109 protein-coding genes, 1 tRNA gene, 1 other RNA gene, 6 pseudogenes and 1 riboswitch (1 of these 118 cut by a window edge) are annotated in these 110,170 nt (G+C 73.6%); of the genes and pseudogenes, 61 read left to right on the top strand and 56 right to left on the bottom strand.

Going from position 1 to position 110,170, the window contains the following annotated elements:
- A protein-coding gene (locus tag OO47_RS10465; RefSeq protein ID WP_030210778.1) for a peptidase inhibitor family I36 protein crosses the window boundary here: on the top strand, nt 1-314 show its 3' portion. 73 nt of this gene lie to the left of the window's left edge; only the last 314 of its 387 coding nucleotides appear in the window; the start codon falls outside the window, past its left edge; the stop codon is at nt 312-314.
- Between the two features lie 97 nt (nt 315-411).
- Here OO47_RS10465 and aceE read toward each other — a convergent pair whose 3' ends face one another.
- Nucleotides 412-3,144, bottom strand: coding sequence for a pyruvate dehydrogenase (acetyl-transferring), homodimeric type (gene aceE, locus OO47_RS10460; RefSeq protein WP_030210775.1), 2,733 nt, complete (start codon nt 3,142-3,144; stop codon nt 412-414).
- 416 nt (nt 3,145-3,560) lie between these two features.
- On the opposite strand from aceE, the gene OO47_RS10455 reads away from it, so the two are divergent.
- From OO47_RS10455 to OO47_RS10430, 6 genes are all read left to right on the top strand, one after another.
- Complete coding sequence (locus tag OO47_RS10455) at nt 3,561-3,983, top strand: DUF3052 domain-containing protein (protein ID WP_030210767.1); 423 nt, start codon at nt 3,561-3,563, stop codon at nt 3,981-3,983.
- Nucleotides 3,984-4,179: 196 nt separating this feature from the next.
- Nucleotides 4,180-4,638: a peroxiredoxin gene (locus OO47_RS10450; RefSeq protein ID WP_030210764.1), complete on the top strand. Its 459-nt coding sequence runs from the start codon at nt 4,180-4,182 to the stop codon at nt 4,636-4,638.
- Nucleotides 4,639-4,865: 227 nt separating this feature from the next.
- A complete protein-coding gene (locus OO47_RS10445; protein WP_030210761.1) occupies nt 4,866-5,441 on the top strand; it encodes a TerD family protein in 576 nt (191 codons plus the stop codon).
- 84 nt (nt 5,442-5,525) lie between these two features.
- Nucleotides 5,526-6,101, top strand: coding sequence for a TerD family protein (locus OO47_RS10440; protein ID WP_030210759.1), 576 nt, complete (start codon nt 5,526-5,528; stop codon nt 6,099-6,101).
- A 29-nt stretch (nt 6,102-6,130) separates the two neighbouring features.
- Complete coding sequence (locus OO47_RS10435; protein ID WP_030210757.1) at nt 6,131-7,270, top strand: DUF475 domain-containing protein; 1,140 nt, start codon at nt 6,131-6,133, stop codon at nt 7,268-7,270.
- Nucleotides 7,271-7,371: 101 nt separating this feature from the next.
- Nucleotides 7,372-8,109, top strand: coding sequence for a TerD family protein (locus OO47_RS10430; RefSeq protein WP_030210752.1), 738 nt, complete (start codon nt 7,372-7,374; stop codon nt 8,107-8,109).
- A gap of 30 nt (nt 8,110-8,139) precedes the next feature.
- On the opposite strand, the gene OO47_RS10425 is transcribed toward OO47_RS10430, so the two are convergent.
- A complete protein-coding gene (locus OO47_RS10425) occupies nt 8,140-9,018 on the bottom strand; it encodes a TerD family protein (protein ID WP_030210749.1) in 879 nt (292 codons plus the stop codon).
- A gap of 187 nt (nt 9,019-9,205) precedes the next feature.
- On the opposite strand from OO47_RS10425, the gene OO47_RS10420 reads away from it, so the two are divergent.
- From OO47_RS10420 to OO47_RS10410, 3 genes are all read left to right on the top strand, one after another.
- Complete coding sequence (locus OO47_RS10420) at nt 9,206-10,369, top strand: HpcH/HpaI aldolase/citrate lyase family protein (RefSeq protein ID WP_030210740.1); 1,164 nt, start codon at nt 9,206-9,208, stop codon at nt 10,367-10,369.
- 18 nt (nt 10,370-10,387) lie between these two features.
- Complete coding sequence (locus OO47_RS10415) at nt 10,388-12,937, top strand: phosphoribosyltransferase (RefSeq protein ID WP_030210738.1); 2,550 nt, start codon at nt 10,388-10,390, stop codon at nt 12,935-12,937.
- A gap of 98 nt (nt 12,938-13,035) precedes the next feature.
- Nucleotides 13,036-13,869, top strand: coding sequence for an HAD family hydrolase (locus OO47_RS10410; protein ID WP_030210735.1), 834 nt, complete (start codon nt 13,036-13,038; stop codon nt 13,867-13,869).
- Nucleotides 13,870-13,886: 17 nt separating this feature from the next.
- Here the strand turns inward: OO47_RS10410 and OO47_RS34870 are convergent, their stop codons facing one another.
- From OO47_RS34870 to OO47_RS10395, 3 genes are read right to left on the bottom strand one after another with little or no spacing between them, the layout of a single operon-like run.
- The gene (locus OO47_RS34870) at nt 13,887-14,102 is read right to left on the bottom strand and encodes an FmdB family zinc ribbon protein (RefSeq protein ID WP_033208689.1); all 216 of its coding nucleotides are present in this window, start codon (nt 14,100-14,102) and stop codon (nt 13,887-13,889) included.
- Between the two features lie 50 nt (nt 14,103-14,152).
- Entirely contained in the window at nt 14,153-15,559 is a 1,407-nt protein-coding gene (locus OO47_RS10400) for a hypothetical protein (RefSeq protein ID WP_167345326.1), read from the bottom strand.
- A 34-nt stretch (nt 15,560-15,593) separates the two neighbouring features.
- Entirely contained in the window at nt 15,594-16,256 is a 663-nt protein-coding gene (locus OO47_RS10395) for a DUF4097 family beta strand repeat-containing protein (protein WP_234323122.1), read from the bottom strand.
- Between the two features lie 257 nt (nt 16,257-16,513).
- Between OO47_RS10395 and OO47_RS10390 the strand changes: the two genes are divergently transcribed.
- Nucleotides 16,514-16,585, top strand: a tRNA-Val gene (locus OO47_RS10390).
- 149 nt (nt 16,586-16,734) lie between these two features.
- Here OO47_RS10390 and OO47_RS34865 read toward each other — a convergent pair.
- From OO47_RS34865 to OO47_RS37710, 3 genes and pseudogenes are all read right to left on the bottom strand, one after another.
- A complete protein-coding gene (locus OO47_RS34865; RefSeq protein ID WP_078489574.1) occupies nt 16,735-17,640 on the bottom strand; it encodes an HNH endonuclease in 906 nt (301 codons plus the stop codon).
- 201 nt (nt 17,641-17,841) lie between these two features.
- Nucleotides 17,842-18,387: pseudogene (locus OO47_RS37715) on the bottom strand (restriction endonuclease); the annotation flags it as partial.
- A complete protein-coding gene (locus OO47_RS37710; protein ID WP_234323126.1) occupies nt 18,312-18,983 on the bottom strand; it encodes a DUF4240 domain-containing protein in 672 nt (223 codons plus the stop codon). The gene OO47_RS37710 and the pseudogene OO47_RS37715, both read right to left, overlap by 76 nt.
- A gap of 341 nt (nt 18,984-19,324) precedes the next feature.
- Here OO47_RS37710 and OO47_RS10375 point away from each other — a divergent pair, with 341 nt between their 5' ends.
- From OO47_RS10375 to OO47_RS10355, 6 genes and pseudogenes are all read left to right on the top strand, one after another.
- The gene (locus OO47_RS10375; protein ID WP_030210724.1) at nt 19,325-20,410 is read left to right on the top strand and encodes a hypothetical protein; all 1,086 of its coding nucleotides are present in this window, start codon (nt 19,325-19,327) and stop codon (nt 20,408-20,410) included.
- A 293-nt stretch (nt 20,411-20,703) separates the two neighbouring features.
- Complete coding sequence (locus OO47_RS38740; RefSeq protein WP_407696292.1) at nt 20,704-20,946, top strand: helix-turn-helix domain-containing protein; 243 nt, start codon at nt 20,704-20,706, stop codon at nt 20,944-20,946.
- Nucleotides 20,862-21,322 (top strand): annotated as a pseudogene (locus OO47_RS38735) (transposase family protein). Before OO47_RS38740 ends, OO47_RS38735 begins: the two are co-directional and overlap by 85 nt.
- A 178-nt stretch (nt 21,323-21,500) precedes the next feature.
- Nucleotides 21,501-21,764 (top strand): hypothetical protein, encoded by a 264-nt coding sequence (locus OO47_RS33310; RefSeq protein WP_234323121.1) that lies wholly within the window; start codon nt 21,501-21,503, stop codon nt 21,762-21,764.
- Nucleotides 21,765-21,858: 94 nt separating this feature from the next.
- Nucleotides 21,859-22,149, top strand: coding sequence for an Imm32 family immunity protein (locus tag OO47_RS34850; RefSeq protein ID WP_078489573.1), 291 nt, complete (start codon nt 21,859-21,861; stop codon nt 22,147-22,149).
- Nucleotides 22,150-22,446: 297 nt separating this feature from the next.
- Nucleotides 22,447-22,797, top strand: a complete 351-nt coding sequence (locus OO47_RS10355) for an Imm51 family immunity protein (protein WP_051715713.1) — start codon at nt 22,447-22,449, stop codon at nt 22,795-22,797.
- A 182-nt stretch (nt 22,798-22,979) separates the two neighbouring features.
- Here the strand turns inward: OO47_RS10355 and OO47_RS10350 are convergent, their stop codons facing one another.
- Both OO47_RS10350 and OO47_RS10345 read right to left on the bottom strand, forming a co-directional pair.
- Complete coding sequence (locus tag OO47_RS10350) at nt 22,980-24,194, bottom strand: hypothetical protein (protein WP_033208686.1); 1,215 nt, start codon at nt 24,192-24,194, stop codon at nt 22,980-22,982.
- A 107-nt stretch (nt 24,195-24,301) separates the two neighbouring features.
- Complete coding sequence (locus OO47_RS10345; protein WP_030208465.1) at nt 24,302-24,709, bottom strand: hypothetical protein; 408 nt, start codon at nt 24,707-24,709, stop codon at nt 24,302-24,304.
- 289 nt (nt 24,710-24,998) lie between these two features.
- Between OO47_RS10345 and OO47_RS37705 the strand changes: the two genes are divergently transcribed.
- Nucleotides 24,999-25,691 carry a DUF4231 domain-containing protein gene (locus OO47_RS37705; RefSeq protein ID WP_234323120.1) on the top strand — a complete coding sequence of 231 codons (693 nt, stop codon included), beginning with the start codon at nt 24,999-25,001 and terminating at the stop codon, nt 25,689-25,691.
- Between the two features lie 411 nt (nt 25,692-26,102).
- Nucleotides 26,103-26,243, top strand: a complete 141-nt coding sequence (locus tag OO47_RS36820; protein ID WP_158708647.1) for a hypothetical protein — start codon at nt 26,103-26,105, stop codon at nt 26,241-26,243.
- A gap of 51 nt (nt 26,244-26,294) precedes the next feature.
- Here OO47_RS36820 and OO47_RS10335 read toward each other — a convergent pair whose 3' ends face one another.
- Nucleotides 26,295-27,053, bottom strand: coding sequence for a GntR family transcriptional regulator (locus OO47_RS10335; RefSeq protein ID WP_030208459.1), 759 nt, complete (start codon nt 27,051-27,053; stop codon nt 26,295-26,297).
- A gap of 188 nt (nt 27,054-27,241) precedes the next feature.
- Between OO47_RS10335 and OO47_RS10330 the strand changes: the two genes are divergently transcribed.
- Nucleotides 27,242-27,475 carry a hypothetical protein gene (locus OO47_RS10330; RefSeq protein ID WP_030208456.1) on the top strand — a complete coding sequence of 78 codons (234 nt, stop codon included), beginning with the start codon at nt 27,242-27,244 and terminating at the stop codon, nt 27,473-27,475.
- A gap of 194 nt (nt 27,476-27,669) precedes the next feature.
- Entirely contained in the window at nt 27,670-27,945 is a 276-nt protein-coding gene (locus OO47_RS10325; protein ID WP_030208455.1) for a DUF2277 domain-containing protein, read from the top strand.
- Here the strand turns inward: OO47_RS10325 and OO47_RS10320 are convergent.
- The 5 genes from OO47_RS10320 to OO47_RS10300 all read right to left on the bottom strand — a co-directional run bounded on the left by OO47_RS10320 (nt 27,905) and on the right by OO47_RS10300 (nt 33,173).
- Nucleotides 27,905-28,540, bottom strand: a complete 636-nt coding sequence (locus tag OO47_RS10320) for a DedA family protein (protein WP_407696291.1) — start codon at nt 28,538-28,540, stop codon at nt 27,905-27,907. The genes OO47_RS10325 and OO47_RS10320 overlap by 41 nt on opposite strands.
- A 363-nt stretch (nt 28,541-28,903) precedes the next feature.
- The gene (locus OO47_RS10315; RefSeq protein WP_051715562.1) at nt 28,904-29,371 is read right to left on the bottom strand and encodes a DoxX family protein; all 468 of its coding nucleotides are present in this window, start codon (nt 29,369-29,371) and stop codon (nt 28,904-28,906) included.
- Between the two features lie 319 nt (nt 29,372-29,690).
- On the bottom strand, nt 29,691-30,341 hold the full coding sequence (locus tag OO47_RS10310) for an HNH endonuclease family protein (RefSeq protein ID WP_030208445.1): 651 nt from the start codon (nt 30,339-30,341) through the stop codon (nt 29,691-29,693).
- 585 nt (nt 30,342-30,926) lie between these two features.
- A complete protein-coding gene (locus OO47_RS10305) occupies nt 30,927-31,595 on the bottom strand; it encodes an HAD-IA family hydrolase (RefSeq protein ID WP_030208443.1) in 669 nt (222 codons plus the stop codon).
- Between the two features lie 495 nt (nt 31,596-32,090).
- A complete protein-coding gene (locus OO47_RS10300; protein ID WP_030208438.1) occupies nt 32,091-33,173 on the bottom strand; it encodes a peptidoglycan-binding domain-containing protein in 1,083 nt (360 codons plus the stop codon).
- 171 nt (nt 33,174-33,344) lie between these two features.
- Here OO47_RS10300 and OO47_RS10295 point away from each other — a divergent pair, with 171 nt between their 5' ends.
- Nucleotides 33,345-35,405: an MDR family MFS transporter gene (locus OO47_RS10295; RefSeq protein ID WP_030208432.1), complete on the top strand. Its 2,061-nt coding sequence runs from the start codon at nt 33,345-33,347 to the stop codon at nt 35,403-35,405.
- A 73-nt stretch (nt 35,406-35,478) separates the two neighbouring features.
- On the opposite strand, the gene OO47_RS10290 is transcribed toward OO47_RS10295, so the two are convergent.
- Entirely contained in the window at nt 35,479-35,982 is a 504-nt protein-coding gene (locus tag OO47_RS10290; protein WP_030208431.1) for a GNAT family N-acetyltransferase, read from the bottom strand.
- Between the two features lie 43 nt (nt 35,983-36,025).
- Nucleotides 36,026-36,352 carry an antibiotic biosynthesis monooxygenase family protein gene (locus tag OO47_RS10285; RefSeq protein ID WP_030208427.1) on the bottom strand — a complete coding sequence of 109 codons (327 nt, stop codon included), beginning with the start codon at nt 36,350-36,352 and terminating at the stop codon, nt 36,026-36,028.
- Nucleotides 36,353-36,364: 12 nt separating this feature from the next.
- On the opposite strand from OO47_RS10285, the gene OO47_RS10280 reads away from it, so the two are divergent.
- The 4 genes and pseudogenes from OO47_RS10280 to OO47_RS38730 form a co-directional block, all read left to right on the top strand.
- Nucleotides 36,365-37,465 (top strand): serpin family protein, encoded by a 1,101-nt coding sequence (locus OO47_RS10280; protein ID WP_030208426.1) that lies wholly within the window; start codon nt 36,365-36,367, stop codon nt 37,463-37,465.
- A 32-nt stretch (nt 37,466-37,497) separates the two neighbouring features.
- Nucleotides 37,498-38,007, top strand: a complete 510-nt coding sequence (locus tag OO47_RS10275; RefSeq protein WP_030208425.1) for a MarR family winged helix-turn-helix transcriptional regulator — start codon at nt 37,498-37,500, stop codon at nt 38,005-38,007.
- A complete protein-coding gene (locus OO47_RS10270; RefSeq protein WP_030208424.1) occupies nt 38,004-38,441 on the top strand; it encodes a hypothetical protein in 438 nt (145 codons plus the stop codon). The genes OO47_RS10275 and OO47_RS10270 overlap by 4 nt, the downstream gene beginning before the upstream one ends.
- A 143-nt stretch (nt 38,442-38,584) precedes the next feature.
- A pseudogene (locus tag OO47_RS38730) lies at nt 38,585-38,761 on the top strand (IS5/IS1182 family transposase); the annotation flags it as partial.
- A 9-nt stretch (nt 38,762-38,770) separates the two neighbouring features.
- Here OO47_RS38730 and OO47_RS10265 read toward each other — a convergent pair.
- The 8 genes from OO47_RS10265 to OO47_RS10230 form a co-directional block, all read right to left on the bottom strand.
- Nucleotides 38,771-39,439 carry an O-methyltransferase gene (locus OO47_RS10265; RefSeq protein WP_030208422.1) on the bottom strand — a complete coding sequence of 223 codons (669 nt, stop codon included), beginning with the start codon at nt 39,437-39,439 and terminating at the stop codon, nt 38,771-38,773.
- Nucleotides 39,436-40,545 carry a DUF2330 domain-containing protein gene (locus OO47_RS10260; protein ID WP_030208419.1) on the bottom strand — a complete coding sequence of 370 codons (1,110 nt, stop codon included), beginning with the start codon at nt 40,543-40,545 and terminating at the stop codon, nt 39,436-39,438. The genes OO47_RS10265 and OO47_RS10260 overlap by 4 nt, the downstream gene beginning before the upstream one ends.
- A gap of 126 nt (nt 40,546-40,671) precedes the next feature.
- Nucleotides 40,672-41,073, bottom strand: coding sequence for an aggregation-promoting factor C-terminal-like domain-containing protein (locus OO47_RS10255; RefSeq protein ID WP_030208416.1), 402 nt, complete (start codon nt 41,071-41,073; stop codon nt 40,672-40,674).
- Nucleotides 41,074-41,359: 286 nt separating this feature from the next.
- Entirely contained in the window at nt 41,360-42,262 is a 903-nt protein-coding gene (locus tag OO47_RS10250; protein ID WP_078489564.1) for an ECF transporter S component, read from the bottom strand.
- A complete protein-coding gene (locus OO47_RS10245; protein ID WP_030208409.1) occupies nt 42,214-43,917 on the bottom strand; it encodes an ABC transporter ATP-binding protein in 1,704 nt (567 codons plus the stop codon). The genes OO47_RS10250 and OO47_RS10245 overlap by 49 nt, the downstream gene beginning before the upstream one ends.
- Nucleotides 43,914-45,053 carry a cobalt ABC transporter permease gene (locus tag OO47_RS10240; protein ID WP_030208407.1) on the bottom strand — a complete coding sequence of 380 codons (1,140 nt, stop codon included), beginning with the start codon at nt 45,051-45,053 and terminating at the stop codon, nt 43,914-43,916. Before OO47_RS10240 ends, OO47_RS10245 begins: the two co-directional genes overlap by 4 nt.
- Nucleotides 45,050-45,742 (bottom strand): SCO2322 family protein, encoded by a 693-nt coding sequence (locus tag OO47_RS10235; protein ID WP_030208404.1) that lies wholly within the window; start codon nt 45,740-45,742, stop codon nt 45,050-45,052. The genes OO47_RS10240 and OO47_RS10235 overlap by 4 nt, the downstream gene beginning before the upstream one ends.
- Nucleotides 45,739-46,995, bottom strand: coding sequence for a prenyltransferase/squalene oxidase repeat-containing protein (locus tag OO47_RS10230; RefSeq protein WP_030208403.1), 1,257 nt, complete (start codon nt 46,993-46,995; stop codon nt 45,739-45,741). Before OO47_RS10230 ends, OO47_RS10235 begins: the two co-directional genes overlap by 4 nt.
- Before the next feature lie 73 nt (nt 46,996-47,068).
- A riboswitch (cobalamin riboswitch) is annotated at nt 47,069-47,212 on the bottom strand.
- 145 nt (nt 47,213-47,357) lie between these two features.
- Here OO47_RS10230 and OO47_RS10225 point away from each other — a divergent pair.
- Nucleotides 47,358-47,921, top strand: coding sequence for a hypothetical protein (locus OO47_RS10225; protein ID WP_051715513.1), 564 nt, complete (start codon nt 47,358-47,360; stop codon nt 47,919-47,921).
- 28 nt (nt 47,922-47,949) lie between these two features.
- Here OO47_RS10225 and OO47_RS10220 read toward each other — a convergent pair whose 3' ends face one another.
- Nucleotides 47,950-48,579 carry a TetR family transcriptional regulator gene (locus OO47_RS10220; protein WP_030208399.1) on the bottom strand — a complete coding sequence of 210 codons (630 nt, stop codon included), beginning with the start codon at nt 48,577-48,579 and terminating at the stop codon, nt 47,950-47,952.
- Nucleotides 48,580-48,851: 272 nt separating this feature from the next.
- Here OO47_RS10220 and OO47_RS10215 point away from each other — a divergent pair, with 272 nt between their 5' ends.
- From OO47_RS10215 to OO47_RS10200, 4 genes are all read left to right on the top strand, one after another.
- Nucleotides 48,852-50,219, top strand: a complete 1,368-nt coding sequence (locus OO47_RS10215; protein ID WP_030208397.1) for a glycosyltransferase family 4 protein — start codon at nt 48,852-48,854, stop codon at nt 50,217-50,219.
- A gap of 100 nt (nt 50,220-50,319) precedes the next feature.
- Nucleotides 50,320-51,054, top strand: a complete 735-nt coding sequence (locus OO47_RS10210; RefSeq protein WP_030208394.1) for a class I SAM-dependent methyltransferase — start codon at nt 50,320-50,322, stop codon at nt 51,052-51,054.
- On the top strand, nt 51,051-52,142 hold the full coding sequence (locus OO47_RS10205) for a glucosidase family protein (protein WP_030208392.1): 1,092 nt from the start codon (nt 51,051-51,053) through the stop codon (nt 52,140-52,142). Before OO47_RS10210 ends, OO47_RS10205 begins: the two co-directional genes overlap by 4 nt.
- A 150-nt stretch (nt 52,143-52,292) precedes the next feature.
- Nucleotides 52,293-52,823, top strand: a complete 531-nt coding sequence (locus OO47_RS10200) for a hypothetical protein (RefSeq protein WP_030208391.1) — start codon at nt 52,293-52,295, stop codon at nt 52,821-52,823.
- Between the two features lie 75 nt (nt 52,824-52,898).
- Here the strand turns inward: OO47_RS10200 and OO47_RS10195 are convergent, their stop codons facing one another.
- On the bottom strand, nt 52,899-53,759 hold the full coding sequence (locus OO47_RS10195; protein ID WP_078489563.1) for a DUF5336 domain-containing protein: 861 nt from the start codon (nt 53,757-53,759) through the stop codon (nt 52,899-52,901).
- A 112-nt stretch (nt 53,760-53,871) separates the two neighbouring features.
- Nucleotides 53,872-54,750 (bottom strand): N-acetylmuramoyl-L-alanine amidase, encoded by an 879-nt coding sequence (locus OO47_RS10190; protein WP_030208387.1) that lies wholly within the window; start codon nt 54,748-54,750, stop codon nt 53,872-53,874.
- A 163-nt stretch (nt 54,751-54,913) separates the two neighbouring features.
- Between OO47_RS10190 and OO47_RS10185 the strand changes: the two genes are divergently transcribed.
- Complete coding sequence (locus tag OO47_RS10185; protein WP_234323119.1) at nt 54,914-56,974, top strand: tol-pal system YbgF family protein; 2,061 nt, start codon at nt 54,914-54,916, stop codon at nt 56,972-56,974.
- 62 nt (nt 56,975-57,036) lie between these two features.
- On the opposite strand, the gene OO47_RS10180 is transcribed toward OO47_RS10185, so the two are convergent.
- Both OO47_RS10180 and OO47_RS10175 read right to left on the bottom strand, forming a co-directional pair.
- Entirely contained in the window at nt 57,037-57,666 is a 630-nt protein-coding gene (locus OO47_RS10180) for a class I SAM-dependent methyltransferase (RefSeq protein ID WP_030208384.1), read from the bottom strand.
- Nucleotides 57,667-57,712: 46 nt separating this feature from the next.
- Nucleotides 57,713-58,120, bottom strand: a complete 408-nt coding sequence (locus tag OO47_RS10175; protein WP_033208678.1) for an ATP-binding protein — start codon at nt 58,118-58,120, stop codon at nt 57,713-57,715.
- A gap of 84 nt (nt 58,121-58,204) precedes the next feature.
- On the opposite strand from OO47_RS10175, the gene OO47_RS10170 reads away from it, so the two are divergent.
- Genes OO47_RS10170 through OO47_RS10160 form a run of 3 tightly spaced genes read left to right on the top strand, consistent with a single transcriptional unit; the run spans nt 58,205 to nt 59,638 of the window.
- On the top strand, nt 58,205-59,053 hold the full coding sequence (locus OO47_RS10170; RefSeq protein WP_033208675.1) for a helix-turn-helix domain-containing protein: 849 nt from the start codon (nt 58,205-58,207) through the stop codon (nt 59,051-59,053).
- Nucleotides 59,013-59,222: a DUF397 domain-containing protein gene (locus tag OO47_RS10165; protein WP_030208377.1), complete on the top strand. Its 210-nt coding sequence runs from the start codon at nt 59,013-59,015 to the stop codon at nt 59,220-59,222. Before OO47_RS10170 ends, OO47_RS10165 begins: the two co-directional genes overlap by 41 nt.
- Nucleotides 59,223-59,242: 20 nt before the next feature.
- Nucleotides 59,243-59,638, top strand: a complete 396-nt coding sequence (locus tag OO47_RS10160) for a hypothetical protein (protein WP_158708646.1) — start codon at nt 59,243-59,245, stop codon at nt 59,636-59,638.
- Between the two features lie 129 nt (nt 59,639-59,767).
- Here OO47_RS10160 and OO47_RS10155 read toward each other — a convergent pair whose 3' ends face one another.
- Nucleotides 59,768-60,343, bottom strand: a complete 576-nt coding sequence (locus OO47_RS10155) for a hypothetical protein (RefSeq protein WP_199812288.1) — start codon at nt 60,341-60,343, stop codon at nt 59,768-59,770.
- Between the two features lie 697 nt (nt 60,344-61,040).
- Between OO47_RS10155 and OO47_RS10150 the strand changes: the two genes are divergently transcribed.
- Both OO47_RS10150 and OO47_RS10145 read left to right on the top strand, forming a co-directional pair.
- A complete protein-coding gene (locus OO47_RS10150) occupies nt 61,041-65,738 on the top strand; it encodes a ricin-type beta-trefoil lectin domain protein (RefSeq protein ID WP_407696293.1) in 4,698 nt (1,565 codons plus the stop codon).
- 165 nt (nt 65,739-65,903) lie between these two features.
- Entirely contained in the window at nt 65,904-66,554 is a 651-nt protein-coding gene (locus tag OO47_RS10145; RefSeq protein WP_051715508.1) for a hypothetical protein, read from the top strand.
- Nucleotides 66,555-66,628: 74 nt separating this feature from the next.
- Here the strand turns inward: OO47_RS10145 and OO47_RS10140 are convergent, their stop codons facing one another.
- Nucleotides 66,629-67,033 carry a DUF4259 domain-containing protein gene (locus OO47_RS10140; protein WP_030208365.1) on the bottom strand — a complete coding sequence of 135 codons (405 nt, stop codon included), beginning with the start codon at nt 67,031-67,033 and terminating at the stop codon, nt 66,629-66,631.
- 81 nt (nt 67,034-67,114) lie between these two features.
- Complete coding sequence (locus tag OO47_RS10135; RefSeq protein WP_030208362.1) at nt 67,115-67,696, bottom strand: hypothetical protein; 582 nt, start codon at nt 67,694-67,696, stop codon at nt 67,115-67,117.
- Nucleotides 67,697-67,816: 120 nt separating this feature from the next.
- Between OO47_RS10135 and OO47_RS10130 the strand changes: the two genes are divergently transcribed.
- A complete protein-coding gene (locus OO47_RS10130) occupies nt 67,817-69,274 on the top strand; it encodes an MFS transporter (RefSeq protein ID WP_030208359.1) in 1,458 nt (485 codons plus the stop codon).
- 15 nt (nt 69,275-69,289) lie between these two features.
- On the opposite strand, the gene OO47_RS10125 is transcribed toward OO47_RS10130, so the two are convergent.
- From OO47_RS10125 to OO47_RS10115, 3 genes and pseudogenes are all read right to left on the bottom strand, one after another.
- On the bottom strand, nt 69,290-70,150 hold the full coding sequence (locus OO47_RS10125; RefSeq protein WP_030208355.1) for a helix-turn-helix domain-containing protein: 861 nt from the start codon (nt 70,148-70,150) through the stop codon (nt 69,290-69,292).
- Nucleotides 70,151-70,159: 9 nt separating this feature from the next.
- Nucleotides 70,160-71,001, bottom strand: a pseudogene (locus OO47_RS33305) (alpha/beta fold hydrolase).
- A 128-nt stretch (nt 71,002-71,129) separates the two neighbouring features.
- Nucleotides 71,130-71,762, bottom strand: a complete 633-nt coding sequence (locus OO47_RS10115; protein ID WP_030208352.1) for a response regulator transcription factor — start codon at nt 71,760-71,762, stop codon at nt 71,130-71,132.
- A 538-nt stretch (nt 71,763-72,300) separates the two neighbouring features.
- Between OO47_RS10115 and OO47_RS33300 the strand changes: the two are divergent.
- Nucleotides 72,301-73,155 (top strand): annotated as a pseudogene (locus OO47_RS33300) (MaoC/PaaZ C-terminal domain-containing protein).
- Between the two features lie 290 nt (nt 73,156-73,445).
- Here the strand turns inward: OO47_RS33300 and OO47_RS10105 are convergent.
- Nucleotides 73,446-74,606, bottom strand: a complete 1,161-nt coding sequence (locus OO47_RS10105; protein ID WP_030208339.1) for a hypothetical protein — start codon at nt 74,604-74,606, stop codon at nt 73,446-73,448.
- Nucleotides 74,607-74,896: 290 nt separating this feature from the next.
- On the opposite strand from OO47_RS10105, the gene OO47_RS10100 reads away from it, so the two are divergent.
- Genes OO47_RS10100 through OO47_RS10085 form a run of 4 tightly spaced genes read left to right on the top strand, consistent with a single transcriptional unit; the run spans nt 74,897 to nt 78,842 of the window.
- Nucleotides 74,897-75,718 carry a Nif3-like dinuclear metal center hexameric protein gene (locus tag OO47_RS10100; protein ID WP_030208337.1) on the top strand — a complete coding sequence of 274 codons (822 nt, stop codon included), beginning with the start codon at nt 74,897-74,899 and terminating at the stop codon, nt 75,716-75,718.
- Nucleotides 75,715-76,458 (top strand): zinc ribbon domain-containing protein, encoded by a 744-nt coding sequence (locus OO47_RS10095; RefSeq protein WP_234323125.1) that lies wholly within the window; start codon nt 75,715-75,717, stop codon nt 76,456-76,458. Before OO47_RS10100 ends, OO47_RS10095 begins: the two co-directional genes overlap by 4 nt.
- On the top strand, nt 76,458-77,975 hold the full coding sequence (locus OO47_RS10090) for a bifunctional RNase H/acid phosphatase (RefSeq protein WP_030208332.1): 1,518 nt from the start codon (nt 76,458-76,460) through the stop codon (nt 77,973-77,975). Before OO47_RS10095 ends, OO47_RS10090 begins: the two co-directional genes overlap by 1 nt.
- Nucleotides 77,976-78,029: 54 nt before the next feature.
- Nucleotides 78,030-78,842 carry a GNAT family N-acetyltransferase gene (locus tag OO47_RS10085; RefSeq protein WP_030208329.1) on the top strand — a complete coding sequence of 271 codons (813 nt, stop codon included), beginning with the start codon at nt 78,030-78,032 and terminating at the stop codon, nt 78,840-78,842.
- Here OO47_RS10085 and eda read toward each other — a convergent pair.
- Nucleotides 78,829-79,470, bottom strand: a complete 642-nt coding sequence (eda, locus tag OO47_RS10080) for a bifunctional 4-hydroxy-2-oxoglutarate aldolase/2-dehydro-3-deoxy-phosphogluconate aldolase (RefSeq protein ID WP_030208326.1) — start codon at nt 79,468-79,470, stop codon at nt 78,829-78,831. The genes OO47_RS10085 and eda overlap by 14 nt on opposite strands.
- A gap of 63 nt (nt 79,471-79,533) precedes the next feature.
- A complete protein-coding gene (gene yaaA / locus OO47_RS10075; protein ID WP_030208323.1) occupies nt 79,534-80,301 on the bottom strand; it encodes a peroxide stress protein YaaA in 768 nt (255 codons plus the stop codon).
- Nucleotides 80,302-80,570: 269 nt separating this feature from the next.
- Here yaaA and OO47_RS10070 point away from each other — a divergent pair, with 269 nt between their 5' ends.
- Complete coding sequence (locus OO47_RS10070) at nt 80,571-82,013, top strand: RNB domain-containing ribonuclease (protein ID WP_030208320.1); 1,443 nt, start codon at nt 80,571-80,573, stop codon at nt 82,011-82,013.
- On the opposite strand, the gene OO47_RS10065 is transcribed toward OO47_RS10070, so the two are convergent.
- Nucleotides 81,958-82,785, bottom strand: a complete 828-nt coding sequence (locus tag OO47_RS10065) for a hypothetical protein (protein ID WP_033208668.1) — start codon at nt 82,783-82,785, stop codon at nt 81,958-81,960. The genes OO47_RS10070 and OO47_RS10065 overlap by 56 nt on opposite strands.
- Nucleotides 82,782-83,573 carry a MerR family transcriptional regulator gene (locus OO47_RS10060; protein ID WP_030208316.1) on the bottom strand — a complete coding sequence of 264 codons (792 nt, stop codon included), beginning with the start codon at nt 83,571-83,573 and terminating at the stop codon, nt 82,782-82,784. Before OO47_RS10060 ends, OO47_RS10065 begins: the two co-directional genes overlap by 4 nt.
- Before the next feature lie 78 nt (nt 83,574-83,651).
- On the opposite strand from OO47_RS10060, the gene rnpB reads away from it, so the two are divergent.
- Nucleotides 83,652-84,057, top strand: an RNA gene (rnpB, locus tag OO47_RS33925) — RNase P RNA component class A.
- A 176-nt stretch (nt 84,058-84,233) separates the two neighbouring features.
- Here rnpB and OO47_RS10055 read toward each other — a convergent pair.
- The gene (locus OO47_RS10055) at nt 84,234-84,527 is read right to left on the bottom strand and encodes a DUF6087 family protein (RefSeq protein WP_030208313.1); all 294 of its coding nucleotides are present in this window, start codon (nt 84,525-84,527) and stop codon (nt 84,234-84,236) included.
- A 367-nt stretch (nt 84,528-84,894) separates the two neighbouring features.
- Between OO47_RS10055 and OO47_RS10045 the strand changes: the two genes are divergently transcribed.
- On the top strand, nt 84,895-85,248 hold the full coding sequence (locus tag OO47_RS10045) for a hypothetical protein (RefSeq protein ID WP_030208306.1): 354 nt from the start codon (nt 84,895-84,897) through the stop codon (nt 85,246-85,248).
- A gap of 342 nt (nt 85,249-85,590) precedes the next feature.
- Nucleotides 85,591-85,871, top strand: a pseudogene (locus tag OO47_RS34830) (transposase); the annotation flags it as partial.
- Between the two features lie 82 nt (nt 85,872-85,953).
- Here the strand turns inward: OO47_RS34830 and OO47_RS10040 are convergent.
- Both OO47_RS10040 and OO47_RS33910 read right to left on the bottom strand, forming a co-directional pair.
- Nucleotides 85,954-86,523: a Fic/DOC family protein gene (locus OO47_RS10040; protein ID WP_030208304.1), complete on the bottom strand. Its 570-nt coding sequence runs from the start codon at nt 86,521-86,523 to the stop codon at nt 85,954-85,956.
- Nucleotides 86,520-87,236, bottom strand: coding sequence for an antitoxin VbhA family protein (locus OO47_RS33910; RefSeq protein ID WP_051715505.1), 717 nt, complete (start codon nt 87,234-87,236; stop codon nt 86,520-86,522). Before OO47_RS33910 ends, OO47_RS10040 begins: the two co-directional genes overlap by 4 nt.
- A gap of 364 nt (nt 87,237-87,600) precedes the next feature.
- On the opposite strand from OO47_RS33910, the gene OO47_RS10030 reads away from it, so the two are divergent.
- Together OO47_RS10030 and OO47_RS10025 are read left to right on the top strand one after the other, a co-directional pair.
- Nucleotides 87,601-87,786 (top strand): antitoxin, encoded by a 186-nt coding sequence (locus OO47_RS10030; protein WP_030208301.1) that lies wholly within the window; start codon nt 87,601-87,603, stop codon nt 87,784-87,786.
- A gap of 175 nt (nt 87,787-87,961) precedes the next feature.
- Nucleotides 87,962-88,285: a nuclear transport factor 2 family protein gene (locus OO47_RS10025; RefSeq protein WP_030208299.1), complete on the top strand. Its 324-nt coding sequence runs from the start codon at nt 87,962-87,964 to the stop codon at nt 88,283-88,285.
- 63 nt (nt 88,286-88,348) lie between these two features.
- On the opposite strand, the gene OO47_RS10020 is transcribed toward OO47_RS10025, so the two are convergent.
- Nucleotides 88,349-89,092, bottom strand: coding sequence for an SDR family oxidoreductase (locus OO47_RS10020; RefSeq protein ID WP_030208297.1), 744 nt, complete (start codon nt 89,090-89,092; stop codon nt 88,349-88,351).
- 135 nt (nt 89,093-89,227) lie between these two features.
- Here OO47_RS10020 and OO47_RS10015 point away from each other — a divergent pair, with 135 nt between their 5' ends.
- Nucleotides 89,228-90,859: an alkaline phosphatase D family protein gene (locus OO47_RS10015; RefSeq protein WP_030208294.1), complete on the top strand. Its 1,632-nt coding sequence runs from the start codon at nt 89,228-89,230 to the stop codon at nt 90,857-90,859.
- Between the two features lie 15 nt (nt 90,860-90,874).
- Here OO47_RS10015 and OO47_RS10010 read toward each other — a convergent pair whose 3' ends face one another.
- Nucleotides 90,875-91,879, bottom strand: a complete 1,005-nt coding sequence (locus OO47_RS10010) for a Gfo/Idh/MocA family protein (protein WP_030208291.1) — start codon at nt 91,877-91,879, stop codon at nt 90,875-90,877.
- Between the two features lie 82 nt (nt 91,880-91,961).
- Between OO47_RS10010 and OO47_RS10005 the strand changes: the two genes are divergently transcribed.
- Nucleotides 91,962-93,368, top strand: coding sequence for a multidrug effflux MFS transporter (locus tag OO47_RS10005; RefSeq protein WP_234323117.1), 1,407 nt, complete (start codon nt 91,962-91,964; stop codon nt 93,366-93,368).
- Nucleotides 93,369-93,377: 9 nt separating this feature from the next.
- Nucleotides 93,378-94,364, top strand: coding sequence for a small ribosomal subunit Rsm22 family protein (locus OO47_RS10000; protein ID WP_030208285.1), 987 nt, complete (start codon nt 93,378-93,380; stop codon nt 94,362-94,364).
- 14 nt (nt 94,365-94,378) lie between these two features.
- Here OO47_RS10000 and OO47_RS09995 read toward each other — a convergent pair whose 3' ends face one another.
- Nucleotides 94,379-95,791, bottom strand: coding sequence for an MFS transporter (locus OO47_RS09995; RefSeq protein WP_030208281.1), 1,413 nt, complete (start codon nt 95,789-95,791; stop codon nt 94,379-94,381).
- A gap of 70 nt (nt 95,792-95,861) precedes the next feature.
- On the opposite strand from OO47_RS09995, the gene OO47_RS09990 reads away from it, so the two are divergent.
- A complete protein-coding gene (locus OO47_RS09990; protein WP_033208663.1) occupies nt 95,862-96,533 on the top strand; it encodes a TetR/AcrR family transcriptional regulator in 672 nt (223 codons plus the stop codon).
- Nucleotides 96,534-96,665: 132 nt separating this feature from the next.
- Here the strand turns inward: OO47_RS09990 and ddaH are convergent, their stop codons facing one another.
- Complete coding sequence (ddaH, locus tag OO47_RS09985; RefSeq protein ID WP_030208276.1) at nt 96,666-97,496, bottom strand: dimethylargininase; 831 nt, start codon at nt 97,494-97,496, stop codon at nt 96,666-96,668.
- A 155-nt stretch (nt 97,497-97,651) separates the two neighbouring features.
- On the opposite strand from ddaH, the gene OO47_RS09980 reads away from it, so the two are divergent.
- A complete protein-coding gene (locus OO47_RS09980) occupies nt 97,652-98,371 on the top strand; it encodes a TetR/AcrR family transcriptional regulator C-terminal ligand-binding domain-containing protein (protein WP_234323116.1) in 720 nt (239 codons plus the stop codon).
- Between the two features lie 104 nt (nt 98,372-98,475).
- Nucleotides 98,476-99,255, top strand: a complete 780-nt coding sequence (locus OO47_RS09975; RefSeq protein WP_030208272.1) for a bifunctional DNA primase/polymerase — start codon at nt 98,476-98,478, stop codon at nt 99,253-99,255.
- Between the two features lie 132 nt (nt 99,256-99,387).
- Here OO47_RS09975 and OO47_RS09970 read toward each other — a convergent pair whose 3' ends face one another.
- Together OO47_RS09970 and OO47_RS09965 are read right to left on the bottom strand one after the other, a co-directional pair.
- Nucleotides 99,388-100,425 carry a hypothetical protein gene (locus tag OO47_RS09970; protein ID WP_051715502.1) on the bottom strand — a complete coding sequence of 346 codons (1,038 nt, stop codon included), beginning with the start codon at nt 100,423-100,425 and terminating at the stop codon, nt 99,388-99,390.
- Entirely contained in the window at nt 100,382-101,242 is an 861-nt protein-coding gene (locus OO47_RS09965; protein ID WP_030208268.1) for an FTR1 family protein, read from the bottom strand. Before OO47_RS09965 ends, OO47_RS09970 begins: the two co-directional genes overlap by 44 nt.
- A gap of 145 nt (nt 101,243-101,387) precedes the next feature.
- Here OO47_RS09965 and OO47_RS37220 point away from each other — a divergent pair, with 145 nt between their 5' ends.
- Nucleotides 101,388-101,726, top strand: a complete 339-nt coding sequence (locus tag OO47_RS37220; protein ID WP_033208661.1) for a hypothetical protein — start codon at nt 101,388-101,390, stop codon at nt 101,724-101,726.
- Between the two features lie 83 nt (nt 101,727-101,809).
- Nucleotides 101,810-102,478, top strand: a complete 669-nt coding sequence (locus OO47_RS09955) for a PhzF family phenazine biosynthesis protein (RefSeq protein WP_030208265.1) — start codon at nt 101,810-101,812, stop codon at nt 102,476-102,478.
- Between the two features lie 24 nt (nt 102,479-102,502).
- On the opposite strand, the gene OO47_RS09950 is transcribed toward OO47_RS09955, so the two are convergent.
- Nucleotides 102,503-103,153, bottom strand: coding sequence for a biliverdin-producing heme oxygenase (locus OO47_RS09950; RefSeq protein WP_030208263.1), 651 nt, complete (start codon nt 103,151-103,153; stop codon nt 102,503-102,505).
- Between the two features lie 126 nt (nt 103,154-103,279).
- Nucleotides 103,280-104,137: a type I methionyl aminopeptidase gene (gene map / locus OO47_RS09945; protein ID WP_030208261.1), complete on the bottom strand. Its 858-nt coding sequence runs from the start codon at nt 104,135-104,137 to the stop codon at nt 103,280-103,282.
- A gap of 59 nt (nt 104,138-104,196) precedes the next feature.
- On the opposite strand from map, the gene OO47_RS09940 reads away from it, so the two are divergent.
- Nucleotides 104,197-104,430: a hypothetical protein gene (locus OO47_RS09940; RefSeq protein WP_030208259.1), complete on the top strand. Its 234-nt coding sequence runs from the start codon at nt 104,197-104,199 to the stop codon at nt 104,428-104,430.
- Nucleotides 104,431-104,482: 52 nt separating this feature from the next.
- On the opposite strand, the gene OO47_RS09935 is transcribed toward OO47_RS09940, so the two are convergent.
- Together OO47_RS09935 and OO47_RS09930 are read right to left on the bottom strand one after the other, a co-directional pair.
- Entirely contained in the window at nt 104,483-105,799 is a 1,317-nt protein-coding gene (locus OO47_RS09935; protein ID WP_033208658.1) for an MFS transporter, read from the bottom strand.
- A 264-nt stretch (nt 105,800-106,063) separates the two neighbouring features.
- Complete coding sequence (locus tag OO47_RS09930) at nt 106,064-106,666, bottom strand: hypothetical protein (protein WP_030208255.1); 603 nt, start codon at nt 106,664-106,666, stop codon at nt 106,064-106,066.
- 105 nt (nt 106,667-106,771) lie between these two features.
- Between OO47_RS09930 and npdG the strand changes: the two genes are divergently transcribed.
- Both npdG and OO47_RS09920 read left to right on the top strand, forming a co-directional pair.
- Nucleotides 106,772-107,494, top strand: coding sequence for an NADPH-dependent F420 reductase (gene npdG, locus OO47_RS09925; RefSeq protein ID WP_030208253.1), 723 nt, complete (start codon nt 106,772-106,774; stop codon nt 107,492-107,494).
- 51 nt (nt 107,495-107,545) lie between these two features.
- Nucleotides 107,546-107,788, top strand: coding sequence for a hypothetical protein (locus tag OO47_RS09920; protein WP_199812287.1), 243 nt, complete (start codon nt 107,546-107,548; stop codon nt 107,786-107,788).
- Between the two features lie 15 nt (nt 107,789-107,803).
- On the opposite strand, the gene OO47_RS09915 is transcribed toward OO47_RS09920, so the two are convergent.
- Nucleotides 107,804-108,598 (bottom strand): site-2 protease family protein, encoded by a 795-nt coding sequence (locus tag OO47_RS09915; protein WP_030208248.1) that lies wholly within the window; start codon nt 108,596-108,598, stop codon nt 107,804-107,806.
- 190 nt (nt 108,599-108,788) lie between these two features.
- Between OO47_RS09915 and OO47_RS09910 the strand changes: the two genes are divergently transcribed.
- On the top strand, nt 108,789-110,170 hold a 1,382-nt coding region (locus tag OO47_RS09910), incomplete at its 3' end, for an AfsR/SARP family transcriptional regulator (protein ID WP_033208653.1).

Below are 110,170 nucleotides of genomic sequence, written 5' to 3'. Positions count from 1 at the left end.
CCACGGCCGCACCCGCCGCCTCGGGGCCGAAGCTCGGTGCCTGCGGCCCCGGGCAGCTCTGCCTCTGGCCCAAGCCCGACTTCAAGGGCAGGGTCCAGACGCACGAGCTGGCCACGACCGACGTCGACAGCTGCGTCGTCCTGCCGGCCGGCGCCCCGGCCCAGTCCCTCGCGAACCGCACCGGGCGGCCGGTCACCACCTACCAGTCCGCCGAGTGCGGGGAGACGGGCGAATTCGAGACCTATCCGGGGAAGGGGACCTGGGTGCCGCAGTCGCCCCACCAGATCAGAGCGTTCAAGATCTGGGAGCGGTAGGAGCGGCGGGAAGCGGCGGGACGGGGGCCCGGAAAGCGCCGAGGGGCGGCGGAACCACCGGTCCCACCGCCCCTCGGCCCCCCTCACGGGGTACGGCTCACGCGTCGCCGCCCGCCGCGCCCGGGTCCGCCGCCGCCACGTCGAGCAGCTGGTAGCGGTCCACGGCCTGCTTCAGGGCCGACCGCTCGACCTTGCCCTCCCGGGCCAGCTCGGTGAGGACCGCGAGCACGATCGACTGGGCGTCGATGTGGAAGTAGCGCCGGGCCGCGCCGCGCGTGTCCGCGAAGCCGAAGCCGTCCGCGCCCAGCGAGGTGTACGTGCCGGGGACCCAGCGGGAGATCTGGTCCGGCACCGCGCGCATCCAGTCCGAGACCGCCACGAACGGGCCCTCGGCGCCCTGGAGCTTGCGCGTCACGTACGGGACGCGCTGCTCCTCGTCCGGGTGGAGCAGGTTGTGCTCCTCGACGGCCACGGCCTCGCGGCGCAGCTCGGTCCAGGAGGTGGCGGACCAGACGTCGGCCCGCACGTTCCACTCCTCGGCGAGGATCCGCTGGGCCTCGATCGCCCACGGCACGCCGACGCCGGAGGCCAGGATCTGCGCCGGGATCGCGCCCGACTCGGCCGGCCTGAAGCGGTGGATGCCCTGGAGGATGCCCTCCACGTCCACGTCCTCCGGCTCGGCCGGGTGCTGGATCGGCTCGTTGTAGACGGTCAGGTAGTAGAAGACGTCCTCGGCCTCGGGGCCGTACATCCGGCGCAGGCCGTCCTTGACGATGTGCGCGATCTCGAAGCCGAACGCCGGGTCGTAGGCGATGCAGGCCGGGTTGGTGGAAGCGAGGAGGTGGGAGTGTCCGTCCGCGTGCTGGAGGCCCTCGCCGGTCAGCGTCGTGCGACCGGCGGTGGCACCGAGGACGAAGCCGCGCGCCAGCTGGTCGGCCATCTGCCAGAACTGGTCGCCGGTCCGCTGGAAGCCGAACATCGAGTAGAAGACGTACACCGGGATCAGCGGCTCGCCGTGCGTGGCGTACGCGGAGCCGGCGGCGATCAGCGAGGCCGTGCAGCCGGCCTCGGAGATGCCGTCGTGCAGCATCTGGCCGGTCGGCGACTCCTTGTAGGCGAGGAGGAGTTCGCGGTCCACCGCCTCGTACTGCTGGCCCAGCGGGTTGTAGATCTTGGCGCTCGGGAAGAACGCGTCCATGCCGAAGGTGCGGTACTCGTCGGGGGCGATCAGCACGAAGCGCTTGCCGATCTCCTTGTCCCGCATGAGGTCCTTCAGGATGCGGACGAACGCCATGGTGGTGGCGATCGACTGCTGGCCCGAGCCCTTCCTGGCCGCCGCGTAGGCCTTGTCGTCGGGGAGCTCCAGCGGCTTCGCCCGCACGACCCGGGTCGGCACGTACCCGCCGAGCGCCTTGCGGCGGTCGTGCATGTACTGGATCTCCTCGGAGTCCCGGCCCGGGTGGTAGTACGGGGGCAGGCCCTCCTCCAGCTGCTTGTCCGTGATCGGGATGTGCAGCCGGTCGCGGAAGCGCTTGAGGTCGTCGACCGTCAGCTTCTTCATCTGGTGGGTCGCGTTGCGGCCCTCGAAGTTCGGGCCCAGCGTCCAGCCCTTGACGGTCTGCGCGAGGATCACGGTCGGCTGGCCGGCGTGGGCCTTCGCCGCCGCGTAGGCCGCGTAGATCTTCCGGTGGTCGTGGCCTCCGCGGCCCAGGTGCAGGACCTGCTGGTCCGACATGCCCTCGACCATGGCCCGCAGCCGGTGGTCGTCGCCGAAGAAGTGGTCCCGGATGTAGCCGCCGGTCTCCGTGGCGTACGTCTGGAACTGCCCGTCCGGGGTGGTGTTCAGCTTGTTGACCAGGATGCCGTCCCGGTCCTGCGCGAGCAGCGGGTCCCAGGAGCGGTCCCAGATCAGCTTGATGACGTTCCAGCCGTTGCCCCGGAAGATCGACTCCAGCTCCTGGATGATCTTGCCGTTGCCGCGCACCGGGCCGTCGAGCCGCTGGAGGTTGCAGTTGACGACGAAGGTGAGGTTGTCCAGGCCCTCGCGGGCCGCGATGGACAGCTGGCCGAGGGACTCCACCTCGTCCATCTCGCCGTCGCCGAGGAACGCCCACACGTGCGACTTGGAGGTGTCGGCGATGCCGCGCGCCTCCATGTAGCGGTTCATCCGGGCCTGGTAGATCGCGCCGAGCGGGCCGAGGCCCATCGACACCGTCGGGAACTCCCAGAAGTCCGGCATCAGCCGCGGGTGCGGATAGGAGGAGAGGCCGTTCGGGAACTTCGACCTCTCCTGGCGGAAGCCGTCGAGCTGGGCCTCGTTCAGCCGGTCCAGCAGGTACGCGCGGGCGTAGATGCCGGGGGAGGCGTGGCCCTGGAAGAAGATCTGGTCGCCGCCGTCGCCCTCGTCCTTGCCGCGGAAGAAGTGGTTGAAGCCGACGTCGTAGAGGGAGGCCGAGGAGGCGAAGGTGGCGATGTGGCCGCCGACGCCGATGCCCGGGCGCTGGGCGCGCGAGACCATCACGGCCGCGTTCCACCGGGTGGCGTTGAGGACCTTGCGCTCGATCTCCTCGTTGCCGGGGAAGAAGGGCTCGTCCTTGGTGGCGATGGTGTTGACGTAGTCCGAGCTGCGCATCTCGGGCACGGCCACGCGCTTCTCGCGGGCGCGCTCGATCAGGCGGAGCATGAGGTAGCGGGCGCGCGCCCGGCCCCGCTCGTCGACGGCAGCGTCGAGGGAGTCGAGCCATTCCTGGGTCTCTTCCGGATCGAAGTCCGGGACCTGGCTGGGAAGGCCGCCAATGATGATCGGGTTGCGATCGGATCCGGGAGCCACGCTCTTCCTTCGCTGTTCGGGGTGGTCACGGGGCCACGGCATGGTCGGGATCTCCATCGTGTACCCCGCCGACACCGGACGTCATCTTTACCGAGGGGTAACCCCCGAGGGCGCCCTCCGGGTGCCAGGGTCTGGTCAAATCGCAACCTTACGCCCAACCCGCGCATGCGTTTCGTCCGGGCGTTCGGCAGACTGAAGACGCAGAAGTCCTCGAAAGAGGACGAACCGTCCGCACCCGATGACGGAGGGGGTCCCACGGTGCCGGAAGTTGCGGCGAGACGGCCCCAAACGTCACCGTTTCGGCGGTCTCCGGGGCCGGGTACTTGCGCGATCCGCCCCGGCACGTGTGGACTACGGCCAGCGCCGCGCGCACACGCGCGGCCCACAGCATTTTCCGAATGAGCAGGAGGCAAGCCGTGAGCGCGACCGCGGACCACGCGGAGGAGCGGACCAACCCGGCGTCGAGGCTGGGGTTCGAGCCCGGACAGGTGGTCCAGGAGATCGGCTACGACGACGACGTCGACCAGGATCTCCGTGAAGGCATCGAGTCCATCATCGGGGCCGATCTCGTGGACGAGGACTACGACGACGTCGCCGACGGCGTCGTCCTGTGGTTCCGCGACGAGGACGGCGATCTCACCGACGCACTGGTGGACGCCATCAGTCTTCTGGAGGACGGCGGCGTGATCTGGCTGCTGACGCCGAAGACCGGCCGCGACGGCTACATCGAGCCGAGCGACATCAACGATGCCGCGCAGACCGCTGGTCTCTCCCAGACCAAGAGCATCGTCGTCGCCAAGGACTGGGCGGGCACCCGCCTGGCGACCCCGAAGCGCTGAACCACCCACGCGGAGGCCTCCGCCGGACCGGTCCGGCGGGGGCCTCCGCGTCGTACGGGGCGCGCCTCCGCGCACGGCCACGGGCTCCCGGGCAAGGGCCTCCGAGGGCGGGCGTAGGGTGGGGTTCACCGTTTCGGCCCAGGGCCCGGGTTCCGTCGTCCCGGGGCCGGGCCCCGTCGAGAGGGACGCGCACGCGATGGCGATCGAGGTCGGCACCGAGGCCCCGGATTTCGAGCTCAGGGACAACCACGGGCGCGCCGTGCGGCTCTCCGGCTTCCGCGGCGAGAAGAACGTTCTGCTCTTCTTCTACCCCTTCGCCTTCACCGGCGTCTGCACCGGCGAACTGCGCGAGCTCCGCGCCCACCTCCCGGCCTTCGTCAACGACGGCACCCAGCTGCTCGCCGTCTCCGCCGACTCCGTGCCCACCCTGCGCGTCTTCGGCGACCAGGAGGACCTGGAGTTCCCGCTGCTCTCCGACTTCTGGCCGCACGGCGAGGTCTCCCGCGCCTACGGCGTCTTCGACGAGGAGAAGGGCTGCGCGGTGCGCGGCACCTTCGTCGTCGACAGGACCGGGTTCGTCCGCTGGAGCGTCGTCAACGCCCTGCCGGACGCCCGTGACGCCGCCGACTACGTGAAGGCGCTGGAAGCCCTCTGAGGGGTCCGGGCGGGGTTCCGGAAGGCCCCGGCCGGGTTCCGGAAGGCCCCGGCGGGGTCCCGGGAAGGTCTCCGGGGAGGGTTCCGGGGGAGCGCCGGGGCCGACACCCTCGGATTCACCGGGCGAATCGACTGTTTCGACCGGGAACCCGTCACTAGGATCCAGACGTTGATCCGATGCCAACGCACGACTGGGGGCGCTGCCCCTGGAAACCTATGGAGGGACTCGTGGGAGTCAGCCTCAGCAAGGGCGGCAACGTCTCGCTGACCAAGGAGGCCCCTGGCCTCACCGCCGTGACCGTCGGTCTGGGCTGGGACGTCCGCACCACCACCGGTACGGACTTCGACCTCGACGCCAGCGCCATCCTGGTGAGCGAGGAGGGCAAGGTCCGCAACGACCAGGACTTCGTCTTCTTCAACAACCTGAAGAGCGCCGACGGCTCCGTCGAGCACACCGGTGACAACCTCACCGGCGAGGGCGAGGGCGACGACGAGCAGGTCAAGGTCAACCTGGCGGGCGTGCCGGCCGACGTGGCCAAGATCGTCTTCCCGGTCTCGATCTACGACGCCGAGAACCGCCAGCAGTCCTTCGGCCAGGTGCGCAACGCGTTCATCCGCGTCGTGAACCAGGCCGGAGGCGCCGAGATCGCCCGGTACGACCTCTCCGAGGACGCCTCGACCGAGACCGCCATGGTCTTCGGCGAGCTGTACCGCCACGGCGCGGAGTGGAAGTTCCGCGCCGTCGGCCAGGGCTACGCCTCGGGCCTGCGCGGCATCGCGCAGGACTTCGGCGTCAACGTCTGAGCCGAACCGCACGAACCGTCCGGCGCCGCACTCGGAAGTGCGGCGCCGGACGTGCCTCATCATCCACCGGGGAGGAACAGAACCATGGGCGTCACGCTCGCCAAGGGAGGCAACGTCTCCCTCTCCAAGGCCGCACCCAACCTCACCCAGGTCCTCGTCGGGCTCGGCTGGGACGCGCGCTCCACCACCGGAGCCCCCTTCGACCTCGACGCCAGCGCCCTGCTCTGCCAGGCCGGCCGGGTGCTCGGCGACGAGTACTTCGTCTTCTACAACCAGCTCCGCAGCCCCGAGGGATCCGTCGAACACACCGGTGACAACCTCACCGGCGAGGGTGACGGGGACGACGAGTCCCTCGTCGTGGACCTCACCAAGGTGCCGGCCCACTGCGACAAGATCGTCTTCCCGGTCTCGATCCACGACGCCGACAACCGCGGTCAGAGCTTCGGCCAGGTCAGCAACGCCTTCATCCGGGTCGTGAACCAGACGGACGGTCAGGAGCTCGCCCGCTACGACCTCTCCGAGGACGCCTCCACCGAGACCGCGATGATCTTCGGCGAGCTCTACCGCTACAACGGCGAATGGAAGTTCAGGGCGGTGGGTCAGGGGTACGCGTCCGGGCTGAGGGGCATCGCTCTAGACTTCGGGGTCAACGTTTCGTAAAGCCATGTAATTTCACGATGGGGTAGACAGTGGTTCTGAAAACCTTCGGCTGGTCGTTCGCCGTCACGGCGCTCGGCCTGGCCTTCGCCGCTTGGCAGTGGGGGTGGGAGGCGTTCGGGGTCGTTCTGATCCTGTCGATCCTCGAGATCTCGCTGTCCTTCGACAACGCGGTCGTCAACGCCGGAATCCTGAAGAAGATGAACGCCTTCTGGCAGAAGATCTTCCTCACCATCGGCATCCTGATCGCGGTCTTCGGCATGCGGCTGGTCTTCCCCGTCGCGATCGTCGCCATCAGTGCCAAGGTCGGTCCCATCGAAGCCGTCCAGCTGGCCCTGGACGAGCCCGAGCGGTACGAGGCCCTGGTCACGGACGCCCACCCGGCGATCGCCGCCTTCGGCGGCATGTTCCTGCTGATGATCTTCCTCGACTTCATCTTCGAGGACCGCGACCACAAGTGGCTCGCCTGGCTGGAGCGCCCGCTGGCCAAGCTCGGCAAGGTCGACATGCTGTCGGTCTGCGTCGCGCTCATCGCCCTGCTCGTCACGGCGATGACCTTCGCGACGCACGCGCACACCAGCGCCGGCCACGTGGACAAGTCCACGACCGTGCTGCTCTCCGGCGTCGCCGGCCTGATCACCTACCTCATCGTCGGCGGCCTCTCCGGCTTCTTCGAGAACAAGCTGGAGGAAGAGGAGGAGCGCGAGCACGAGGAGGAGGAGAAGGCCAAGGCCGAGGGCAAGCCCGTCTCGGCGGTCGGCCTCGCCGGCAAGGCCGCGTTCTTCCTGTTCCTGTACCTGGAAGTCCTCGACGCCTCGTTCTCCTTCGACGGCGTCATCGGCGCCTTCGCCATCACCAACCACATCTTCTGGATGGCGCTCGGCCTCGGCATCGGCGCGATGTACGTCCGTTCGCTCACGGTCTACCTGGTCCGCGAGGGCACCCTGGACGACTACGTCTACCTGGAGCACGGCGCGCACTACGCGATCGGCGCGCTCGCCGTCATCCTGCTCGTCACCGTCCAGCACGAGATCAGCGAGCTCATCACCGGTTCCATCGGCGTCGTCCTGATCGCCCTGTCCTTCTGGTCGTCCGTCCGCCGCAACAAGGCGCTCGCGGCGGCCGGGGGCGGCTCCTCGGGGGACAAGACAGAGGTGACCTCGGGGGTGTGACACCCCCGGCAACGAGGAACGCTTCACTGCGGGGCGGCCGGAGCACCCGGCCGCCCCGCGGGCATGTGCGGACACGGACGAGTGGTGGGGGTGGGGGCGGCATGGCCTTCTGGGACAACCTGTTCGCGGGGAGGGCGGCCCAGTTCGACTCGGGCAACTCCGTGTCGAACGCGATCGACCTGACGAAACGGCGCCCGTCCGTCTCGCTCACCAAACAGGGGGCCGCCACCGGCAACCTCCGGGTGAACCTCTCCTGGCGGATGCGGACCTCCGACATCGAGGGCCGCTCCCGTCAGAGCGGCCGGCTGCTGCGCAACCCCGCCCAGTTCTTCAAGCCCGAGGTCGTCCAGGCCCACACCCAGGGCATGGTCAACGTCGACCTCGACCTGGGCTGCCTCTACGAGCTGGCCGACGGTTCCAAGGGCGTGGTGCAGCCGCTGGGCAACTTCTTCGGCGACCTGAACGCCGCCCCGTACGTGAAGCTGAGCGGGGACGACCGCTTCGGAGGCTCCTCCGGGGAGACGATCTTCGTCAATCTGGACCACCGGGACGCGATCAGGCGGCTGCTGTTCTTCGTCTACATCTACGACCAGACGCCGGCTTTCGACCGCACCCACGCCAAGGTCACGCTCTACCCGAGCAACGGGCCCCGGATCGAGATCGACCTCGACGAGCGCGCCCCGCAGGCCCGCTCCTGCGCGGTCTTCTCCCTGGAGAACGTCAAGGGCGACCTGACGGTCCGGCGCGAGGCGCGGTTCGTGTACGGCTTCCAGGGGGAGCTGGACCGCCTGTACGGCTGGGGCCTGCAGTGGGGCCGCGGCTACAAGACCAAGACGTGACGGGCGGGCGCCGTGCCCGCCCGGGCCGCTTCAGGGCGTGACGAACTGGGGACCCATCGGGGGCATCCGGAAGTCCGGGGACGGGTGCTGCTCGGGGGCGCCCACCGGCTGCGGATAGCCGTACGCGGGGGCCGGGACGTTCACGGACCGCTGCGGGTAGCCGTAGGCGGGCGCCCGGTCCGGCCGGGGCGGCACCGCGGGCTGCGGCGGCACGGGCGGGTGGACCACGGCGGTCGCGTCCGGGTCGGGGGAGCCGGCGGCGGGCGTGCCGTGGGCCGGGGAGCCGGTGTGGACGCCGTCCGGGGTCCGGGGGGTCTCCGGCCCCCCGGGAAGGCCGTCCCTGCCCTCTTGGGCGTCTTCCTGGGCGTCCTCGTCGACCGAGATGCCGAAGTCGGTGGCGAGGCCGACGAGGCCCGTCGGATAGCCCTGCCCCACCGCGCGGAACTTCCAGCCGTCCCCGCGCCGGTACAGCTCGCCGCAGATGACGGCCGTCTCCTCGCCGGTCTCCGCCGTCACCTCGAAGAGGGCCAGCGGCTCGCGCTCGGGCCCGGTGGCGTCGTACAGCAGGATCCGCAGGTCGGAGACGGAGCGGAAGGTGCCGCCGTCGGAGGAGGCGGCGACCACCACCCGGTCGACCGAGGCGTCGAGGTGGCCGAGGTCGGCCTCGACGGTGTCCGTCAGGCCTGCGGCGTCCCGCTTCTTCGGCAGCCGCCGCACGAGCCCCGAGGGGTGGCGCGGCTGGTTGTAGAAGACGAAGTCCTCGTCGGACCGCACGCGCCCGGAGGGCCCGAGCAGCAGGGCCGAGGCGTCCACGTCGGGGACCCCGGGGCCCGGGGTCCAGCGGAGCACGGCCCGTACGGCCGCGGTGTCGAGAGGGACGTTGGAGCCCTTCAGCATCGCGTGCGTCATGACCGCAATCCTGCCCTCCCGGCCGACCCGCGGACAACGCGGGGGCCGCACCGAGACCGGGACGAGACCGGCGGACGCGTGGGGGTTACCTGGATTTCATACGCTGGGGGAACCGGGGACACCCGCACCTACGTACTATTACCGGCCACGTGTCGTCGGGGCACAGAGAGGCAGACGGGATACTTATATGCGTCATTTCGGGCACATCCCGTCCGTGAAGCGGGCCGGACTCTTCCACCGGGAACCGGCCGAGTTCACGGCCGAATCGCCCGCCCGCACCCTCGCCGCGGCCCTGGGCGCCACCCTCTACAGCCCGGGCACCCGGCCCCGGCTCGCCGCCGCCGTGCGCAAGCAGGCCGCCCGCGGCGTGGTCTCCATGGTGCTCTGCCTGGAGGACTCCATCAGCGACGCCGACGTCGAGGCCGGCGAGGACAACCTCGTCCGGGAGTTCGCGGAGCTCGCGGCCCACGGGACGGACGTGCCCCTGCTCTTCATCCGGGTCCGGGAGCCGGAGCAGATCACCGACCTGGTCGACCGCCTCGGCGAAACGATTCACCTGCTGTCCGGATTCGTACTGCCCAAATTCACCGAGAACCGCGGCCGCGCCTTCCTCGAAGCGCTCGTCGAGGCCGAGCGGACGAGCGGCAGGCGCCTCTTCGCCATGCCCGTCCTGGAGTCCCCCGAGCTCCTCCACCTGGAGACCCGGGTCGAGACCCTCGCCGGCATCGCCTCGATCACCGACAAGTACCGCGACCACGTCCTCGCCCTGCGCCTCGGCGTCACCGACTTCTGCTCCGCCTACGGGCTCCGCCGCTCGCCCGAGATGACCGCGTACGACGTCAAGGTCGTCGCCCACGTCATCTCCGACGTCGTCAACGTCCTCGGCCGCGCCGACGGCACCGGCTTCACCATCACCGGACCCGTCTGGGAGTACTTCCGGCCCGGCGAGCGCATGTTCAAGCCCCAGCTGCGCCGCAGCCCCTTCCTGGAGGGCCGCGCCGAGGACCTGCGCACCGCCCTCATCGAGCACGACCTCGACGGCCTGCTGCGCGAGATCGAACTCGACCGCGCCAACGGCCTGCTCGGCAAGACCTGCATCCACCCCACCCACGTGCTGCCGGTGCACGCGCTCTCCGTGGTCAGCCACGAGGAGTGGAGCGACGCCCAGGACATCCTGCGGCCCGAACGGGGCGGCGGCGGGGTGCTCCGCTCCGCGTACACGAACAAGATGAACGAAGTGAAGCCGCACCGCGCGTGGGCCGAACGCATCCTGCTGCGCGCCGAGGTCTTCGGCGTCGCCAAGGAGGACGTCGGCTTCGTGGAGCTGCTCACCGCCGGGCTGACCGGCTGACGAAGGGACGTCGACGACGTGGTGTGGACCGGAACGTGGGTCGCGGAGCGACTGGGCGTCGAACTGATCGGCGACGAGGAGCTGCCCGGCCTGTTGGGCCTCGCACTGCGCCGCAACCCCAAGCGCGCGCACCTGCTCGTCTCCGGCGTGCTCGGCAAGCACGTGCCGCAGCGCCCCTCGGTGGTGTACGGCGCGGGGCTCGACCTCGGCCGGCGCGTACGGGCGCTGCTCGGCGACGAGGAGGCCGCCCGCGCCGTCGTCCTCGGCTACGCGGAGACCGCCACCGCCCTGGGCCACGCCGTCGCCGACGGCCTCGCCCTCGCCCCGTACCTCCACTCCACCCGGCGCCCGGTGCCCGGCGTCGCCCGCGCGGGCGGCTTCGAGGAGTCCCACTCCCACGCCACCTCGCACCTGCTGCTCCCCGAGGACCCGAAGCTCCTCGCCGGCGAAGGCCCCCTGGTCCTGGTGGACGACGAGTTCTCCACCGGCAACACCGTCCTCAACACCATCCGTGACCTGCACGAACGCCACCCGCGCGAGCGGTACGTCGTCGTCGCCCTCGTGGACATGCGCGCGGCCGCCGACCGCGACCGCCTGGCCGCCTTCGCGGAGGAGATCGGCGCCCGCGTCGACCTGGTCGCCCGCGCGGCCGGCACCGTACGCCTCCCGGAAGGGGTCCTGGAGAAGGGCCGGGCCCTCGTGGCGGAGCACGAGGCGCGCCACGGGGCGACACGGGAGCCGGAGACCGTCCCCCTGGCCTCCGCCTTCGTACGGGCTACCCTCGACTGGCCCCGGGACCTGCCCGACGGCGGCCGCCACGGCTTCACCCCGGCCCACCGCGACCGCCTGGAGGCGGCCCTGCCGTCCCTGGCGGCCGGGGTGGGGGAGGCGCTGCGGAGCCGTCCCGGCACCGGCCGCGGCCGCGTTCTCGTCCTCGGTTTCGAGGAGCTGATGTACGCCCCGCTGCGCCTCGGCACCGCCCTGGAGGAGGCCGGGCACGACGTCCGCTACTCCACCACCACCCGCTCGCCCGTCCTCGCCGTGGACGACCCCGGCTACGCGATCCGCACCCGGCTCGTCTTCCCCGCCCACGACGACCCGGCCGACGGCCCCGGCGAGCGCTACGCGTACAACGTGGCGGGCGGGGGCTTCGACGCCGTCGTCCTCGTCGTCGACTCCGCCGCCGACACCCCCGCCCTGCACGCCCCGGGCGGCCTCCTGGCCCGCCTCGCGGAGCACGTGCCGCACGTGGTGCTCGCGGTCGTCCCCTCGTACGTGCCCTCCTGCGCGCCCGGGACCGCCCCGCACGCCCCCGGAACCGCCGGGACCACGCGAACCGTCGAGAACGGCGGAGCCGACGAAGCCACCGCCGACGACACCGTCACCGAAGTTCCCGACGCCACCGAAGCTCCCGAAAGGAGCTCCATGCTGCCCGAGCCCCTCCGCGGCCCCGCCTTCTCCTCCTACGCACCCGAAGAGGTCGGCTGGCTGCTCCAGGACCTCTCGGACGTCGAACTCGAAGCCCCCACCGAGGAGCGCGAGGAGGCGATCCAGAGCGGCGGCGCCCACTACGCGGAGTCGCTGCCCGTCGAGTACCAGCCCAGCGAGCGCTACCAGGAGCTCTTCCACGCCGCCCTGGAGGGCTCCGCCGCCCGGATCGCCCGCGCGGTCGGCACCGTCACCGAGACCGTCCTCGCCGAGCGCCCCGGCACCCCCGTCCTCGTCTCGCTCGCCCGCGCCGGCACCCCCGTCGGCGTCCTCATGCGCCGCTGGGCGCGGGCCCGCCACGGCCTCGACCTCCCGCACTACGCCGTCTCGATCGTGCGCGGCCGGGGCATCGACGCCAACGCGCTGCGCTGGCTCGCCGCCCACCACGACCCCGCCGACGTCGTCTTCGTCGACGGCTGGACCGGCAAGGGCGCCATCACCCGCGAACTCGCGGAGGCCCTGAAGGACTTCGACGGCTTCGACCCGGACATCGCGGTCCTCGCCGACCCCGGCTCCTGCGTCCGCACCTACGGCACGCGCGAGGACTTCCTCATCCCCTCCGCCTGCCTCAACTCCACGGTCTCCGGCCTGATCTCCCGGACCGTGCTCCGCCCCGACCTGGTCGGGCCGGACGACTTCCACGGCGCCAAGTTCTACCGAGAGCTGGCCGGCTCCGACGTCTCCGGGACCTTCCTGGACGCCGTCGCCGCCCGCTTCGAGGAGGTCGCCGCGACCGTCGACACGGACGTCAAGGAGCTCCTGACCGCCGACCGCGCCCCCACCTGGGAGGGCTGGGCCGCCGTGGAGCGGATCAGCGAGGAGTACGGCATCCACGACGTCAACCTGGTCAAGCCGGGCGTCGGCGAGACCACCCGCGTCCTGCTCCGCCGCGTCCCCTGGAAGATCCTCGCCAAGCGGGGCGCCGGCGCGGACCTCGCGCACGTGCGCCTCCTCGCCGAGCAGCGCGGCGTCCCGGTCGAGGAGGTCGACGACCTCCCGTACAGCTGCGTGGGCCTGATCCACCCCGAGTACACCAGGGGTGCGACGGGCGCCGACGGCAAGGCGGTGGTGTCCCGGTGAGCACGACGGCGGGCACGCACCCGGTCCAGCCCCCGGCCCCTGCACGGCCCCCGGCCCCGGCCCCGGTGCGGGCCCCGGCCGAGGCGCAGGTCCAGGCCGTGCCCCCGGCCCCGGTCCGGACCTCGGCCCCGGTCCTGGTCGCCAGCGACCTCGACCGCACCCTCATCTACTCGTCCGCGGCCCTCGCCCTCGGCATGCCCGACGCGCTCGCGCCCCGGCTGCTCTGCGTCGAGGTCCACGAGTCCAGGCCGCTCTCCTACATGACCGAGGACGCGGCCGCCCTCCTGGCCCGGCTCTCCGACGAGACGGTCTTCGTGCCCACCACGACGCGGACGCGCAGGCAGTACCAGCGCATCCGACTCCCCGGCACCGCGCCGAAGTACGCGATCTGCGCCAACGGCGGGCACATCCTCGTCGACGGCGTCTCCGACCGGGACTGGCACGCCTCCGTCCTGGACCGGCTGGCCGGCGAGTGCGCCCCGCTCGCCGAGGTCCGCGCGTACCTCTCCGCCACCACGGACCAGACCTGGGTGCGCAAGCACCGGGTCGCCGAGGACCTGTTCACCTACCTGGTCATCGAGCGGGACCTGCTCCCCGAGGGCTGGCTGGAGCTCTTCGGCCACTGGGCGGGGGAGCGCGGCTGGACCGTCTCCCTCCAGGGCCGCAAGGTGTACGCGGTGCCGAAGCCGCTCACCAAGGGCGCGGCCGTCCGCGAACTCGCCCGCCGCACCGGCGCCGGGCTCACCCTGGCCGCCGGGGACTCCCTGCTCGACGCCGACCTGCTGCTCGCCGCGGACCGGGCCTGGCGCCCGGGCCACGGCGAACTGGCCGACAGCGACTGGACCGCCCCCCACCTCGACGTCCTCGCGGAGCGGGGGGTCGCGGCGGGGGAGGAGATCCTGCGCCGCTTCAGGGCGGCGGCAGCGGGCTGAACTCCCCTCCGGGAGGATCAGCCGCAGCAGCCCCCACCACAGCAACCGCCGCCGCCACCGCCACTCTGCGCGGGGGCGGCGGCGCCGCTTCCGCCGACGGCCACGGCCGAGAGCAGCTTCACGGTGTCGCCGTGCCCGGCGGGGCAGGCGGCCGGGTCGGAGGACTCGGCCATGGGCCGACTGAGCTCGAAGGTGTCGCCGCAGGTGCGGCAGCGGTATTCGTAACGAGGCATGGGGACAGGTTAGAGGCTGCCCCACCGGTCGCCCCGCCGGCCCGGACCGGTCAGTGACCGGCGCCGCCTCCCCGCTCCTCCCGGATCTGCCCGACGACCCGGGCGGCGGTGGCGCGGACCTCCCCCAGCTCGGTCAGGAAGTGCCAGTAGTCGGGGTGGCGGCCCTCCAGGGAGGCGACCGCCCGGTCGATGCGCGCGACGGCCTGGTCGAGGGGCGCGGCGTGCCGCGGGTCGGGGGTGGTCCGCCCGTCCATGGCGAGCCGCTGGGCGTCCCGTACGGCGAACCGGGCGCGGTCGACCTCGGCGTCCGGGTCCTTGGCGACGGCCTCCAGACGGCGCAGCCGGTCCCCGGCGGCCGAGACGGCCTCGTCGGTCGAGTCGAGCAGGGCGCGGACGGTGGAGAGCAGCGAGGTCGCGTCGGGCCAGCGCTGCTCGGCCCGCGCCTTCCCGGCCTCGCCGAGCCGCTCCCCGGCCTGCGCGAGACTCGCCGCGGCCTGCTCGGGCACGTGCTGGAGGTCCTGCCAGCAGTCGAGGGAGAACCGCCGCCGCAGCTCGGAGAGGACGGGCTCGACGCCCCCGGTGCGGGTGGTCAGCGCCTCGGTGCGGGTACGGAGGGAGACGAGCCGCCGGTCGATCTCGGCGGCGCGCTCGGGCAGCCGCTCGGCCTCCGCCCGTACGGCCTCGGCGTCCCGCAGCACCCGGTCGGCCCGCTGGAGGGTCTCGGGGACGCCGTGCCGGCCCGCGCCCTCGTTGAGCCGGGTCAGCTCGGGCCCGAGCCGGGCGAGCCGCAGCGCGAGGTCGTCGGCGCGCAGCCCGCCCTCCCGCACGGCGTCGAGGGCGTCGCTCGCGCCGCGCAGGGCCTGCCGGGCGCGCTCGACGGCGGGCGCGAGCCGGGCGAGCTGGGTCTCGGCGCGCCCGAGGAGCGGGGCGAGCCCGGCCTCGAACCGGTCGAGCTCGCCCTTCACCCGGTCGAGCTCGTCCTTGGCGCGGGTCAGCTCGGTGCGGGCCCGGGAGGCGGTGGCGGCGTCCAGCTCGTCGCGGTCGAGGTCGTGGGCGTCGACGGCGGTGATGTACACGTGGCTGACCTGGTCGATGCGGCGCCCGAGCGCCTCGAAGCCGGCGACGGCGTCGCGCGCCTCGGGGGAGCTGTCGACGGCCGTGATGGTCTCTATCGAGATGCGCAGTCCGCGCTGGGCGGTGTCGAGCTCGTAGAACGCGGCCGCGGCGGCGTCCTTCGCGGCCTGCGCCTCGGCCCGCTGCCCCTCGCCCCGCCCGCCGAACCAGCGGCGGGTGCCGCCCCCGGCGAAGGCCCCGGGCAGCATCGCTCCCGCCACCAGGGGCAACAGGAGCGCCAGCCGGAACGCGGAAGGAATCCCGGGCGCCGACGCGCTCCTCGTATCGCTCGCCGCCACGTACCTCTCCCCGTGCTGTGTCCGCCGTGCCCGGTCCGGGACCATTCTCCCACCCGGTGGGGACGAACACACGGGCCGGTCAGTTCACCGTACGAACGGTGACGTCCCCGTTCTCGCTCCGCACGCGCACCGCGTTCCCGCTCCCGTCCCGCCGGGGGACGCCGATCCGCACGTCCCCGTTCGCACTGCTCCCGGCCACGGCGTACTCGGCCTCCGGCAGCTCCGCGGTGACGTCGCCGTTGTCGGTGGCGATCTCGACGTTCCGGGGTACGGCTCCGAGGGCGAGCCGGACGTCGCCGTTGTCGGTCCGTACGGTCAGGTCGGCCGACGTGGTGCCGGCGTCGACGACGACGTCCCCGTTGTCGCTGCCGAGATCGAGCGCCGCGCCGGCCTTCCGCACCCGCACGTCCCCGTTGTCGGTCCGCACCTTCAGGGGCGTGGCGAGCCCCTCGGCCGTCACGTCCCCGTTGTCGCTCTCGACGGCGACGGAGACCTTCCGGGGCACCTGGATCCGGTGCACGGCCGCGCAGTTCGAGGCGACCGCGTCGCACTCGACCCGCAGCGTCAGCCGCCCGTCGACCAGCTTCCAGTCGGCCTCGGGCCCGGACCCCATGAACACCCACCCGTCGACCTGCCGCTCGACCCGCACCTCGTCGATGTCGGCGGGCGTGATCACCAGCCGTGAATGGTCGGAGTCGACGGTGAGTGCGCTCCCCTCCAGGCCGAAGCTCCTCCGCTCCACCGGCGCCCCCTCGGCGTCGGCGGACCCGCACCCGCCGACCCCGAGCAGTCCGACGAGAACCCCACCGCAGACGACCAGCACCCGACCCCGACGACCCACGACCAACCCCCAGGAGAAACACGACGACCCCCCGAAGCTACGCCCCGCACACCCCCGGTCACGATCCGGCGACCCACCGTCCCCGGGGTGGGGCTACCCCCCGCCCCATCGGTTTGCGACACCCACCCACCGGCCATGTAGGCTGTTGCCTCTTCCACGGGTGCGTAGCTCAGGGGTAGAGCGCTGCTCTTACAAAGCAGATGTCGGCGGTTCGAAACCGTCCGCGCCCACCGGTGACGAAGGCCCCCAGCCGATCTTGGCTGGGGGCCTTCGACGTCCGTATCTGATTCTGGGGCGCCGGTTCGTGTGGCTCACGGCTTCGTGCTCGATGACGGATGCCGTGCGCGCCTTCTGACGTGCGGCAGCCGTCTGGTTCCACTCAGGAGGTCTTGCCTTGGGTGGCATGGGCGGTCGTGTCCCTGCCGCAGAGCGCTCGGTGGTAGCGAAGGTGCGCTTCGTCGAGCGGGTGGGCGGGGTGTGTCCGGAGCGGGCCCATGGAGCTGTTGTTCGCGGTCGAGCGAACGGTTCCTTCGGTGTCGATGTAGATCGCCAGGGTGTCGAACTGGACGTGGTGATTCGGGCACAGGACGAGCAGGTTGGTCTGTTCGTCGGGGCCGTTGTGAGGGCGGCCGAGGCCACGGATGTGGGCCGCCTCGCTGTAGGTGCCGAAGCGGGTCGACAGCTGGAGGGCGCACACCTGACAGCGGTCGCCGTGCAGCTTCTTCACCCTGGCCGTCAGGACGGTGTCGCGGATGACGCGGGAGGAAGTGACCGTGCGGCGTGCGGCAGGAACCGTTTTCCTCGCGTGATCCTCTGTGGAGTCCTCGATGCCGCCGGCGCTTTCGTAGCCGGCCAGGCCCAGCCGCTCCAGCAGGGCGTGCTGATCTATGTCTGCCAGGTAGGTCTCCCGCAGGACAGCCACCGCCTGGGACCGGACGAAGGGGTCCCCCAGCAGCCGCGCGACCTGCTCGGTCACTCCCCCTTCGGGGTTGAGCCTGTCGAACGCTGCGGCGTGGGCCACGGCGTCCAGCTCGGGTGGGAGGCCGTGGACATCCCACAGTCGGCTCGTCTGCAGGTGCACGAACGGGTACTCGGGGGTGACGGAGGATTCGGGAAGGCCGAACTCGGCCAACAGACCGCCCACTTCCTCACGGAACTCTCGCCAAGGTGCGAGATGAGGCCTGCCCGTGGCCACTCGGGAGATGCCCCACAGCAGAGCCAACGGTTTGTGCCTGCTCTGCCGACCGTTCCTCTTGTGGACCCGGAGGTTCCTCAATCTGTCCATGAGCACGCTCACCATGAGCTCGGCGGACGATTCGGTCGGTGTGCGGGAGGCCGAACCAGAGACGCCCGGTTCGCGTGGCGCGGGAAGCGGCGGCGGGAGTTCCCGGCCGCTCTCGGGCGACTGCCGGACCGGTTCCCTGTCCCTGGGAGGGCGAACGGCCCGACGCCGAACCTCGGGCGTCGCGGCATGCCCCTGCTCCACCCACTGGCGCCAGGAATGGGGAGCGAGCTTGAGCGCGTTCGCGGTCGAGAGCTCAGGGTTGCCCCGAGCCTCGATCCAAGCCCAGTCGACCCGATCGCCCTCTGCGTTCAGATCCAGGACGGACAGTTCGTATCGATAGTTCGGGAAGGGGATTCCCCTCGCCTGCTGCTCGATCTGCTCGGCGTGGTCGATCACCGCCACACCGCAGAACTCGACGTATCCCTTGGGCGTCTTGTTGCGCTAGACCGCGGCGAACACCAGCAGTGGTACGGCCGGTGCGCGCTGCTCCGCAGTGAGCCCCTGGTGTTCCTCCAGTGCCTCCAGCAGTACCGCATTGCCTTGTGTGGTGCCCACCGGCACCGTGTGGTCGACCCGATGGTCGCCGAAATAGAGGATTCGACCGTTGTCCAGGTCGAACACATCGTGCCAGGGCGTTTCAGCCGTTCCGGCCTTCCACGGGCTGGAACGGATCAGGATGCCCGGACGGCGCGGCCCGCCGGGCGCCTTGATCTTGGCAATCGGGTTGATGCCCTTGCTGAGCTGGATCTGAGCGAGCCTCTCCGAGGCTGTGACGTGGTGGATGTTTGGGTGACCGTCGATGAACGCCATCGCGGGATCTCTGTTTCGAGCAGACCGAAACACGTCCCCGACACGCAACAGGCTTCCCACCGGTCCTCCCCCTCGTCGCACTGCCCCGCCCCCTCGATCTTGCCAGGTCCGCGAGGCCACTGGCCCTGCAGGTCAAGTGGTGGCTCGCCTCGGTTTCGTAGGTGTGGCCAACCGTCTCTATTGGAGTAGCTCTCGAAGCAGTGGCGGGCCGTGCGGTCCCACTCCTTGCCGGTATCCAGTTCGTACGCTTTGTCCGGTGCGGGTAGCAGCCACTCACCGTCGTACTCGGTGGAGGTATACGGGGCGAACTCGTCGACGTCGAAGAAGACGCCCTCCCACACGGTTTGGCCTGCGGCCACCACGGCACAGCGTGTGTACAGGAACACGTCGGACGATTGTGGGAACGGGCCGCCGTCTCGGTCTGTCATGTCGACCACGGGGAGGGTTCCGAACTTCTCCCGGTCCAGGCGGTAGAGGGCCTCGGCGTGACGTTCGGCGAAGCCGATGATGTCGGGGACGGGGCGGTGGCTCAGCTCCTCGGCGAGGCGCTGAGCAGTTCTCTTGGGCTGCTTCGCCGTCCAGGGTGGCTATCAGCGCCCAGAAGTCGGCCCATGTCATTCTCACCGACGCAGGATGTCAGGGCGGTCTGACATCAACGAGAGTGCACAACCGAATTGGGTTTTCAGTGAGCTTTTTCGAAGTGGCCACTGGTCGAGTGATGGCTGAGCCGAAGCATGCTAGTTGTCACACAGGCAGGCTTGCTGTCACTGTGGCCGAGGTTGCATGCGTTGGGCTTGACCAGCTAAACACCGATGCCACCGAAGCCGGTTGAGGCAGCCAGGGGTTGTCAGTGGCTGGTGAGAGGATCACCAGCATGGTTTTCGTACGTACTACTCCGCCGCGGCCCGTGGACGTGACCGCGGTCTTTCCCGAGCTGACGGCGTTGGCACGTCCTGCGATTAGGCTGCACCCCCGCCCCGGATCGCCTTCGGTCGGGGAGAGCTCGGTCGGGGGGCCGTTGCTGTGGCCGGCTGAGGAGCCATGGCCGCACTGCGAAGCCTCGCACCTGCACCGTGACAGTGGGTTCCGCCAGTCGCCGGCCGAAGTGCGGCTCATAAGGCGCATGCGGGCCCGGTGGCACGGTGATCACGATGGTCCTGGGATAACGCCCGAGGAGGAGTCGATCAAGGAACGGAACGCCGCGAGGCTCGCGGAACGCCTCGACGCCGGCCCTCCGTTGCCCGCGGACTGCCCGGTCCCCATGCTGCCCGTGGCCCAGCTGTATCTGCGCGACATACCCCTGTTGCGGCCGCCCGGACAGGACGATCTGCTCCAGGTTCTGTGGTGCCCCTACGACCACGATCCGAATTGGAAGCCGTCGACCGCGCTGTTCTGGCGATCCGCCGCCGAGGTCGTCGACGTCCTCGCCACACCGCCCGAGCCGTACGAGGTGAACTATGAGGGCTATGTGCCGGAACCGTGCGTGCTGGCACCGGAAGCGATCACCGAATACCCCGCCAGTCTCGATCTGAGCCCGCAGATGCTGCTGATGGTGGAGGACTGGAGCAGATGGCAGGCAGCCGGTGCCGACGTGGACAGCTCCTACGCGGACTGTCCGAAGGACTTCTATGACATCCATCTGGCTGACGCGCCCGGCTGGAAGGTCGGTGGCTGGCCTCCGTGGGGCCGCACCGATCCCAACCCCCGATACTGCACCGTCTGTGATGTACAGATGGTCCCGCTGCTGACCATCGCCTCCTTCGAATGGGACGGCGGTGAGGGACACAGCTGGGCGCCTTGCGAAGAACAGGCCGCCGCCCACGCCGCCAACACCGTCGGTCACTGCTGTGGCCAGGACCCCTCGCAGCCGACCAAGGTCGAAGTCGGCAGCACCGACAACATGCAGATCTACGTCTGCCCGACCTCTCCCGAGCATCCACATACCGACCTGATCCAATGAGCTGTCGAGCCTGTCACACACCCCCCGCAGTCGGTGGAAGAAGTGCCGCCGCGTCAAGGTGTGCGTCAAGCCGTTTGCCTCACGGCGTCGGGACCCGCAACGCACAAGGCGCCTGTGCCGTTGGAGGAGGTGTTCGAAGTCTCAACCCGTCCGCACAGGAGCCTCGTTGGCTTCCCATCCTGCCGCACTCGACCTGCCGCACGCGCTGGTCGAGTGGGTCACCATGCTCATCGTCACCCGTGAGGGCGACCGCCGCTGCAAGCTCCCACCGCACCAGCGCGCTGGTCGCCTTGGTGTACCTGCGCAAGCACAACACCCTCGCGCGGATCGCCGCCGGCTTCGGTATCTCGGTGGGCACCGCCCACGCCTACACCCACACCGTGGTCGACCTGCTCGCGGTGCGAGCACCTGGCCTGCTCGAAGTCCTGCGTGAAGCCGACCCGGACTCGTCCTGCTCGACGGCACCCTCGCCGCATGCGACCGCCTCGGCGACGGCCGGGCAGACTACTCCACCAAGCACCGCCGCCACGGCGTGAACGTCCAGGTGATCACCGATCCGACCGGACGCCTGCTGTGGATCTCGCCCGCCCTGCCAGGCCGGACCCATGACCTGACCGCGGCCCGCACCCACCGGATCATCCGGTTCTGCGAACGCCAAGGCGTCCCGATCCTTGCCGGCCGCGCCTACATCGGCGCCGGACCGTGGGTCACCACACCGGTCAGACGCCCCCCGGCCGCGACCTGTCACCAACCCAGCGCACCGTCAACCGCGCGCTCTCGGCAGCACGGGCACCGGTCGAACGGGGCGTGGCCCGCCTGAAGTCCTGGCGGATCTTCCACCACGCGCGCTGTAGTCCGAATCGAATGTCGTCAATCGCCGCTGCCGTCCTCACCCTGGAGCGGCAACGCTGAAATAGTTCAGCGCTTCGCCGTACCTTCTCGCCATGGCGAACAGACCCCCTGAGAACTGGCATGCCCGGATGGCGGAGGTGGCCCACGATGTCGAGGCCGGGATCTTGGAGCCCGACTGTGTCGGCGTGGCGGAGATGTACCCCGAGTTCAGTTCCTGCTGAGGGTGACGGATTCAGCGTTGGAGGCGTTCGAGGCGGAGGTACGTGGTCTCCTGGAGCCCCCTGACGATGAGGTCTTTGGGGCGGTCGAGAAGGTTGTTCCCGCGCTCAATGCTGTCGACGGCGACGCGAGCCACGGTGGCGCCGGCTACTGCACTGAAGAGCGGGAGCAGCTGTGCGAATACATCGATCTCACCTTGGGGGAGCACGGTGTGGATGTGGCTGCTCCGGCAGCGAGGAGAGGCATCGATCGTGCCGAGATCACGGACGCCTGGCGCGACTGATAACCGCCGTTTCCTGGGCTTCCGTCAGTGTTTGTGTATGAAGACCGAGCCCCTGTCTCCGGCGCCTTGCCCATGCAGAGGCATCATGAGTTCCATGACTTCCGGAACCGGCTCAGCGCCGATCGAGAGCACTCACGTCACGGCTGCCGCAGAAGGCACGGGGCTCCGCTTCTCCTGGGATGTCGATGCCCGGATCGAGGTGCGGAACCTCGGGGCCGAGGTCGTCATCGAGGCGAATGCCGCGGGGCTCAGGACGCTTGCCGGGCATCTTCTGGTGCTGGCAGGCGAAGGAGTTCCCGATGGAGCCCATCTGCACCTCGAAGACAGCAACGGGCTGGAAGACGGGTCCGTCGGTCTGGTCCTGGAACGTAGTGACGAGGAGTGACCGACCCCTCATAGCCGTCGCCGGAGCTGACATCCAAAACTGACGTCAACGGCGGCGGACGACGGTGGTCGCACGCGAACCGTCATGGCGGTGGTGACCAGCGATCCGCCCTTGGTGAAGGCGTCCCACACGAGCTTAGAAAGCAGATGTCGGCGGTTCGAAACCGTCCGCGCCCACCAGTAGGCAGATGAGGAAAGGCCCAGGTCACCGGTATCGAACCGGGGGCCTGGGCCTTGTCCGTTCCCCGACCGGGAAAGCGACGGACGCGGTGGGTGGGGGCGGTGCGAGGATCGCGCCGTGACGATCGACCTGCGCGATTTCGACGGCGAGCACTCGCTGACCCTGAACGCCGGCGGCTCGGCCGCCGATGACGCCGTAGTCGCGGCCGGGCACGAGCCGAACGGGTACTTCTGGGAAGGCCTCGTGCGGTTCGCATGGCCGGACCTGGCCGGGGATCTCGACTTCGACAGTGAGGCCGGCATGTTCTGCGCGGCCGGAAGCCCGAGCGGCCTCGCACGACTCAAGACGGCCCTCGGGGCCGTCATCACCAGCCCTGAGGCGGTCCGCGACATCATCGCCCGCGCGGAGGCATCGGGCTTCGCGTTCGACGACCAGGGCCTGTCCGGCGGGGCGCTCCGTACCGGGTGACGGAGGCGGGTCTGCGTGCGCTTCCGTTCCGGCCCGCGCACGTCGTGCTCCGCCACGGCGGGCCGGCGGCGGGCTCGTGGGCGAGCGGGGTGGGCTCTGAGGGCGTCCTGGAGGGCGGGGGGCGGGGGGGGCGGGGGTTCGGGGGGGGCTTCGTGTCCACCGACGCGGAGGCCCCGGTGCGGTCAGGAATCGCCTCGCTTCGTGGTCACGTAGCAGGTCACCAGGTCCTTGCCGCCCGGGCCCGACATGCCGGCCGGTGTCCACCAGGCCCAGATCTCCGGTGACTTCGGCATCCGTGCCGGGGCCACCATGTCGCGGGCGATCATGCAGGCGATGTCGGCCCGTTCCTGGGTCTCCGCCTTCGTCGCGCCCGGGCGCAGCGGGATCTGGGCGAAGACACGGGCGTCGTACGGTCCGGAGCAGGGCACGTCCACGACCACGTGCGCCGCACGCCGGCCGCTGTCGAAGTCGACGCAGCCGCCGCTCCTCACGTCGCGCATGGGCATCACGGCCTCGGCGACCCTGCGGACGTTCCCCGTGGGGGCCGCGGCCGGCTTCGACGAGCCGAACCCGCTGAGCGTGAGGTCCATCGTCAACGAGGTCACGTCGGCGAGGACGCCGCTCTTCCGCAGGAGCCGCGACATGTCCGCCCGGCCGTGGGTGATCCGGCCCCGCCGGTCCACGGACACCGTCAGGGGGAAGCCCGTCCGGAGGGCGCTGGTGCCCATCTCGGCCGCCAGCTCCTTGCGGAGGTCGGCGGGGAACATCGTCCACCCCGTCGAGAAGGGCATCTCCGCCCGGTACGTACGGCTCCCCGCCGGCCCGTTCTGCCGCGCCTCCGCGTCCGCGCTGCCCATGCCCTCCAGGAGGAGGCCGCCGATCGGGCTCTCGGAGCCCCGCAGGTGGCCGATCGGATCGCTGCCGTCCCCCGCGGCGAGGATGTCGGCGCTGTCGTACCGGAGCCGGTAGCCCGAGGAGGCGGCGCGGTAGTGGATCCGCTGCCGGTCCACGACGAAGCCCGCGGAGGCCGTGCCCGACGCCCTGCCGGGGGTGCTGCCGAGGAGCGCCTTCCGCACCTCGGCGGAGTGCTTCTCCGGCACCTGCCATTTCACGGCCGCTTCGCCCGCCCCCTTCGCGAAGTCCAGCTCCCCGCTCAGCGTCTGCACGGCCGTGCCCTTCGCGGACCCGAAGGACAGCGTCTGCGTGAAGCTCGCGCTGCCCGCCCTCTGCGTCTCGCGCAGGGCCAGGAAGACCTGGCGGTCGAGGGCCTGGTCGAAGACCGGGTGCCGCGTGGGCCGGGCCCCCGGGGACGCGTCCTTCCCGTCCCCGCCGTTGCAGGCGGTGAGCAGGAGGAGGGCGAGGGGGAGCGCGGCGGTACGCGCGAGGCGACTGATCACGACCGGATGACCTCCCGGTCGGGCCGGGGGTTGCCCCTCCGCGCGTAACGGAACGATCACCCGGGCCGCCGCGCCACGGGGGAGCGGGCGGGCGCCGCCGGAGCGGGTCAGAAGGTCCTGGCGAAGATGCGGGCGCCGTTGTGGAAGGTGACGGTCAGGCCGGTCTGGGAGACCGCCTCGGGCTGGGTGGACCAGCGTTCGACGGACGCGATCTCCGGGGAGGCGGCCTGGGCGAGGGCGGCGGCGAGCCAGGCCTCGGGGGAGTCGGTCTTCCGGGGCGGCTCTCCGGCCGGGACCGGGGTGCCGGTGGACGGTTCGTCCGGGAAGCCCTCGTGCTTGGCGCCCTCCGGCAGCTGACCGGTGAACTGCCACCGGCTCTCGGTCGTACCCACCGTGATGACCACGCCGAAGGGGTGCTGGGTGTCGCCGCTCTCGGCGAGGGTCCGTACGCCGTCGGCGGTCGGGCTGTTCTTCACGATGTCGACGACGAAGTCGCTGAATCGCTGGGGACGCATCCGTGGTCGGTTCCTTTCTTGCGGGCTGTCCATCCTAGGGAGCGCGGGACGAGCGGCCGGATCCGTGGGCGAAGACCTCGGACCGTGACCGATCCGGGGACTTCTGCGGTTGAGGGGGAGTCGTTCGAGGTCGGAGCTTGATCGGTTTCCTTCTCTTGTCGCCCGCTGTCGCCGCGACGACACCCGGACGGCAGGCCTGTCGGGAGCGGACGGACGCACCTCGCGGTGGAAACCGGGGGGAACGGGAACGGAGTTGACGGAGACCTCGGGGCGCGGGTCTACTCCCCGCATGGCTGAGGTGGGGGACGTGCCCGAACGGGGCGCGCAGAGCGGTGAGATGACGCCGCAGCGGTACATCGAGACGCGCGTCGAGCAGTACCAGGGGTGGTACGACGCCAAGGCGACCCACATGAAGGCGATGCACCTGCGGATGCGGACCGTGTCCGTCGTCGGCGGGGCGCTCGTGCCGGTGTTCGTCAACCTGGACCTGGGCTTCGCGCGGATCACGGCCACGGTCCTGAGCGTGGTCGTCGTCGCCGCGGTGTCGCTGGAGAGCGTCTACCGGTACCGCGAGCAGTGGAAGAACTACCGCTCGACCGAGCAGCTCCTCGGCCACGAGCGCGTCTACTTCGAGACCAAGGTGGGCCCCTACCGCGGCCTTGCGAAGCGGGAGGCGTTCGCCGTGCTGGTCGCCCGGGTCGAGAAGGCCATCGCCAACGAGAACGCGGCCACCCTGAACGTCATGACGCTCGGCGGGCAGGTCAACTCCGACGTGCAGGCCGGGGTTCCCGCCGCCCGCACCGAGAGCGTGCTCGTGGAGAGCGTCAGGACCGAGAGCGTGAAGGCCGAGAGCGTGAAGGTGGAGAGCGCCCGGAGCGGGGAGGGCGCCCGGGACGAGGGGAACGGAGGGAGCGCCGGGAACGGGGACGGCGGGAGCGCCGAGGAGAGTGCTCGGGCCGGGGGCGGCGGGAACGGCGGGTAGGCGGCCGTCCCGTGCCGGCGGGCCCCGGAGGCCACCGGGGCCCGCCTCCTCAGGCGCGGCGCCGTCCCGGCACCAGTTGTCATCCACCCGCGTCGAGTCGTACGAGCAGGCGTCGGCGCTCGCACCGTTCGGGAAGGACGCGCGCCCGCTCCAGGGTCGACGCACGGTCGGCGACGCGCTCCGGGTCACCGTCCTCGGGCCCGCCACCCCCTGCCCCCGCCCGGACAGCGCCTGCTCCGGCTTCCCCGTCGAACTCGCCCGTGACCGAGGCCTGTCGCTCTGCTGGACCTACGGGACGGCCCCGGGCACCCTTCGGTCGCGCAGGTCGCGCAGGTCGCGCAGGTCGCCCAGGTCGCCCAGGCCGGGCGGAGCGCCGCCGAGGTCCTGGTCCGCAGCCTCGTCCTCACCCGCGTGGGGCCGGGTACGGAACCGGCCGAGGCCGTCGCCCCCGCCGCCGGGCGCCCCGGGGAGGTCGCCCGCGCCGCCCCCGGGCTGCGGTTCGCCCCGGGAGCCGCGCCGGACGCGTGGATCGAGGCGCCCCGGGGCCTGTGACGCGGGCCGTCCGTCGGACCCGTCGCGCGCAGCCCCGTCGCGTACGCGACCTCACGCCTCGAAGTCGTACTCCAGGACGTACGACGACGAGTCCAGCGTCATCTCGTTCAGCTCCACCGCCACCCCTGCCTCCGTGAAGGCCGTGCGGTCGATGAGGACCACCGGCGTCCCGAGCTCCAGGGCCAGCCCCTCCGACTCCTCCGCCGTCGGCATCCGGCAGCGGATCTCCTCCCGGAACCGCACCGGCCGCCGGCCCAGCTCCGCCAGGCGGGCGTACGTGCCGCCTGGCCCCGTGTCCCGTTCGGCGATCCGCGTCCCGCGCGCCAGGCCGGCCGGGAGGTACGAGACGGAGAGCAGCACCGGTTTGTCGTCCAGGACGAACCGGCGGCTCCGGACGCAGACGGGCGCACCCGGCGGCAGGTCGAGGGCCTCCGCGACCCGGGCGCCGGCCTCCGCCTCGCCCACCTCGATCCGGTCGACCACCAGCTCCCGGTCCTCCACGTCCGCCGACCAGACCGACCGGCCGCCGCCCCAGTGGTCGCCCGCCAGGCGCGGGATGCCCCGGCGGCGCAGCGGACGGAAGACGCGGACGAACACCCCGGCGCCCTTGCGCGCCTCGGCGAGCCCCTCGGTCCGCAGCACGGAGAGGGCCTGCCGGGCCGTCATCCGCGCCACCTCGTAGGTCGCCATGAGGTCGTTCTCGCCGGGGAGCCGGTCGCCCGGCGCGAAGTCGCCCGACCGGATCGCGTCCCTCAACTCGTCAGCGATCCGCTGGTACTTGGGCCGTCGAGCGCTGTCCTGGTCAGTCACGGGTGGACCACTCCCTTCATCTGCGGGACACCCTACGGCGCACCCCTCGACGCGGAAGCACACGTGCGCGCCGTCCCGACCGGTCGATCCATCCATCGGGGGACATCTCTAGAGATACGTTGACAGGGCCGGGCCGCCGCGCTTCCCTGAGTGTCCCCATGCTTCAGGTTCCGGGACGGAGGGGACGCGTGCAGCCACTGCCCGAGGTCGGTGACCTCGTCCGTGACACCGCCACCGGGCGGGTCGGGTTCTATGTGGACAGCGTCTCCGGGCGCTTCCGCATCCGCGCCGTCCACGGCGGCACCGAGTGGGAGGCCGAGCCCGTCGACGTCCAGCTCGCCACGCCCCTGCACGAGCTGCGGGCCCGCACGGCCGAGATCAACGCACGCAGCAGACGCGGCCTCGGCGGCGTCGGGGTGTAGGCGCAGGCAGGCGTATGGGCCGCGGACGTACGGACTCGGTGTATGGGACGGGCCTTCGGGCCCGGGCGCACGGGTCGGGTCTACGGGCCCGGGCGTACGGACTCGGGTGTGCGGGGCGGGCGTACGGGCGCGGGCGTACGGGCGCGGGCCGGTGGCGCGGTGCCGTTGTCAGTGGGGCGCGCCACACTGGAGGCATGTGCCGCAGCATCAAGACGCTCCGCCCGCCCGTGCTGCCCGAGGAGGCGACCGAGGACGACATCCGCGCCGCCGCCCTCCAGTACGTCCGCAAGATCTCGGGCTTCCGCGCCCCCGCCGCCCACAACCGCGAGGTCTTCGAGCGGGCCGTGGACGAGATCGCCGGGGCCACCGCGAGACTCCTCGACGGTCTGGAGGTGCGCGGGGCCAGGACGGTCGGGACGGGCGGGGCGGTCAGGAAGCGGGCGCCGGAGCCACGGCCGGACGCCGTATGAGACAAGCGGCGAGCCCGCCCGCGAGGAAGAGCGCGAGGGTCGACACCCCCGCGCTGAACCAGGTCGCGCCCAGCCACTGACCGCCCAGCCAGCCGAGCCCCACGCTGTACGACGCCCAGGTCACGCCCGCGAGGGCCGACCACGGCAGGAACTCCTTGCTCCGGCGCTTTGCCGCGCCCGCGCCGAGGGAGACCACGGAGCGGCCCGCCGGCGCGAACCGCGCGAGGACGACGAGCAGTCCGCCGCCCCGGGCGAGAGCGGTGCCGAGACGTTCCTGCGCCAGGGAGAGGCGCCGTGAGCGCGCTATCGCCCGGTCCAGCCTGGCCCCGCCCCGGCGCGCCAGGCGGTACGCGAGGAAGTCGCCGAGCACCGAGGCCGTGGCCGCGCAGAGCAGCAGGGGGAGGAGCGACGGGACGTCGGGGGAGGCCGCGGTGGCCGTCGCGGCGGTCGCCGCCGTGGCCGCGGTGATCACCAGGAAGCCGCTCGGCAGCACGGGCAGGAAGACGTCGAGCAGGATCGACGTCGCCACCACCGGGTAGATCCACGGACCGGCGGTGAGCGACCGCAGCGAGCCCAGGCTGTCGAGCAGATTCACAGGGGCAGAGCCTACGCGGGATCGGGGGCCCGCCGCCGGGTGGGTGCCCGTGCTTCGGGCGGAGGTCCGGTGCCGTCGGGCGACGGGTGGACAACGGGTGTGTTCGTACGTGCGGGAACCTGAGGGGAATGGTCCGGTCCAAGGCCGGCGTCGGACGTGCGCCGCGCGAGGGAAAGGGCCGGAATCCATCCTGTGGATACCGGCCCCTTCGTGTAGGCGCCGAGGCTGGTAAGCCTCCAGGGCCTGTGGGTGCGTTCTGCGGGTCCGCGACCCGGGGCGGATCGGGTGGGTCGGGTCGGGAACCGGGAGAGGGGAACGGGGCCCGGGCCGTGGCCTGGCTCTGGCCGTGGCCCGGAGCCGGGATCAGGCCGTGACCGGCGTGACCTGCTCCTCGCGCGTCCCGGTCTTCTTCTCGCGCGCCGCCGCGTCCGCGCCGCCGCGGGCCCCGGCTCCGAAGAGCCGGTCCAGGGCCAGCGCGCCCGGGCCGGTGAAGACGAGCAGCAGGAAGGCCCAGCAGAACAGGGCCGAGAGCTCGCCGCCGTTCTGCAGCGGGAAGAGGCCCTCGGGCTGGTGGACCTTGAAGTACGCGTACGCCATCGAGCCCGAGGCGAGGAAGGCGGCGCTGCGGGTGCCGAGGCCCAGCAGGACCAGGCCGCCCGCGACGAGCTGGATCACCGCCGCGTACCAGCCGGGCCAGGTGCCCACCTCGACCGTGCCGCCGCCCTTGGCCCCGCCGAGGACGCCGAAGAGAGAGGCGGCGCCGTGGCAGGCGAAGAAGAGGCCGGTGACTATGCGGAAGAGACCGAGCGCGTACGGCCGGGCCCGGTCCAGGCGGGCCGTGAGACCGGCCGCCTCCTCGGCGCCGGTGCCGGCGTGCGTGCCCGCGCCGGCGGTCGTGCCCGCGCCGGCGGTCGTGGCGGGCGTCTCGTCGGACGTGCCTGGGTTGCCGGGATCGCTGGTGTTGCTCATGGGGGACTCCTTCGGTCTGGCCTCATCCGTCGACGAACGAGGTGGGGGACGGAACCGATGAGTCCGTAGGTTAGGGTTGCCTCACTAGTACTTGCAAGTTCAACATCGGACCACCGGGAAGTGTGCGGTCGTGTTCACTTCCCGGCAATCCTGCTGTGACGTTTCCTCAGGGGTGGCGTGCTCAGCAGCCGTTGAGGACGGACTGGAGGGCGCTCTTCTCGGCGGAGTCGACGCTGAGCTTCCAGTGGTACTTCACGTGCACCCAGGCCCTGACGTACGTGCAGCGGTAGGCCGTTCGCGAGGGCAGCCACTTCGCCGGGTCGAGGTCGCCCTTGGCCTGGTTGACGTTGTCCGTGACGGCTATGAGCTGCGGCCGGGTCAGGTCGTTGGCGAAGGACTGGCGCTGGGCGGTGGTCCAGGAGCCGGCGCCGGAGCGCCAGGCCTCGGCGAGCGGGACCATGTGGTCGATGTCGACGTCGGAGGCGGCGCTCCAGGTGGCGCCGTCGTACTCGGAGTACCAGCTGCCGCTGGTGGCGGCACAGGCGGAGTCCGTGACGACGTTCCTGCCGTCCCGCTTGAGGACGGTCTCGCGGGTGTTGCAGGCGCCGGACTGGGTGGTCCAGTGCGGGAAGAGGTCCCGGCTGTACCCCGAGGTGGAACCTTCCGCCTTCACCGTGAGGGCGGCCAGGTAGCCGCGCGCGGTCGCGGCGCTGACCGGGGTGGGCATGGCGGCCTGGGCGGCGGGCGCGGTGGCGAGGAGGCCGGTGACGGTGAGGGCGGCGGAGGTGGCGAGCACGGCGAGTCGACGCGCGTAGACATTGCGGACGGGCATGTGGACTCCCTTGACGTGGGGGGAACTCGGCGGGTGCCGTCCCCGTGGGGTGCCGGGTGGTGGCCCGGTCATCGTGGCGGCGCCGGGTTTCCTTGCGGGGTGCGCCAGGTAACAGCGTGACGACATGGGCACGTCACATCAAGGGGTGTGCGTGTTCTGGCGGAGCGTCAGATTCCGCTCGGTGGTCGAGGGTTGGAAGGGCGGAGCGCCCGGTGGTGCGGGGTGCGGCGCGCGCGGGGGCGCTGCGCCGGTGGCTTCTGCGGCTGGTGGCTGGTGGTTGTTGGCTGTTGACGGCCGGCGGCCTCTTTGGCCTGCGGGTCCACTGGTTCGCCGGGCCACCTGCTCGGGCCCGAGGTCTCCGACCCCTGGTGCCTGTGCTTGCGGAGGGCTTCGGGTGCGAGTGTCGTCGCGGGTGCGGGTGCGGGTGCGGGTGCGGGTGCGGGTGCGGGTGCGGGTGCCGTCGCGGGTGCGTGCGTGCGGGTTTCGGTCGGCAGGGAGCAGGGGCCCGCGAACCGCAAAACGCTCGCGCGCGGCCGGGCGTCCGGCCGCGCGCGAGCGGTGGTGAAGGCGAAGGGGGAGGAGAGGTTACGGCACGGTCGTCAGCGTGATGGTGCCGTCCGACGCCGCCTCGACCCGCAGGTGGGTCAGGTCGGGCACGTACGCGTCGGGTGCGAAGGCCGCCGCGCGCGGGCCCACGCCCACGACGCGCATGCCGGCCGCGCGGCCCGCCTGGATGCCCGCCTCGGAGTCCTCGAAGACCACGCAGTCCTCCGGCGCGAAGCCCAGCGCCGCCGCGCCCTTCAGGAAGCCCTCCGGGTCCGGCTTGCTGGCCCCGACGCACTCGGCCGTGACGCGGGCCTCCGGCACGCGCAGCGCCGCCGCTCCCATGCGCGCCTGGGCGAGGGCCTCGTCCGCCGAGGTCACCAGGGCGTGCGGCAGGTCCGTGATCGCGGCCATGAAGGCGGGGGCGCCGGGGACGGGCACGACCCCGTCGAGGTCGGCGGTCTCCTCCGCGAGCATGACGCGGTTGTCGGCGTGGTTCTGCTCCATCGGGCGGTCCGGGAGGAGCACGGCCATCGTCGCGTACCCCTGGCGGCCGTGGACCACCTGGAGCACGGCGTCCCCGTCCAGTCCCTGCCGCTCGGCCCAGCGGCGCCAGCAGCGCTCGACGACGGCGTCCGAGTTGACGAGGGTGCCGTCCATGTCGAGCAGGAGGGCGCGGGCGGTGAGCGTTGCCGGGGTGGTGGCGTGCATCGGATCTCCAGAGGGGGTGGCGCTCTCCGGAGGGGTGCGGGGAGAGCGCGGAGAACAAGGCGGACCCGCCCACCGGTCAGGGAGTGCGGGCGGGGCCACTTTGTTTTTCAACGATACAAAACCGGGGGCGGTCTTGGCCAACCGGCCCGTAACCGTGTCCGCATCCTGGGACTGGGTGACTGGGTGACTGGGAGGGCTGGGAACCGGGGGCTGGGGGAGACCGGAAGGACTCGCGACCGGGCGACCGGAGACCTGCCACCTCAGACCCTCAGCTCCCTTGCCGCCTCGCTCCCAGCCCCGGCCCCGCTCCCAGCCCCGGCCCCGATCCCAGCCCCGGCCCCGGTCCTGCCCCGGCCTCGGTCTCGATCCCGGCCCCGGTCCCGGTTCCGCCCCGGCCTCGGTCTCGATCCCCGCCCCGGCCCCGATCCCGCCCCGATTCCGCCCCGGCCCCGGTCTCGATCCCGGTCCCAGCCCCGCTCCCGTCCTCCCCGCCGCTCAAACCCCCGGCTGCTCCCGCTCCAACACCTCGCGCGTGCTCGGCCCGTACACGCCCAGCGGATCGCCCTGGATCGACCGCCAGCGCTGGAACTCGCGCACGGCCTCCCGGACCTTGTTGCCGTAGCGGCCGTCGACGGGGCCGAAGTAGACCCAGGCGGCCCGCAGCCGCCACTGGAGGTCCTCCACCTCGGGCCCCCGGTCGCCGTAGCTGAGGGTGGCGACCTCCCGCTCGGGCTCCTCCGTCTCCTCCGGGGTCCGCGAGGGCGTCGCGCCCGTCGCCGACGGCGCGGTCGTCGGCGACGCCGAGGCCGTGACGGAGGGAGGGGCGGCCGCGCCGGTCGACGCGCCGGGGCTCGCCGTCGCGCCGGAGGCCGAGGCGGAGGGAGTGGCCGTGGCGGACGGGGAAGCGGAGGGCGACGCGGACGTCCGGCGCGGCGTCGGGGACGACGACGCCGGCTCCGGGCTCTCCGAGGAGGGGGACGGCTCCTCCGACACGGCCAGGTTCAGGGACGCGCTCGTCGTCACCTCGGGCACGGCCGCCCGGTCGTCCGTCCGGTCCGCGCCGCCCAGGGCGGTCGCCGCCAGGGCCGCCGTCCCCGCCACCGCGACGGCGGCCACCGCCGCGATCGCGGCGCCGCGCCTGCGGCCCCGGGGCCGGCCCCCGCCGGACGGGGGCGGCACCTCGCCGGCCCCGCGCAGCAGCAGCGGCATCGTCTCGAAGGGGTCGCCCCCGGCGCCGGCCTCGTACGGGTGGCCTCCCGGGTGCTCCCCGGGGTACTCCTCCGGACGGCCCGCCGCCAGTCGGGCGGTCGGCGGACCCGCGTCGGCGCCCCCCGCCCCGTACGCACCCGCTCCTCCCCCGTACGCATCCGCACCCGCCCCGTACGCACCCTCTCCCGCGGCGAAGGTCCCCCTCCCGGAGGCGTCCGCCCCGTAACCCCCCGCCCCCTCCGGCGCGTCCAGCGTCACGTACGGGCGGATCCGCAGCGGATCGAAGTCCTCGGCCGCCGCCAGTTCCGCCCGGGCGCAGGCGCAGCCAGGTCTGTGTACACCGCATTCAGGACAGACGTGTCCGGTCATGATGGGTCCCCTCCCCGAGGCAACTGCGAGCGATTATGCAGCCCACCCCCTTCCAGTGGGGGAACAGTCGTGCCCCTCCACAGGCCATAACCGGACATTCGGACCAGGATGGAGGAACCGTCCGAGGAGAAGAGCCGCCCGTCAGGCCCCCGACCCGCCGAGGAGACGCCCATGGCCCAGGACCTACGCCCGTCCCCGTCCGGCGGCGCCCCCGCATCCGGGGACGGGCAGCGCCACAGCACCGTCCTCGTCGCGATCGGCGCGCTGCTGCTCGGCATGCTGCTCGCCGCACTCGACCAGACCATCGTCTCCACCGCCCTGCCGACCATCGTCAGCGAGCTCGGCGGCATGGAACACCTCTCCTGGGTGGTCACCGCCTACATGCTGGCGTCCACCGCCGCCACCCCCCTCTGGGGCAAGCTCGGCGACCAGTACGGGCGCAAGAAACTCTTCCAGGCCGCCATCGTCATCTTCCTCATCGGCTCCGCCCTCTGCGGCATCGCCCAGAACATGCCGCAGCTCATCGGCTTCCGCGCCCTCCAGGGCCTCGGCGGCGGCGGGCTCATGGTCCTGTCCATGGCGATCGTCGGCGACCTCGTCCCGCCCCGGGAGCGCGGCAAGTACCAGGGCCTCTTCGGCGCCGTCTTCGGCGCCACCAGCGTCCTCGGCCCCCTCCTCGGCGGCCTCTTCACCGAGCACCTCACCTGGCGCTGGGTCTTCTACATCAACCTGCCGATCGGGATCGTCGCCCTCTTCGTGATCGCCGCCGTCCTCCACATCCCGGTCCGCTCCACGAAGCACACCATCGACTACCTCGGCACCTTCCTCATCGCCTCGGTCGCCACCTGCCTGGTCCTCGTCGCCTCCCTCGGCGGCACCACCTGGGCCTGGGGATCGCCGCAGATCATCGGCCTCGCCGTCCTCGGAGCCGTCCTCCTCGTCTGGTTCGTGTACGTCGAGGGGCGGGCGGCCGAGCCCGTGCTGCCGCTCAAGCTGTTCCGGAGCCGGACCTTCACCCTCGTCTCGGTCATCAGCTTCGTCGTCGGCTTCGCGATGTTCGGCGCGATGACCTACCTGCCGACCTTCCTCCAGGTGGTGCAGGGCGTCACCCCGACCATGTCCGGCGTCCACATGCTGCCCATGGTCCTCGGCCTGCTGCTCACCTCCACCGCCTCCGGCCAGGTCGTCAGCCGCACCGGCCGCTGGAAGGTCTTCCCCGTCGCCGGCACCGCCCTCACCGCGATCGGCCTGCTCCTCCTCCACCGCCTGACGGAGACCAGCTCCACCTGGGAGATGAGCGCGTACTTCTTCGTCTTCGGCGCCGGACTCGGCCTGGTCATGCAGGTCCTCGTCCTCGTCGTGCAGAACGCCGTCTCCTACGAGGACCTGGGCGTCGCCACCTCCGGGGCCACCTTCTTCCGCTCCATCGGCGCGTCCTTCGGCGTCGCCGTCTTCGGCACGATCTTCACCAACCGGCTCACCTCCGAGCTGGAGGACGTCTTCGCCGCGGCGGGTCCCGGCCTCCCGCCCGGCGTCGGGCCCGGACAGGTCGCCGCCGACCCGCGCGCCGTCGCCCAGCTCCCGCCCGAGCTGCGCCCCTCCGTGCTCCACGCGTACTCCACGTCCATCACCGACGTCTTCCTGTACGCGTCACCCGTCGTCCTCGTCGCCTTCGTCATCGCCTGGTTCCTCAAGGAGGACCGGCTCCGCACCTCGGTCACCGCGCCCGACACCACGCAGACCCTCGCCTCCAACCCGGTCGAGCGCTCCTCGTACGACGAGTGCGCCCGCGCGCTGTCCGTCCTCGGCTCCCGCGAGGGGCGCAAGGCGGTCTACGTGAAGATCACCGAGCGCGCCGGGCTCGACCTGCTGCCCGCCGCGAGCTGGCTGCTGCTGCGCATCCGCCGGCACGGCACCGTGGAGCCCGCCCGGCTGGCCGAGACCACCCCTGTGCCGCTGCGGGCGATCACGGAGGCGTCCCGTCAGGTGGAGGAGCGGCGCCTGGTCACCCGCGAGGGCCTTCAGCTGATCCTCACCGAGGAGGGCGTACGGGTCTCCACCCTGCTCGCCAAGGCGCGGGAGGACTCGCTCGCCGAACTCCTCGGCGACTGGTGGGGCCCCGAACGGCCCACCGACCTGGTGAAACTCGTGGAGGAACTGACGGCCGAACTGAGCGGCTCCGACGCGGAACGCCCCCGCGGCACGGAACCGCCCCGCGACCACCACGCGTGAGCGGGTGGTCCGATCCCCGCCGGCAGGCGCGCTCCCGTCGTCCGGCGGAGTGCGTCCGCGCCCCCGGGACCGCTCACAGCTCCTTGCCGTACCAGACCTCCACGTACGGGCCGGTGCAGTACGCCGGTATCTCCGCGTACCCGTGGCGCGCGTACAGGTTCCGCGCCTCGATCAGGTCCAGGCGCGTGTTGAGGACCATCCGGCGGGCGCCGAGCGCGCGGGCGGCGTCCTCCAGTTCCGCCAGGAGGGCCCCGGCGCCGCCCCGGCCCCGGAACGCGGGCCGCAGGTAGACCCGGGTCAGCTCGGCGCGGACCCCGCCGCCGTCGCCGCCGTCGTCCAGGAGGAGCACCCCGCCGCACCCGGCCGGCTCGCCCCCGAACCGGGCGACCCGGAAGTCACCGGTCGGCGGGGCGAGCAGCCCGGCCCCGTCGTCCGCCAGCCCCGCGTCGATCTCGGCCGCCGTCGCGGGCCGCTTCCAGTACCGGCTGGCGACCTCGTCGTAGTAGTCACGGCGCAGGGCGGTGGCGTCCGGCGTGTCGACGCGCTCGGGAGAGAAGGTCCAGGTCACGCGCGCCATTGTGGGACGCGCGCGACCGGCGGCGCAGCCGGATTTCCCGGGCTCAGCCCTTCGGCGCCGCCTGCTGGACGACCTCGAACGACCACAGGGTCGACCCGGACGCGGCGGGCTTCGGCCGCTCGCCCCCGCCCTCGCCGCCACCCTGGTGGGCGGCCCGCATGGAACCGTTCATCCAGTTCTGGAAGTCCTCCTCGCTGCGCCAGCGGGTGTACACCAGGTACTGGTCGGTCCCCTCCAGGGGCCGCAGCAGTTCGAACCACTCGAACCCGTCGGACCCCTCCACGGCCCCGGCCCGCGAGGCGAACCGCTGCTCCAGCACCTCGCGCTGCTCGGCCGGCACGGTTAGGACGTTGATCTTCACGATGCTCATGAGGGGAAGCATATGACCCGCACTCCTCCCGCCCTCCCGGCGGACATGGTACGGACCCTGGCTGCGCGCTGGCTGGCCCGGCTCGGGGACGGTGACGGGGACTTCGTCGTTTCGCCGGTCGGGTTGTGGCTGGCGCTCGGGGCCGTCGCGGCCGGGGCGCGAGGGCGGACCGGTGAGGAGCTGCGCGGCCTGCTCGGGGTCGGCGGGGAGGCGGCGGCCGGGGCCGTGACCGGGGTCGGGCGGCGGCTCGGGGAGACGGGCGGGGTCGGGGCGGCCACCGGCGTGTGGGCCCGGGTGCCGGTCCGCGAGGAGTTCCGGAGGGGGCTGCCGGACGTGCGGTTCGGGGAGTTGGGCGAGGGCGCCCAGGGCGTGCTCGACGCGTGGGCGCGGGAGGCCACCGGCGGGCGGATCGACGGGCTGCCGCTCGTGCTCGACGGCTCCGAGGAGCTCGTGCTGCTCAACGCCCTGGCCCTGAAGGCCTCCTGGGCCGTGGCCTTTCCCCGGCACCTCACCCGTGACGAGCCCTTCACCGACGGGGGCGGACGCACCCGGCCCGTGCCGACCATGCGGCGGAGGGTCCCCGCCGCTTCGGTCTGGTCCGCGGGCGGAGCCACCGTCGTGGAGCTGCCCTGTGCGGGAGAGAGGGCCGCACTGGTGCGGTGCGTGCTCGGTGCGGAAGGGGCCGGGCCGGGGGACGTGCTGCCCGCCGCCTGGGCCGGCCCCGGGGCCCGGAAGCGGCTCGCCGCCGACGCCGCCGACCTCCTCCTGCCGCGCTTCACCCTCCGTACGGAGACGGAGGTGAACGCACACCTGGCCGCGTTCGGCCTCGACCTGGCCCTGCGTCCCGGAGCCGACTTCTCCGGCCTCTCCCCGGCCGGCCTGTTCATCGACAAGGTGGTGCAGGAGGCGGTGGTCGAGGTCGCCGAGGAGGGCGTCGAGGCGGCGGCCGCCACCCAGGTCAGGATGGCCCGCAGCGCGGCCGCGCCCCGGCCGGAGGCCGTGGAGCGGATCGCCTTCGACCGGCCCTTCGGCGTGGTCGTCCTCGACTCCGAGGGGGAGCTGCCGCTCTTCGCGGGGTGGCGGTCGAGCGCGCCGTCCGCCGAGAAACAGTAGCCATGTACATAGTAGCCATGTAATCTATTGTCATGGACAAGGACGCGCCCGGCCCCACGCCCGGCTTCCTGGTGTGGCGGCTCGCCAACAAATGGCGCGTCGCGGTCGATCGCGCGGTGGCCCCGCTGGGCCTCACCCACGCGCAGTACTCCCTGGTCGCGTCGCTGTACGGCATGCAGCGCGACGGCGAGCGGCCCAGCCAGCGCAGGCTCGCCGACCACACCGGCATGGAGGCGCTGTACGTCTCGAAGCTGGCGCGCGCCCTGGAGTCGGCCGGCCTGGTCGAGCGCACCCGCGACCCCCGCGACCCGCGCGCCGTGCAGCTCGCCCTCACCGAACGGGGCCGGACCGTCACCCGGCAGGCCGTCGCGGTGGTCCAGGAGCTGCTCCGGCAGCTCATGGAACCCCTCGGCGGCCTCGACGGCCCCGGGACCCGCGCGTTCACCGAGGAGCTGACGGCCCTGCTCGACGTACCCCTCGCTCCGCCCCCGGCGTCGAGTCCGCCGCCGGACGACCAGAACACCCGGAGGGAAACGCCATGACCACCACCGCCGACCCCCGCACCCTCGCCCTGGCGCACTACGCCGCCCGCGGCGTCCTGGAGCACGTCCTGGCCCGGCACGGCGCCACGTTCCAGCAGCAGGTCGCCCTGCGCGCCGCCGTCACCGCCGAGACCCCGCAGACGCCGGACGGACTCGTCGCCCTGGTCCGGGGCTCCCTCAAGGCCGATCCGGCCGACATCCGCGCCGCCCTCGACGGCCTGCTGGCCGAGCGGCTGCTCGTCGCGGACGGCGCACACCTGCGCCCCACGGCCGCGGGGCGCGCACTGCTCGCCGCCGTCGGCGCGGAGACCGCCCCCGTCACCGCCCGCATCTGGGGCGGCATACCCGCCGAGGACCTGGCCGCCACCGGCCGCGTCCTCGCCCTGGTCACCGAGCGCGCCAACGCGGAACTCGCGGCGCTGACCACCTCCTGACCCGGATCGCACGGAGGCGCGGCCCGGTGGAGCGGCTCCCGAAGCACGGGCCGCACCGGCCGGTGGGGCCGGTCCGCGAAGGTGGTGAAGGTGGTGAAGGAGCGGGCGGGGACGGTCCCGGCGGCGGCCGGCCGCGGAGCGCGGACGGCACCCCGGTCCCGGTCCGCGACCGCAGGGCCGGCGCCCCGTCCCGCACCCACCGGTTCTCGGCGAACGCGCAGGTCGTCATCGACGCCGACCCCCGCCCGGTCGTCGCGGCGGCCCGGCCGGCGCCGGGCGACGAGGCCGACGCGCACGCCTGGCGCGAGCCGGACCCTCCGCAACACCCCTCAGTCGACCACGCGCGCGACCAGCAGGCCGTCGTAGCCCTTCGAGCCGACCGTCTGGAACGCGGTCGCGTCCAGACGCGGTTCGCGGGCGACCAGTTCGATCATCTCGCGAGTGCCGGTGATCGCCGGGTCGTCCGGGTGCTCGGTGGCGACCCTGCCGCCCCGCACCACGTTGTCGACCACGATCACCGTGCCCGGCCGGGAGAGCTTCAGGGCCCACTCCACGTAGCGCGGGTTGTTGACCTTGTCCGCGTCGATGAAGAACAGGTCGAACGGGCCCGCGCCCTCCGCCTCCAGCTTCGGCAGGCTGTCCAGGGCCGCGCCCGTGCGGACCTCCACGAGCTCGTCCAGCCCGGCGCGGGCGATGTTCGCGCGGGCGACGTCGGCGTGGGCCGGGTCGTACTCCAGGGTGATCAGACGCCCGTCGGCCGGCAGCGCGCGGGCCAGCCAGATCGTGCTGTAGCCGCCGAGGGTGCCGATCTCCAGGATGTTCCGCGCTCCCTGCACCCGGGCGAGGAGATGGAGCAGCTTCCCCTGGTTGGGGGCGACGGCGATCTCCGGCAGGCCGGCCGCCGTCGAGGCGGTGAGCGCGGCGGACAGCGCCTCGTCGCCCGGGGCGAGCAGTTCGGTGAAGTAGCGGTCGACGTCCGTCCATTGAGAGTTGGTCATGCGGTCGAACGTACACCCGCGACGGGGGCCCGGCGGCGCCGCGACGCCCGTACGGTCAGGATCACCGCGATCACCGCGAGCAGCGCCCCGCCGCCCACCGTCAGGAGCCAGACGGGGAGTCCGGCGACGGTCAGCAGCCGGTCGGTGTGGATCACTTCGCGGTACGGGGTGTCGGCCACCCGCCGCAGGTGGTGGTCGTCGTCGATCCGCCCCGGGTTCGGGAACTCCTGCTCCAGGACGGTCAGGTGCACCGGCCCGCCGCCCGCGAGCGCGGCCACCGCGCCCTCCGGCCGCTCGATCCGCCCCGCGAAGGTCACCTCGGGCCGGTCGCCGCCGATGGCCGAGCGGGGCTCCATCCTGTGGTCGGAGAGGACGGCCAGGCCGAGGGTCTGGGGCGTCTTCGCCAGCCGCGACAGCCGCATCGGGTAGACCGGCTCGGACGAGGCGAAGGCGATCCGCAGCGGGGTCAGCTCGCCCCGCAGGACGGCGCCCTTCTTCTCGGGCGCGAGGCGGACCGCGACGTACTCCCACTTCCGGTCGACGTACGGCCGGAGCGCGCCGGTCAGCCGGTCGGGCAGGTCGAAGCCGTTCGTGCGCAGCCAGCCGCCGAGCGCGCCCGGGTCGGTGGCGGTCAGCCGGGCCACGTCGAAGGGGCCGAGCCGCTCGCGGCCCACGACGCCGACGCCGGTACCCGCGCCGGGCATCGCCCCGGCCCCGTCCCCGTCATCGGTGTCGAACGGCCAGTCGTCCTCGCGCGGCCAGAAGTAGGGGCGGTCGCGCCGCTCGGGCGCGGTGAGCCGGTCGATCTGGTCGAACAGCTCCGGATCACCGAGGGAGACGTCGGCCCGGCTCGGCACCGGCATGATCCAGGCCGCCCGCTCGGCGTCCCCGTGCACGCGGAAGCGCATCACGATCGTCTCGGTGCGCCCGTCCCAGCGCACCGCCGACTCCTCGCGGTCGACACCGATCCGCCGCGACGCGTCCGGGATCATCGCGCCGCAGCCGCAGGCGTGCGCCGGTGCGACGAGCGAACCGGTCTGGAGCCCGAGCAGCGCGACGAAGGCCGTCAGGAATCTTCTGATCAGGATGCCGTGTGTCCCCCACATGGCAGCTCGGACGTCCGGGAGGAGGATCCGGTTCCTCGGGGGCGAGGTGCGGGAACGCCGCAGGCCCCGCCCCTCCGTGAGGAGGGCGGGGCCTTGCGTGTGCGCGCTGTGCGGTGGCAGGACTTCTCAGTACCAGCCGTTGGCCTGCCAGAACGCCCAGGCGGCGTTCGGGGAGCCGTAGCGCTCGTTCATGTAGTTGAGACCCCACTTGATCTGGGTGGCGGGGTTCGTCTTCCAGTCGGAGCCGGCCGAGGACATCTTCGAGGCCGGGAGGGCCTGGACCAGGCCGTAGGCGCCGCTGGAGGAGTTGGTGGCCTTGTGGTTCCAGCCGGACTCGTGGGCCACGATCTTGCTGAAGGAGGCGTACTGCGAGGCGGGAACGATCTGTCGCGCGACATCCTGCGGGCTGGCGGCCGAGGCCGAGCCCGTCGTGCCGAGCACCGCACCCGACGCACCCAGCAACACGGCTGCGGAGGCGGCGAAGGTCTTCTTGCGGGCGGCGACACGAGTGGTGAGCGAGCGAATCAAGGTTTCTACCTAACTTCGGGGACAGAGGTCGCGCCGGGCGTTTTCGGCAAGCCGGAACCAGAGCCCGGGGGACCCGGGAACGGGGGGAACCGGTCTGCCCGAGGCGCTGCGGTGAGCACCGGCTGCCTGGCGACGTCCACCAGAGAAGCAGGGCCGGAACGCCGATGCAACGACCCCCTGTACGAGGGAGGTTCGGACCCGGGAGGAACGTCCCGGGGGCGGGAGGGGGCGCGTTTCCGCAGGTTGCGCGGGTGTAGGGAGGTCTTTGGGCGGTTTCGTACGCCTACTATTCCGGCTCGTACGTGACCTGGGTCCTGTGGGGCGCCTCACTCGCAGGGGCCCCTTCCGGGCCCTCGAATGTGACCTGGGCCTCGAAGTTCGCCCGCCTCGTCGCCCGCCGCAGCGCCCTCAGGAGCGTGCCGCCGACCGTGAGCGTGAGGACCACGGTGAGCACGGCCCGGCCGAGGTCCCAGCCGAGGGAGGTGGCGGTGACGTAGGCGAGGAAGCGGACCAGGTTCTCGTGCAGCGGGGCGCCCGGCTGGAAGGAGATCCCGCTGCTCAGGCCCTGGAGCAGGACCCAGCCCTGGAGGTTCATGACCGTGCCGTACGCGAACGCCGCCACGAAGCCGTACGCGGAGAGCATCAGGAGCTCGCCCCGGCCCCGGAGCGTCCGCTGCCCCGGCAGCAGCCCGGCGCCCATCGTGAACCAGCCCATCGACAGCATCTGGAACGGCATCCAGGGGCCCACACCGCCCGTGAGCAGCGCGGACGCGAACATCGTCACCGCGCCGAGGACGAAGCCGAAGCCCGGGCCCAGGACCCGGCCGCTCAGCACCATCAGGAAGAACATCGGCTCCAGGCCGGCCGTCCCCGCCCCCAGCGGGCGCAGCGCCGCGCCCACGGCGGCGAGCACCCCCAGCATCGCGACCGCCTTCGCGTCCATGCCGGAGTCCGCGATCGTCGCCACCACGACGGCGACGAGCAGCGGCAGCAGGGCCGCGAACAGCCACGGAGCGTCACCGGCGTGTGACGTCACGGCCGAGTCGGCGTCCGCGAACAGGGGCCAGCAGAAGGCGGCGATCCCGATCAGGGAGACGAGGGCGAGGGCGGCGACGGAGCGGGGGCCGAGGCGGAGGGCGCTCACCGCGCCTCCTCCAGGGCCCGCTCCACCTGCTCGACCGTGAGCCACGGCTGCGGGGCCAGGACCTTGGCGACCTGGGGCGAGAACGCGGGCGAGGAGACCACGACCTCGGCCGTCGGGCCGTCCGCGACCACCTCGCCGTCCGCGAGGATCACCACCCGGTGGGCCAGCTCGGCCGCCAGCTCCACGTCGTGCGTGGCGAGCACGATCGCGTGCCCGTCCGCCGCGAGGGCGCGCAGGTGCTCGACCAGGCGGGCCTTGGCCGCGTAGTCCAGGCCCCGGGTCGGCTCGTCCAGGAGGAGCAGCGGGGGGCGGCCGGTCAGGACGACGGCCAGGGCGAGGGCGAGGCGCTGGCCCTCGGAGAGGTCCCGGGGGTGCGTGTCGTCCGCGACGCCCGGCAGCAGCTCGGACACCAGGGCCCGGCAGGTGCCGTCCGCCGCGCCCGCGTCCGCGTCGGCCGCCGCGCACTCGGCGGCGACGGTGTCCGCGTACAGCAGGTCCCTCGGCTCCTGCGGCACCAGGCCGACCTGGCGGATCAGCTCGCGGGGATCGGTGGCGTGGGGGGCGCGGCCCGCGATCCGGACGGTGCCGGAGGTGGGGGCGATCATGCCGACCAGCGCGGACAGCAGGGTCGACTTCCCGGCGCCGTTCCGTCCCATGAGGGCGACGGTCTCGCCCGGGTCGACGCGGAGGTCGATCGCGCGGAGGGCCTCCACGCGGGCGCGGCGGACGTGGAGGGAGGCGGTGAGGACGAGGGGGGTGGCGGGGTGTGGCTGCTCGCCCTGTGGCCGCCGTCGCCGCCGCGAGAAGAGGGAGAAGCCCCCACCCCTCCCCCCATGCCCTCGGGCGTGGGGGGAGGGGTGGGGGAGGGGCCCCGCAGGGACACCCGCCCCGATCAGCGGCTCCAGGCGCTCCTTCAACCCCCCCGCCCTCCGCCTCGCGTCCCGCACCGTGAGCGGCAGGGGGGTCCAGCCCGCCAGGCGGCCCAGGGTGACCACCGGGGGGTGGATCGGGGAGACGGACATGACGGCGGACGGGGGGCCCATGACCGCCTCCGGGAGGAGGAGGACCTGGTCCGCGTACTGGACGACGCGTTCGAGGCGGTGCTCGGCGAGGAGGACCGTCGTGCCGAGGTCGTGGACCAGGCGCTGGAGGACCGCGAGGACGTCCTCCGCCGCCGACGGGTCGAGCGCGGAGGTCGGCTCGTCGAGGACGAGGACCTTGGGGTGCGGCGTGAGGACGGAGCCGATCGCGACCCGCTGGCGCTGCCCGCCGGAGAGCGTCGCGATCGGCCGGTCGCGGAGTTCGGCGAGGCCGAGGAGGTCCAGGGTCTCCTCGACCCGGCGCCGCATGACGCCGGGCGCGAGCCCCAGGGACTCCATCCCGTACGCGAGCTCGTCCTCGACCGTGTCGGTGACGAAGTGGGCCGACGGGTCCTGCCCCACCGTGCCCACCACGTCCGCCAGTTCGCGCGGCGGATGCGTACGGGTGTCCCGGCCGTCGACCGTCACCCGGCCGGTCAGCGTGCCGCCCGTGAAGTGGGGGACCAGGCCCGAGACCGCGTTCAGGAGGGTCGACTTGCCCACGCCCGAGGGGCCCACCAGGAGGACCAGCTCCCCCTCCGGGACGGTGAGGTCGAGGTTCCTGAGGGTCGGCTCGGTGTCCTCCTCGTACCTCACCGAGACGTTCTCGAAGCGGATCACGGGTTCTCCTCGGGTACGGGGGCCACGAACGCCGGCACCAGGCCCAGCAGGACCGACAGCGCGGGCAGCAGCGGCAGCTCCGGGGCCGCCAGGGGGACCACCCCGGGGTGCAGCGCCTCCGGGGCGTACGCGTTCGCCCGGATCATCAGGACCGCGACCGCCACCCCGGACCCGGCCACCAGCCAGGACCGGGCGCCCCAGCGGTCGGGCCGGTACCGGGTCCGTACGGTCCGGCGCCCGCCGAGCCGGAGCCCGGCCACGGCGGCGAGCAGCCCGGCGCCGAGCAGCGGGAGCCCGTACCCTGCGCCCTCCGCCGCGAGCAGCCCGTACGAGCCCGCGCAGATGCCGAGGAGCCCGCCGAGGGTCAGGACGTTCGTGGTGCGGCGCACGGCCGCCGGGACGCGGGCCGTGCGCCCGTACCCCCGTGCGTCCATGGACGCCGCCACCGCGATCGAGCGTTCGAGGGCCCCCTCCAGGACCGGCAGGCCGATCTGGAGGACCGCCCGGACCCCGCCCGTGGGGCGGCCCCGCAGCCGGCGGGCGGTCCGCAGCCGGGCCACGTCGGCGACCATGTTCGGCGCGAAGGTCATCGCCACGACGACGGCGACCCCCGCCTCGTACAGGGCACCCGGCAGCGACTTGAGCAGCCGCGCCGGGTTGGCGAGCGCGTTCGCGGCGCCCACGCAGATCAGCAGGGTCGCCAGCTTCGCGCCGTCGTACACCGCGAAGAGCACCTGCTCGGCCGTCACCCGGCCCCCGATCCGCACCCCCTGCGCCCAGCTGGGCAGCGGCACCTCGGGCAGGGTGAAGAGGAGGTGCGCGCCCGGGATCGGGGAGCCGAGGAACACGGAGAAGAGGACGCGGAGGGCCACCACGAACAGACCCAGCTTCACGAACGCGCCGTACGAGCGGGCCCAGGGCGCGTCCGTGCGGCGGGCCGCGACGACATAGCCGGCGACGCCGACGACCAGGCCGAGCAGCAGCGGGTTGGTGGTGCGGGAGGCGGCGACGGCCAGGCCGAGCGCCCACAGCCACCACGCGCCCGCGTGCAGGGCGTTGGCCCGGCTCGCGACGGGAGCCGTGAGCACGCTCCGGAGGGGGCCGGGGAACACGGTACGACCGGGAGCGGTGCTCATCCGCGGCGGCGGGCCTTCCAGACCGCCGCCCCGCCGAGCGCCAGGACGGCCGCCCCGCCGACGAGCGCGCCGACGGACGGGCCGCCCCCACCGTCGTCCTGCTTCTTCGCCGCGGCGGGGGAGGCCGCGGCGGTCGGCTCCTCGCCCACCTCCTCGCCGCAGCCCCGCGCCGGATAGCCCGCGATCCCGCACAGCATGGCCCCGCTGTCGTACCGCAGCGGCTTCGCCACGGCGGCGAGCGCCTCCGCGCCGGTCGCGTCGGGGCGGACCTGCGCGCAGCCGGTCGTGACGCGCGGGGTCGGCGGGGCCTCGCCGGGCGGCGCGTCGGCCGGGCCGCCGAAGTCGACGACGACCGCGATCCGCTTCGTGCCGTCCTTCGCCGCCACGCCCCCGCAGATCCGGGCGAAGTCCGGGGCGGCGGTGGGTCTGGCGGTGTCGTCGGCCTCCTTGCTGACCGCGAAGCGGAAGCCGACCGCGTCGCCGTCGGCGGGCCGGGCGGTCGCCGGGCCCTGCGTGGCGTACGCCCAGGGCTTGCCGCCGTCGCTCTCCCAGTACGACCAGTAGCGGTAGCCGGCGGCGTGCGCCGGGGCGGCCGCGACCCCGGCGAGGGTCAGCAGCGCCCCGGCCGCGGCGCCCGCGACCCTGGCGGTGGTCCTGGCCGTGGGGGTCCCGACGGCGGTGGCGGTCACTTCTTGCGGCCGCTCAGGAGGAAGCCGATGCCGACGCCGACGACCGTGCCGATGCCGATGATCCACCAGAGGTCGAAGCCGGAGTCCTCCTCGTCGGCGGTGGAGGAGTCGGAGGCGGAGGTGTCGGGGCTCTTGGGCGCGGGCCCGGCGGCGTTGAGCCGTTCGACCAGGTCGACCGAGCCGAACTTGCGCGGGTCGGTCTCCGTCGCGCGGGCGGCCAGGATCAGCTGGGCGTAGGCGGCCGGGCCGCTCTCCTTCGCCCAGGCGGCGGAGTTCTTCTCCAGCCACTCCAGGGCGGGCATGGCCTCCTTGGAGGCGCCGGCGGCGGAGAGCGCGACGACGGCGTCGGCGGTGTTGCCGAAGTCGGGCTGCTCGGTGGTGTCGGCGGCGCCCGGCATCGGCGGCTGGACGAGGTGGTGGGTCGTCGCGAGCGTCTTCGCCAGGTAGGAGGCGCCGTTCAGGGCGACCCGCTCGGGGGTCGGCTTCGGCAGGTCGGTGCAGGTGGGGGCCTGCTCGGGGGAGGCCTTGGTGGCGACCATGCTCTTGCCGAGCCCGGCGAGGGTCGCGGCGGCGGTGGCGTCGGCGTTGGCGAACAGCTTCCCGGCCTTGTCCGGCTGGTACGCGAAGGCGCCGGGGCCCTCCTCGTCCGAGCAGGGCAGGGCGAAGGTGAGGAGCGCGTCGTAGGGGGAGCGGCCCTCGGCGGAGGTGAACTCGCCGGGGCGCACGCCGGTCGCGGCGAGCGCGCCGACGACGACGGAGGTCGAGTTGGCGTCGCTGGCGCCGCCCGCGCCGTAGCCCCAGCCGCCGTCCTTGTTCTGCACGGACTTCAGCCAGTCGGACCCGGCCTTGACGGCCTGGTCGGCCTTCCCGGGGGCGGCGCTCTGGCGGCGGACGGCGGCGAGCGCCTGGACGGCGGCGGCGGTGGCGTTGGTATCCCGCATCGTCTTCGCGTCGCAGGGCTTCGCGGCGTCCGCGCGGTAGGAGGGGAAGGCGCCGTCCTCGCACTGCTGGCCGAGCAGCCACTCCACGGCCTGGTCGGCGGGCTGGTAGCCGGTGGCGCGCTGGGCGAGGAAGGAGAGCGACTGGCGCCAGACGCCGTCGTACGTCGGGTCCTTCGTGCCGTACAGACCGGCCGGGAGCTTCCCGGCGGAAGGGGTCGGGGAGGGGGCGGCGGTGGCCGGCCCGGCTGCTCCGGTGCCGAGTACGGCGACGGCGGCGAGCGCGGTGGCGGCGGCGCGGCGGACGGTGTTCATGGGGCCCTCTCCTGCGGCCGGGCACGGCACGCCTCGGGCACCGGGCTCCGGCTCCGTATTCCTCGACGGTGCCGGCGGTCACGTCCCGTCCGGGGCATTCCGACTTACCACCCCAAGGCGGTTAACGGCTGCGGGTCAGTACCGGATTTCCACCGGTTTCCCCCCGTACGGGCATGATGACGACCCGCTTACTGTACCGGCCCGTACGCGCTGCTCACGGTGGGTGTGAGCGGCCTCGCACCGGCCCGCGGAAACGGACGGGCCGTCACGTCCGGCCCTGTGCGAAACTCCTGCGACCGCCGCCGGACGATCACCGTCCGGTGGCGATCGACAGGGGTGGGGGACAAGGGGTGGGGAAGAGGATGCGCAAGGGGACGGCGGTCCGGGCGGCCGTGGTCATGGCCGTGGTGCTCGGCGCCGCGGGCTGCGGCACGGGCGACGGCGGGACGGACGGCGGGGGGAAGCGGGGCGGGGCGTCCGCCGCCCCCTCGGCGACGCCCCGGGCCGAGGACACCGGTCCGGTCACGAAGGCCTCGGCCCAGGCGGACATCGAGGCGGCGGCCGCGGACGCGGGGGCCCCGGCCGACGATCCGGACTGGGCGAAGATGACCGCGGCCCGGTGCGGGGCCGGTTACCACGGTTACGGGACGGAGGACGAGAAGGTCGACTTCGGCCGGTACGAGGCGGTGGTCGGCGAGCTGCGCGAACGCGGCTGGCAGCCGTCGGGGGAGGCGCCCGAGCGCAAGGACGAGAACGGGACGGTCCGGATCGCCCAGAAGATCTTCACGAAGCGGGGCTGGACCCTGACGGCGGAGTTCCGGGGCTTCGACACGGGACAGATCAGCGTGTCGGCCGCCGACAAGGCCTGCGTCGACGAGATCCGCTCCCGCGTCCGGATCCCCGAGGGTGGGACCGACGGGCAGTAGCCGAAGCCGGATCAGACCAGGGTCCCGATCAGGCCGAACCCCCGATCAGCCGGCACACCGTCTCGATGTCGACCTTCACCTGGGCGATCGAGGACCGCCCCGACAGCCAGGTGATCAGGGCCGAGTGCCAGGTGTGCTCGATCACCCGGACCGCCGACAGCCGCTCCGGCGTCGGCTGTCCGGTCCCCATCGCGTCCAGGATGATCGCGGTCGTCAGCCGGGAGACCTCGTCCACCTCGGCGCTCGCCCCCCGGTCCGCGAAGATCAGCGCCCGCACCATCGCGTCGGCCAGCTGCGGTTCCCGCTGGAGCGCCCGGAAGGCCCGCATCAGGGTCTCCGCGACCCGCTCCGCCGGGTCCGCGCCCGCCGGGGGCCGCTTCCGCAGCGTGGTGTGCAGGTGCCGGAGCTGGTCCTGCATCACCGCGACGAGCAGGTGGATCTTGGACGGGAAGTAGCGGTACAGCGTGCCCAGGGCCACGCCCGCCTCCTCGGCCACCTCCCGCATCTGCACGGCGTCGAACCCGCCCCGCGAGGCGAGCCGCGTGCTGGCGTCCAGGATGCGCCGCCGCCGCGCCTCCTGGCGCTCCGTGAGGGGTACGGCGGTGCCGTGGCCGAGGGCGTGGCCTGTGCCGTGCTCCGCTCTGTTCTCTGCGGTCATGGGGTCCCGTTCCGTGCGGTGGGGAGCGACAGTATGGCGGCGCCGCCGCCGTGGCGCGAATCACCCGCTCCGGATCTCACCGCGGCGCTACCTGCCGGTAGATTCTGTCCTTCCCGGACGGCCGGACGACGGCCCGGCAAGGATCGGACGACGGCCCGGCAAGGGTCGGGCGGCGGCCGGGAACGGCCGGTCGACGGGCGAGTCTGTAACTTGTTCTAGATTAACGCCAGCGGTTACGCTCCGGCGAAACGCACGCTCGAAGGGGGCCGCGCATGACCGCCGAGGCCGTAGAGGCAGGCCCCCGACAGGGCGTCACCGACCCCGGTGACATCCCCCGAGTTCTCGACCGTGCTCGAACAGGGGGGACCCCCACGTTGCGGATCGCTCTCCTCACGTACAAGGGGAACCCCTTCTGCGGAGGCCAGGGCGTCTACGTCCGGCACCTCTCCCGCGAACTGGCCCGCCTCGGCCACACCGTCGAGGTCATCGGCTCCCAGCCGTACCCGACCCTCGACGAGGGCGTGCCGCTCACCGAGATCGCCAGCCTCGACCTCTACCGGTCCCCGGACCCCTTCCGGACCCCGAAGCGCGACGAGTACCGCGACTGGATCGACGCCCTCGAAGTCGCCACCATGTGGACCGGCGGCTTCCCCGAGCCGCTCACCTTCTCCCTGCGGGCCCGCCGCATGCTCGCCGCCCGCCGCGGCGACTTCGACGTCGTCCACGACAACCAGACCCTCGGGTACGGACTCCTCGGCGGCCCCCGCGCGCTCGGCGCCCCCCTGGTCACCACGATCCACCACCCCATCACCGTCGACCGCGGCCTCGAACTCGCCGCCGCCGACGGCTGGAAGCGCCGCCTCTCGGTCCGCCGCTGGTACGCCTTCACCACCATGCAGAAGCGGGTCGCCCGCCGCCTGCCGTCCGTGCTCACCGTCTCCGGCACCTCCCGCCAGGAGATCGTCGAGCACCTCGGCGTACGCGAGGACCGCATCCGGGTCGTCCACATCGGCGCCGACACCGACCTCTGGTCCCCGGACCCCTCGGTCGCCGAGGTCCCCGGCCGGATCGTCACCACCTCCAGCGCCGACGTCCCCCTCAAGGGCCTGGTCCACCTGATCGAGGCGCTCGCCAAGCTCCGCACCGAGAACCCCGACGCGCACCTCGTCGTCGTCGGCAAGCGGGCCGAGGACGGCCCGGTCGCCCGGGCCATCGAGCGGTACGGCCTCGAAGGCGCCGTCGAGTTCGTGAAGGGCATCACCGACGCCGAGCTCGTCGACCTCGTCCGCTCCGCCCAGGTCTCCTGCGTGCCCTCGCTGTACGAGGGGTTCTCGCTGCCCGCCGCCGAGGCCATGGCCACCGGCACCCCGCTCGTCGCCACCACCGGCGGCGCGATCCCCGAGGTCGCGGGCCCGGACGGCGAGACCTGCCTCGCGGTGCCGCCCGGCGACGCGGGCGCCCTCGCCGCCGCCCTCGGCCGGGTCCTCGGCGACCCCGAGCTGCGCGCCCGGCTCGGCGCCGCCGGACGCGCCCGGGTCCTCGACCGCTTCACCTGGGCCCGCGCGGCCCAGGGCACGGCCGAGCTGTACCGCGAGGCGATCGCCCGCCGGGGCGCCGCCTCGCCAGGCCCCCGCCGGTGACCGGGACCGCGCACCCGCACGACCCGGGGAACCCCCGCCCGCACCACCCGAACGACCCCCACCCGCACCGCCCCCGTCCCGACCGCGAAGGCAGGCCCTCGTGCTGACCGTCGACTTCACCCGCTTCCCGCTCGCCCCCGGCGACCGCGTGCTCGATCTGGGCTGCGGTGCGGGCCGGCACGCCTTCGAGTGCTACCGGCGCGGCGCCCGGGTCGTGGCCCTCGACCGGAACGCCGAGGAGATCCGCGAGGTCGCCAAGTGGTTCGCGGCCATGGAGGAGGCCGGGGAGGCCCCCGCCGGCGCGACCGCCACCGCGATGGAGGGCGACGCCCTCAACCTGCCCTTTCCCGACGAGTCCTTCGACGTCGTCATCATCTCCGAGGTCATGGAGCACATCCCGGACGACAAGGGCGTCCTCGCCGAGATGGTCCGCGTCCTCAAGCCGGGCGGCCGGATCGCCGTCACCGTCCCCCGCTACGGCCCCGAGAAGGTCTGCTGGGCGCTCTCCGACGCGTACCACGAGGTCGAGGGCGGCCACATCCGCATCTACAGGGCCGACGAACTCCTCGGCAAGATCCGGCAGGCCGGCCTCAAGCCGTACGGCACCCACCACGCGCACGCGCTGCACTCGCCGTACTGGTGGCTCAAGTGCGCCTTCGGCGTCGACAACGACAAGGCGCTGCCGGTCCGGGCGTACCACAAGCTCCTGGTCTGGGACATCATGAAGAAGCCCGCCCTGACCCGGGTCGCCGAGCAGCTGCTCAACCCGGTCGTCGGCAAGAGCTTCGTGGCGTACGCGACCAAGCCGCACCTCCCGAAGGCCGATGCCGCGTGACGAGCCCCGAGCGGATCGCGGAACACCTGGTCCTGCCCGGCGTCCTCACCGCCGAGCAGGCCGCCGAGACCGTCGCCGGGATACTCGCCGTCCAGCGCGAGGACGGCGCCATCCCCTGGTTCCGCGGCCACCACCTCGACCCCTGGGACCACGTCGAGGCCGCCATGGCCCTGGACGCGGCCGGCGAGCACGCCGCCGCCGCCCGCGCCTACGAGTGGCTCGCCCGGCACCAGAACGGCGACGGCTCCTGGTACGCGGCCTACCACGACGGCGACCCGGAGCGGGTCACCGACCGGGGCCGGGAGACCAACTTCACCGCGTACGTCGCCGTCGGCGTCTGGCACCACCACCTCGCCACCGGCGACGACGCCTTCCTCGACCGGATGTGGCCCGTCGTCTACGCCGCCGTCGAGTTCGTCCTCGGGCTCCAGCAGCCCGGCGGCCAGATCGGCTGGAAGCGCGAGCCGTCCGGCGAGCCCGTCGCCGACGCCCTCCTCACCGGCAGCTCCTCGATCCACCAGGCCCTGCGCTGCGCCCTCGCGATCGCCGAGGCCCGCGAGGAGCCGCAGCCGGACTGGGAGCTGGCGGCCGGGGCCCTCGGCCACGCGATCCGCCGCCACCCCGAGCGCTTCCTCGACAAGTCCCGCTACTCGATGGACTGGTACTACCCGGTCCTCGGCGGCGCGGTCACCGGCGAGGAGGCGAAGGCCCGGATCGACGCGTCCTGGGACGCGTTCGTCGTGCCCGGCCTCGGCGTGCGCTGCGTGGTCCCCAACCCGTGGGTCACCGGCGGCGAGAGCTGCGAACTCGCCCTCGCCCTCTGGGCGGTGGGCGAGTCCGACCGGGCCCTCACCATCCTCCAGGACATCCAGCACCTGCGGGCCGCGAACGGCATGTACTGGACGGGGTACGTCTTCGAGGGCGCCACCGAGGCCGACAAGGCGATGTGGCCCGAGGAGCAGACGAGCTGGACCGCCGGGTCCCTGCTGCTCGCGGTGGCCGCGCTCGGCGGCGAGGAGGCCACGGTCGCCGTCTTCGGCGGCGAACGCCTCCCGTCCGGCCTCGAACCGGACTGCTGCGGGGCCTGAGCACGAGGCGGGGGTACCCGTACGGAGTCGCCCCGGTGGCGCCCGTGCGGCCCCGGGGCGAGGCTGGCGCCACAGCCCCCAGGAGGTCCCGCCGTGCCCGGAACCCTTACGCCCCGAACCCGCTCGCGCAGAGCCCTCGCGCGGGGAGCCGTGGCGCTGCCGCTGTGCTGCGCCCTGCTCCTGACCACCGCCGCCTGCGGAGGCGACGACGGCGCGGGCGCGAACGCCTCCGCGAACCCGTCGGCGTCCCCGGCCCCGTCGGGCAGCGCCGAGCGGCAGAAGCTGGCCAAGACCCGGTTCGTGGCCAACGCCGGTCTGGCCGCGGGCGCCACGTACCAGTGGATCGTGAAGCCGTACCGCGCGGGCACGTTCAAGAAGGGCGCGGACGGGCGCACCTTCGCGCTGGTGAAGGCCGGTCTCGCGGGCGCGTTCGCCTACAACCGGCTCAAGGCGGCGGCGGAGAACGCCAAGGGCGACCCGCTCCTCTCGAAGGCGGTCGCGCCGCTCACCGCCGGGATCGACTCGCTCAAGGACCTCGGCACCAAGTTCCGCAGGGGCGAGGTGGGCGAGGGGGACGTCGGCGCCTTCGAGAGCGTGATCAACAGCGTCAAGGAGGCGGGCAGGAGCGCGGGCGCGGAGGTCAAGGACCAGGTGCCCAGCACGTCCCAGCTCGGAGGATGACCGCCGGGGAACGGTGACGGCCCCCGTCCGGACCGGAGTCCGGACGGGGGCCGCGTGCGGGGACGTACGGAACCGTCAGCCGCGCTGGATGCCCGTGGTGTCCTGGAGGACGCCGCGGCGCCCGTCCTGCGTCTGGGCCACCAGGGCCTGGCCGCGCTGCTCGACCGCCAGGTACCAGGTGCCGGGCGCCAGCTCCGCGATCGGGGCCTGTCCGCCGTCCTCCGCGTACAGCGGACGGGCGACCGGGACCGCGAACCAGAACGGGGCGAAGTCCGAGGCCGGCTGCGCCGGGGCCTGCTGCGGCTCGGGCTGCTGGGCGGCGGCCTGCGGCTGGGGCTGCGGGGCGGCGGCCTGCGCGCCGAACGGGTGGCCGGCGCCGTGCGAGGCGTCGTGCGCGCCCCCGTACGGCTGCTGCTGCGCGCCCGGGTAGCCGTAGCCGCCGGGGACGCCCTGCGGGCCGGGCTGGCCCGGCTGCATGCCGTACGGCTGCGGGGCCTGCGGACGCGGCGCGCCGACCAGCGGGGCCTTGAGGGCCGGGACCAGCGGGCCGGCGATCGCGGCGGCGGCGAGGACCAGGGAGGCGATCAGGCCGAGGATCAGACCGGCACCGGCGCTGGTGGCCTCGAAGATCCACATGAGCAGGGTCCACGCGGAGGCGATGGTGAACGCGGTGCCGACCTGGCCGAGCTCCAGACCGGCGACCTTGCGCTGCTGCGGCAGGGCGCGGGAGGCGACGACGAGACCGGCGCCGACGATGCCGAGGAAGAAGGAGCCCCAGCCCAGCGGCGACGCCTCCCACGAGTTCGGGCTCTCGAACTGGTCGCAGAACGAGGCCGGGCCTTCGCAGCCGGAGATGCCGAGGAACGAGGCGATGAACAGCACCACCGCTGCACCGATCAGCACGCCATCGCCTCGGGTGAGGGAGCGGATATTCACGTGAGAAGTCCTTCGTCGGTCGTCGTCGCGCCGGTCGTCGGCGCGTCGGAGTGGCGCTCGGGTCATGGCAGGGGGCGGCCCCATCGTACGGAGAATCTATCGCCCGCCGGTTCTACCCCTGGAGGTAGGTGGCGATGCCGTCCGCGATCCCCTGCGCCGCCTTCTGCCGCCACTCCGCCGACGCGAGCAGCCGCGCGTCCTTCGGATCACGCATATTGCCGCATTCGACGAACACCTTGGGGACGGTTGAGAGATTGAGTCCGCCGAGATCGTCCCGTACGTCCAACCCGGTTCCTCCGCCGAGGTAGTTGGCGGGCGCGGTGCCGGTGGCGCGGGCGAACCGGTCCGCGATCCGTTCGCCCAGTTCGCGGGAGGGGCCGACGATCTTCGCGGTGTCGGCGGCGCCCTCCCGGACGGGTGCGGGGAGGATCACGTGGAATCCGCGGTTGCCGACGGCCGAACCGTCCGCGTGGACGGAGACGACGGCGTCGGCGCGGGCCTCGTTCCCGATCCGGGCCCGCTCGTCGATGCACGGGCCCCAGGGGCGGTCGGCGTCGTGGGTGAACACCACCTTCGCCCCGCGCGCGGTGAGCAGGTCCCGCAGCCGGTGGGAGACGTCGAGGGTGAAGGAGGCCTCGGCGTACCCGTCGTCCGTCGCCGTGCCCGTGGTGTCGCACTCCTTGCGGTGCGTCCCGATGTTCACCTTCCGGTCGATCTCCTCGGAGTGCCGGAAGTTGCCGGGGTTGTGGCCGGGGTCCACGACGACGGTCCGCCCGGCGAGGGGACGGTCTCCCGGGGCGGTCGGGGAAGGGGAAGGGGTACGGCTCGGTCGCGGGGCGCTCCCGGTCGCCGACTGCTCCGGGCCCTTCCCGGACGGCGGGGCGGCCGGGTCCGGAGCGGCCCCGCACCCGGCGAGCACGGCGCAGCAGCCCGTGGCGGCGAGGACGAGGGCGAGGGGGCGGCGGGCGGTCTTCCGGTGGTCGTTCGGCACCCCGCGACTTTAGGCCTTGCGAAAGGCGAAATCCCGCAGGGGTACGTCCCGGATCGGTCACCGCGGGGGGAGAACGGTGGACGCGTGTGCGGGGACGGTGAAGGGTATCCATAGGACGCGACGGTGGGATGCCATCGCGCATGGACCCACGAGGGGGACCGTGGTGGGGGAAGAACCGAACGACGCACGTCCCGAACCGGCCGACAGGATTCCGGACGGGCACGCACCGGACCAGAACCAGAACCGGGACCGGAGCCCGGCGGCCCCGGACCCGCGCGTGGCCCCGGCGCCGGAGGCGCCGCCCTGGGCCCCCGTGCCCCCGGCGGACCGGGCCGCCCCGGAGACCTCGGGGTCTCCGGGAACCTCGGGGTCTCCGGGGGCCTCGGCGGCTCCGCCCCCGCCGGCGCAGCCGCCCGCCACGCCCACGCTCGCCTTCGGCCCACCGCCGCAGGCGTCCGGGCAGACCTCCGGCCACCAGCCGGGACACGCCTCCGGCCAGCCGTTCGGGCAGGCGTCCGGGCACGCCCCCGGGCAGCCGCCCGGCGACCCCTCCGGCGCCGTGCCCGTAGGGGCGGGCGCCGCCGCCGCGCCCGGGTACGGCTTCCCGCAGCCCGGACCCGCGACCGCGCCCGGCTACGGTCCGCCGCCGGGGTACGGACCGCCGGGTTACGGGCCTCCCGGGTACGGCCCGCCGCCCGGGTACGGGGACCGGCCGCCCGCGCAGCCGCCCGGCCCGGCGAACCCGGTCCAGGCCGCCGCGATCGGCCTGCTCAACCTCTCCGGCCTCGGCCTGGGATACGTGCTCCTGCGCCACTGGATCGGTGCCGCGCTCTGCTGGCTCGCCACCGCGGCCCTGCTCGTGGTCGCGCTGCCCGCCGACGTCGACGGCGTGCCCGTCGGCGTCCTCGTCGGGTACGGCGTCCTGCTGCTCGCCGCCGCGGCCGACGGCTTCCGCCGCGGCCTGCGCGCGACCCTCGGGACCGGGACCGCCGTCCGGCGCCTGGCGCTGCCGCTCGCCCTGGTGCTGCTCGCCGTGCCCGCCGGGGGCTCCCTCGCGTACGGGGCGGCCCGCGAGGAGGCGAGGGAGGAGGCCCTGCTCGCGCGCCTCACCGTCGCCGACGAGCGGGTGAAGTCCGGCCAGGGACTCCTCTTCGACCGGGCCGAGCCCCTTTACCGCCTGGCGCTCGCCACCTACCAGGAGCTCGGCACGGAGCACGCGGGCTCGCGGGCCGGGAAGCTGGTCCCCGCGCGCCTCGACGCGTACTACGCGCAGCTCTCCGCCCCGTACGCCCAGAAGGACTACTGCAAGGCGGTCGCGCCGCTCAAGCACCTGCGGGGTCTGCCGGGGACGGTCGACAAGGACCTCCTCGGCACCCGTCCGGCGAAGACGGACGAGCCGCTGGCCGAGTCGCTCTACGCGTGCGGGACGGCCGCGCTCGGCGTGCGGACCGCCGAACCGCCCGCCGAGAAGAGCCTGAACGAACTCCTCGACACCTTCCCGCAGTCACCCCAGGCGACCCGCGTCGAACCGGCCGTCCGCGAGGCGATCAGGAAGCGGTCCGCGTCCGGCGGCGGCGCCGTCCCCTGCGCCACCGTCGTGGAGCTGCGCGCGATCGGCAGCTCCGTGGACGCCCTGCCGGACGCCACCTTCGCACAGGCCTCGCGGGAGACCGCGGCGGCCGTCGAGAAGGGCGACTTCGCCTGCGGGACCTCGCAGTTCAGGAGCAAGGATTTCGACGACGCGGCCACGACGATGGCCCAGTTCGCCAAGGACTACCCGAACAGCCCGAAGGCCGCGCACGCGCGCTCGATCGCCATCGCCGCCGAGATCGCGGACGAGGAGCCCGAGGCCGGCAAGAGCCTGCCCCCGGCGAAGGCCCCCGGCGGCGCCCGGATGGTCATGGTGGTGAGCAACGACGGCCCCGGCTCGGTCGAACTGCTCTACACGGGCCCGACGACGGGCAAGGTCACGCTGAACGCGTGCGCGACCTGCACCAAGTACCCCAGCTCGCTCTTCCTGGACCCGAAGAAGGTCAAGGCGTGCACCGGCCCGGCCTCGAAGTACCCGAAGGCGACCCTGCTGCTGCCCGCCGGCACCTACCACTTCCTCCAGAAGCGGGCCGGCACGGGCACGTCGACGGTCGGGGACACGAAGATCAGCAAGACGAAGATCGAACCGAACTACAGCTACACGAACTGCCTGTACGTGACGTCGGGGTTCTGACGCGAGCCCCCGGCCGGTGGCCGCTCTCCTCGAACGGGGGGCGGCCACCGCCCGTTGCCGCCTCAGCGGCGGCGCAGCACCCGCAGCGAGTCGGTCACCGAGACCTCCTCGAAGTCCCCCGACTCCAGGGCGCGGAGGTAGATCCGGTACGGGGCCTGACCGCCGTCCTCCGGGTTCGGGAAGACGTCGTGGATCACGAGCAGACCGCCGGGCGCGACCTTGGGGGCCCAGCCCTCGTAGTCGTTCACGGCGTGCTCGTCGGTGTGCCCGCCGTCGACGAACACGAACCCGAGCTGCCCGGCCCACACCTTCGCCACCTGCGGCGACCGCCCGACGACCGCGATGACGTGCTCCTCCAGGCCCGCCTTGCGCAGGGTCCGCCGGAAGGTCGGCAGCGTGTCCATGAGCCCCACCTCGGGGTCCACCACGGTCGGGTCGTGGTACTCCCACCCGGGCTGCTGCTCCTCGCTGCCCCGGTGGTGGTCCACGGTGACCGCGACCGTCCCCGCCCGCCGGGCCGCGTCCGCGAGCAGGATGGTGGACCGCCCGCAGTACGTCCCGACCTCCAGGAGCGGAAGCCCCAGCTTCGCGGCCTCGGCGGCCGCCCCGTACAGCGCCAGCCCCTCCCCGACGGGCATGAAGCCCTTCGCGGCCTCGAAGGCGGCAAGGATCTCGGGGCTGGGCTCGGACATGGTGGCTCCTACTGACGAGTACGGCGGTACGGGCGCCCATCGTGCCCTACGCGTCGCACTCGAACCACACCGTCTTCCCGCCGGCCCGCTCCTCGACCCCCCACCGGTCCGTCACGGCCTCCACCAGCACGAGCCCCCGCCCGCCCTCGTCCAGCTCCCCGCCCGCCTTCGCGGCCGCGGTCCCGGGCACCCCGTCCGCCACCTCCACCCGCAGCCCGTGCGGCTCCCGCAGGATCAGCACGGCACACCGGCGCCCCGGGACGTGCCGGACGACGTTCGCGACCAGCTCGGTGAGCGCGAGGGTCGCGGAGTCGGACAATCGGACGAGTTCCCACCGCGTCAGGAACATGTGCAGGATGCGACGCATGTGACCGGCGGAGTGCTCACCCACGGTGAAGCCCATGCGGTAACTCGACGCAAGTTCCGCAGGATAGAGGTCTGTTGCCTGATTCATGTCCCCAGAGTGGACGCTTTTCGTTACGCTCGGCTACGGCCCGAACACAACGCCTCGTCGCGTCGATCTGGGGGTGACCTCGCCGTGGTCAACATCCGCAACCTCGATCCCAGCGCCTCGCCGCTGGACTACTACGGAGCGGAATTACGCCGTCTGAGGGAGGCGGCCGGACTGAACCAGTCGCAACTCGGTGCGGTGGTCTACTGCACGGGTTCGCTCGTCGGCCAGATAGAGACGGCGAAGAAGGTCCCGACGAGGCGTTTCTCGGAACAACTCGACGCCGCGTTGATGACGGGCGGGACGTTCTCGCGGTTGGTGGGGCTTGTGCTGAAGAGCCAGCTGCCGACGTGGTTCCAGCCGTACGCGGACATGGAGGCGCGGGCGACGTATCTCTGCACCTTCCAGGACCAGGTGGTGTACGGCCTGCTCCAGACGGACGCGTACGCCCGCGCGGTCTTGAGTGCCAGGACCGAGGACGGCCTCGACGCCAAAGGCGCGGCCCGCATCGACCGCCAGCGGATCCTGGACCGCGAGATCCCACCCCTGCTCTGGGTCATCCTGAGCGAGGCAGTGCTGCATCAGGAGATCGGCGGGCGCGAGATCATGCGAGAGCAACTCGCCCACCTGTTGCGCATCCAGGAGCGGGAGTGGGTGAAGATCCAGATCCTCCCGTTCGCGGCCGGGGCGCACGCGGGCCTGATGGGCTCGTTCACCCTGCTGCGCTTCGAGGACGACCCGGACCTTGTCTACACCGAGGACTTCGTCCAGGGTCATATGACCGCCGATTCAGCCGCGTTCAGGGAAGGATCGCTCCGTTACGATCACCTACGAGCCGCTGCTCTCTCGGTGGAGAAGTCGGCCGAACTGATCGCCCGCGTCATGGAGGAACGATATGGGGACCGACCAGAACCTGATGGGCGCCCGCTGGCGTAAGTCCTCGTACAGCGGCGACAACGGAGGCGAGTGCATCGAGGTCGCCGACCTCGCCGCCCACGTCGCCGTCCGGGACTCCAAGAACCCCGAAGGCCCCGCCTTCCTCGCGACCCCGGCCGCCTTCACGGCCTTCGTGACGGCCGCCGCCGAGGGGCGCATCGGCCACTGACGGTGGCGACCCTCGTGGGAATGATGATCCTCGCCCTGGTCCTGCCGACCTGGGCGGGGATCACGTATGTGGGCCTGGTCCGGGCCCGGCAGGGCGACAAGCCGCCCAAGCCCCTCCGTACACCCGCCAGGAAGGCGGCGTACCTCGCCGTGTTCGCCTGTCTCGCGGGCGGCGCGCTGCACCTGTACGGCCTCTCGTACATGCCGTTCCTCTTTCCCGAGGACGCCTGTTGGTTCAAGGCGGGGATGAAGGTCCACCCGGACCACAGCAGTGCGCTCCCCGTCAGTCTGGTGTGCCGGGGGACGGAGATCGTGCCGTGGTGGGTGAACCCGGGGCTGCTCGTCCTCGCGGTGGCCGCCGTCGGCGCGACCGTGGCGAGCGCGGTGCTCGCGGTCAGGCGCCGCCGCGCAGGGTGAGGGTCCAGGTGTCGACGGTGCGGCGGGTCGGTTCGGCGGCGTGCTGTTCCGCGACCACGGCCACGAGCCCGTCGAGGAGGAGGATCGTTCCGCCGGGGAGGACGACCGGCTTCGGGGGCTGGGGGTCGCTCAGGGGCGGGCCGGGGCGACGGTGCCGCCGGGGAGGAGCCGGACGACCCGGCCCCGGGTCGGCAGCCGGCGGTCGGCCTCGACCACGCGCAGCCCGGTGCCGACGACGTAGTGGCCGTACGAGGGCCAGTGGTCGGTCTCGGCGCCCTCGCGGTCGTACTCACGCGTCACGAACTCGCCGTAACCCTCCAGGCCGAGGACGAACCGGCCGCCGCCCCGCGCGGCGGCGCGCTCGCCGCGGAGTTCGGCGACGAGACGGCCGTCGGAGAGGTCGAGGAGGAGCGCGGGACCGAGGAGGCCCCACGGGGTGTACTCCAGGGAGTCGGTCGTGACGAGGACGCGGTCGCCGGAGAGGTGGGCGGCGTTCGGGCGCCCGGCGCAGGAGTGGGTCCAGCGGGTGCGCCCGGCGGCGCCGACGAGGGTGACCGAACCGGGGGAGCCGTGGACGGCGAGGTCGCCCCGGCGGGCGAGGGGTTCACCGGCGGGCCGGGCCCGCTCGTACGGAGGCGTGCCCTCCGTCCGCCGATGGTCCACCACGGACGCGCGCCACGGTCCGGCCCCTCGGATGCCCGCCATGCCGGGAGCGTGACGAACACCGGTCGACCGCCCGGTCGAAGGCGCGAGGCCGGGCGGGGACCGCGTACGTCCGGATCCATCCCTCCACCCGGCAGGCGTATTCGAGCCAATCTGTGTCCGAAAGTAGCCTCCTCGTGTGTCTCTTCTTCACAGGTCTCCCATAGGTGGCACCCGGTATGACCTCGGGAATTGCGTTCGGCGCGCCGCGAGACACCGGCAAGCGGTTTTCCGTTCCGCGTTCCGGACCCCCGGGGCGGACCTTGCCGAGCTTTGTTGACTCGGGGTTAAGTAACGCCGCGCGCCGGGGACCGACCACCCCCATCGTGACGCGCTCACACCATCACCGGCGGCCGGGGACAGCGCCGCCACGGGGGAGAACGGCACCGCCACGCCTCGGTGCCGGCTCACTGTGAACGTCGCCCGGGTCACTCCTGCCTGCCTTCGTTCCCCGTGAAGGAAGCCCCCCTTGCGATTCACACCGGGGTTGTTCAGCCCCCGATCACGCTCGTCCGGCACCCTCGCCGGCGCCCTCACCACAGCCGTCACATCCACCGCCGCCCTGGCCGTCCTCGCCGGTCTCGGCGTCCGGCCCGACCTGGCACCGCCGGACGCCGTACCGGCCGCCGCGACGGCCGACTCGTACGACGGCTACGACGCCGCGGCGGCCCAGCGGCTCCGCGAGGACCAGTGCGTGGGCATGGAAGCCCTGCGCACCGGCGGCCCGAACCTGTACGCCCTCGCGCAGAGCTCCCTGCTCCTGCCGCCCGACCAGATGCACAAGCAGTTCGAGCGGGACCTGTTCAACGACAAGACCCCGCTGCACGTGGCCCGCAACGCCGACGTCACCCTCACGGACCAGGCGCTGGAGAAGGTCCGGCAGCAGGGGTACGCGTGGTCGGGCGCCGCGAGCCTGGAGTCCTACCCCAACGAGCCGAAGGACCCGGAGGAGATCTTCGACCGGACCGGGCTCGGCCCGTGGCTCTCCCAGGGGTACTGGGCGTCGGTCGACGTGGTCAACCCGTGGTACGACTCCTCGCCCCTCGCCGACGACAGGACGAAGGCCGCCGCGCTCGCGGTCGGCAACCCGCTCTACACCGGCGCGGGCACGCCGAAGGAGCAGGAGGCGTGGGCGCTGTGGAAGAAGAACTCCGGGAAGGTCGAGGAGAACAACTTCTTCATCCCGCGGGTGTTCGCGGACGACGCCCGCATCTTCCTCGCCTCCGGCGGCTTCCCCCGTACGGCCCCCGAGCCGGACACCCCTGAGTTCCGGATCGCGGTCGAGGACCTGAAGGCCCGGTTCGCGGCCTGCGGCTGGCACGACCCGATCGACCCGAACCGGGTCCTCGGCAAGCAGGTGGCGCAGGCCGCGGCCGAGTGGCAGCAGGAGATCGCCGGCCAGACCACCCAGCGGCAGCAGATCCTCACCGCGGGCAAGGACGCCACGAAGGCGCTCCAGGACGGCACCCAGGCGCTCAGCATGCTCCTGGGCCAGTCCTGGCTCGCCGACTACTACACCCGCTGGCAGGACCACTGGACCCCCGGCGGCGTCGGCTGGATCGGCACCGGCTACACGGTCGTCGAGGTCCCGGGCGCGAAGGGCATGTGCCTGGACGTCCAGGGCGGCGGCAAGACCAACGGCACGCCGGTCCAGATCTACACCTGCAACGGCGGCGCCGCGCAGGAGTGGTCGCTGGAGGGCGGTGAGGAGGACCTCCACCTCCGCAACACCGGCTCCTTCAAGTGCCTGGACGTGGCCGGGAACGCCTCGGCCAACGGCACGAAGATCCAGATCACGGACTGCTACAGCACCAAGGGCCAGTCCTGGAAGGCCGACGTCCGCGCCCCCTCCGTCCTGAGGAGCCTGACCACGGGCAAGTGCCTGGACCTCAGCTCCTTCACCAAGAGCACGGACCTGCGGCTGTGGGACTGCAAGGACACCAGCGCGCAGAAGTACCTGATCAAGCCGAACGGCAAGAAGGGCCCCGGCAGCGCGCCCCAGCCCCCCAAGGCGGACTTCGACGCCGCGAAGAAGGGCCTCACCGACGCCCAGACCGCCGCGAAGACGCACCTCGCCGCGGTCAGGGCCCAGCTGGAGAAGGCCAAGAAGTCGGCAGCCGCCTCCGACACGGCCCTCCAGGCCGCCTACGGCATCGCGGACGCCGCGGGCGCCCCGCGCGGCCGTGGGCTCATGGTCGCCCAGCAGAAGGCGCAGATCACCAAGGGGGCCGTCGCCGCCCTGACGGCGATGGTGAAGGCCGGTGAGACCGCCGAGGCCGCGACCCGGGCCGCCGCGGCCGACAGCGCCACCATCACCCAGCGGGCCGTCGCCCAGACCGCCCAGGCCAACGCCGAGTTCCGCAAGGAGGCCGCGCGCACCGCCGAACTCCAGGCGAAGGCGGCGGCCGACGGTGCCAGGCTGCACCGCGACAACGCCAAGAAGGACAAGGAGACCGCCGAGGCCAAGCTCGCCGTCGCCCTGAAGGCCGAGGGCGACGCCAAGGCCGCCGCGGCAGACGCGCACGCCAAGCGGCTCGCGGCCGAGGCGGAGGAGGCCACGGCGAAGGCGGAGAAGGACACCGCCGCCGTCAAGCAGAACGAGGCCGCCCAGCACCGGAAGACCGCCGAGGCGGAGGCCGTGAAGGCCGAGGACGCCAGGAAGGCGGCCGAATCCTCCGAGGCGACCGCGGTCGCGCGGAAGAACGACGCGGTCAAGGCCCGCGACAAGGCCCGCGACCTCAACGCCGACGCCTGGGACGCCGCGCAGAAGGCGGACGCGGCCCGCGCCAAGGCCGACGCGAAGGAGGCGTACGCCCAGGCCCACGAGTCCGACGAGCAGGCCCAGGCGTCCAGGGCGGCGGCCGACGCGGCCTCCGCCCACGCGGACGACGCCGAGGCGGCCTCCGGCAGGGCACACGTCGCGGCTGCCGCGGCGAGCGAGGCGGCCGCCGAGGCGGACGCCGCCGCCACCCGGGCCGAGGCCGCGGCCAAGCGGTCCCGCGCGAACGCGGACGCCGCCCAGGCCGCCAAGCTGAGGGCCGACGCCGCGGTGTGGACCGCGACCAGCGCCGCCGCCGACGCCCTCAAGGCGTCCGACCACGCCGCCGCCGAGGCGCGCACGGCGGTCGCGCTGGCCGACGAGGCCCAGCGCAAGGCGAAGGAGGCCAAGTCCCACGCGGACGCGGCCTCGAAGGAGGCCGCGACCGCGCGGGCCGCGTCGGTGAAGGCCGCCGGGTTCGCCTACGTCACCGCCCGCGCGGCGGCGGAGGCCGGAGCGGCGGCCTCCCAGGTCGCCAAGCCCGCCAACGACGCGATCCAGCTCGGCTCCCCGTACGCCGAGACGGACACCGCGGCGAGCCTGGTGGTCCTCACGGGCCAGGCGTCGAAGACGATCGCCGAACAGCAGAAGGCCGTCGCCGACGCGCACGCCAAGAACGCGCAGGCCGAGGCCGTGGCCGCCAAGAGCCTCGCGGACCAGGCCACGGGCGACGCCAAGCAGGCGTACGTGCACGCGGCCGGCGCCGCCGGGCACGCGGCCGACGCGCGCGGCTACGCGAAGGAGGCCCTCGGCCACGCGGCCGAAGCCGCCACCGCCGCCGCGAAGGCCGCCCAGTCGCTGGCCCGCACCGTCGAGTACGACCGCCGGGCCGCCGAGGACGCCGCGGCCGCCGACCTGGCCGCCGGCCGCGCCGAGGGCCACGCCCGCTCGGCCCGCGAGTCCGCCGACCAGGCCGCCCTCGACGCCGACGCCGCCCACCAGGCCGCGTCCCGCGCCGAACAGTCCGCCAAGGACGCACGGGCGGCGGCCGAACGCGCCGACACCGCCGCGACCGAGGCGGAACAGGCCGCCAAGGACGCCCTGAAGTACGCCCAGGAGGCACAGAAGGCCGTCGAGGAGGCGACCCGCAATGCCGCGAACAAGCAGGTCTCGTCGGGAGCCGGGACCGGGATCGGCGGCACGTGGTACGTCGTCGACGAGAAGAGCGTCGCGGTCACCAAGGCCGACCAGATGAACGACTGCGTCATCGAGCCGGGCTTCACGGGCTGCACCGTCACCTTCAAGGTGACGTTCGACGTGGACGTCGACTTCTTCCTCTGCCTCGACCCCGAGGTCCCGGCCACCGCCACCGGCTGCCCGTCGTCGGACACGCTGCTGCTGACCACCGAGCGATTCAAGGGCATGACGAAGGAGGTCACCCACTACTTCAGCAAGTGGGACCTGATCCAGCAGACCGTCACCTACCAGATCCTCAAGGCGGTTCTGCTCCAGGACTTCGTCGACTGCTGGCACGGCAGCGCCGGCGGCTGCGCGTGGGCCGCGAGCAACTTCATCCCCGGCAAGGCGTTCGCCAAGGTCGCCGAGGCCGTCCGGGCCCTGGACGCCGCGCTGAACACCGGCACCGGGGTCCTCGACGCCTACAACGCGCTGCGGAAGCTGGACGTGGACCCGGCGACCCTCGCCCGGATCGAGAACACGGTCAACCTCTACGAGGACATGGTCACGTCCTGCAAGCTCAACAGCTTCCCGGGCACCACCCGGGTGCTGATGGCGGACGGCAGCCGCAAGGCGATCAGCGAGGTGCGGCGCGGCGACCGGGTCCTGGCCGAGGACCCGGACAGCGGCGATCGTGGCCCGCAGACGGTCACGTCGACCTACACGCACGACACCGACCGCCTGGTGGACGTCTCGTTCGCGGACGGGCAGCGGCTGACCAGCACCGCCGGACACCGCGTCCACGTCGCCGAACGCGGGTGGACCCTCGTGTCGGAGCTGCGCGCCGGGGACCGGCTGCGCTCCCCGGACGGTTCGCTGCACGCCGTCGGCGCGCTGCGCACCCGCGGCGGCCTCGTCGGCCAGAGGGTGTACGACCTCACGGTCGACGGCCCGCACACGTTCTACGTGCGGTCCGAGGGAGCACGGGCGAGCGACCTGTTGGTGCACAACTGCGCGAACCTCGCCGACGAGCTGCTCTTCCCCGACAGCGAAGCGCACACCCTGAGCCGGCACGTCAACCCGACACCGCGGCAGGCCGTCGACTTCGCCCAGGAGAACGGGCGGAAGGGCCTGGCACCGATCAGCACGGTGTGGACCGACGGGGACATCGCGCAGCAGGCCGTCGAACGCGTCCTCGCGGAGTACTTCTTCCCGAACGGCAAGAAGCGCGAGGCCAGTTCCAAGGCACTGGACAACTTCCTCAACAAGCGCGGCCAGTGGCGCAACAAGGACACGTTCCCGATCGAGGGTTCCTGGAGCAAGTACGATTCGCTCGGCACGGTGTACCACGCGTCCGGGCCCCCGACGGCGGCGGGCAACAAGGTCCGCGTGGTCCTCAAGAGGCTGCCGGGCAAGAGCGGGCACCAGGGTTACATCGTCTACACGGCGTACCCGTTGCCATAACCCGACCGGCCGTCTCGGTCCTGCCCCGGCGGCCCGTCCGTGAACGGAAGCACCGTCCGTGAACGGAAGCACTCCGTCACACCCCTGGTGGGCCCGCCCGTCCTCACGACGGGCGGGCCCACCCTCTCCGCGTCACCCCGATGGACCAAGGAGCCGAGACCGGCCATGGCACGACACGACGAGAGCCATCGCCCCCTGTTCGAGGGCGATTTCGGCCTGTCCGCGCTCACCTCGTGGTTCCCCTGGGACGGGCCGGGAACCACCGCCCAGGACTGCCTGCGCGGGGCGGTGGCCGCCGACGACGCGGCCCGGACTCCCGGGTCCGCGGCGGCCGTCCTGCTCGTGGACGTCCTCCGCCTCCTGGAGTCGCCGCTGTCCGACGAGACGATCGCCGCCCTGTGGCGCGGGGCCACCGGAGGGCGCCACGACATCGCGTACCTCCGCCTCGGCCCCCGGGAATGGCTCCGGACGATCGCCGACGCGTGCCGCGCACGCCTGGTCGAGGTCGCTCCCGATCACCGGCCCGCCGCACCGCCGGCCGACACCGCACGGCAGGACGCGGTACTGCGCGAAGTACGGGACGCGGACGCACTGCTCACCGGCGCGCCGGACGCCCCGGCCACGCTGACGGCGGTGGAGGAGGTGGTCTCCCGGGTCGACCCCGACCTCGGCTACCGGCTGCTCCTGCGCCTGCTGGGCACGCGGCGCGTCCACCTCACCGAGGAGCGCTACGCACGCCACCTGGCCCTGTGCGAGCACTTCGGCTACGGCACGGAGCACGTCTCCGAGGGGGTCGAGCTGCTCCGGCACCACTGAGCCGATCTTCCGGCCCGGCACGGAGGAGCACGACGGGCCGCCTCCGCGCGGTCGGAAGGCGTCCCGGCCGGCCCTCACGCCCCCGCCAGCACCGCCCGCAACCCCCGCACCCCCGCCTTCCACTCCTCCCCGTCCGACTCCTCCCACAGTTCGAGCAGTTCGGAGGGCTCGGTGAGGACGCGGTCCAGGGCCGCCACGGCCTCCGGGCGGAGGTCGGCCGGGAGCGCGGGCAGCGGGTCCTTCGGGGCGTACGAGGTGGTGACCGGCTCCCCGCCCGGGCACTGCGCCGCGAGCAGGGCCGCCGAGGCGATCGCCTCCACCGACAGGTCCGCGTCCAGGTACTCACCACCGGTGCCGGTCACCTCCCGGAAGGCCCCGCGCAGCACCTCCGCCTTCTCCTCCGCCGGGGCCCCGTCCACCCGGTAGGAGAAGTCGGCGGCGGTGTCGTTGTCGAAGGGGCCGATGTCCCAGGTGCCCATGGCGTGCTCGCTCTCTGCCGTCGTCCGTGTCTCCGAGTTCCCGGTGATCGTGGCAGGCGGCACTGACAACGGGCGGCCCGCTCAGTCCTCGACGCCCAGGTCGGCGCGCATCGCCTTCTTCATCGCCCCCACGTAGGGCCAGACGTCCTGGTGGAGTTCGGCCTCCATCGTCCCCAGTTCGGCCGCGTGGGCGGCGGGGTCGGCCGCGTACTTCCTGAGCTTTCCGTAGGCCGCGTTCAAGCGCGTCTTGGCCGCGCTGGAGGGGCGCGAGACGACGTCGGGGACGATCATCTGGGACTCCGCGTAGCTCTCCCGGTAGGCCACCCTGGCCGCCTCCAGGTTCTCCAGGGACGCGGCGACGTCCTCGCCGCGCGCCAGCGCGTGGAGGTGGTTGGTCATCTCCGTCAGGTACTGGCGCGCGGCGGTGTTCAGCGCGATGTAGCAGGCGCGCCGGCGCTCCAGGCTCTCGCGCTGCCCCTGCAGGGCCCGCTCCGCCCGGAGCAGTTCCTCGGCGTGGTCGCGTTCCTCGCGCCGCTGGTCGGCGGCGGCCCGCAGCTCCATGCGCTTGGTGCGGTCCGCGCGGACCTGCGTCAGGAGCGCGGCTCCCAGCGTTCCCGCCACGCCGACCACCGCGATCAAGAGTGCCGACCAGCTCGCGCCCATGTTCCCTCCCCCGTACGGCCCGGTCCCCGCGACGATGCTGCCACAAGTGGGGGGCCGGGCGCCCGGGGCGCGAGACGTGTGCACAGAGGCGTATGTACGGGGTCGAGGGCGTCTGCGACCATGACCGGCATGCCGCAGGCCGACTCCGTCACCACCACGTCCCCCACCCCTCCCGCCCCCGCGCCCCGGTCCTGGGCGGTCGTGCTCGTCGCCTGCGCCGGGCAGTTCCTCGTCGTGCTCGACGTCTCCGTCGTGAACGTGGCGCTGCCGTCGCTGCGGGCCGACCTCGGGCTCTCGGCGCTCGGCCTGCAGTGGGTCCTCAACGCGTACTCGATCGCCTTCGCCGGGTTCATGCTGCTCGGCGGGCGGGCCGCCGACCTCTACGGGCGCAAGGCGATGTTCCTGCTCGGGCTCGCCGTGTTCACCGCCGGGTCCGTCGCGGGCGGCCTCGCGCAGGAGGACTGGCAGCTCGTCGCCGGGCGGGCCGCGCAGGGGCTCGGCGCCGCCGTCCTGTCGCCCGCCACCCTGACCCTGGTCACCGGCGCGGTCGCCCCCGGGCCCGCCAGGACCCGGGCCATCGGCACCTGGACGGCGGTCGGCGCCGCCGGCGGCGCGGCGGGCGGCTTCGTCGGCGGGCTCCTCGTCGAACTGCTGTCCTGGCGCTGGGTCCTCCTCATCAACGTCCCCGTCGGCGTCCTCGTCCTCGCCGGCGCGCTCCTCTGGCTCCGCGAGAGCCGCCCCGGCACCGGCCGCCGCCTCGACCTGCCGGGCGCGATCCTCGTCACCGGCGGGCTCGCCACCCTCGCGTACGGCATCGTCCAGACCGAGGAGGCGGGCTGGGGCGACCCGAAGACCCTGCTCACGCTCCTCGGCGCGCTCGTCCTGCTCGCCGCGTTCGTCGCCGTCGAGGCCCGTACGGCGGCCCCGCTGATGCCCCTGAAGATCTTCCGCACGCGGACGGTGGCGGCGGCCAACACCGCGATCCTGCTGTTCGGTTCGAGCTCCTTCGGCATGTGGTTCTTCATGACGGTGTACGCCCAGAACGTCCTCGGCCACACCCCGCTCCAGGCCGGCCTCGCGCTCGTCCCCAGCTCCCTCGCCGTCGTCCTGGGCTCCACGCTCGCGCCCCGCCTGATGCCCGCCCTCGGCGCCCGCACGGTCGCCGTCACCGGCGCGCTCGTCGCCGCCTCCGGGTTCGCCTGGCAGTCCACGATGGGCGTCGACGGCACCTTCCTGACGACGATCCTGGGCCCCGGCGTCCTCATGATGGGCGGCATCGGCCTGGCCACCACCCCGCTGGCCACCCTCGCCACCTCCAGCGCCGCCCCCGGCGAAGCGGGACTCGTCTCCGGCCTCGTCAACACCTCCCGCACGATGGGCGGCGCCCTCGGCCTCGCGACCCTCTCCACCGTCGCCGCCGCCGTCACCGGCCCGGTCCACGGCACCCCCGACCCGGCGGCCCTGACCGAGGGCTACGCGGCGGCCTTCCGCGTCTCGGCGGCGATCCTCCTCGCCGCGACCGTCCTGATGCTGCTGTGGCTGCCGAGGTCCGGACGCCGGGACGCCCAGCATCCCTAGGGGGCGCCTCGTCGATCAGGCGCGGCCCGCCGGGCGCCGGGCGGGCGACGAGGCCGGCCAGGCGAGGTCGTCGATCGCGAGCCACGGCGCGGCGGCCACCGCCGAGGGCGTGAGGCCGGTGAACTCCCGTACCTCGCGGTGGAGGTGGGACTGGTCGGCGTAACCGCTCCCGGCGGCGACCTCGGCGGCGGCGTGCCCCGCCGCGAGGAGACGGGCCGCGCTGTCGAACCGCACCAGCCGGGCGGCCCGCTTGGGCGTCACCCCGAGCTGGGCGCCGAAGCGGGCCGACAGGCGCTTGCGGCTCCAGCCGACCTCGTCCGCGAGGCCGTCGACCCGCACCCGCCCCCGGCGGCCGAACGTCCGCCGCCAGGCGTGGGCGACCTCCGGATCGACCCGGGGACCGGCGCCGAGCCTCCGGCCGAGGACGTCCGCCGCCAGCGCGAACCGTTCGTCCCACGAGCCGGCGGCCCGCAGCCCCTCCTCGAACCGCTCGGCGTCCCGGCCCCAGACATCGGCGAGGGACACCACCGCCCCGTCCGCTCCGGCCGCCGCCCCGAACACCGAAGCCGCCACGACCGGTTCCAGCCGGATCTGGAGGCACTCGCCGGCCCGGCCGCCCGCCCGGAAGTCACCGGGGAGGAGACCGACGACGACGCTGCCGCGCCCGTGCCGGTCCCCCGCGCGGTGGACAAGACCGCCCTCCCCGCTCAGGTCGACGAGCAGGGTGACGGCGGGGTGCGCGACCATCGCGATGTCCACCGGCGCGGAGACGCCCTGCCGGAAGCCGGCCATGCCGATCCCCGACGTCCGGAGCGGGGCGCGCGGGACCACGACGTCCACGCGTGTCCAGTCGAGCGGTGCTTCCGTCGGCCGCATGGGACCAGCCTAGGGCCGTACGGACGGGACGTCGCCGCCCGGCGCCGTGAAGCCCAGCAGCAGCGCGGCGGTCGCGGCGGGCTCTTCGAGCAGGGCCAGGTGCCCGACGCCGGGCAGCGTCTCGATCCGCGCGCCCGGCACCGCCCCGTACCGGTGCGCCGACGACGGCTCCCAGCGGGGGTCGGCGCCGCCGAAGACCACCAGCAGCGGCACTCCGAGGGCGGCGAGGCGCTCGGGCACGCTCCGTTCGGCGATGTAGGCGGTGCTGCACCGCAGCACCTCCCTGGTCGTGCGGTACGTGCCGCCCCGCAGGTCGGCGACCATGTCGTCCGGGACCTCCACCGGGCGGGCGGCCGTCGCGCCGATCCCCTTGCGGATCACCGCGTCCGAACGCAACGCCCACAGGAGCGGGCCGAAGGGCGGGGCCAGCAGGACCCGGAGGACGAGCGGCTGCGGGAGCAGCGCGTCGGGGGCCGGACCGGAGCTGATCAGCGCGAGCGACCTCACCAGGTCGGGGCGCCGCTCGGCGAGCGCGGTGGCGACGTAACCGCCGCTGGAGTGCCCGGCCACGGCGACGGAGCGCAGCCCGAGGCCGTCGAGGACCGCCGCCACCCGGCCCGCCTGCGCGGGCACGTCGTACGACGGCACGGGCGGGGACTGGCCGCAGCCCGGGAGGTCGACCCGGACGACGTGGTGGTGGCGGGCGAGCGCGGGGACCATCGGCCCCACGTGGCGCCCGAGGCCCCCGAACCGTGGATCAGCAGCAGTGGGGGCGCCTGTCGGGGACCGTCGTGCACCACGTGCAGTCCGTGGGCGCGCCCGGTGTCGTGTTCACCCGTGAGTTCGCTCATGGAGGGAGGATGCGGGGGCCGCCGACGGTCGGTCTTGTACGTATGTCCGCGCGGAGCCGCCGAACGCCGGTCCTGCGTATATGTCCGCGCGGCGCCGAGTCGCCGGTCCTGTGCGCGCCCCTCGCGGCTCAGAGCCAGCCCTGCCGGCGGGCCGCCCGCACCGCCTCCGTGCGGTCGCGGGTGCCCGTCTTGCCGATCGCGGACGACAGGTAGTTGCGGACCGTGGACTCCGAGAGGTGCAGGGCCGCCGCGATGTCCGCGACCGTCGCGCCGTCCACCGAGGCCGCAAGCGCGTCCCGCTCGCGGGCCGTCAGGGGGCTCGGGCCCGCGCCGAGGGCCGCCGCCGCGAGCGCCGGGTCGACGACCGTCTCGCCCCGCAGGGCCTTCCGGACCGCCTCGGCCAGCTCCTCCACGGGCCCGTCCTTCACCAGGAACCCGGCCGCCCCCGCCTCCATCGCCCGCCGCAGGTACCCCGGCCGGCCGAACGTCGTCAGGATGAGCACCCGGCAGTCCGGCACCTCGTCCCGCAGATCCGCCGCCGCGTCCAGGCCCGAACGCCCCGGCAGCTCGATGTCGAGCAGCGCCACGTCCGGCCGCGCCACGAGCGCCGCGTCCACGATCTCGTCCCCGCGCCCGACCTGCGCGACCACCTCGATGTCCGGCTCCATGCCGAGCAGTAGGGCCAGTGCCCCGCGCATCATCCCCTGGTCCTCGGCGAGCAGGACTCTCACGGACTTTCCCGGGCGGTGGTCCCGCGGCATCTCGGTCACGGGGACCAGGGTAGGGCGCGCGGAGGCCGGGTCATGGTGGGCGCGCCCCGAGGGGACGGGGCCGCGATCCGCGGAACGCACGCGTACGGGGCGGGGAAACGCCGAAGCACCGGCTGTCCGGAAAAGGCCGCCGCATCGCCCTGGCGGCGACCGGCGTCACCGTCGTCGCCGGAGCCGGGATCGCGGCCCGGACCTCGATGGCCGCTCCCGCGCGACCCGCGCAGAAGACCTGCACCGGCCAGGCGTCCGACGCCCGCACGGCGCCCCCGGTCGCCATCATCGGCCGACCGGCCCGCCGGCACCGGTCGGCCCGTACTCCTCCGGGGTCGGCCCCGTAAGGCCTCTGACGTGCCGTCAGCGAGGGTTCCCAAGCCCCGTCGCCTCGGCTATACATGAGGGCCACCGAACTGGAACACGTTCCAGAGCGACCGCGCTCCGGGGCGACCGTGCCCCGGAGTGACCGCGCTCGGGGCCACCGTGCTCCGGGGCGATCGTGCCCTGGGGCCATCGCGTGAGGAGCCGCAGCCCGATGCCCATCGACGCAGCCAAGGCCGTCGCCGCCGAACCCCGCAGCACCGAGATCGCCTGGGACCACAAGGACGTCTAGCTCTACCACCTCGGCCTCGGCGCGGGCGCGCCCGCCACCGACCCCGGCGAACTCCGCTACACCCTGGAATCCCGGCTCCACGTCCTGCCCAGCTTCGCCACCGTCGCGGGCGGCGGCATGGGGATCGTCGACGGGCTCTCCGCCCCCGGCGTCGACGTCGACCTCATGAGCGTCCTGCACGGCGCCCAGTCGATCACCCTCCACCGCCCCCTCCCCACCGGCGGGCGCGCCGTCTCCACCTCCCGCGTCGCCGCCGTCCACGACAAGGGCAAGGCCGCCGTCCTCGTCCTGCGCTCCGAGACCGCCGACGCCGACGGCCCGCTGTGGACGAGCGACGCCCGGATCTTCGTGCGCGGCGAGGGCGGCTGGGGCGGCGACCGCGGCCCCTCCGACCGGCTCGCCCTGCCCGACCGCGCGCCCGACCGGACCGTGGAGCGGCCCGTGCGCGAGGAGCAGGCCCTGCTCTACCGCCTCTCCGGCGACTGGAACCCGCTGCACGCCGACCCGGAGTTCGCGGCCCTCGCCGGCTTCGACCGGCCCATCCTGCACGGCCTCTGCACCTACGGGATGACCCTCAAGGCCGTCGTGGACATCCTGCTCGACGGGGACGTCGCCCGCGTCCGCGCCTACCGCGCCCGCTTCGCCGGGATCGTCTTCCCCGGCGAGACCCTGCGCATCCGGATGTGGGCCGTGGAGGGCGGCACCCAGGTGACGGTCGCGGCGGCGGAGCGCGACGACGCCCCCGTACTCGCCGACACCTTCGTGGAACACGCGTAGGACGGCGGAAGGCGCGGCGGAGGGCACGGCGCAGGGCACGGCCGGGAACGCGGCGGGAACGCCGGAGGGCCCGGGGTCTCCCCCGGGCCCTCCGGATCACACCGTGCGCCCGGTCACTGCGCGTCGGGCTCGCGGCGGTGGCGGCCGTGCGGCGAGGACGAGGAGTCCTCCGCCGGCGAGGCCTCACCACGATGCCGCCCGGAGCCGTGCGGCTCCGTACCCTCCGTGCTTGCTTCCGACATGCTGCAACTCACCCCGTGTAGATCGTTCCTGCCGTGCGGCCCGAGAGTCTAGCCAGCCGGCCGGCGGTCCGTGAGGGGAGCCTGCTGGAGCGGTACGGGACGGCACGCCCGGGGCTCCTCGGGGACCGCCACCGGCTCCGGCTCCGGCACGGGGTCCGGCTCGGGCGGCGGCTCCAGGGCCGCGAGCCCGCACGGCGTCCCCGGCGTCGCGTACGGCAGCCGCAGGACGCCCCCGGGCGTCCACAGGCCCGCGCCCGCCAGCCAGCCCTGCGGGACCGCCAGCTGGTCCATCCGGCGGGACGAGGGCCGCCAGGTCCCCACCCAGCTCCCGGCCGCCGCGTCGATCCGCAGCGCCACCGCGCAGCTCTCCGGCATGAGCACCTGCCCCGGCTGCACGGCGAAGGGCGTCACCGCCGCGTCGTCAAGGCGCAGGCAGTCGGGGAAGCGCACCGGGAGCAGGCTCCCGAGGACGCCCCAGCCGAGCCGGTCGTGGCCCGGCGACGGCGCGTCGGAGCGGATCAGGAGCAGCCCGCTGTCCGGGTCCGCGAGCAGCAGCCGGTCGTCGCTCTCCTCGGTGATCTGGAGCAGCGGCGTGACCTCCCCGCCCCGCTCCAGGTCGACCGCGACCGCCTTCACGGGGCCGTCGCCGAGCCGCCGGTCCAGGGCGAGCATCCGGCCCGTGCGGTCCAGCCACACCCCGCCCGAGCAGTGCCCCTCGACCTCCGCGACCCGCTCGGGGCCGAAGGCCCCGCCCGCCACCAGCCACAGCGTCGTGGAGTCGGGGCCGACGCACATCGCGTACGCGCAGATGCCGTCCGGCGAGGGCGGGAGCAGCACGAGCCCCTCGGAGCCGGGCGCGTCCACCGAGCCGAGCCGCAGCTCCCCGGTGGCCGGGCCGGTCGGGTAGAGCAGGGAGAAGGAGCGCCGCCGCCCGTCCACGCGGCGGCAGACGAGGACCCGGCCGTCCGCGAGGGGCAGGAGCTGGGTGTGCGGCTCCTCCGGCTGGCCGAGGGGGAGCGGCACGGCGTACGGCTCCGGGCCGTCGAGGGTCCACCTCTCCACGTACAGGGCGTCGCCGACGCCCGCGAGCCTGGCCGCGTACGCGCCGTTCGCCGTGGTCGTGAACCCCGTCGGCCGGCCGCCGCTCCCGCCCTGCTTCCCTTCGCGGTCGTCGTCCTCGGCCGTCGTCTCGATGGCACACGCTGTCATCGACTCGTCACCTCCGGCGACGAAGCTAGTTTTCGCACTTCCAGCCGAACAACACGAGCCCGCTCACTTCACACATAAGGGTGGCCGTCCGGCGGTTCTGCTGAGCGGGGGAGGGCGGGTGTGCTGGAGTGACCGGCGGTGGTCCCGGGTAAGGGGAGCCTAAGTGGAGTCGGTGGCTCCGGTGGCGGGGGTGCGGCCGGAGGGCGGGGTCGTCCGCGGGGGCCGGGGCCCGGACGGGGTCGTCCACAGGCCAGGGCGGTGGAGTACGCGGGACAGGTAGCCTTTCCCCCGTGCCCCGTCTGTCTGAAGTCATCGCCGAACTCGACGCCCTCTGGCCGCCCGACCGGGCCGAGCAGTGGGACGCCGTCGGTACCGTCTGCGGCGACCCCGACGCCCGGGTCGGCCGCGTCCTCTTCGCCGTCGACCCCGTCCAGGAGATCGTCGACGAGGCCGTCTCCCTCGGCGCCGACCTGATCGTCGCCCACCACCCGCTCTACCTGCGCGGTACGACGACGGTCGCGGCCGGCCACTTCAAGGGCCGCGTCGTGCACGACCTCATCAAGAACGACATCGCCCTCCACGTCGCGCACACCAACGCCGACACCGCCGACCCCGGCGTCTCCGACGCCCTCGCCGGCGCCCTCGGCCTGCGCGTCACCGGCCCGCTCGTCCCCGAGAACGGCCTCGGCCGGATCTGCGAGCTGGACCGCCCCGAGACCCTCGCCGAGTTCGCCGCCCGCGCCGCCGCGCGGCTGCCCGCCACCGCGCAGGGCATCCGGGTCGCCGGCGACCCCGGCACGCCCGTGCGCCGCGTCGCCGTCAGCGGCGGCTCCGGCGACAGCCTCTTCGACGCCGTGCGCGCCGCCGGCGTGGACGCCTTCCTCACCTCCGACCTGCGCCACCACCCCGTCTCCGAGGCCACCCAGCGGACCCCGCTGGGCCTGGTCGACGCCGCCCACTGGGCCACCGAGTGGCCCTGGTGCGAGCAGGCGGCCGCGCAGCTCGAAGCGATCTCCGACCGTCACGGCTGGGACCTCCGCGTCCACGTCTCGAAGACGGTCACCGACCCCTGGTCCTCCCACCACACCTCTTCTCCTGGAGCCCCCAACTGAACGCCGCGCCCGCCGACCAGATCCGCCTCCTCGACGTCCAGGCCCTGGACACCCGCCTCCAGCAGCTCGCCCACAAGCGCCGCTCGCTGCCCGAGCACGCCGAGATCGAGGCGCTCACCAAGGACCTCAACCAGCTGCGCGACCTGCTCGTCGCCGCGCAGACCGAGGAGAGCGACTGCGGCCGCGAGCAGACCAAGGCCGAGCAGGACGTCGACCAGGTCCGCCAGCGCGCCGCGCGCGACCAGCAGCGCCTCGACTCCGGCGCCGTCTCCTCCCCGAAGGACCTGGAGAACCTCCAGCGCGAGATCGTCTCCCTCGCCAAGCGCCAGGGCGACCTGGAGGAGATCGTCCTGGAGGTCATGGAGCGCCGCGAGTCGATCCAGGACCGCCTCGCCGAGCTGACCGAGCGCGTCTCCGCCGTCCAGGCCAAGACCGACGACGCCACCGCCCGCCGCGACGCCGCCCAGGCCGAGCTGGACGCCGAGACCGCCTCCGTCGCCAAGGAGCGCGAGCTGGTCGCGGGCTCCGTCCCGGCCGACCTGCTCAAGCTGTACGAGAAGCTGCGCGAGCAGCAGGGCGGCGTGGGCGCGGCCCGCCTCTACCAGCGCAAGTGCGAGGGCTGCCACATCGAGCTCAACATCACCGAGCTCAACGAGGTCCGCGCCGCCGCCAAGGACGCGGTCGTCCGGTGCGAGAACTGCCGCCGGATCCTCGTCCGCACCTCGGAGTCCGGCCTGTAATGACCTCCGCGCGCGAGCTCGTCGTCGAGGCGGACGGAGGCTCCCGGGGCAACCCGGGGCCCGCCGGTTACGGGGCGGTGGTCCTGGACGCGGCGACGGGCGAGACGCTCGCCGAGGCCGCCGAGTACATCGGTGTGGCGACGAACAACGTCGCCGAGTACAAGGGCCTGGTCGCGGGCCTCAAGGCGGCCCGGGAGCTCTTCCCGGACGCCACCGTCCACGTCCGCATGGACTCCAAGCTGGTCGTCGAGCAGATGTCCGGCCGCTGGAAGATCAAGCACCCGGACATGAAGCCGCTCGCGGCCGAGGCCGGCCGGGTCTTCCCGGCGGGCCGCGTCCGCTACGAGTGGATCCCGCGCGAGCGGAACAAGCACGCGGACCGGCTGGCGAACGAGGCGATGGACGCGGGGCGGCTCGGGCGCCGGTGGGAGCCCTCCGGCTCCACGGCGTCCCTCGACGCCTCCGCCGCCCGCAACGCCTCGGCCCCGCCGCCGTCGGGCCCGCCGGGCGACGCGCGGGCGGGGGCGGCCCGGGCGAGGGCGGCGCTGTCGACGACCGCCGCCGGTACGAGTACGTCCACGCGCACGAGTGCGCCCACGGGCGCGGGCGCGGGCGCCCGGCCGGCCGCGGGCGACGGCCTGTTCGCCGCCGAAGAGGCCACGGCGGCCTCGTCCACCCCGACCGCCTCGGGGGACTTCGAGGCCGAGGCGGGCGCTCCGGCGCCGACCGGGCAGGCGGCGCGCACCCGTACGGACCCGGGCCCCGCGCCCACCGGCGCGGAGCCGGACCGGGCGGCCGCCACCGGCACCGGAGCCACGCGCTCCGACGCCCCCGCGCCCGTCTCCGTACAGCCGCGGGGCGCCTCCCCGCAGGGCTGGGCCGCGCCCGACACGGGGGCGCCCGCGACCTTCGTGCTGCTGCGGCACGGGGAGACCGCGCTCACGCCCGAGAAGCGGTTCTCCGGGAGCGGCGGGACCGACCCCGAGCTGTCGGCGGCCGGGCTGCGGCAGGCCGAGGCCGTGGCCGCCGCGCTCGCCGCCCGGGGCACGATCCAGGAGATCGTCAGCTCGCCCCTGACCCGCTGCCGCCAGACCGCCGCCGCCGTCGCCGCCCGCCTCGGGCTCGACGTGCGGATCGAACAGGGCCTGCGGGAGACCGACTTCGGTGCCTGGGAGGGGCTGACCTTCGGCGAGGTCCGCGAGCGGTACCCCGAGGACCTGGACGCCTGGCTCGCCTCCCCGAAGGCCGCGCCGACCGGCGGTGGCGAGAGCTTCGCGACCGTCGCCCGGCGCGTCGCGGCGACCCGGGACCGGCTGACCGCCGCCCACGCGGGCCGCACCGTCCTCCTCGTCACCCACGTCACGCCGATCAAGACCCTGGTCCGGCTGGCCCTCGGCGCCCCGCCGGAGTCCCTGTTCCGCATGGAGCTGTCGGCCGCCTCGATCTCGGCCGTCGCCTACTACGCGGACGGCAACGCCTCCGTACGCCTCCTCAACGACACCTCGCACCTGCGGTAGGGCGAGGGGAAACGGGTGGCGCGGGGATCCGCCCCCGTACCACCATCACCGTCCATGACATGGCACTTCACCGACGACCCGGCCGCCTTCCGCGCGGCCGCCGGCGCCCTGCTGTCCGCCGAACCCGCCCGCAACACCGGCGTGCTCACGCTCGTGGACACCGCCGGGCGGCTCGGCTGGTGGGCCGAGCCGGACGGGCGGGTCACCGGGGTGCTCGTGGTGGCCGCGCCGGGGGAGCCGACCTTCGGGACGGTGGCGCCGGAGGCGGCCCGCGCGCTCGCCTCCCTGCCGGGCCCCTTCGGGGACGCGGGGGTGACCGTCCTGCGAGGCGAGACCGCGGCCGTCGAGGCGTTCGCGGAGGCCACCGGACGCCCCTGGACCGCCACCTTCCGGATGCGGCTCTTCCGGCTCGGGACGCTCACCCCGCCGGACCCGGCCCCCGCAGGCCGCGCCCGCGTCGCCACCGCCGCCGACGTGCCCCTCGCCGCCGCCTGGGCACGGGAGTTCGTCCGGGACATCGGCGAGGAGCCGGGGGAGGACTACAGCGGACCCGTCGCGGAACGGATCTCCGGCGGCCGGCTGCTCCTCTGGGAGGGGGCCGACGGGCGGCCCGTCTCCATGGCCTGCTTCTCGCCCGTGGCCGAGGGCCAGTCCCGCGTCCACTTGGTCTACACCCCGCCCGCCGCCCGCGGACGCGGGTACGCCGCCGGTGTCACCACCGCCGCGAGCCGCGCCGCCTTGGACGCCGGGGCCGTGCAGGTCCTGCTCTTCACGGACCTGGCCAACCCCACCAGCAACGCCCTGTACCAACGACTCGGTTACCGTCCGGTGACCGACCACCTGACCGCCGGGTTCACCGGCCGCTGACCGGCGCCCGCAGCGCCGCCGCCCCGCGCGCCAGGGACTCGACCCGGGCCCAGTCGCGGGCCGCGAGGGCGTCGGGCGGCAGCATCCACGTACCGCCGACGCAGCCGACGTTCGGCAGGGCGAGGTAGGCGGGGGCGGAGGAGAGCGAGACGCCGCCGGTCGGGCAGAAGCGGGCCTGCGGGAGCGGGCCCGCGAGGGACTTCAGGTACGGAACGCCGCCCGCCGCCTCCGCCGGGAAGAACTTCATCGCGTCCACGCCCTGTTCGAGCAGCGCCACGACCTCCGAGACCGTCGAGACCCCCGGCAGGAACGGCACGCCCGACTCCCGCATCGCGCCGAGGAGCCGCCCGGTCCAGCCGGGGCTGACCAGGAACCGGGCCCCGGCGCCGACCGCGTCCGCGACCCCGGCCGCCGAGACGACGGTCCCGGCGCCGACGACCGCCTCCGGCACCCCGTCCGCGATCGCCCGCAGGGCGTCGAGCGCGGCCGGGGTCCGCAGCGTGACCTCGATCAGCGGCAGCCCGCCGGCCACCAGGGCGCGGGCCAGGGGGACCGCGTCGGCGGCGTCCTCGATCACCACCACGGGGACGACGGGGGCTTCCGGGGCAAGGTCGAACACGCTCGTCATGGCCTCATCCTGACGAGGTCGAGCGCCACCCGCAACGAGTGTTGCGCAGAGCGCAACGGCTTCTCAGTGGATCTCGTCCACCAGAACGTCCAGCGCCCCCGGCTTCCCGCCCTCCTCCACCACGTACCGCAGGTCCCGCAGCGCCTCCACCAGCTCCGCCGGGGTGCCGGGCTCCGCGCCCGCCTCCAGGAGGCTCCGTACGATCCGGCCCTTCGTCGCCTTGTTGAAGTGGCTGACCACCTTCCGGGTCGGCGCGTGCAGCACCCGCACCGTCGCCGTCCGCGCCGCGACCTCCCCCTTCGGCCGCCACGCCGTCGCGTACGCCGACGAGCGCAGGTCCAGGACGAGCCCGTCCCCGGCCGCCCCGGGAAGCACGGACGCCATCGGGCCCCGCCAGTGCGCGCCGAGCGCGCCGAGGCCCGGCAGCTTGACCCCCATCGAGCAGCGGTACGACGGGATGCGGTCGGTCACCTTCACGGCGCCCCACAGGCCGGAGAAGACCAGGAGCGCGTCCCCGGCCCGCTCCCGGGCCGCCGCGTCCAGGGTCGCCAGACCGAGCGCGTCGTACAGGACGCCGGTGTAGACCTCCCCGGCCGGGCGCGCGCCGGCCGTCCGCAGCTCGGCGTTCTTCGCGACCTCGCCGCGCAGCCCCTCGCTCAGGCCGAGCACCCCGCGGGCCTTCTCCTCGTCGGCGGCACACAGCTCGACCAGCTCGTCCAGGACCGCCGCCCGCGCCTCCGCGAGCCCCGGCAGGGACAGCGACTCCGGCTTCAGGGGCGCCCCGCTCCCCGACGGAGCCTTGCCTTCGGAGGGCGGCAGCAGCACGAGCACGGTGGTTCTCCTTCGTACGGACGGGGGTGGGGGTGCGGCCCCGGCCGCCCAGCCTACAAAGCGGCGCCGGAACCCCTCGCGGAGAAGGCGCCGACCTCCTCGTGGAGAAGGTGCCGAACCCCTCGCGGAGAAGGCGCCGACCTCCTCGTGGAGAAGGTGCCGAACCCCTCGCGGAGAAGACGCCGACCTCCTCGCGGAGAAGACGCCCGAACCCCTCGCGGAGAAGGCGCCGACATGACGCGCCCGCCCCCACCCCCTACGCTCGGTCCATGCCCCGCCGCCCCCTACACGTGACCGGCGCAGCCGAGGCTCCCCTGCGGGCCGCCCTGCGCGCCCTCCGTACCGAACTCGCGGTCCCCGGCGCCTTCCCGCCCGCCGTCCTCGCCGAGGCCGAGACCGCCGCGAAGGCGCCCCGGCTCCCCGCGCACGACGCCACCGACCTGCCCTTCTTCACCGTCGACCCGCCCACCTCCACCGACCTCGACCAGGCCGTGCACCTGGCCCGCAGGGCCGACGGCGGCTACCGCGTCCACTACGCCATCGCCGACGTCGCCGCCTTCGTCGCCCCCGGCTCCGCGCTCGACGCCGAGGCCCACCGGCGGGTCCTCACCCTCTACTTCCCCGACGGCAAGGTCCCCCTCCACCCCGCCGTCCTCTCCGAGGGCGCCGCCAGTCTCCTCCCCGGCGAGGTCCGGCCCGCCGTGCTGTGGCGGATCGACCTCGACGCCGAGGGGCGCAGGGTCGCCACCGACGTGCGCCGCGCCCTCGTCCGCAGCCGGGCCAAGCTCGACTACGCGGGCGTGCAGCGGCGGCTCGACTCCGGCACCGCCGAGGAGCCCGTCGCCCTGCTGCGCGAGATCGGGCGCCTGCGCGAGGCCGTCGAGATCGAGCGCGGCGGGATCTCCCTCGACGTCCCCGAACAGGAGATCGTCGAGAAGGACGACGGCTACGACCTGGTCTACCGGGCCCCGTTCCCCTCCGAGAGCTGGAACGCGCAGATCTCGCTGCTCACCGGCATGGCCGCCGCCGACCTGATGACCGCCGCCGGCACCGGCATCCTGCGCACCCTCCCCACCGCGCCCGACGGCGCCGTGGCCCGGCTGCGCCGCTCCGCGCAGGCCCTCGGCGTCGACTGGCCGCACCACGTCCCGTACGCCGACGTCGTCCGCTCCGCCGACCCCTCGAACCCGCGCCACGCCGCCTTCCTCCAGGAGTGCACGACCCTCCTGCGCGGCGCCGGGTACACCGTCTTCACCGACGGCCACGTCCCCGACCCGGCCGTGCACGCCGCCGTCGCCGACGAGTACACCCACTGCACCGCCCCGCTGCGCCGCCTCGTCGACCGGTACGCGAGCGAGCTGTGCGTGGCGGCGGTCGCCGGGGACGAGCCGCCCGAGTGGGTGCGGGCCGCGCTGCCCTCGCTCCCCGACGAGATGGCCGCGGGCTCGCGCCGCGCCGGCTCCGTCGAGCGCGAGAGCGTCGACGTCGTCGAGGCGGCGCTCCTGAAGGACCGGATCGGGGAGCTCTTCGACGCGTACGTGATCGACGTCAAGGAGCGCGAGCCGTCCACCGGCACCGTCCACCTGGAGGACCCGGCGGTGGTCGCCCGGATCGCGGGCGGCGAATCCCCGCTGCCGCTGGGGGAGTGGCTGCGGGTCAGACTCGCGGAGGCGGACCCGGGGCGGGCGAAGGTGCTGTTCGCGCCCGCGTGAGTGCTCCGTACAGGGCTTGCGGGTCGTCGGCGTGGACCCTGACGACCCGTACGGGCCGGGGCGCGCCGAGCAGCCGGGGCGCGTCCACCGGCTCGGTCAGCTCGACGGTGACGGAGGTCTGCGCGCCGACGGCGAGGTTCAGCTCGCCTTCCGCCTTCTCGTGGGAGAACAGCGTCTCCCGCCGTACGGACGCGATCCGGTCGAGCGGGATCCGCAGGTCGACGTGGGCGGCCTGCCGCAGCCGCAGGACGCCTCCGGCGAGGACGTGCGGGCGGGTCGCGGAGGCGGCGTGCAGACCGAGGACGAAGAGCACGGTGTAGACGTCCAGGACCAGGACGATCCCGTGGACGAGAGGCCAGCGGGCGAGCAGGAACGACAGGCCGACCGTCTCGACCACGCACACGAACGCGAAGCCGTACATCAGCGCGGCCTGGTCGCGGGCGTACGGGAACACCCCGTCCGCGCCGGCGGTCCCGTGCGGCCGGCGCGCGACCCACCGCCCCAGGCTCGCGAGCAGCCGCAGCTCGTGCCCGAGGAGCCGCAGCACGGGCCCGGGCACCAGCTCCGCCACGGCGTCCCGCCGCGAGAGCCCGCGCCGCCGCAACCGCAGGTAGGCGAGGCCTTCGGCGAGGAGGAGGCCCGCCACGAGGACTTCGGCGAGGACGAGGACGGGGGCGGGTGTCCGTACGCCCCCGACGAGGCGGACGACGAGGACGGCTTCGAGGGGGAGGACGGCACAGGCGAGGACCCGGAGGGGGCGTGCGGTCGTCACGGGGTCCCCTCCCGCCGGTCCTGTACCCGTTCCCGTACTCGGTCCCGTACGAGACGCATCGCGAGGCGCAGGGCCGCCTCCTGGGCGGGGGAGAGGTCCGCGAAGACGGCGTCGGCGAGGAGGGACCCGGAGCCGCGCCCGTCCGCCGCGCCCTCCGGCAGCTCGGCCCCGGGGAGGTCCGGCAGGGAGTCCGCGAGCACCCGGGCGGCCCCGTCCACGCGGGGATCGTCCGGCGCGGCGTCCTCCAGGGCGTCGAACAGCGCGTACACCTCGTACGCGGACGGGGCCATCCCGCGCAGGGACTCCATCAGGCGCGCCCGGTCCTCCTCCGGCACGACGGCGTCGAGCAGGGCGAGGACCTGCCGGTCCTTCACGGCCATGGGGGAGGCGGGCGGCTCGCCCAGGCCCGCCAGGAGCGCGGCGAACTCCGGCGAGACGGGCCCGTCGGCGGGCAGTCGCCCGGCGCGGGCGTCGTCCAGGAGAGCGGCGAGCCGCTTCCGCCGCTCCCGCAGCACGGCCTCCTGCCGGGCGAGGTCGTCGGCCAGCTCCTCCAGGACCTCCACGAGCCCGCGCCCCTCGTCGTCCGCGAGCACGTCCCGCACCTCGTCGAGGCCGAGCCCCAGTGCGGTGAGGCGCCGGATGCGAGCGAGCAGGACGGCGTCCCGGACGCCGTACTCCCGGTACCCGTTGGCCCGCCGCGCGGGCTCGGGCAGCAGCCCGGACTGGTGGTAGTGCCGCACGGCCCGGGGGGTGACCCCGACCAGGGCGGCGATCTCGCCGATGCGCATGGGGCCAGTAGAAACCCTGACGCTGCGGCAGGGTCAAGGGCGGGCCGGTGCGGCGGGTAGCATGGTCGGCACGGCAGACGAGCCGGGCGGGCGGCCGCGTGGGGATCTCCGGATCTCCCCGAGGAACGTCCGGGCTCCACAGAGCAGGGTGGTGGCTAACGGCCACCCGGGGTGACCCGCGGGACAGTGCCACAGAAAACAGACCGCCGGGACCGTATCCGTACGGACCTCGGTAAGGGTGAAACGGTGGTGTAAGAGACCACCAGCGCCTGAGGTGACTCAGGCGGCTAGGTAAACCCCACTCGGAGCAAGGTCAAGAGGGGACACCCCGGTGTCCCTGCGCGGATGTTCGAGGGCTGCTCGCCCGAGTCCGCGGGTAGACCGCAGGAGGCCGGCGGCAACGCCGGTCCTAGATGGATGGCCGTCACCCCGACGACCGCGAGGTCCCGGGGCACAGAACCCGGCGTACAGCCCGACTCGTCTGCCCCTCAAGGCCTCTGACCAGCGATACCGCAGGTCAGAGGCCTTCCCTGTGAAAACAGGGGCGTCGCCCCACCCTGTTCCGTACCGGTTCGAAGGTAGCCATGAAGGCAGCCACGCCGGGCGGCTTGAACGGGTGCCGGCCGAGCCGGGAATCGGGCCGGGACGCCGGCGGAGTCATCAGGGCGTCGGAGGCTTCCGATGTCTGCCGGTCCCGGGACCGAGCTTCGGCGGCGCCTCGGGAGTGGCGGCGGTCTCGGCACGGGGGAACAGGAGGCGCCGTGCTTCCGCGAGGTTCGCCGCGAAGCCGTGCGCCTCCCACAGATGCCCGTTCCACCGCTGGATCGCGCGGGGAGCGTCGGGGTTCAGGTGCGATGCCCGCGGGCCGTCGCCGGTCACGAGGGGTACGGCACGGAGCTGCCCGATCCTCGCGTCCCGGCGCTCGGCCCACTCCGCGAGCGGTTCGTCGTCCATGGCCGGAGCGTAGTGGCTCAGGTGATCCGCTGCTCCCGGCGCAGGGAGGAGGCCCGGTCGATCCAGCGCCGTCTGCGACGAACTCGGACGACTCCTTCTCCGGATCGAACAGGGACCTCAAGGGTGCGCCGCTCACCGCCCGTGTACGCGGTCCGGGCGGAGAGATCGAGGCGGGACATCGACCAGGTCGTGCACTACGCGGAGCAGGCACTCGGACTGGCCGACCGGTCGGATTCGGGGTTCATCGGCAAGAAGCTGGACGGGCTTCGGGGGCGTCTTGCCCCGCTCGTGTCCGATGACCGAGTCTCGACTCTTGATCACCGAATCGCGGCGCTTCCGCGCACCGCATGACGAGAGGGACACGCGCATGAACGACGGCCGGATCTTCCGCGAGGCGTGGATCGACGGTGTGCACAAGCACTGTCCCGGCGAGCCGAAGCCCGGCTACGTCACGCCGTGGGACGAGACGCCCGCGTGGGAGCGCGAAGCCGCCGCCGCCGTGTACGGGCAGGTGCGCGACTTCATCGAGGTCAGCGGCGGGCATGCGGCCCGGCTCACCCGCGAGCAGAAGGGGCGATTCGTCGCGATCTGCTGGACCGCCCAGATGTTCAGGCACTTCGAGGACCCCAAGCCCGGATACGTCGCCGACTGGGCCGACCTGCCGGCCTGGCAGCGGGAGACGGACGCGGACATCTTCGAACGCGTCGAGCAGACTGTCTGACCTCAGGAGCGACGACGTCCCCGTCCGGGACCGATCCGGACGGGGACGTCTTGTTGCGTAGCCACCAAAGTGGCCACGGGAGGCCGTCCCTACACGTTTGTGCAGGTCATGGCGTTGCGCCGACAGTCCTCGGCGTACAGCCCGACTCGTCTGCCGCCACCTGGGGCTTTTCCTCGGATAGGGCCTCTGACCTGCGTCGGAGGCCCTTTCCGGTCTTTCGGGGGCTTGCCCGCGTTACTGGGGTGGAACCCGTGGTGTCGTAGGGGCTGGCGGCTGGTCGTCTGCTGCGGTATCGCCGGAGGCGTGCGGTATCCACAAGGGGGCGGGCCGACCGTCGAACGCCAGCGGCTCGGCGGCCCGATCGTGCTCGCTTGGGACAACCTCAGCGTTCACAAGGCCGCCCCGCGGCCCGGGATTGGCTGACCGTCTCCTACCTGCCGTCCTACGCACCCGAGCTCAACCTCGTCGAAGGGAGCGGGTCGCTCCTGCGACGCGGCTGGCTCTCCAACGCCGCCTTCAGCACCCCCGGACACCTCGTCCAGCGCACCCGACGGGGCCTGCGGCACGTCGAGTACCGCAGCCGGACGGCGGAACGCCCTGTCGGGTATAGCCGACAGGCCTGACCGGCCGCGCCTTGTCGATGTGAAAGAGCCGGCCCGCGACTGGCTGACCGATCTCGGAGACGGAGCCGCCGGTGGACGACAGTCAGGCGGGTCTTACCAGAGCGTCGAGCATCTTCTCCAGTAGGTCGTTGTTCGCGTTGAAGCTGGCCACCGATGCGGCGATGTTCTCCTCTTGGTCCATGTCCTGCCAGGAGACGGTGTAGCCGGCTTCGCGGGCGAGTTGGGCGAGGAAGGCGCGCTGGGTGCGGCCGTTGCCTTCCCGGAAGGGGTGGATGGCGTTCACGTCGCCGTACAGGTCGGCCAGGGCTCGGACGAACTCCGGGCGGGCCAAGCCTTGTAGGTGGTCGTTGTCGGCGAGCTTGCGGAACACGTCCTCCGCGTAGGAGGCGATGTGGATCGACGGACAGAACGATGTGCCCTTGGAGATCTCAATGGTGCGCAGCTCCCCGGCCCACGGGTACACGCTGCCGAAGATTTGCCGGTGGAAGGCTTGCAGGTGTGCGAGGTCGTAGCTGCCGAGCAGCGGCTCGGCGTCCAGAACGGCGAGTTCCACCGCGGCGATGTCCGATTCGGCTTCGGAAAGCTCGTCTGCGTCGGTGATGCCGAGACTGTTTCGGAGGACGCCGTTGGGCTCGCTGTAGGGATCGGTCACTCAGCGGCCTTACGGGTGTAGCGGGCGAGGGTGCGGGCGCGCAAGGCTGCGGCGTCGAGTTCTCCGCGTGCGTAGGCGTCGAGGTCGGCGGTGGTGTCCGCGGTGATGCTCAGCCCCTCGGCCTCGGTGGAGCCGATGGCGGAGGCGACCGCGGCTTGGCGGCGTCGGGCTTGCTCGTTCTGTTCGCGGCGCCGGTAGCCCTCCAGGGATGCGACGTCCACACGGCGGTGGGTGCCGACCATGCGGAACTCGATCAAGCCCTTGTCGAGCAGCTTGACCAGGTGCGGCCGGGAGACGCCGAGGGCCTTCGCTGCCTGGATGGTGGACAGCTCCGTACTCTTGGCGATCACCTCGACCGCGCGGCCGGAGTTGATGAGCGCCATGGTCTCCACGAGGACCGCCAGGGCTTCACGTGGCACCTCCATGGTGACCTCGCCCGCCTCGGCGAGGGTGATGTGGAACGTCTCGGCGCTGCTGGTGAGGGCGTCACGCAGGCGTGGCACGGCCTCCTCGACGCTGCGTTTGCGCTGCTCCTTCCGCGTCCGCTGCGCCTGGGTCCCGCGCAGGGACGACGGGTTCTCGGTGGGGCGCTTGCGCAGTGCCTTCTTCCGAGTGCGGGAGGTCTCGGTCTCGGAGCCGAAGGTCGTCGTACTGTCGCCGGTGGGGCGCTTCCTCTGCTTGGCCGGTTTCTGGTCCTGGTGGGTCACGGGCATAGGTGCGTCCCCAACTTCGAGTGGCTACTACCACCCTCAACCATATGAAATAGGTGAACCAAGTGCAATATGTGTAACTGCTTGGAGAGGTGGTGCTGCCCCTTGTGGTGCCGGAGGGCAGCGGTCCGCGCCTTTGCCTGCAGGCGTACGGCCCCAGTGCCATGGACTGTCCATGCCCGGGTACGGCTCCGGGGGCTTTGTCCCGGCCTCGCGCGTCCGCTCGGGGCCCTTGATGCCCTTGACCGCCAAACCGCAGGTCAGGACCCTTCTTCGTGAGGGTCGAGGGGTGCGCGGATGCGGCTGGGGCAGTGAAGGGGGACCCTTGGAGGTGCCCGCTGACGAACAGACTTCGAGGAGTACCACGATGTCGGTCATGGACAAGCTCAAGGGGATGCTCAAGGGCCACGAGGACCAGGCCGGAAAGGGCGTCGACAAGGCAGGCGACTTCGCCGACGAGAAGACCCAGGGCAAGTACAGCGGCCAGGTCGACTCCGCCCAGGACAAGCTCAAGCAGCAGCTGGGCCGCGACCAGGGCACGCCGCCCCAGTGACGGAGGGGTACGGCGACCTGCCGGCCGGTTGACCGGTCGGCCACGGCCCGGCGGCGCCAGCCGCCGGGCCGGGTCGTTTTCCGCTCGTCCAGGTGGCCCAGCCCGGTCGCTGACACGCCGGGGCGAGCGGCCCGGTTCCGGGGGGCGGGCGGGGTGGGCGGTGTACGGGTAGGGCATGACCATTCCCGTGGAGCAGCTCTCCGACCCGGCCGTGCGCGCCTTCGTCGCGGCCCTCAACGCCAACGACCAGGAGGCCTTCCGGGCGGCCCTCACGCCCGGCGCCACCATGTCCGACGACGGCACCGACCGGAACCTCGACGAGTGGACCGAGAAGGAGGTCTTCTCCTCGCGCGGCCACATGGAGATCGAGTCCCAGAAGGCCGACGGGCGCGACCTCGTCGCCCGGTACCGCAACGACACCTGGGGCGAGATGCGGACCCGCTGGCGGTTCACCGTCGAGGACGGGAGGATCGCCCGGTTCGAGACCGGGCAGGCGTAGGGGTGACGGAGGGGCCGGTGGGCCGGCGGGGTTCCCGCCGGCCCACCGGCCCCTCCCCGTGCCTCAGCCCCGGCCGATGTACGGCATCGCCGTCGCCATCACCGTCGCGAACTGCACGTTCGCCTCCAGCGGCAGCCCCGCCATGTGCACCACCGTCGCCGCCACGTCCGCCGCGTCCATCACCGGCTCCGGAGCCAGGCGGCCGTCCGCCTGGAGGATGCCGGCCTGCATGCGGGCCGTCATGTCGGTCGCCGCGTTGCCGATGTCGAGCTGGCCGCAGGCGATCCGGTACGGACGCCCGTCCAGGGACAGGGACTTCGTCAGGCCCGTCATCGCGTGCTTCGTCGCCGTGTACGCGATCGAGTGCGGGCGCGGCACGTGCGCCGAGATCGAGCCGTTGTTGATGATCCGGCCGCCCTGCGGCTCCTGCTCCCTCATGGCCCGGAAGGCCGCCTGCGCGCACAGGAACGCGCCCGTCAGGTTGACGTCCACGACCGCCCGCCAGGTCGCCGGGTCCAGGTCCTCGACCGGGGTCCCGCCGCCCGCGAACGTACCGGCGTTGTTGAAGAGCAGGTCCACGCGCCCGTAGCGGTCCCGTACCGAGGAGAAGAGGGCCGCGACCTGTGCCTCCGACGTCACGTCCGTCGGGGCGCACAGGAAGTCCCCGTCCGGGGCCAGCGCCGCCGTCTCCTCCAGGGGCTCCGCCCGGCGGCCCGCGAGCGCCACCGACCAGCCCGCCGCCGCGAGCGCGAGGGCCACGCTCCGGCCGATGCCCGAACCCGCTCCCGTCACCACTGCGATGCTCATGGGCGCGCAGCGTACGCGAGACGCGTGCACCGTGAACTCATCCGTCCGACACGTGGATGTCCTGTACCCGACAACGCGTGGTCGTCCCGGCCCCCTCGAATGACGAGCGAACAGCATTCGTCAGGGGAGGGGCACATGAGTCGGACGCATGAGCATCACCAGGAACTCCGGGAAGCCGCACGGCACTTCGGGCGGCGGCGGTTCCTCACCGTCACCGGCGCCGCCGCCGCGCTCGCCTTCGCCACCCAGCTGCCCGCGGCCGGCTCCGCGGCCGCCGCCGAACTCGACGCCCGGCGCGTCACCGAGGACCCGTTCACTCTGGGCGTCGCCTCCGGCGACCCCCTGCCCGGCTCCGTCCTGCTCTGGACCCGGCTCGCGCCCCGCCCCTTCGAGCCCGACGGCGGACTGCCCGACCGGCGCGTCACCGTCCACTGGGAGCTGGCCCGCGACGAGCGCTTCCGGCGGACCGTGCGGCGCGGGACCGCCACCGCCCACGCCGAGTTCCGGCACACCGTCCACGTCGAGGTCGAACACCTCGAACCCGGCCGGGAGTACTTCTACCGCTTCCGCGTCGGCGCCTGGACCAGCCCGGCCGGCCGCACCCGTACGGCCCCCGCCCCCGGCGCGCACAACGCCTCGCTCTCGCTCGCCGCCGTCTCCTGCCAGGCGTACCACGACGGCCACTTCACCGCCCACCGCCACCTCGCCGAGGAGGACGTGGACGTCGTCTTCCACCTCGGCGACTACCTGTACGAGTACGCGGTCGACTCCGCCGGCGGCGCCCGCGCCTACACCGACCGCGTCCTCCCGGCCGTCTTCGACCGCGAGACGCTGACCCTGGAGGACTACCGGCTGCGCTACGCCCTCTACAAGACCGACCCCGACCTGCGGGCCGCCCACGCCGCCCACCCCTTCGTGGTCACCTGGGACGACCACGAGACCGAGAACAACTACGCGGGCGACACCCCCGAGAACACCGTCCCGCCCGAGGAGTTCCTGCTCCGCCGCGCCGCCGCCTACCGCGCCTACTGGGAGCACCAGCCGCTGCGCCGCCCCCAGCTCCCCGAGGGCCCCGACATGCGGCTGTACCGGCGCCTCGGCTTCGGGCGGCTCGCGCAGTTCGACATCCTCGACACCCGCCAGTACCGCTCCGACCAGGCGTACGGCGACGGCTGGCAGGTCCCGGGGCCCGAGTCCGAGGACCCGTCGCGCACCCTGACCGGTGCCACCCAGGAGCGCTGGCTGCTCGACGGCTGGCGCCGCTCCCGGGCCCGCTGGAACGTCCTGCCCCAGCAGGTCGTGTTCGCCGAGCGCCGCGACCGCCCCACCGCCGACTTCAAGCTCTCCATGGACTCCTGGGACGGCTACCCGGCCTCCCGGCAGCGCGTCCTGGCGGGCGCGGAGGCCGCCGGCGTCGAGAACCTGATGGTGCTCACCGGCGACGTCCACGTCTCCTACGGCCTCGACCTCAAGGCCGACTTCCGCGACCCGTCCTCCCGCACCGTCGGCACCGAGATCGTCACCACCTCGATCACCAGCGGCAAGGACGGCGCCGACCGCCCCTCGAACTACGACAGGCTCACGCGGGCCAACCCCCACCTGCGCTTCTTCAACGGGCGGCGGGGGTACGTGAAGGTCTCGCTCGGCCGCGAGAGCGCCCGCGCCGACTTCCGCACGGTCCCGTACGTGACGACGCCGGGCGCCCCCGTCACCACCGCCGCCTCCTTCGTCACCGAGGCGGGGAACCCGGGGCTCGTACCCGCGTGACCGTTCGTGCGGAAGTCACTCCCCGGGATAGCGGACGCCGATGCGGTCCCGTACCGCGTCGAGCGTCCGCATCACCGCGAGCGAACCGTCCAGCGGCACCAGCGGGGACTCCTTCTCGCCCGCCCGCAGGCAGCGCACCACCTCGGCGGCCTCGTGCCGGAAGGAGTGCGGGTCGGCCTCCGCGACGAACTCCTCCGGCTCGGCGCCGTTCCGGTGCAGGGTGAAGCGCTCGGGGAAGAAGAAGCCGCGCGGCACGTCGATCCGGCCGAGCGAACCCGTCACCGAGGCCGTCAGCGGGGTGTCCGCGGCGATCGAGCAGGACAGCAGGGCCGAGGCCCCCGTGCCGGACCAGCCGAGCAGCATCCCCGTGTTCAGGTCGACGCCCTCCGGCGAGAGCAGCGCGTGCGCCTGGACCGAGTCCGGCTCGCCGAGCAGCAGCTGCGCGAACGACACCGGGTACACCCCGAGGTCGAGCAGCGCCCCGCCGCCGGTCTTCGGGTCCCGCAGCCGGTGGTCGGCCCCGAACGGGCCCGCGAGCCCGAAGTCCGCCTGGACCGTGCGGACCTCGCCGACGGCCCCGTCGCGCACCAGCTCCGCGATCCGCCGGACCAGCGGGTTGCAGTACATCCACATGGCCTCCATCAGGAAGAGGCCCCGGTCCCGGGCGAGGGCGACCAGCTCGGCCGCCTCCCGGGCGTTGAGCGTGAGGGCCTTCTCGCAGAGCACCGCCTTGCCCGCCTCCAGGGCGAGGCCGGCCGCCGCCCGGTGCGCGTGGTGCGGGGTCGCCACGTACACCACGTCCACGTCCGCGTCGGCGAAGAGCCCGGCCCACTCCCCGTACGCCCTCGGTATCCCGAACCGCTCCGCGAAGGCCTTCGCGGGCGCCTCGCTGCGGGACGCCACCGCCACCACCTCGGCGCCGTCGAGCGTCAGCAGGTCGGTGGTGAACCGCTCCGCGATGCCGCCCGTCGCCAGGATCCCCCAGCGCACCTTCTCGCCCACGTGCCCCACCGTCCCCATGTCCCCACCCGTCTCGCAGAGGTCTCGACCATGCCGGTCGAGCTGAGAGCATAGGCAAGGATTCAACGAAACGGAGCTGTCGATGCCGGAGAGCGGCCAGAAAACAACACAAGGGAACATAAGTGAAGCCGTCTCCGGTGTGACGGGCACGCCCGGCGGGCCCGCCGCCCCCGGCCTCGCCGCCGCCCGCCGGGCCGGGCTGCTCGTCACCCTCGTCCTGGGCGGCCTCACCGCCCTCCCCCCGCTCTCCATGGACATGTACCTCCCGGCCCTGCCGGAGGTCACCGGCGCGCTGCACGCGCCCGCCGCCACCGTCCAGCTCACCCTCACCGCCTGCCTCGCCGGCATGGCCCTCGGCCAGCTCGTCGTCGGCCCCATGAGCGACAAGTGGGGGCGCCGCCGCCCGCTGCTCGCCGGCATGGTCGTGTACGTCCTCGCCACCGCCGCCTGCGCCCTCGCGCCCACCGCCGAGACCCTCATCGGCTTCCGGCTGCTCCAGGGCCTCGCGGGCGCCGCCGGCATCGTCATCGCCCGCGCCGTCGTCCGCGACCTCTACGACGGCGTCGAGATGGCCCGCTTCTTCTCCACCCTGATGCTGATCTCCGGCGTCGCCCCGATCGTCGCCCCCCTCATCGGCGGACAGATCCTGCGCGTCACCGACTGGCGGGGCGTCTTCCACGTCCTCACCGGCGTCGGCGTCCTGCTCACCCTCGTCGTGTGGCGCTTCCTCGCCGAGACGCTGCCGCCCGAACGGCGCCACGAGGGCGGGGTCGGGCAGGCCCTGCGCACCATGCGGGGGCTCCTCGCGGACCGGGTCTTCACCGGCTACACGCTGACCGGCGGCCTCGCCTTCGCCGTCCTCTTCGCCTACATATCGGCGTCGCCGTTCGTGGTGCAGGAGATCTACGGCGCCTCGCCGCAGACCTTCAGCCTGCTCTTCGGCCTCAACTCCATCGGCCTCGTCGCCGTCGGCCAGGTCAACGGCAAGCTCCTCGTCGGCCGCGTCAGCCTCGACAAGGTGCTCGGCTGGGGCCTCGCGGTCATCCTCCTCGCCGCGATCGCCCTGCTCCTCATGACCAGCGGCGTCTTCGGGAAGGTCGGGCTCGCGCCCGTGGCCGCCGGGCTCTTCGTCCTGATGTCCGCGATGGGCCTCGCGATGCCGAACACCAACGCCCAGGCCCTGATGCGCACCCCGCACGCCGCCGGGTCCGCCTCCGCGCTCCTCGGCACCACCTCCTTCCTCGTCGGCGCCGTCGCCTCCCCGCTCGTCGGCATCGCGGGCGAGCACACGGCCGTCCCGATGGCCGTCGTCCAGCTCACCTGCGCCGCCCTCGCCCTGGCCTGCTTCCTGGGCCTGTGCCGCCCGTGGCGGACCGCGCCGGAAGCGGGTACGGCTCAGACCGGGAAGGCACCGGACCCGGCCGCGCAGTCCGGGAAGGCACCGGATCCGGCCGCGCAGTCCGGGAAGGCACCGGACCCGGCCGCCTAGACTGTCTCGGTGAACGCCTCCGCCCCCTCCGCCGACTCCCTGCGCGCCGCCCTCGCCGGGCTCCTCGACGGCCTCCCGCCCCAGCGGGCCGCCCAGGCCGTCGACCGGCTGATCGCCACCTACCGGGGCACCACCCCGACGGACGCCCCCGTGCTCCGCGACCGCTCCGACGTCGCCGCCTACGCCGCCTACCGGATGCCGGCGACCTTCGAGGCGGTACGGGGCGCCCTGGGCGCCCTGCGGGAGGCCGCGCCCGACTGGGCGCCGCGCACCCACACGGACGTCGGCGGCGGCACGGGCGCGGCGACCTGGGCCGTCGCGGAGGCCTGGGACGGGCGGCCGCCCCGCACCACGGTCCTCGACTGGGCCGAGCCCGCCCTCGCGCTCGGCCGCGAGCTGGCCGGCGGCGTGCTCGACGCGGAGTGGCGGCGCGAGCGGATCGGCGGCGCGCTGCGCCTCGCCGACACGGACCTGGTCACCGTCTCGTACGTCCTCAAGGAGCTGACGGAGGCCGACCGCGCCTCGCTCGTCGCCGAGGCGGCCCGCGCCGCGCAGGCCGTCGTGGTGGTCGAGCCGGGCACCCCGGACGGCTACGAGCGGATCATCGCGGCCCGCGCCCTGCTCGTCGGGGCCGGGTTCACCGTCGCCGCGCCCTGCCCGCACAGCGGGGCCTGCCCGATCGCGCCCGGCACGGACTGGTGCCACTTCTCGGCCCGGGTCAGCCGCTCCTCGCTGCACCGGAAGGTGAAGGGCGGCTCGCTGGCGTACGAGGACGAGAAGTACGCGTACGTGGCCGCCGTCCGTTTCCCGGCGGACCCCGCCGCCGCCCGGATCGTCCGCAGGCCGCAGATCCGCAAGGGCCTGGTCCAGCTGGAGCTCTGCGGTCCCGAGGGCCTCTCCCGCGACACCGTCACCAAGCGTCACGGGCCCCTGTACAAGCAGGCCCGTGACGCGGAGTGGGGCGACCCGTGGCCGCCGGAGGCGGACGCGTTCTAGGCGCGTCCGTCCGGTTACCGCCGGCTCCGGCGCAGGAGGAGGGCCGGGGCGAGGGCGGCGACGAGGACGGCGGCCGCGTTGACGAGGACCGCGCGGGCGATGCCGTCGGGGAGCGTGGCGGCGGTGACGACCACGGCGCTCATGACCGGGGTGCCCAGGGTGATGCCGACCTGCTGGGTCATGGTGGCGATGCCGGTGGCCATGCCCTGCTCGGCGTCGGGCAGGCCGGAGGTGGCCGTCACCATGAAGCCGACGATGGCGAGCATGTTGCCGATCCCGCCCGCGAAGGTGGCGGCGAGCAGCAGCCCGTACGTGCCCGGCCCGTCGCCGAGTCCGACGAGGGAGAGGGTCGCGACGGCCTGGAGGACCCCGCCGGCGACCAGGGCGGTACGGGGCGAGAACCGGCCGATGAAGCGGGGGGCGAACAGTCCGCCGAGGACCGTGCCCGCGCCCAGGACGCCGAAGGAGAGGCCGGCGGCGAGCGGGGAGAAGCCCAGGACGTCCTGGAGGTGCAGGGTCATCAGGAAGACCAGCGAGGTCTCGGTGGCGAAGGCGAGCAGCCCGGCCAGGTTGCCCCAGACGACGGTGCGGCGCTTCAGGACCCGGATCGGGACGAGGGGCGCGGCGGAGCGCCGCTCGACGAACGGGAAGGCGGTGAGCAGGGCGACGGCCGCGGCCAGGGCGACGAGGACGCCGGGGTCGGTCCAGCCGTGCTCGCCGGCGGCGGTGAGCCCGTAGACGAGGGCGAGGAGCCCGCCCGTGACGGTGATCGCGCCGGGGACGTCGAGGCGGGGCCGCTCGACCGGACGGCTCTCCTCGATGACGGCGGGGGCGACGAGCAGGACGGCGAGGGCGACCGGCACGTTGACGAAGAACGCCCACCGCCAGGAGAGCAGGTCGGTGAGGACGCCGCCGAGGACGGCCCCGGTGGTGAAGCCGGCCGACATCAGGGCGCCGTTGAGGCCGAGGGCCTTGTCGCGCAACGGTCCCTCGGGGAAGGCGGAGGTCAGCAGCGAGAGCCCGGCGGGGGTGACGGCGGCGGTGGCGAGGCCCTGGGCGACGCGGGCGGCCATGAGCAGCTCGGGCGTGGTGGCGAGGCCTCCGGCGAGGGAGGCGGCGCCGAGGACGGCCATGCCGCCGAGGAAGACCCGGCGGCGGCCGAGGAGGTCGGCGACGCGCCCGAAGAGGAGGGTGAACCCGGCGGCGGCGAGGGCGAAGGCGGTGGCGATCCACTGGAGGCCGCAGAGGGAGAAGCCGAGTCCCTTCCCGATGACGGGCAGGGCGACGTTCAGGATCGAGAAGTCGACGGCCAGCATGAACTGGGCGACGAGGAGGACGACGAGGACGAGCCGCATCCGCCCGTCCATGCGGGGGGCGGCGGTGGCCTTGGACGCGGCCGGGACGGGCGGTGTGTCGAGGGCAGTCATGAGCGGGACCCCTTAAAGGGACGTGAGTTCCGTTAAGATGCGGCAGACGGTAGCAGACTGAGGAGTATTAATGGAACAAGATTCCCGTTTGGGTGGAGGTTCGTCGGCCGAGGGCGGGAGTCCGCCCGCCGCGTCCGGCGCCCGGCGGCCCGGCGGCCGTACCGCCAAGGTCCGCCGCGCCGTCCTCGACGCCACCCAGGAGGCCCTGGCGGCCTCCGGCTTCCACACGCTGAACATGGACCGGATCGCCGCGAGCGCGGGCGTGGGCAAGACCACCGTCTACCGGCGCTGGGGCTCCCCGGTCGGCCTGGTCGCCGACCTCCTGGACGACATGGCCGAGCAGTCCCTGCCCGCCGCCGACACCGGCGGCCTCGCGGGCGACCTGCGGGCCAACGCCGCGCTCGTCCTGGGGACCCTCACCGACCCCCGGATGGGCCCCGTCTTCCGGGCCGTCATCGCCGCGGCCGCCTGCGACGAGGAGTGCGCCCGCGCCCTGGCCGGTTTCTACCGCACCCGCCTGGCCGAATGGGCCCCGGTGGGGGAGCGGGCCGTGGCCCGGGGCGAACTCCCGGCCGGCACCGACCCGCTCGAACTGCTCCGCGCGGTCTCGGCCCCGCTCTACTACCGGTTCGCCGTCACCCACGAGCAGCCGACCCCCGCCGACGCCGAGCGGGCCGTCACGGCGGCCCTGGTCGCGGCGGCGGCCGGCGCCTTCGCGCCGGGCGGCGCGGACGCGTCCTAGGGCGTGTGCCGAGAGTCCCGCCCGCCCCCCCCGGGCGGACGGCGCTGCTTTCGACGCACGCCCCGGAGGGGGTGGTCGCACCGCCGCCCCCGTACCACGGCGCGGTACGGGGGCGGCGGCTTCACGAGGGGACTAGGGGCGCAGCTCCTGGGTGCAGCACTTCACGCTGCCGCCGCCCTTGAGGAGTTCGCTCAGGTCCATGCCGACGGGCTCGAAGCCCCGGTCGCGCAGCGGCTCGAAGAGGCCCACGGCCGCCTGCGGCAGCAGGACGTTCCGCCCGTCGCTCACCGCGTTGAGCCCGAAGGCGGCCGCGTCCTCCTCCGTCGCGATCAGGGCGTCCGGGAAGAGCCGGGCCAGTACCGCCCGGCTGCCGGGCGAGAAGGCGGCCGGGTAGTACATGATCTCGTCCCCGGCGTCGTCCAGGACGCACAGCGCCGTGTCCAGGTGGTAGTAGCGCGGGTCCACCAGGTCCAGGCCGATCACCGGGCGCCCGAAGAACTCCTGTGCCTCGCCGTGCGAGAGCGGACTGGCGCGGAAGCCGCGCCCGGCGAGGATCCAGGAGGCGGTGACGGCGAAGTCCCCCTCGCCCTCGTTCACGTGCTGCGGGACCCACAGGTCCTCCTCCGCCCAGCCGTTGCGGCGGAACCAGTCCAGGTGCGCGTCGGCCTCGGCCGCGCGCTCCGGGTACGCGAACCGCGCGCCGAGGACCCGGCCCCCGACGACGGTCGCGCCGTTCGCCGCGAACACCATGTCCGGCAGCGCCGGGTCCGGCTCCAGGACCTCCACGGTGTGGCCGAGCGCGCGGTAGCGGTCCCGCAGGTCCTCCCACTGGGCGAGGGCGAGCGGCGGGTCGACCGGTTTCGTGGGGTCCATCCAGGGGTTGATGGAGTACGTCACCGTGAAGTGCGCGGGTGGGCACATCAGGTAACGGCGGGGCGAGGGCGAGCGCGGAGTGGTGCGCAAGAAGGGCTCCTCACGGGCGGACGGGCGGAAGCACCGCGGTGCGGTGGACCCCATGGTCCGCCCTCGGGGCCCTCCGCGCAGTGGACCGTTCGGGTGGTTCGCGCGTCACCCGTCACGGCGAGACGTATCGTCTCGCCAGGAGCTAGATTGGCCCCATGCCCACATCCGGTTCCATGCCCACATCCGGTTCCACGCCCGCATCCGGTTCCACGCCTGTCCCTGGCTCCAAGTCCACCCCTGGCTCCAAGTCCGCCCCCGGCTCCAAGTCCACCCCCGACGCCTCCCGTCGCAGCGAGCGCTCCCGGCGCGCCATCTTCGACGCCGCCCTCGCCCTCGTCTCCGAGAACGGCTACGCCAGGACCACCGTCGAGGGCATCGCCGCCCGCGCCGGCGTCGGCAAGCAGACCATCTACCGCTGGTGGCCCTCCAAGGCCGCCGTCCTCCTCGACGCCTTCCTCGACCTCCAGGACCGGGCCGTCGAGGCCATGGGCGGCGACGCCGGAAGTGAGATCCCCGACACCGGCGACCTCGCCGCCGACCTCAAGCAGGTCCTGCGCGCCACCGTCGACGAGATGAACGACCCCGCCTTCGAGCTCCCCACCCGTGCCCTCGCCGCCGAGGGGATCACCGACCCCGACCTCGGCGCCCGCTTCACCGAGGCGCTGCTCGAACCCCAGCTCCAGCACTACGTGCGCCGCATCGAGGCCGCCCGGGAGGCCGGTCAGGTCGACCCCGGCGCCGACCCCCGCCTCGCCGTCGAACTCCTGGTCGGCCCCCTCCACCACCGGTGGATCCACCGCACCCTGCCCCTCACCCACGCCTACGCGGACGCCCTGGTCGACCACGTCCTGCGCGGCCTCGCCCCGAGGGGCTGAGGGACCGGGGAGCACCCCGGTTCCGCACTCCGGTCACCCGGGGCGCAGGATGGTGGGACCATGGGCAGAGCCGAACGGGCGAGCACGAGGTTGTGAGGGGATAGATGGGCGACGGCATCGGCCGCTACCGCGGCACGGAGAGCAGGCTCGCACAGTGGCTGCGCAGGCGCCCCAAACGCACCGCGGCCGACGACGGGGACGACCGCGAGAAGCTGCTCCTGGCCGTCGCCGCAGCCGGACTGCCCCTGGCCCCCGCCGCGTACCCCGTCGGCTACAGCTGCTCCTGCGAGCGGATCGGCTGTCCCACCCCCGCCCGGCACCCCGTCTCCTTCGCCTGGCAGACCCAGTCGACCACCGACCGCGGCCAGGTCGAGCGCTGGTCCCGCAACGAGCCCCGGGCCAACTTCGTCACCGCCACCGGCATGGTCCACGACGTCCTCGACGTGCCGCTGGCCGCCGGTCGTGCCGCCCTGGACCGCCTCCTCGCCGAGGGCGTCGAGGTCGGCCCCGTCGCCGAGTCCCCGGCCGAGGGCCCCGACGGCGGCCGGATGCTCTTCTTCACCGCCACCCGCGGCACCCCCGAGGACGAGGACGAGTGGTGGCCCTGTGAGCTCGACTGCCACCCCGAGACCATGGACGAGCACCCGGGGCTCCGCTGGCACTGCCGCGGCAGCTACGTCCTCGTCCCCCCGGCCCGGCTCCCCGGCGACGAGGACGCCCACCCGGTCGTCTCCTGGCTCCGCGGCCCCGAGCATCCGCTGCCCGATCCGCTGAACCTCCTGGAGACCCTTCAGGACGCCTGCGCCCGCCACGCGGCCGAGCGCGGGGCGGACGGCGACGGCGGGCACACGTCCCACGAGATCGCCTGGCCGCTGACCCGCTGACCCGCTGACCCGCTGAGCCGCTGAGCCAATGGGCCGCTGACCCGCTGAGCCGATGGGCCGGTGACCCGCTGACCCCTACGTCCCGGAGCGGTCCGAAAAGAACCCGGAGCGGTCCGGAGGAGAACCGGTGCGTTACGAGCCCACCGCGCCCACCACGCCCTGGAGCCGGCCCGTGACCGTGACCCCGTCCCGGGCCGTGCCCGCCGGCTTCACCAGGACCGACTGGCTGGACACCCACTCCCGGGTGACCGTGCTCTTCACCTCGCCGGTCATCAGCGCCTTCACGTCCTTCGGGACCTTGGGCCGGTAGCCCGGCGCCGCCGTCTGCCGCTCGAAGTACCGGGTCGCGAAGAAGACCAGCGCGCCCCCGTCCCGGGTCCGCAGCCCCAGCGGCGCGAAGGACCCCCGGTCGGTGACCCGGTCCACGTACTGGGTGGCGAGCCCCGGCCGCGCGGCGGCCTTCTCCCGCTGCTCCCGCCACACGCTGGTGTGCGGACCGGCCGCGAACGGCCCCGGCTTCCCGTCTTTCAGGTACGCGACGTACTCCGTGCCCAGCTTCCCGGGCGCGACCGCCAGCGCGTCGGTGTCCGCGGCGACCGGCACCGCGTACCCCCCCTCCTCGGCGAACTCCGGGACCTCGGACACGCCGAGGACGTTGAGGTAGGCGGCCTTCCACCGCTCCTGGGGGCCGTTGCGCACGAAGACGAGCAGCCAGCGCTGGTCCTCGTCCCCCCGGTCGACGTCCCGGTTGGAGTCGGTGTCCGCGACGAACCAGCGCGGCCAGCCCGCCTTGCGGGGCAGCAGGAAGCGCGCGTCCGTCAGCTCCAGCGGCCTGTGCTTCGGATTGCCGCCCGGGCTGGTGACCGCGCGGGCGCGCAGCCCCGCCTGGTTGATCGCCCCGAGCGGCCCGGTGACCCGGTCCGCGTCGAGCGCCGGGTCGTGTGCCTTGTCGGCGCGGTTGAACGCGTCCGTGAAGTCCGCCAGGGCCTTCGCCGCCTCGGCCTCCGTCGCCGCAGGTACGAGGGCCAGCTCGCCGTGCACCGTCACGCAGCCGCTCGCCGTCAGCGCCAGGGCGGTCACGGCCGCCGTCGCCGCGAGCAGCCGCACCGGCCGTGCCGGCCACCGCTCACGAGGTCGTCCCGGCGCTCGCCCCACCCTCAGCCGTCTCATCGGTCGCCTTCTGCTTCTTCACCCGCGCGGACGGACCCGACCCTATCGGGGCCAGGAGGAGCGCGAGCGCCGGGACCGGATACAGCGCCCACACCGTGACCTGAAGGACCGTCGGGTCCGGCCGGAGGCCGAGGGAGCCTTCGAGGAGCGCCCCGTACCAGCTCTCCGGCGGGACCGCCGCCGAGACGTCGAAGGCCGCCTCCGCCGGGCCGCCGAGCAGCCCCGCCTCCTGGAGGCCGCGCACGCCGTCCGCGAGGACGCCCGCCCCCGCCACGACCAGCAGCCCGCCGGCCCAGGGGAAGAACCTCGCGGGGCCGGCCCGCAGCGCGGCCCGGTGGAGCAGCAGGCAGAGGAGGGCCGCCGTGAGCAGGCCGAGGAGGACCCAGACCAGGGGCTGGAACGAGCTGCCGGGGCCGCTCGGCACGGCCGCCCGCACCGCCTCCCCCACGAAGAGCGACGCCTCGGGGCCCTCGCGGCCCACCACCAGGAAGGCGGCGGCGGCGAGCACGCCCGTCCCGGCACCGACCGCCCCCGGACCCGGGCGCCGCAGCCGGAGGACCGCCCACGTCACCAGGCCCGCCGCGGCGATCGACAGCGAGCCGCCGACCAGCGCCCGCGCCTCCGGGGTCAGCTCCCGGGAGCCGGACTCCAGGGCGGCGCCGAGGGCGAGGGAGAGGCCGGCGGCCGCGCCGGCGCCGGTCAGGACCGGTGCCAGGGCCTCTCGGCGCCCGGCCCTCACCACGTACGCGGCGAGGAGGCAGACGACCAGGCCGGCCGCCAGGCCCTCGCGCAGGCCGAACAGATAGGTGCCGTACACGGCTCTCCCCTCCCGCTGTCACGCGCGCGGGGCCCGGCCCCGCCGCCGGCCGCCCCGTACCGCCGTCGGACGAGTATCCCCGGCCAGGGCCCGCACCGCCGGGCCGGGGCCACCGCCCACCGGGGTGATTCCCCGTCAAAAAGCCTTGGCGGAAGGCGAACCGCCCGCGTCCGCGTGCCGTAACGGTACGACGAGGGGGACCCCGGTCCGGGGGTGCGGCAGCACCTCCACCGGCTCCGGTGACGGCGCCACCGGCGGCACGTCCACCACGGGCGGTGGCACCGTCGGCGGCGGTGGCACGGTCGGCGGTGGCACGGTCGGCGGTGGCACCGCGGGCGGGGCCGGCACCGTCGGCGGCTCCGGCGCCCTCGCCGCCACCGGCTCGGACGTCCCGACCGGCCTCCTCGCCGGGGCCTCCGCCCTGACCGGCGCGGCCGGCGCGGCCGTCGTCGTCGCGGTCCGCCGCCGCGCCGCGGCCTCCTGATCCGCCACCCCCCACCGGGCAGGGCCGCACCCGGAATCCGGGTGCGGCCCTGCCCCCTTGCGGACGGATGGTTGAATTCCGCCATGAACACGACCGCCACTGACATCGACGTCCTGCGGGTCTTCTGTGCGGGCGACGGCCGGTACGGCAACCCCCTCGGGGTCGTACGGGACGCCCGTACCCACCCCGACGAGTCCTCGCGGCAGGCGCTCGCCAAGGAACTCGGCTTCAGCGAGACGGTGTTCGTGGACGACCCGGAGCGCGGGATCGTGGACATCTACACGCCCGGCCTGCGGCTGCCGTTCGCCGGGCACCCGCTCGTCGGCGCGGCCTGGCTCCTCGACCTGGAGGTCGTCCACCCGCCGGCCGGCGAGGTGTGGGTGCGCGGCGACGGGGAGTTCACCTGGATCGAGGCGCGCGCGGAGTGGGTCCCGCCCCGCACCCTGCGCCGGTACGCCTCCGCCGCCGAGGTGGAGGCGCTGGAGGTGCCCGAGCCGGGGGAGTGGGTCTACGCCTGGGCCTGGGAGGAGGAGGCGGCCGGGCGGATCAGGGCGCGGGCCTTCCCGGGGCGCGGCGACGGCATCGACGAGGACGAGGCCACCGGCGCGGCGGCGCTGCTGCTCACGGCGGAGCTGGGCCGGGCCCTGAACATCACGCAGGGCCGGGGTTCGCAGCTGCTCACCGCCCCCGGCCCCGACGGCATCGTGGAACTCGGCGGACGCGTCCGCCTGGAGGGCACGCTCACGCGCTGACCCTCCGCACCGTTCGGAAGGGCGTCACGCGCTCAGCGGGAACTCGCCCCCGAGCTGGTGGAAGACCGCGCTGTTGAAGTCGAAGGCGCGCTTGCACTCGTCGATGATCCGCTGCTTCTCCAGGTCGTCGGCGTTCACCCCGTCGAGCAGTTCCCGGTACGCGCGCTTGAACGCGGCCGGGTTGGAGATCTCCTCGAAGACGTAGAAGCGGACGCCGTCGCCCTTGCGGGCGAAGCCCCAGGTGCGCTCCGCCTTGTCGCGGATGATCTGGCCGCCCGACAGGTCGCCCAGGTAGCGCGTGTAGTGGTGCGCCACGTAACCCCCGGGCCACTCGCGGGCGCACTCGGCGACCCGCTCGGCGTACGCCGTGGTGGCCGGCAGCGGCGAGAGGCCGTCGCGCCAGTCCGGCCCCCGCAGATGGGCGAGGTCCCGCTCCAGGGCGGTCGTGCGGAACAGCTCGGGCTGTACGAACGGCCCGGCGACCGGGTCCTCGCGCAGGGCCTCCGCACCCTCCTCCAGGGCCCGGTAGACGAACCAGAGCTGCTCCGTGTAGCGCGCGTAGGCGTCGACGCCCAGGCGCCCGCCGAGGAGGTCACCCATGAAGGACGACGTCTCCGCTTCGGTGTGCTGCTCGTGCGACGCCGTGCGGATGAGCGTCGAGAAGGGCGTGTCCAAGGCGTGCCTCCGGGACCGATGGGACGGGAACCAGTGGCGATCCTGCCAACTTAGGCTTACCTAAGTCAACCGGTTCCCGACGACCTGTCGGTAAAAAAGCTACCCACTTCCCGGGGCGGGGCAACGTCAGGGCAGGGTCAGGATCTCCGCTCCGGTCTCCGTCACGACGAGGGTGTGCTCGAACTGGGCCGTCCGCTTGCGGTCCTTGGTCACCACGGTCCAGCCGTCGTCCCACATGTCGTAGTCGTGGGTGCCGAGCGTCAGCATCGGCTCGATGGTGAAGGTCATGCCCTTCTTGATCTCGGTGGTGTGGTGCGGGGAGTCGTAGTGCGGCACGATCAGGCCGGAGTGGAACGACGAGTTGATGCCGTGCCCGGTGAAGTCGCGCACGACCCCGTAGCCGAACCGCTTGGCGTACGACTCGATGACCCGCCCGATGATGTTGATCCGGCGCCCCGGGCGCACCGCCTTGATCGCCCGGTTCAGGGCCTCCCGGGTCCGCTCCACGAGCAGCCGCGACTCCTCGTCGACGTCGCCGCAGAGGTAGGTGGCGTTGTTGTCGCCGTGCACGCCGTTGACGTACGCCGTGACGTCGAGGTTCACGATGTCGCCGTCCCGCAGCACCGTGGAGTCCGGGATGCCGTGGCAGATGACCTCGTTGACCGAGGCGCACAGCGACTTCGGGAAGCCGCGGTAGCCGAGGGTGGAGGGGTAGGCGCCGTGGTCGCACATGAACTCGTGCGCGACCCGGTCGAGCTCGTCGGTGGTGACGCCGGGGGCGATGTGCTTGGCGGCCTCCTCCATCGCCTGCGCGGCGATGCGGCCGGCGATCCGCATCCGTTCGATCGTGTCGGAATCCTGCACCTCGGGCCCGGTGTACGGGGCCGGTGCGGGCTTCCCGACGTACTCGGGGCGGCGGATGGAACCCGGAACGGAGCGGTGGGGGGAGAGCTCCCCCGGTACGAGAAGCGACTGGCCAGACATGCCAGCGAGTGTAACGACCGGGTCTGGGGCACCATGATCCTCGGAGGAAGGAGCCGACGATGGCCCTGTTCAAGAAGCGCACCGCGGGCAAACCGGGCGAGTGGTACTACTGCCTGGAGCACAAGACGGTCGAGGAGGGCCCCGAATGCCCCTCGAAGAACCGTTTCGGCCCGTACACCACCCGTGAGGAGGCCTCCCACGCCATGGAGACCGCCCGCGAGCGGAACCTGGAGTGGGAGACGGACCCGCGCTGGCACGACGCCGGGGGGAAGAAGGACGAGAACCCCGAGTAGGCGGGCGCCGCGGAGCGGACACCCCCGGACGGGCGCATGCCGCCGGCGCCGCTCAGGCGGTGTCGGCGGCCTCCGTGCGGGCCTCCCCGGCCGCCTCCCGCTGCTGCGCCCGGCGCCGCAGCGAGTCCTCGTCGGTCTCGGAGTCGTACGCCAGGAGCTTCGGCAGCGCCAGGCAGAGCAGGCCCACCGAGGCCACGCAGGCCACGCCGCCCGTCCAGACCGCCGTACGGGTGCCGGTCCAGCCCGCCATCACGCCCGCCCGCACCTGGCCCAGCTGCGGGCCGACGCTGTACGAGAGCACCTCGATGCCCGCCAGCCGGCCGCGCAGCTCCTCCGGGATCGTCTGGTTCCAGATGGTCGAGCGGCCCAGACCGCTCAGCATGTCGCCCGCGCCCGCGAAGGCCAGGCAGAGCAGCACCAGCCACACGTTCCCGAACCAGCCGGCCGCCGCGATGGCCAGGCCCCAGGCGGCCGCGCCCCCGGCCACGAGCAGCCCGTGCCGCCGCACCTTCGAGGTCCAGCCGCTGGTCAGGCCGAGGACCAGCGAGCCCACCGAGCCCGCCGCGTACATCAGGCCGAGCGACCAGTCCGCGTCCAGCTCGTCCGCGAGGAACGGGAAGATCGCGTTCGGGAAGGCGAAGAACATCGCCGCCAGGTCGACCGCGTACGTGCCGAGCAGCACCGGCCGCGACCAGGCGTACCGCGCCCCCTCCGCGATGCCCCGCAGCGACGGCTTCTCCGCATCGTGCGCGGGCGGCGCGGGGGAGAGGCGCCGGCACATCAGGACCGAGACCGCGAAGCCGCAGGCCGTCACCGCGTACGCGGGCGCGTGCCCAGCGAAGGCCACGACCAGGCCCGCGATCGAGGGGCCCGCGATGGCACCCATCTGCCAGCGCAGCGAGTTCAGGGCGGCCGCCGCCGTCTGGTGCTCGTGCGGCACGATCCGGGCGAAGAGCGAGTCGAGCGCGGGGCGCTGGAGCCCCGCGAGCGCCGAGACGCCCGCCGCGACCACGTACAGCGGCCAGAGCATCGGCTCCGGCAGCACCGCGTTGACCAGCAGGACCAGGGCGAGCGTGCCGAGGCCCGCCTCGGTCCACAGGATCACCCGCCGCCGGTCGACCGCGTCCGCGAGCGCCCCGCCGTACAGGCCGAAGACCACGAGCGGCACCAGCTCGACCGCGCCCATCGCCCCGACCGCGAGCGGCGAGTTCGTCAGCTCCTTGATCTGGAGCGGCAGCGCGATCATCGCCATCGCGCTGCTGAAGAACGTCACGAGCCCCTGCACCCACAGGAGCCGGAAGTCGCGGGAGGCGCGCCAGGGCGCCAGATCGGGCAGGACGGCGGAGAGCTTGGAGAGCGCGGGGGACACGAGGGGACATGCTCCGTCCGGAAGGTGCTGAAGGCAACCTGATTATCGGTGACCCCCGTCGGCCGTCCGGAGGGCGGAGCCCGCCCCGCCCGGGCGGCCGGTACCGCCACCGGTCACCGGCGCCACCGGTCACCGCTGCCGGGGGCACGGCCCGCCACCGTCCCGCCGGGGGCACGGCCCGCGACCGTCCCGCCGGGGGCACGGCCCGCGACCGTCCCGCCGGGGGCACGGCCCGCCACCGTCCCGCCGGAGGCGCGGGGCCCCCTACCAGCGCTTCGGCGGCGGGGCCGTCAAGCGGTCCGCGAGGGCCGAGAGGCGGTCCCGGAAGCGGCGGCCCCCGCGCGGTGACGGCAGTCTGTTCTCCCCGGCCGCCGCGCTCACCAGGTGCTGCACCGTGTCCAGGTCCACCCCCGACCCCTCCGTCACCGCCAGCGTCTCGTGCGCGAGCCCCCGCACCTCCGGGTCACCCCCGTCGAGCGTCAGCACCGTCGCCCCCGCCCGCCGCGCGTCGTGCACCCGCTGGAGCAGCCCCGCCCCCGGCCGCTCCGGCGCCACCATCAGGAGCGTCGCCCCCCGCCCCGCCGCCTCCAGGCGGCCCAGGCCCACCGACAGGTGCGCCGGATCACCCGGCCGCACCCGGTGCCGCACCAGCGTCGGCGCCAGCTCCGGCAGCCCCGACCAGGCGGACTCGTCGACCAGGTGCGCCGCCAGGTGCCAGGGCTCGTACTCCGCCGTGCCGACCAGGAGCAGCCCGCCCCCGTGCGGGACCACCGAACCCCGCAGCGCCCCCGCGAACCGGCGGGCCTCCCCCGGCCACTCCGTCCCGGCGAGCACTTCCCGCAGCAACGCGACCCGTACGGCATCCATGCGGCCGCATCCTGTACGACGCCGGGCCCGCGCGTGGCCGAAAGCCGGGGGATCACCCGTACGGGAAGCCACCCGGTGGTCCGACCGGTCGGTAATGTCGGGGCCATGACTTCCTCCAGCGCATCCCAGGACCCCACCGCCCCCGCGGCCAGGACCCCCAAGGACCCGTGGGACCTCCCCGACGTCTCCGGGCTCGTCGTCGGCGTCCTCGGCGGCACCGGCGAGCAGGGCCGCGGCCTCGCGTACCGCTTCGCCCGGGCCGGACAGAAGGTGATCATCGGCTCCCGCTCCGCCGACCGCGCCCGGGACGCGGCCGCCGAGCTGGGCCAGGGCGTCGAGGGCGCCGACAACGCCGAGACCGCCCGCCGCAGTGACGTCGTGATCGTCGCCGTGCCGTGGGACGGCCACGCCAAGACGCTGGAGTCGCTGCGCGAGGAGCTGGCCGGCAAGCTCGTCGTGGACTGCGTCAACCCGCTCGGCTTCGACAAGAAGGGCGCCTACGCTCTCAAGCCCGAGGAGGGCTCCGCCGCCGAGCAGGCCGCCGCGCTCCTGCCGGACTCCCGGGTGACCGCCGCCTTCCACCACCTGTCCGCCGTCCTCCTCCAGGACGCCTCCCTGGACGAGATCGACACCGACGTGATGGTCCTCGGCGAGGAGCGCGCCGACGTGGAGACCGTCCAGGCCCTCGCCGGCCGCATCCCCGGCATGCGCGGCGTCTTCGCCGGCAGGCTGCGCAACGCCCATCAGGTCGAGTCGCTGGTCGCCAACCTGATCTCGGTCAACCGCCGCTACAAGGCCCACGCGGGCCTCCGGGTCACCGACGTCTGAGCCGGCGGACCCCGGAGACCTCGGAGGGCCGGAGAACGGGCGCTTCCGGGCATGGGGGACACTGGACGGGCACCGAGACCCATCCGTACCGGACAGGAGCCGACCCCCATGCCCCGCCTCGCCCTCTACGCCCTCGTGGTCTGCGCCCTGGCCGTCGCCGCGGCCGTCGTCTCCTTCGTCCAGGGCAGCTTCCTCGGCATCGTCTGGGTCCTCCTGGCCGGCCTCTCCTCCAACATGGCCTGGTACTACCTCCGCCGCGCCAAGGCCGAGAAGGAAGCCGCCGCCCGGGTCTGAGCCGGGACGGAACCCCTAGACCTCGCAGAACTCCGGGGTCCCCTCCCAGAACCGGAAGAGCTGCGAACCGCAGTACCGGGTCGCCTCCGGCACCCCCAGGGCCCGCATGAGCGCGTCGATCGCGTCGAAGAAGGCGCCGTTGACCGCCGGGACGAACAGCAGCGCGATCACGACGAAGAAGCCGTACGGCGCGTACGGCTCGATCCGCCGCTTCACCCCGTACGACAGCCAGGGCTCCACCACCCCGTACCCGTCGAGCCCCGGCACCGGCAGCATGTTCAGGAGCGCCGCCGTCACCTGGAGGAACGCCAGGAACGCGAGCGCGTACCGGAAGGCCGGCGGCACGCCGTCCAGCGCGCCCAGCCAGAACGGGGCCGTGCACACGAGCGCGAAGAGCACGTTCGTCAGCGGACCCGCCGCCGAGATCAGGCTGTGCTTCCAGCGGCCCTTGATCCGCCCCTGCTCGATGAAGACCGCGCCGCCCGGCAGACCGATCCCGCCCATGATCACGAAGAGCACCGGGAGCACGATGCTCAGCACCGCGTGCGTGTACTTCAGCGGGTTCAGGGTCAGATAGCCCTTCGCGCCCACCGTGATGTCCCCGCCGTGCAGGGCCGTCCGGGCGTGCGCGTACTCGTGCAGGCAGAGCGACACCACCCACGCCGAGGTCACGAAGAGGAAGACCGCCAGACCGGGCAGGGCGGCGAAGTCCGTCCACACCGCCCAGCCGGTGACGGCCATGACGGCGAGGATCGCCAGGAAGACGGGGCTGATCCGCCGTTCGTGGCTCCGGGTGGTGGCCGTGGTCATCGCGGGGGCTCCCAGGGGACGGGGAAGGCTGGTGTGCGGGAAACGTACCGGGACCGGGCGCGGTTCCGGGCCCTGCTCCCGGCTTCCGGCCCCGGTCCCCGCCTCCGGTTCCGGGCGGAGAAGCGGGAGGTCCCGGCCCGGACGGCTCCCCGCCGGGAGCGGGCTCCGCGCGCTCACGGAGAATGGGCCCGTGCGCTACTCCGTCCTCGGCCCCGCCCTCGCCCACGCGCCCGACGGCACCGACGTGGCCGTCGGCGGCCCCCGGGTCCGCGCGCTGCTCACCGTCCTCGCCCTGCGGGCCGGCCGCCCCGTGCCCGTACGGGACCTCGTGGACGAGGTCTGGTACGGCGACGAGCCGCCCGCCGACGCGGTCGCCGCGCTCCAGGCCCTGGTCGGGCGGCTGCGCAGGGCCCTCGGCCGGGACCGGGTGGTCTCCACCGACGGCGGCTACCGGCTCGACGCCCGGCCCGGGGACGTGGACGCCCACCGCTTCGAACGCCTCGCCGCCGAGGGCGCGGCCGCGCTCGCCGCCGGGGACGCGGGGCGGGCGGCCGTTCTGCTCGACGAGGCCCTGGGGCTCTGGCACGGCCCCGCCCTGGCCGACCTGCCGGACCGGGCCGCCGAGGCCGCCCGTCTGGAGGCCCGCCGCCTCGACGCCCGCCGCGCCCGGTTCGGCGCCGCCCTGGCCCTCGGTGACGCGCCCGCCGTCCTGCCCGAGCTCACCGCCCTCTGCGAGGCCCACCCGCTGGACGAACTTCTCCAGGCGCTGCGGATCAGGGCCCTGCGCGACACGGGCCGGGCCGCCGAAGCACTCGTCGCGTACGAGGCGGTCCGCCGCTCCCTCGCCGACCGCCTCGGCACGGACCCGTCCCCGGCCCTGCGCGCCCTCCACGCGGAACTGCTCGCCGGGGAGCCGGCCGCGGCGGCACCCCGGCCCGCCCCCGCCCCGGGGAGCGCCCCCGCCCCGGGCAACCTGCGCGCGCGGCTCACCAGCTTCGTCGGCCGCGACGAGGAGATCGCCGCCCTCCGGGAGGACCTGCGGGCGGCCCGGCTCGTCACCCTGCTCGGACCCGGCGGCGCCGGGAAGACCCGTCTCTCGCAGGAGGCCGCCGAACGCGGCGCCGGGGCCTGGCCCGACGGCGTCTGGATCGCCGAACTCGCCCCCGTCACCGCCCCGGAGGCCGTGCCCGAGGCCGTCCTCGCCGCCGTCGGCGCCCGCGAGACCGTCCTGCGCGGCGCCGGCGCCGAGGAGCTGCGGACCGGGAACGACCCCCTCGCCCGGCTCGTGGAGCACTGCGCCGGACGCCGGATGCTGCTGCTCCTCGACAACTGCGAGCACGTCGTCGGCGCCGCCGCCGAGCTGGCCGAGGCCCTGCTCGCCCGCTGTCCGGAGCTGCGGATCCTCGCGACGAGTCGGGAGCCGTTGGGGGTGCCGGGGGAGGTGGTGCGGCCGTTGGGTCCGTTGCCGGTGGAGGTGGCGTTGCGGTTGTTGGGGGAGCGGGGGGCTGCGGCGCGGCCGGGGTTCGTGGTGGGGGAGGACCGGGCGGCGGCGGAGGAGGTGTGCCGTCGGCT

This window comes from Streptomyces bikiniensis, assembly GCF_000716625.1.
Classification (GTDB): domain Bacteria; phylum Actinomycetota; class Actinomycetes; order Streptomycetales; family Streptomycetaceae; genus Streptomyces; species Streptomyces bikiniensis.
The sequence above is the reverse complement of the archived record's forward strand: the minus strand, read 5'-3'. Positions and strand labels throughout refer to the sequence as shown.

What these genes read in the sequence shown, in the direction of transcription:
- OO47_RS10020 (WP_030208297.1), bottom strand. Translation starts at nt 89,092, where the DNA reads ATGAGCATCGCAGTGGTGACGGGAGCGGGTTCGGGCATCGGCCGGAGC.
- OO47_RS10425 (WP_030210749.1), bottom strand. Translation starts at nt 9,018, where the DNA reads ATGACGCACGCGATGCTGAAGGGCTCCAACGTCCCTCTCGACACCGCG.
- OO47_RS10375 (WP_030210724.1), top strand. Translation starts at nt 19,325, where the DNA reads ATGGTTTTCGTACGTACTACTCCGCCGCGGCCCGTGGACGTGACCGCG.
- OO47_RS10015 (WP_030208294.1), top strand. Translation starts at nt 89,228, where the DNA reads ATGAGTCGGACGCATGAGCATCACCAGGAACTCCGGGAAGCCGCACGG.
- OO47_RS10280 (WP_030208426.1), top strand. Translation starts at nt 36,365, where the DNA reads ATGACCCGCACTCCTCCCGCCCTCCCGGCGGACATGGTACGGACCCTG.
- OO47_RS09920 (WP_199812287.1), top strand. Translation starts at nt 107,546, where the DNA reads ATGGGGGACACTGGACGGGCACCGAGACCCATCCGTACCGGACAGGAG.
- OO47_RS09915 (WP_030208248.1), bottom strand. Translation starts at nt 108,598, where the DNA reads ATGACCACGGCCACCACCCGGAGCCACGAACGGCGGATCAGCCCCGTC.
- OO47_RS37705 (WP_234323120.1), top strand. Translation starts at nt 24,999, where the DNA reads ATGGCTGAGGTGGGGGACGTGCCCGAACGGGGCGCGCAGAGCGGTGAG.
- OO47_RS10400 (WP_167345326.1), bottom strand. Translation starts at nt 15,559, where the DNA reads ATGGTCCCGGACCGGGCACGGCGGACACAGCACGGGGAGAGGTACGTG.
- OO47_RS10030 (WP_030208301.1), top strand. Translation starts at nt 87,601, where the DNA reads ATGTCGGTCATGGACAAGCTCAAGGGGATGCTCAAGGGCCACGAGGAC.
- OO47_RS10300 (WP_030208438.1), bottom strand. Translation starts at nt 33,173, where the DNA reads ATGACCGGACACGTCTGTCCTGAATGCGGTGTACACAGACCTGGCTGC.
- OO47_RS10220 (WP_030208399.1), bottom strand. Translation starts at nt 48,579, where the DNA reads ATGACCGCAGAGAACAGAGCGGAGCACGGCACAGGCCACGCCCTCGGC.
- OO47_RS33910 (WP_051715505.1), bottom strand. Translation starts at nt 87,236, where the DNA reads ATGCCCGTGACCCACCAGGACCAGAAACCGGCCAAGCAGAGGAAGCGC.
- OO47_RS10270 (WP_030208424.1), top strand. Translation starts at nt 38,004, where the DNA reads ATGACCACCACCGCCGACCCCCGCACCCTCGCCCTGGCGCACTACGCC.
- OO47_RS34870 (WP_033208689.1), bottom strand. Translation starts at nt 14,102, where the DNA reads ATGCCTCGTTACGAATACCGCTGCCGCACCTGCGGCGACACCTTCGAG.
- OO47_RS10135 (WP_030208362.1), bottom strand. Translation starts at nt 67,696, where the DNA reads ATGGGCGCGAGCTGGTCGGCACTCTTGATCGCGGTGGTCGGCGTGGCG.
- OO47_RS09940 (WP_030208259.1), top strand. Translation starts at nt 104,197, where the DNA reads ATGGCCCTGTTCAAGAAGCGCACCGCGGGCAAACCGGGCGAGTGGTAC.
- OO47_RS09990 (WP_033208663.1), top strand. Translation starts at nt 95,862, where the DNA reads ATGGAACAAGATTCCCGTTTGGGTGGAGGTTCGTCGGCCGAGGGCGGG.
- OO47_RS10165 (WP_030208377.1), top strand. Translation starts at nt 59,013, where the DNA reads ATGGGGACCGACCAGAACCTGATGGGCGCCCGCTGGCGTAAGTCCTCG.
- OO47_RS10225 (WP_051715513.1), top strand. Translation starts at nt 47,358, where the DNA reads ATGCGCAAGGGGACGGCGGTCCGGGCGGCCGTGGTCATGGCCGTGGTG.
- OO47_RS09970 (WP_051715502.1), bottom strand. Translation starts at nt 100,425, where the DNA reads ATGAGACGGCTGAGGGTGGGGCGAGCGCCGGGACGACCTCGTGAGCGG.
- OO47_RS10140 (WP_030208365.1), bottom strand. Translation starts at nt 67,033, where the DNA reads ATGGGCACCTGGGACATCGGCCCCTTCGACAACGACACCGCCGCCGAC.
- OO47_RS10085 (WP_030208329.1), top strand. Translation starts at nt 78,030, where the DNA reads ATGACATGGCACTTCACCGACGACCCGGCCGCCTTCCGCGCGGCCGCC.
- OO47_RS10125 (WP_030208355.1), bottom strand. Translation starts at nt 70,150, where the DNA reads ATGCGGCCGACGGAAGCACCGCTCGACTGGACACGCGTGGACGTCGTG.
- OO47_RS10180 (WP_030208384.1), bottom strand. Translation starts at nt 57,666, where the DNA reads ATGTCCGAGCCCAGCCCCGAGATCCTTGCCGCCTTCGAGGCCGCGAAG.
- OO47_RS10130 (WP_030208359.1), top strand. Translation starts at nt 67,817, where the DNA reads ATGACCGGCATGCCGCAGGCCGACTCCGTCACCACCACGTCCCCCACC.
- OO47_RS10290 (WP_030208431.1), bottom strand. Translation starts at nt 35,982, where the DNA reads ATGGCGCGCGTGACCTGGACCTTCTCTCCCGAGCGCGTCGACACGCCG.
- OO47_RS10145 (WP_051715508.1), top strand. Translation starts at nt 65,904, where the DNA reads ATGGCACGACACGACGAGAGCCATCGCCCCCTGTTCGAGGGCGATTTC.
- OO47_RS10420 (WP_030210740.1), top strand. Translation starts at nt 9,206, where the DNA reads ATGCGTCATTTCGGGCACATCCCGTCCGTGAAGCGGGCCGGACTCTTC.
- OO47_RS09930 (WP_030208255.1), bottom strand. Translation starts at nt 106,666, where the DNA reads ATGGATGCCGTACGGGTCGCGTTGCTGCGGGAAGTGCTCGCCGGGACG.
- OO47_RS10070 (WP_030208320.1), top strand. Translation starts at nt 80,571, where the DNA reads ATGCCCCGCCGCCCCCTACACGTGACCGGCGCAGCCGAGGCTCCCCTG.
- map (WP_030208261.1), bottom strand. Translation starts at nt 104,137, where the DNA reads ATGTCTGGCCAGTCGCTTCTCGTACCGGGGGAGCTCTCCCCCCACCGC.
- OO47_RS10305 (WP_030208443.1), bottom strand. Translation starts at nt 31,595, where the DNA reads ATGCACGCCACCACCCCGGCAACGCTCACCGCCCGCGCCCTCCTGCTC.
- OO47_RS10155 (WP_199812288.1), bottom strand. Translation starts at nt 60,343, where the DNA reads ATGGCGGGCATCCGAGGGGCCGGACCGTGGCGCGCGTCCGTGGTGGAC.
- OO47_RS10440 (WP_030210759.1), top strand. Translation starts at nt 5,526, where the DNA reads ATGGGCGTCACGCTCGCCAAGGGAGGCAACGTCTCCCTCTCCAAGGCC.
- OO47_RS34865 (WP_078489574.1), bottom strand. Translation starts at nt 17,640, where the DNA reads ATGGACAGATTGAGGAACCTCCGGGTCCACAAGAGGAACGGTCGGCAG.
- OO47_RS10160 (WP_158708646.1), top strand. Translation starts at nt 59,243, where the DNA reads ATGATGATCCTCGCCCTGGTCCTGCCGACCTGGGCGGGGATCACGTAT.
- OO47_RS10105 (WP_030208339.1), bottom strand. Translation starts at nt 74,606, where the DNA reads ATGACAGCGTGTGCCATCGAGACGACGGCCGAGGACGACGACCGCGAA.
- npdG (WP_030208253.1), top strand. Translation starts at nt 106,772, where the DNA reads ATGACTTCCTCCAGCGCATCCCAGGACCCCACCGCCCCCGCGGCCAGG.
- OO47_RS10240 (WP_030208407.1), bottom strand. Translation starts at nt 45,053, where the DNA reads ATGAGCACCGCTCCCGGTCGTACCGTGTTCCCCGGCCCCCTCCGGAGC.
- OO47_RS09995 (WP_030208281.1), bottom strand. Translation starts at nt 95,791, where the DNA reads ATGACTGCCCTCGACACACCGCCCGTCCCGGCCGCGTCCAAGGCCACC.
- OO47_RS10295 (WP_030208432.1), top strand. Translation starts at nt 33,345, where the DNA reads ATGGCCCAGGACCTACGCCCGTCCCCGTCCGGCGGCGCCCCCGCATCC.
- OO47_RS10230 (WP_030208403.1), bottom strand. Translation starts at nt 46,995, where the DNA reads ATGAACACCGTCCGCCGCGCCGCCGCCACCGCGCTCGCCGCCGTCGCC.
- OO47_RS34850 (WP_078489573.1), top strand. Translation starts at nt 21,859, where the DNA reads ATGACTTCCGGAACCGGCTCAGCGCCGATCGAGAGCACTCACGTCACG.
- OO47_RS10025 (WP_030208299.1), top strand. Translation starts at nt 87,962, where the DNA reads ATGACCATTCCCGTGGAGCAGCTCTCCGACCCGGCCGTGCGCGCCTTC.
- OO47_RS10345 (WP_030208465.1), bottom strand. Translation starts at nt 24,709, where the DNA reads ATGCGTCCCCAGCGATTCAGCGACTTCGTCGTCGACATCGTGAAGAAC.
- OO47_RS10150 (WP_407696293.1), top strand. Translation starts at nt 61,041, where the DNA reads ATGGAAGCCCTGCGCACCGGCGGCCCGAACCTGTACGCCCTCGCGCAG.
- OO47_RS10055 (WP_030208313.1), bottom strand. Translation starts at nt 84,527, where the DNA reads ATGGACGACGAACCGCTCGCGGAGTGGGCCGAGCGCCGGGACGCGAGG.
- OO47_RS10260 (WP_030208419.1), bottom strand. Translation starts at nt 40,545, where the DNA reads ATGTGGGGGACACACGGCATCCTGATCAGAAGATTCCTGACGGCCTTC.
- OO47_RS10090 (WP_030208332.1), top strand. Translation starts at nt 76,458, where the DNA reads ATGACCTCCGCGCGCGAGCTCGTCGTCGAGGCGGACGGAGGCTCCCGG.
- OO47_RS10215 (WP_030208397.1), top strand. Translation starts at nt 48,852, where the DNA reads ATGACCGCCGAGGCCGTAGAGGCAGGCCCCCGACAGGGCGTCACCGAC.
- OO47_RS10005 (WP_234323117.1), top strand. Translation starts at nt 91,962, where the DNA reads ATGCCGGAGAGCGGCCAGAAAACAACACAAGGGAACATAAGTGAAGCC.
- OO47_RS10450 (WP_030210764.1), top strand. Translation starts at nt 4,180, where the DNA reads ATGGCGATCGAGGTCGGCACCGAGGCCCCGGATTTCGAGCTCAGGGAC.
- OO47_RS09980 (WP_234323116.1), top strand. Translation starts at nt 97,652, where the DNA reads ATGCCCACATCCGGTTCCATGCCCACATCCGGTTCCACGCCCGCATCC.
- OO47_RS09955 (WP_030208265.1), top strand. Translation starts at nt 101,810, where the DNA reads ATGAACACGACCGCCACTGACATCGACGTCCTGCGGGTCTTCTGTGCG.
- OO47_RS10325 (WP_030208455.1), top strand. Translation starts at nt 27,670, where the DNA reads ATGTGCCGCAGCATCAAGACGCTCCGCCCGCCCGTGCTGCCCGAGGAG.
- OO47_RS10045 (WP_030208306.1), top strand. Translation starts at nt 84,895, where the DNA reads ATGAACGACGGCCGGATCTTCCGCGAGGCGTGGATCGACGGTGTGCAC.
- OO47_RS10060 (WP_030208316.1), bottom strand. Translation starts at nt 83,573, where the DNA reads ATGCGCATCGGCGAGATCGCCGCCCTGGTCGGGGTCACCCCCCGGGCC.
- OO47_RS10310 (WP_030208445.1), bottom strand. Translation starts at nt 30,341, where the DNA reads ATGCCCGTCCGCAATGTCTACGCGCGTCGACTCGCCGTGCTCGCCACC.
- OO47_RS10115 (WP_030208352.1), bottom strand. Translation starts at nt 71,762, where the DNA reads ATGCCGCGGGACCACCGCCCGGGAAAGTCCGTGAGAGTCCTGCTCGCC.
- OO47_RS10275 (WP_030208425.1), top strand. Translation starts at nt 37,498, where the DNA reads ATGGACAAGGACGCGCCCGGCCCCACGCCCGGCTTCCTGGTGTGGCGG.
- OO47_RS10265 (WP_030208422.1), bottom strand. Translation starts at nt 39,439, where the DNA reads ATGACCAACTCTCAATGGACGGACGTCGACCGCTACTTCACCGAACTG.
- OO47_RS10175 (WP_033208678.1), bottom strand. Translation starts at nt 58,120, where the DNA reads ATGAATCAGGCAACAGACCTCTATCCTGCGGAACTTGCGTCGAGTTAC.
- eda (WP_030208326.1), bottom strand. Translation starts at nt 79,470, where the DNA reads ATGACGAGCGTGTTCGACCTTGCCCCGGAAGCCCCCGTCGTCCCCGTG.
- OO47_RS10285 (WP_030208427.1), bottom strand. Translation starts at nt 36,352, where the DNA reads ATGAGCATCGTGAAGATCAACGTCCTAACCGTGCCGGCCGAGCAGCGC.
- OO47_RS09975 (WP_030208272.1), top strand. Translation starts at nt 98,476, where the DNA reads ATGGGCGACGGCATCGGCCGCTACCGCGGCACGGAGAGCAGGCTCGCA.
- OO47_RS10010 (WP_030208291.1), bottom strand. Translation starts at nt 91,879, where the DNA reads ATGGGGACGGTGGGGCACGTGGGCGAGAAGGTGCGCTGGGGGATCCTG.
- OO47_RS10430 (WP_030210752.1), top strand. Translation starts at nt 7,372, where the DNA reads ATGGCCTTCTGGGACAACCTGTTCGCGGGGAGGGCGGCCCAGTTCGAC.